Origin of the sequence: Paenibacillus sp. JMULE4, assembly GCF_013337105.1 — a bacterium.
Taxonomy (GTDB): domain Bacteria; phylum Bacillota; class Bacilli; order Paenibacillales; family NBRC-103111; genus Paenibacillus_G; species Paenibacillus_G naphthalenovorans.
In genome coordinates, this window is the sequence record NZ_SGWF01000013.1 from 57,672 (window position 1) to 173,014 (window position 115,343).

Sequence of the window (115,343 nt, forward strand, 5' to 3'; positions counted from 1 at the left end):
TTTCTCTCAAAATTTCCATGGCAACCACAGTGGACCCGTACTCCGCCAAAATGAGGTCGTCGTCAATAAACTCGCCGTCTCTCTTGGTTAGAATAAGCGTTCCCAGTCGATCTCCTCCGCCAATGATCGGAACAATCGTAATATAGAATGACGCGTCCGCGGAATGGTCGCCAAATACGTCGAAAGGACTGCCGGCGGCCAGATTGGAAGAGGTTTCGTCCACTTTCAAAAGCAGTTGGTTGTACTCCGGCGGAAACCTGTTTTCCTGCAGGACAGAGCTGTTTACCAGGATATCCTGGGCTGAAGATAAGTACGCGCTGCCAAGCACCTTACCCTTCCGGCTAACCACATAAATATCGGCATTCAGCAGGTCACTGAGCACCGCGGCCATATCCATGAAGCTTACCGGATTCCCAGCCTCCTTCTGCAGCAGCTTGTTTAGCCTTCTGGTCTTCATTAACAATGTCATGATCTTGCCTCCAACTTGAGCGATTACAAAATATATTGGCTGAGGTCTCTGTTTTGTACGATACCAGACAGTTTTTCCCTCACATACTCGGGAGAGATGACGATTCTCTCAAGGGTTATTTCTGGCGCTTCAAAGGACAAATCCTCCAACAGCTTCTCCAAAATCGTATGCAGCCGGCGAGCCCCGATATTATCCGTGCTTTGATTCACGTCTGCAGCGATTCGGGCGATCTCATGAATGGCCTCATCGGAAAACTCCACTTGAATCCCTTCGGTTTCAAGCAGAGCTGTGTATTGTTTTGTCAGCGCATTCTGAGGCTCCTTCAGAATCAACACAAAATCTTGCTGCGTCAAGCTGTTAAGCTCAACCCTAATCGGAAAGCGCCCCTGCAGCTCGGGAATCAAATCCGAAGGTTTGGCAATGTGAAACGCGCCTGCCGCTACAAACAAAATATAATCCGTTTTGACAGAACCGTATTTTGTCATCACCGTGGAACCTTCCACGATCGGAAGAATGTCGCGCTGCACCCCTTCCCGGGATACATCGGGTCCGCTCCCTCTGCTGGAACTGCAAATCTTGTCAATTTCGTCAATAAATATGATGCCGGCCTGCTCTGCGCGTTTTACCGCTTCCTGTATGACTTCATCCATATCGAGCAGCTTATGCGCTTCTTCCTGCAGCAGCACCTTGCGCGCTTCTTTCACAGGCAGCTTCCGCTTCTTGGTTCGTTTGGGCATCAGGCTTCCGAACAGCTCTTGCATATTCATGCCGGCCTGTTCATTACCCTGCCCCGCCAGCATGTCAAACATGGAGGGGGTATTGTCCTCCACTTCAATTTCAATCACCTGATTTTCAAGCTCGCCTCTAAGCAGCTGCTCCTTGACCTGCTGTCTGCGTGAAAGAACGGAAGCGTCGGTTTCCTGCTCCTGTTCCGGCTGCGCAGCATTCTGCTGACCGAAGATCATCTCCAGCGGATTCCGTTGACTGCGCTGCTTGGAAGGACTGGGCACCAAAATGGAAGCCAGCCGGTCGACGACCATTTGCTCGGCACGATCCTTGAGCTTATCCGCTTTTTCCGCTTTTACCATTCGAATCGATGTTTCCACCAAATCCCGGACCATCGATTCCACATCCCGGCCCACGTATCCTACTTCGGTGAATTTCGTCGCTTCCACTTTAATAAAAGGCGCCCCAACGAGCTTAGCCAGCCTGCGGGCAATTTCCGTCTTCCCTACACCGGTAGGTCCAATCATGAGGATGTTTTTCGGCACAATTTCATCACGAATCGACTCGTCGAGCAGACTTCTGCGATACCGGTTGCGAAGAGCGACGGCAACTGATTTTTTCGCCTGCTTTTGCCCGACGATATACTTATCCAGTTCGGCTACGATTTCTTTGGGGGTCAAAGCGTTCGATTTCAAGTGTCATAACCTCCTTGGAATCATTCGATCTCTTCTACAATGATGTTATGGTTCGTAAATACGCAAATTTCTGCGGCCATCGTTAGTGACGCATGAGCAATCTCCTTAGCGCTCATCTGCGGCGCATAGCGGTGAAGTGCCCTCCCCGCTGCAAGAGCAAAGCTGCCGCCGGATCCGATTGCCAGAATACCATCGTCGGGCTCAATGATTTCTCCATTGCCGGAGATGAGCAGCAAGCCGGTGTGGTCCATCACGACCATCATGGCTTCCAAACGGCGGAGCACCCGATCCGAGCGCCAATCTTTGGCCAGTTCCACGGCGGAACGCTGAAGATTCCCATGATGCTCCTCCAGCTTCGCCTCAAACTTTTCAAACAGTGTGATCGCATCGGCGACAGAACCTGCAAAGCCGGCGATGACTCCTCCGCGATACAGCCTTCGAACCTTTTTGGCATGATTCTTCATCACCATACTATTACCGAACGTCACTTGACCGTCACCGGCAATGGCTCCCTTGCCCTGATGTCTGATAGCAAAGATCGTCGTAGCGTGAAACGTTTGCTCCATAATCGCCAATTCTCCTCCAATCATGACGAAAACTAAGCTGTTTCAAGCTTAGTTTGATGGTAATTCCGGTGTATACACTTAGACAGAGCAATATAGACGGGTATATCGTACCATAGTACATGTTTTATTTACAAGCCGAATTGTATATGTTTTGTGAAAAATTCTGAATTTTCTCAATTGCTCTTAAGGCGATTTTCTCATTTTTGAGCTTCTTGTTTTTGATTTTCTCCTCTAGCGGAGGAAATAAGCCGAAATTGGCGTTCATCGGTTGAAAATGCTTAAAGTCGGCGGTCGTAATATACTGTGCCATACTTCCCAGAGCCGTATCCGGCGGTGGCACAAGGCACTCCAGCCCTTTTGCGTACCTGGCCGCATTCAACCCAGCGATCAGACCGGACGCCGCGGATTCTACATACCCTTCCACGCCCGTCATTTGACCGGCAAAAAATAAATTATCCCGCCTTTTGAATTGGTATGTCGGACGAAGCAGGCTTGGAGAATTAATAAACGTATTTCTATGCATGACTCCATACCGCACAAATTCCGCATTTTCCAAACCCGGGATGAGCGAGAACACCCGCTTTTGCTCGCCCCATTTCAAATGGGTTTGGAAGCCTACCAGGTTGTAAAGCGTCCCGGCCGCGTTATCCTGCCTCAGCTGGACGACGGCAAAGGGCAGCTCACCCGTGTGCGGATTCACCAGTCCAACGGGCTTCATCGGTCCGAACAGCACGGTTTGCCGCCCCCGCTTTGCCATCACCTCGATCGGCATGCAGCCTTCGAAATAAATTTCCTTTTCAAACTCCTTGACCGGTGCACTCTCTGCCGTAATCAGAGCTTCGTAGAAACGGTTAAATTCTTCTTCGGTCATCGGACAGTTTAAGTAGGCCGCCTCGCCCTTATCGTAACGGGAAGCAAGATACACCTTGCTCATATCGATGGAATCTTTTTCTACAATCGGCGCGGCCGCATCGTAAAAATACAGATACTCTTCTCCCGTAAGCTCCTGCAAATGCTTCGACAAAGCAGGCGACGTCAGCGGACCGGTCGCGACGACCACAATGCCTTCCGGCAGCGATTCCAGCTCTTCGTTACGGACTTCGATCAGCGGATGGTTGCGCAGTATTGCGGTCACTTCTCCGGAAAAGCCTTCCCGGTCAACCGCTAACGCTCCTCCCGCAGGCACAGCATGCTTGTCGGCAGCACGCAGAATCAGGGAGTTCAATATCCGCATTTCTTCCTTTAATACCCCGACGGCATTCGTCAGGCCGTTCGCGCGCAGCGAATTGCTGCAAACCAGCTCAGCGAATTGATCGGAGATGTGAGCCGGTGTTTTTTTTACCGGACGCATTTCGTATAATACGACCGGAACGCCGTGGCTTGCAATTTGCCATGCGGCCTCGCTGCCTGCAAGCCCGGCGCCGATCACGGTCACTTTCGGTACTTCAGTCACTGCTGTGTTCCTCCTCGTGGCTTTCTGCGCAAAGCCGATATAAGAGCAGGATTAATCGCGATCCTGCTCTTCCTTCGCTTCTTCTCTATAGTCACAGGCGACGCATTGAATAAAGGTGCCTGATTTGTTACGCTTCTCCACCAGCATGCTTCCGCACTTTGGACAAGGCCGGTCCACCGGCTTATCCCAGGAAACAAATTCACAATCGGGATAACGGTCGCAGCCATAAAATATCCGGCCTTTTTTGCTCCTGCGTTCAATAATCTGACCTTTATGACAACCGGGACAAGTCACGCCGGTATTTTTAACGATCGGCTTGGTGTTGCGGCAATCGGGAAAACCGGAGCAAGCCAGAAATTTGCCAAAGCGTCCCATTTTGTAAACAAAATGATTACCGCATTTCTCGCAAATATCATCGGAAACCTCGTCCTGGATTTCCACCTTCTCCATCTCTTCCTCCGCTACTTCCAACCGCTTTTCAAACGACTCGTAAAATTCGCTGAGCACCTGAACCCAATCTTCCTTGCCTTCCTCGATATGATCGAGATCCTCCTCCATTTGAGCCGTAAATTCCACGTCCAAAATTTCAGGGAAAAATTCGATCATTTGCTGAATCACGAGCTCACCGAGCTCCGTAGGCACGAATTTTTTGTCCTCGATGGCAACGTAGCCGCGCTTTTGAATCGTCTCCAGTGTCGGCGCATACGTACTGGGTCTGCCGATGCCCATTTCCTCAAGTGCCTTGACCAAACGAGCCTCGGTATAACGGGGAGGAGGCTGTGTAAAATGCTGCTTCGGGTCGATCTGCTTTTTGATCACATGATCTCCTTGTTTAAGCGGCGGCAGCAATTTTTCTTCGTCCCCGCTATCCGCTGCGGCATCGTCACTTCCTTCGACATATACCTTCATAAAGCCTGGAAATTTGATTTTAGAGCCAACGGCGCGGAATACGACCGGACCTGCAGTCAGATCGACCGTCATCGTGTCCATCACGGCGGAAGCCATTTGGCTCGCCACAAACCGTTCCCATATCAGCTTATACAGCCGGAGTTGATCACGGCTTAGATACTCCTTGATCTGATCCGGTTCACGCAGGACGGAGCTTGGTCGGATCGCTTCATGGGCATCCTGCGCGTTGGCATTCTTTTTCAAGTAACTGCGCGGCGTTTCAGGATAGTAGGCTTCCCCATATTTTTGCAGGATGTATTCCCTGGCTTCTTCCTGCGCCACCGGTGAAATCCGGGTAGAATCCGTACGCATATAGGTGATCAAACCGACCGTGCCTTCGCTGCCCAAATCGATTCCTTCATATAATTGCTGAGCTACGGACATCGTCTTCGCGGCGCGGAAATTCAATTTCCGGGCGGCTTCCTGCTGCAGCGAACTGGTAATGAACGGAGGGGAAGGATTGCGCTGGCGCTCCTTCTCCCTGACCTCGCTTACAACAAACTCGGATTTGTTTAATGCGGCGAGGATTTCGTTGACTTCGGCCTCGGTCTTCAATTCCTTTTTCTCGCCGCTGCTGAAAAATTTCGCCTCAAACTCCGCTTTTCCGGCAGCGAGCTTGGCGGTTATCGACCAATATTCCTCCGGAACGAACGCTTTAATCTCATTTTCACGGTCGTAGATCAGCTTCACGGCAACCGACTGTACCCGACCGGCGGACAGTCCTTTCTTTACCTTTTTCCATAAGAGCGGACTGATTTTGTAGCCGACAAGCCGGTCCAGAATGCGCCGCGCCTGCTGGGCGTTAACCAAATCCTTATTGATTTTGCGCGGCGTCTTGAAAGCATCCTTTACCGCTTGTTTCGTGATCTCGTTAAAAACGACACGGCAATCCTCCTGGTCGGACAGTTCCAAATAATGCGCCAAATGCCAGGCGATGGCTTCCCCTTCACGGTCAGGGTCCGCTGCCAGATATACTTTTTTGACTTTTTTTCTGGCATCCTTCAACTCTTTGAGAATAGATCCCTTGCCCCGGATCGTAATATACTTCGGCTCAAAGTTTTTTTTGACTTCAACCCCGATCTGACTTTTAGGCAGATCGCGAATATGACCCATGGAGGCCTTAACAATATATTTACTTCCTAAATATTTGCTGATCGTTTTGGCTTTTGCGGGTGACTCCACAATGACTAACGAATCGGCCATAGGTGTCCTTCCCCCTTCGACAAATGAAATATGTATGATCATCAAGGTACTGTGTAGACTGAACCTGGAAGCTCGACGATTCGCTGCATCATTAGTAAATTTATCAGAACTGAATGCAAATGTCCAAATTTATATTGACTTTGCGCCAATAATTCTTCAATATTCATCGGTTTTAAGCTGAGCAAATCGTAAATCCGCTGCTCATCCGCAGGCAAAACCGATCCCGTATCCACCATAGGTTTAATGTTTGTTTTTTGGTCAAAGGATATCCGGACTCTGTACTCCTCCAATATATCTTCAGGACCGGTAACCAGCTTGGCTCCAAGCTTCAGCCAATGGAGGGTCCCCTGACTTTTGGGAGAAGTAATCGGCCCTGGTACAGCGAACACGTCGCGAGAGGCTTCCAACGCCAAGTCCGCTGTAATCAGCGAACCGCTGTTCAGCGCCGCTTCGACGACGACCACGCCAAGACTTAATCCTGCGATGATCCGATTGCGCTGCGGAAACAGTCCCGGGCGGGGCTTGGTGCCAAGCGGATATTCCGACAGAAGCAGGCCGTCCTCTGATATTCTTCGATAAAGCAGCTTGTTTTCAGGCGGATACACCTGTTCCATGCTGCATCCTAGCACCCCGATCGTGCCGCCCGCCTCCCTCAGGGCTCCTTCATGGGCCGCACTGTCTATTCCACGGGCTAATCCGCTGACCACACACAAACCCGCCGACGAGAGCGATGCGGATAGCCGCTGTGCCGTGACTTTACCATAGGCTGTAGGATTACGCGTTCCGACCATGGCAATACACGGTCGATGAGCCAATTCAAGATGGCCGCGGTAATACAGGATCCATGGCGGTGCAGCCGTCTCCCTCAGCAGCCCGGGATAATCTGCATCCCACAGACAAGTCCATCCAATCTGCCGGTCTTCGTAAAGCTTGAGCTTCCTGTCCATTTGTCCGGATTCAAGCTCCCGCATCCCTTTTATCACCTGTTCGGAGCGGACCGGAGTAAGACCCAGCTCCAGCCAATCCACATATTTCAGCATCATGATATCACTCAGTTCAGGAAACTGCCGCACAAGGCCAGCGACGGTTTTCCAGCCTATACCCTGCATTTGATGCAGCGCAAACAGCACGAGGCGGTTGTTCATATAGTATATACACTCCTTCGCTCAGATGCAAAAAAGCCCCTCAAATCCGCTGAATACACGGATATGAAAGGCTTCTTGCCTATCTCAATACGACTTTATGAATGGCTTACTTTTTAGTGATGCATTTCTCAAGCAGGCCTTTTTCTTCCAAAACGCTTACCAGGGTGGAACCCATCTCGGAAGGGGTCGGAGCTACTTTAATGCCGCAGCGTTCCAGCGTTGCGACTTTCTCTGCTGCCGTGCCTTTACCGCCGGAGATGATCGCGCCGGCATGGCCCATACGTTTTCCAGGAGGCGCCGTTTGTCCGCCGATGAAGCCGACCACCGGTTTTTTCATGTTGGCTGCAATCCACTCGGCCGCTTCTTCTTCTGCGGAGCCGCCGATTTCACCGATCATGATCACCGCATAGGTGTCCGGATCTTCATTGAACAGCTTGAGGATATCGATAAACTCCGAGCCCTTCACGGGGTCTCCGCCGATACCAACGGCCGACGATTGACCAATGCCGCGTGTAGACAGTTGATGAACGGCTTCGTAAGTCAGCGTTCCGCTTCGGGAAACGACGCCGACATGACCAGGAGTGTGGATATAGCCGGGCATAATACCGATTTTGCATTCGCCCGGAGTAATGACGCCAGGGCAGTTTGGTCCGATCAAACGGGACTTCTTGCCTTCCATATAACGCTTTACCTTAACCATGTCGAGAACAGGAATGCCTTCTGTAATGCAGATGACCAGGTCCAGCTCAGCATCAACGGCTTCCATGATCGCATCTGCCGCGAAAGCCGGCGGAACGTAAATAACGGACGCGGTTGCACCTGTTGCCGCTTTTGCCTCAGCTACCGTGTTGAATACAGGAATCGAGACGGTTGTACCGTTTTCCAGCGCGATGTCGACGTTTGTGCCGCCTTTGCCTGGAGTGACGCCGCCTACCATTTGTGTGCCGTAATCAAGTCCGCCCTTTGTATGGAACATCCCTACGGAACCGGTAATCCCTTGTGTAATGACTTTTGTATTTTATCGACCAAAATACTCATGATCTATGTTCACATCCCTTAATATTATTGAAGAAAAAAGTCAAATGGAAACCCGCAATTATTTCACGAGAGCGACGATCTTCTGGGCGCCGTCCGCCATCGAGTCGGCAGCTACGATGTTCAGTCCGGATTCATTCAAAATCTTTTTGCCGAGGTCTACGTTCGTACCTTCCAGACGCACAACAAGCGGCTTGTCAAGACTTACTTGCTTGGCGGCTTCGACGACACCGTTGGCAATGACGTCGCATTTCATGATTCCGCCGAAAATGTTAACGAAGATTCCTTTTACACTTGGGTCGGAAAGAATGATTTTGAAGGCTTCCGTTACTTTCTCCGTCGTTGCACCGCCCCCTACATCGAGGAAGTTGGCCGGTTCTCCGCCGTAATATTTGATGATATCCATGGTAGCCATAGCCAGACCTGCGCCGTTGACCATGCAGCCGATGTTGCCGTCAAGCGCGATGTAGCTCAAATCGTACTTGGAGGCTTCGATTTCCTTCTCGTCTTCTTCTTCCAAATCGCGAAGCTCCACAATATCTTTGTGGCGGTACAGCGCGTTGGAATCAAAGTTCAGCTTCGCGTCGAGCGCCATTACATTACCGTCGCCCGTAACAACGAGCGGATTGATCTCGGCAATGGAGCAATCCTTATCTACAAATGCGTTATAGAGCGCGATCATAAACTTCACGGCTTTATTGACAAGCTCGTTCGGAATATTGATGGCATAAGCCAGCTTGCGCGCTTGAAACGCTTGCAAACCGATAGCCGGGTCGATTACTTCCTTGAAAATTTTCTCAGGAGTGCGGGCAGCTACTTCTTCAATCTCGGTGCCGCCTTCTTCGGAAGCCATCATGACGACACGGCCTGTACCGCGGTCAACCACAACGCCGACATAATATTCTTTCTTAATGTCGCAGCCCTGCTCGATCAACAAACGCTTAACTTCTTTACCTTCAGGTCCTGTTTGATGCGTAACGAGAACTTTACCTAAAATTTCACTAGCATATGTACGGACTTCATCGAGGTTTTTGGCTACCTTAACCCCGCCTGCCTTACCGCGGCCGCCGGCATGAATTTGCGCCTTCACCACTACTACGGACGTACCCAACGATTTTGCCGCTTCAACGGCCTCGTCCACCGTAAAAGCAACTTTCCCTTCCGGTACGGCAACCCCGTACTGCTTCAGCACTTCTTTGCCTTGATACTCATGGATATTCATTTAGCAAAATCCTCCTATCATGAATGACTTCCTATATGGTATTAGCCTTTGCCTTTTCCGGTAAAAGCCAACCGCTACAAACATCCGTCTGCCAAACCCTAGCATGTCCGGATTGACAAACCTTTATTATTGTATCACTTTTTTCGACCAGTTTCCTTATTATTTTTGTTAATGACGCGATTTATCTTTTTTATAAGATACGATAGTATCAGTTATTTCCGACGTTCGCCTTATGACATGATTCAACAAAATACTCACATCTTTAGCGGCCAAGGTCAAGAATCTGTTATGGACGCTTTGCCTATTTAAAACAAAAGCGCATTGCCTCCCGTAACGGGAAGCATGCGCCGCGTTCAATTGAATTTGTTAATAGTTCGGGTTTATCTGTGTAGCCGTTCTGGGCTCACGCTCCGCTTGTTTGATGAAACGCATCTCATTTCCTGTAAAACTGCATACCTGGCATTGAATCGTCGGTTCGCTTTCCTCCAACTGTTCCGGGTCGCTTACTTCCTGTACGGAACCGGTGATCGCATCCTTCAAAAATCGTTGAGAGTAGCTTGAAATCACGCTGAATTTTACACGGTTGGAACGGCAATTTGGACAAAAATAAGGTTTTTGTTCCATTTTTCATCACCTCTGGTATCATTATGGCCAGAGGATCCGCTGTGTAACCCCGAATCAAGGAAAGATTATGCCGGGTTGCCTAATAACGGCAAATGAACTACAATAATCCTATAGACATGAGCGGATAAGGAAGCACCTTTGGCCATGAAAATAATGGGAAAGGTGTTTTTATTTATGTATGGAAAAGTAATCAGCGCATGCTTGCACGGCATTGATGGCAAATTGGTGGATGTCGAGGTTGATTTGAGCAACGGTTTGCCCCAAATGACTATCGTCGGGCTGCCCGACAGCGCAATTAAAGAGTCGATGGAACGGGTGCGCGCCGCCATTAAAAACTGCGGATTCACCTTTCCGCTGCAGCGTATCACGGTCAATTTGGCGCCTGCGGATATACGCAAAGAAGGGTCCGCGTTCGATTTGGCGATAGCCGCAGGAATTCTTTCCACCAGCGGACAACTCCGGCAGGAGCGCATTATGAAGACGCTGCTGATCGGCGAACTTGCCCTGGATGGTTCGGTCAGGGCGATTCCCGGCGTATTGTCCATGATCGCGTCGGCCAAAGAGCACGGCATCACTCGTGTCGTTTTGCCGGAGGACAATTCGGAAGAAGCCCGGTGGTTTGAAGGCTGTGAGATCGTAGGAATCCGGCATTTAAGCGAGCTCGTCGCCGATCCAAGGGACAACGGGAACAGCCATCCGGTGCATACGGCGAATGCAATTCAATCCATTGATCGTTCATCTCAAGCATTGCATTCAAAGCCTTTAACCGCTCAAGAGGATTATGCCGATGTATACGGGCAGCAGCATGTCAAACGGGCTTTGATGATATGCGCCGCCGGAATGCACAATGTGCTCCTGATCGGTCCGCCGGGCACAGGCAAAACCATGTTGGCCAAGCGCCTCCCTTCGATCATGCCGGAGATGAATGAACAGGAATCGCTCGATGTGACCCGAATTTACAGCGCTTCCGGAAAATTTGCGGACCGGAGACAGCTAGTCCGCGAACGACCTTTTCGCATGCCCCATCATACGATTTCCGCCGCCGGATTAATCGGAGGCGGAGGCATTCCCAAGCCGGGGGAAGTGAGCTTGGCGCATCGCGGCGTACTTTTTCTTGATGAGCTTCCCGAGTTTTCCAGAGCTGCATTGGAAGTGCTGCGCCAGCCGTTGGAAGACCGGTGGGTTACCATCGGTCGTGCCCGGGCCGTATACAAGTTCCCTGCGCATGTTTTACTTGCGGCTTCTATGAATCCGTGTCCATGCGGTTTTTGGGGAGCCGGAACCGAGCAGCAAGGCTGTATTTGCAGTCCTGTGAAGGTAGCACATTACCGCTCCAAAATCTCCGGTCCGCTGCTCGATCGTATCGACCTTCATGTCGAGGTTCCTCGTATCGAGTATAAGCATCTCGCTCCCGAACAAAAACAGATGACTTCGACCGAAATGCGCACCATTGTAGAACGCGCGCATCAAATTCAGCTTCGCAGATACCATGGCTCCGGAGTCCTGTTCAATAGCGAACTAAGCGGAAAAATGCTGCGGGAGCATGTCCGGATCGACCAGGCGACGACAAAGCTGCTGGAGCGTTCTTTTGAGGTATTGGGGTTAAGCGTACGGGCACATGACCGGATTTTAAAAATTGCCCGTACGATCGCCGACTTGGAAGGGAAGGACGACGTTTTACCCGAGCATGCCGCCGAGGCGCTGCAATACCGGGCTTTGGACAAAAAATAAATCCGCTCACGCTCTTGGGTTAAAAAGCGTTGCGGATTTGTTCGATATGCAGTACAACTCCCGTCGGGTCCGTCTGCACGGCCAGAACATCATAGCGGACCTGCCGGACCTGCTGCCGCTGCTGATGCATGTAAACCTGCGACGTCTCAATAATTTGCCTTTGCTTCCGGGCATTCACCGATTCCAGGGGGGTTCCGAATGCGCCTCTTCCACTGCGGGTGCGCACTTCGACAAATACCAAGATCTCGCCGTCCATGGCTATGATATCGATCTCCCCGGTTCTGCACCGCCAATTGCGTGCAAGCAGCCGAAACCCCTGCTCCTTCAGCCGCTGTTCCGCCGCCGCTTCACCGACGGCTCCAAGCTCTTTGCGTTTCAGCCGCGATTGCGTCAACCGCCTTCCCCCCTCCATTGTTTGGCTTTCTGGTCGGAACGGTAAATGAAGGTCAGCACCTCAGCTACAAGCTTGTAAAGCTCCGGCGGAATTTCCTGATCCAAATCCAGTTTAGACAATACCTCAACAAGAGATGGATCCTCTTGGATCGGTACACCGTTCTCCCTGGCCTTTTCCATGATGGACTCGGCAAGTCTGCCCTTCCCCTTAGCAATAAGCTTGGGAGCCGCCGAGATATCGGGTGCATATTTTAAGGCTACCGCCTTCTTGATTCCCTGTGCCTTCTGGGTCATACGCGGATATCCACACCTTTATAACGTCGTTGTGCATAGACGGACTCCAGGCTGCCTTCCCTTAACACCGACGCCGGGCCCGATGATTCGGAGGATTCGATATTTTCCGTCGCCTTGGAGGGATAAGGACTGCATTTCATGGAAATAAACTGATAACCGATCGAATGCAGACCCTGGGCTATGTCGTCTTTATGAGCATCCAAAAGCTCCCGAGTAAACGGCAAATCATTATGGACATGTAAACTGACGATGCGGTTAACGACCTGGACATCGACCAGGGTATCCCCCAAAGCCTTCATCCGTAAGTCAAAAACAAGCCGGCAGTTGCTCTCGTCCAGGCTGCCGTTTCTCCCTTTCCGGGACTGAATGTGAATGGCCGCTGTCTGCTCTCCGTTGGCATGAATCAACGGGACAAACAACGTCACATGCGAAAACATGGCGCCCCGATCTTGACTCAGCAGCAGCTGCTGCCCCGTAATTTGCTGAACCGCCTGCCGAGCAGCATCCTTTAAGTCTTGGGGCGCATCCATCGCTTGCGAAAGCTGCATCAGCACGCTTTTCAACGAATCGGCCGCTTCGGCCGCCTCCCCCGGCGAGCCCGCGGACAATGAGCCTGCATGCAATCTCTGCTCCTGCAAATTCTGCTCAAGATGCTTTATCGCCTGATGCTCATGATTCATCCCGAGCGCCTTCATCAGTCTCCCCAGCAGCGGCCCGTCTTCCTGTTGCTCCGACAATGTCTGTGCCTGCGCCATCGCGGCTGGAGGTTGTTCTGGCGCCGCCTGCTGCGCTCCTGCGCCCGCTGCGCCGCTGCCGCTTGCGCCCTGCGCTGCCGCCGCCTGCTGCGCCCCTGCGCCCGCTGCGCCGCTGCCGCTTGCGCCCTGCGCTGCCGCCGCCTGCTGCGCTCCTGCGCCCGCTGCGCCGCTGCTGCTTGCGCCCTGCGCTGCCGCCGCCTGCTGCGCTCCTGCGCCCGCCGCGCCGCTGCTGCTTGCGCCCTGCGCTGCCGCCGCCTGCTGCGCTCCTGCGCCCGCTGCGCCGCTGCTGCTTGCGCCCTGCGCTGCCGCCGCCTGCTGCGCTCCTGCGCCCGCTGCGCCGCTGCTGCTTGCGCCCTGCGCTGCCGCCTGCTGCGCTCCTGCGCCCGCTGCGCCGCTGCTGCTTGCGCCCTGCGCTGCCGCCGCCTGCTGCGCCCCTGCGCCCGCTGTGCCGCTGCTGCTTGCGCCCTGCGCTGCCGCCGCCTGCTGCGCTCCTGCGCCCGCTGCGCCGCTGCCGCTTGCGCCCTGCGCTGCCGCCGCCTGCTGCGCTCCTGCGCCCGCTGCGCCGCTGCTGCTTGCGCCCTGCGCTGCCGCCGCCTGCTGCGCTCCTGCGCCCGCTGCGCCGCTGCTGCTTGCGCCCTGCGCTGCCGCCGCCTGCTGCGCTCCTGCGCCCGCTGCGCCGCTGCTGCTTGCGCCCTGCGCTGCCGCCGCCTGCTGCGCTCCTGCGCCCGCCGCGCTGCCGCTTGTGCCCTGCACCGCTTCGCCTCCGTCAGCGGCCCGGCCGAGCAGCTGTCCGGCCGTCTCGCGCAGCTGCTGAACTAATTGGCGCACGCCTTCCAGCAGCGCACGGGTCTGTGGAGAATACTCCGTCCGGCCATCCAGCTCTTGCTGAGCCAGCAGGCTTATGTTTTCCAACGCTTTATGGAAAGGGGGGCCCTGCACGGCCTGGCGTAAGGAAGCCACTGACTCCGGCGTCAGCGGCAGCCCCTTTTGAAAAGCGATCACAGCCGCCGGTACCCAGTCTTCCGGCGGTGTCTGCGCCGGCATGCCCGACCGCAGCTGCACGAATGCATAGACATGATCCCTGGTCAGCTGTACCCCCGCTTGGTGCAGCATTTGGACCAACTGCCGGTTCGCCGGGGTATCTTGAAGTCCTATTCCTTTTAATACATCCCCTAACGACACATCTGCAATCTGTACCGTGGACGATTGCAGGGGCTTTAGCATCACTTGTCCGCCCGAGGATTCAGGCTGAACTTGAAGCATGGTGACCTCACCCTGCTTTAAAGGCGCCTCCAGCTGCGCCCGGACCTGTACACCGTTAATTTGAACCAAAGCCTCCTTATCGGACAGGAGCTGTACCACCTTCCCCTTGACGACTTGTCCTGCCTTGAGCTCAAGCGACTTGGGCTCGGACAATTGCGTCTCTCCGATCAAGCCGCGGATCATACCGCTAATATTCATCGATGCCGCCCCTTTCAAACGCAAAGCCGGCTTGGGTTCGTCCGCACGCTCCCCGCCGGCTTCTTTTTCCGGTTATTGTTTATATCGGAAAAACACTCCCGTCCTTTCACTAAAACAACAGCTGCTGCTCATAAACGATCTTTTTAAGAAACGTCTTTCGATGCATCGGTGAAGGTCCGTACTCCTGAATGGCCTCCCGGTGCTTTTTGGTTGCATAACCTTTATGTATAGCGATCCCGTACTCCGGATATTCCACATCCCATTGGAAGCACATCCGATCCCGCGTCACTTTCGCGATAATCGAAGCCGCTGCGATCGATTGACTCCGTGCGTCTCCGTGAATGATCGCAAGCTGCTCTATGGGCACATCGACTTTTTCCGCATCCACCAACAGCATATCGGGAGTCAAATTCAGCTTTTCCACAGCTTCTTTCATGGCCAGCCGTGCCGCCTGCTTAATATTAATTCTTTCGATCGTGGCTACATCGACAATACCGACGCCAACGGCGAGAGCCTTCTCCATGATGATCTCATACAGTGCCTCCCGTTTTTTTTCGCTGACTTGCTTGGAATCGTTCACGTCCTCAAGCACAAGCCCTTGCGGCAAAATAACCGCGGCAGCCACCACATCACCGAATAAACAGCCGCGCCCGACTTCATCCACCCCTGCAATATAAAGCTTCCCTTGCTCCCATAATTCACGTTCGTATTCCAGCATCCGTTTCACCTGCAATTGTTGTACATTCTGCCATGATGTAACATTATACCTCACCCGGTGAATCTTGCCTATCCCCAAACCAGGCATGTCCAATGGCCCTGAAAAAGGGGATGTCAGGGTGGTATCCCAACGTCGCCTCCACACAAGCTGGCAGATATAAGGAATAAAATCCCGGGATTTCCGCCATCTCAAACAATAAGTCCTTCATTCACGCGCAAACGGTTTACCAAATCGAACTAAAATATGCCACATGTATTTTAATTCCTGAAGCACCTCTTCATAGTTCCCTCTGTCGCTCCATTGTGCCGGATTACGTTTCAAATCGTTGACGACCGCCCCGATCACACTGGCGTCGATATGATCATTCCGTGCTATCCGCCTGGCCAGGGAAGGCATGGCCGGCCCCCTAAAATCCATGGGTATTTCTTCCACGTGCATGACAAATCCCATATGCCAATAAAGTTCGATGGAATACTTCAAGCCTATTTGCTCTAAAATTTCTCCTATGTATGTGCCTTTGAACGATGGATCGGCAACAAGCGCTTCTACGTCATCTTTTAAAACAATATCACCATGAACCTGGGCCTCGATATAGTGGTTAAGGTTTCGTTTGGGCTCACACTTTGAAGGATCCTTTAATGGGCATTCAAGATGATACAAGAGATGATCGATCCATTTCCGCGGTGTCAGATTGTTCTCGCCAATTGCATCATTCCGAAAAAAAGCATCTTTCAACATCGCTGCCAAAATGTCGTCAAACTCATCATAGGTTCCCTTTTCCTTCGGATCCTGATGAGAATCCAAATAAGTGTACGTGCAGCGACAGGAGACCTTGGGTGAGAGCAGGAAGTAGCATGACCCGAACCGTGGAGCCGGTCCATCCGGATGCAGCATTACATTTAAGGCCCCGTACTTCGGGCGCTGACTGTTGGTCACGCCAGCCGACTGATAAGCGCCGCCAAACATCTTTTTCTCCCAAAGATCCCGTGCGCCGCCTGGATAGGCCGATACGCTGCCATTGGAAATTTGAGTTTCGAACTGACTCTTATAGATTCCCTGCTCAAGCAATGCCTGAGCTACACTTTTCATGTCCGCCATTGGCCGGTCGGGATGAAAATGCAGCGCAACCCTCGCGTTCGCCAGCAGTTTGGCGGCGGCCTCCTCAAATGTATTCCAAGGGATATTTGACATCTGAAGAACTTCCTTAATTGACTTTTGAGCATCGCATTTTCGGGCTCTGGCGTACTGTGTGATGTGCTCAATTGCCAAGCGCTGTGAACTTGATAACGCTCTCTTCCCTGACATTTGCATCACCTTCCTTGAAATAACCCGACATCGGGCTTATCCCAACTCGAATATATTGACCTCGCCACCTGTTTCTTTGAACCCAAATATTAGACTATGTAAAAAGGCCGCTCAAAGCGTAACCCCTTTTCAGGACGGTGTGGAACGATTAGATTGATTCCCGGCATCACTGCCGGAATGGCGGAACAATTAATAAACGGTTACAGCATCAATCTCTGATCCTTTTGCGCAGTGCCGAGGCAACCTCTGAGGGGTGATCGATTTGGAAGATGACATAGGTATATTTTTCGTGTCCCTCCAATTCGAGTATGACAAGAGGCTCCCTTTTCTCATAAGAAAGAAAATACCATTCGTTGGCGTATTTAAAGCTCCCCTCATAAATATGAAGCGGCGCGATCGAAGTTCCGGGCATCCGGAGCATCCACATAGGGGCATCAAAGTAATCCACAACAACCCTTTTGATCTTTGGATAGGGGATAACGACTTGCCGTTTTAATGCGAAGATACAGGTGAGCCCCGTAAGCTTTAGAACAAACTCTGCATCACCAAACCGGACCTCTCTTCCCACCTTCTTACACCTCTCTTCCAAACTCATATTTTTCTGCAGCCATCATACCATAAAAGTACGCATTTTCATGAACAGCCGGCCTTTTCGCATGAGAAGCAATGATCATGATGAAAAAGAAGCGGATAACCCCGGACGGCGGTTCCGCTTCTTCCTTATTCCGTATTTGCCGTCATTTCATCCGGCGTTTCCATACTGATTCTTCCCAGCTTACCGGCACGAAGCTCGCGCAATAGGGTAAGCGACGCTTTCTCCAGGTCTACCCTTCCGCCGCTCATTAATGCACCGCGTTTGCGGCCGATCGCTTCCATCAATTCGACGATCGCATCCGAATCTTCGGGATTCTCCGGCAGTTCGTCCAAACCAAACCGGTCCTTCAAGGCTTCCCCATAGTGCCCGGCCAAATAACGCACGGCAAAAAACGCTATCTCTTCCGGATGCAAAATTTCCTCTCTAATCGCTCCGGTGGCTGCTAACCGTAAGCCGACCGTCTGATCTTCAAACTTGGGCCACAAAATGCCCGGCGTATCCAGCAGTTCCATCTCCGTTCCCACTTTAATCCACTGCTGGCCTTTCGTTATCCCCGGCTTGTCACCGGTAGCCGCTATTTTACGGCCTGCCATACGGTTGATCAATGTCGATTTTCCGACGTTGGGAATGCCTACGATTAAAGCGCGAATCGCACGCGGGTTGATTCCTTTACGCTGCTGCGCTTCAATTTTGCTTGCCAAAAGCTCTTTGCTTCGCTGCATGATCTCTTTCACCGGGTTGCCCTGAACAGAATCGATCGGAAGCGCCCGAAGTCCCCGCTCCGCAAAATAATCGATCCACCGCTTCGTCACATCCGGATCGGCCAGATCGCTTTTATTCAGCAGCACCAAACGGGGCTTTTGCAGCAAAATCTCATCGATCATCGGGTTGCGGCTGGACAAAGGAATACGCGCATCCAGCAGCTCGATCGCCAGATCGATCAGCTTCAGCTTATCCTGAATTTGCCGCCGCGCCCGCGTCATGTGACCCGGAAACCATTGGATTGTCATTGGCAGGTCACCTCAACTTTACACCTTTCATCTATGTTACGCTCTAGAAATGAACCAGACTTATTTTATCGAACGGCCAGAAAATCAAATCGGCGCGTCCGACAATCTGTTCGTATTTAACAAAGCCTACAGTACTGTCCCGGCTATCCGAGCTGTTGGACCGGTTGTCCCCCATGACGAATATACTTCCTTCCGGTACGGTTTGCTCCGGATAATTTCTTGTGTTATAGGGTATCCCTTGTTTCGCCGCTTCATCCAAAGCCTGCTTCAGGTACGGCTCATCCAGCAATTGTCCGTTAACATACACCTGATCGCCTTCCACCCGAACTTTCTCGCCCGGCAATGCAATGACGCGCTTTATGTAATCCTTGTCTTTGGTTGCATGGAACACAAGGACTTCCCCGCGTTCCGGGTTACCGAACCTGTATGTTAACTTATTGACGATGAGGCGCTCCCCAGTATGAAAGTTCGGTTCCATCGAAGGCCCTTCCACAATGAACGGGGCGAAAATGAGCCAGCGTATAAAAAACACGAGAGCGGCTGCAATCAGCAGCGCTTTGATCCATTCCCAAACTTCGTTTTTGATCGGATTCGCTTTTTCTACTGTCTGATCCTGCTCCATATGCTCTCCTGTCCTTTCGCCAATGTGAGAGAAAACGAAAAGGAGCTTGGTTCGCAAGCCCCTCCTGTTTCTTATCGAATTTCCTGAATTCTAGCTGCTTTACCGCGCAGACCGCGAAGATAGTAGAGCTTCGCGCGACGGACTTTACCACGGCGAGCCACTTCAATCTTATCGATCTTTGGAGTGTTAATCGGGAACGTTCTTTCAACGCCGACACCGTAAGAAATTTTTCTTACTGTGAAGGTTTCGCTGACACCGCCTCCGCGGCGCTTAATAACCACGCCTTCGAACAGCTGAATCCGTTCGCGCGAACCCTCGATAACCTTAACGTACACTTTCAGCGTGTCGCCAGGACGAAAATTCGGAATGTCGGTGCGAAGCTGTTCCTTCGTAATCTCTTGGATCAAATTCATAGATGACTCCCTCCTTCCACACAGGTGTTCTTGCCGCCTCTTCAGATGTATGATTCTTTCGTTGTCACGAGCAGAGGACCACCGTATTCAAGCAAAAATGCCACAACGATATGTATCATAGCATAAATAACATAGAAACTCAAGAATAGGATTTCCCGCAATAGCAAAATGATACTGCAGACTTATTCATAAGCTTCGCTTTTGCCGTATAAAACCAAATAGTAAAATCCGTCATGCGCCGCCGTACCTCCGCTTCCACCTCCCAATGCACCCAGCATTCTGGATAAACCGGGAGCCGGATATTTTAGCACCAAAGTAATCGTAGGGTCCGCCGCATCCCGATATACCTTCGTTCTGGTGCTTCCTTCATAAGTCGGGTAAGCGGTACTGTCCACCACCACCGGGCTCATCCCCAGCGCCGCTAATCTGGCGTTCATGTTCGCTTCTATAAGCGGGCTTACATACCCTACCGCTTCGGCTTCTTTTAATCCATGATTGGCGATTGTATTCAAATGGTTTGCTTTCATCACATAAACAAAAAAAGGGACGACCGCAAAGCATAAGAACAGCATGACCGGTATAATGAATAAGGTAACAAGGACATTGGCCATCCCTTCCTCGTCCCGCAAGATAGAAACCCGTCTTGCCATCATGCCCTCCTGTCAGTCGGTGATGTAATCAAAACCGCGGACATTCTCCGTGATCCTCCTATGGCCGTCTTTTATTTGCTCTCCCATCCCTTGTCCGCCTGCCGGACGAAAAATATAGACGCAAATACCAAAGATCAGAACGACACTCAAGCAAGTAATGATCAGCTTGCTCATCGTCTTATCGAGCCGCAGCCGCTGTGATGCCGGCATTCAGATTGGATGCCCTTCGGTGCTTGCGACGGTTCCATCCGGGCACCCGATAAAAACATGGCCGCCCCTTCAAGCCGTACGGCAATAAGGCAGGCAATCTCTAATTTCCCCATAGGTCCACTCTCTCCTCATTGAAATGCGTCATGGATTTGTGCTTTCGTCTGGTTTCCCGCCGAACCCGCGGCCGGAACAATCTGTGCTCCAAGAACATAGAGCGCGGCTCCCGAGAGCAGAACGGCCATGAGCACCGCTACTATGATCTTTGACATGTGTGCCTCCTTATCGGAATTCGCAGCTCCTTCAGCCAGTGGAACACTTTTCTTCTCCATTTTGTGCGGAACACGCATGCCCCTCCTTTCTGTATCCTGTCAACGTACGGGTTCCGGAATGAAATGAGCCAACCCTAAACGCAAAAACCGCCTTATGCATGCAAAACTAGCATGACATAAGGCGGTTCTTCCGCACGTTTCTTTTGTTGGTTAGATCTTATCATATTTCTATTAAAAATGCAAATATTAGGAAGATCTTTGTTCGCAACCATAGGCTTGATCAGAGAGTCACTCATGACCTTCAGAGCGCTGCCGGACAGCTTCTTTCGCTTTTTGTTCCTCCAGCCAGCGTCGCTCTTCTTCCGTCAGCACTGCATGCTCCAGCAGATCCGGTCGCTTTTTCCACGTTCGCAGCAGCGATTGTTTTCGCCGCCAATCCTTAATGTTGCCGTGATGTCCGGATATCAGGATGTCCGGTACCTCCCAGTCACGGAATTTGGCCGGACGCGTATAGTGCGGATATTCGAGAAGTCCCGTACTGAACGAATCGGTAACAGCCGACGTTTCGTTGCCAAGGACACCCGGAATCAGGCGTGCCACACTGTCGATGACCACCATAGCAGGAAGCTCGCCCCCGGTAAGCACGTAATCGCCTATGGAGAGCTCGTCCGTCACCAGATGCTCCCGGATCCGTTCGTCGTAGCCTTCATAATGACCGCAAATAAAAATGAGATGCTTCTCGCGTGAAAGCTCTTCCGCTTTCCTTTGCGTAAAGGGTTCGCCCTGGGGACACATCAGAATGATCCGGGGACGCTGCTCCAGGCCGGAGGTCAACTCCTCCACCGCTGTGAAAATCGGTTCGGGCTTGAGCACCATGCCGCCGCCCCCGCCATAGGGGTAATCATCGACGGTGTTATGCTTGTTGTTTGCATAATCCCGGAAATTCACCGTGCCGAGCTGCAACAGCCCTTTCTCTTGTGCCTTCCCTAATATGCTGGAGGAAAACACGCCCTCAAACATCTCCGGGAATAGGGTCAGTACGTTGATTTTCATAGCTCCAACAGACCTTCCATCAGATGCACCGTCACTCTTTTTTGCTCCACGTCCACTTTCAAAACGACCTCATCGATGTAAGGAAGCAGCAGCGGTTTGCCGGCAGAGCGCTCCACCACCCACACATCGTTGGCGCCGGGGGATAATATTTCGCTGATGGTCCCAAGCTCCTCCCCCTCTTCGGTAAAGACGCGGCAGCCGATGATTTCATGGTAATAAAATTCATCATTCCCCAGCTCGGACAAGTACTGTTCTTCGACCTTCAGCAGCCACCCTTTGTACTTCTCCACTTCATTGATATTGTTGTAGCCCTGGAACCGGACAATGATCATATTTTTGTGATCCCGCGACGATTCAACGATAACGGGAAGGGTGTCACCGTTCTCAGGATTAAAAAACACGAGCTTGCTGCCCTTGGCAAACCTCTCTTCCAAAAAATCGGTCTGCGGCACGATCTTGAGCTCGCCGCGAATGCCGTGCGTATTTACAATTTTGCCGACCGTGTATAACTTTTCGCTCATCGTTACCTCCGGAGCCTGCTTTATATAGAAGAAAAGAGTTAGGAGCAGCTCCTAACCCTCATCTTTTCCATTACGATACGATTTCAACCGAAACCCGTTTGGGTTCCTTCACTGCAGCAGATGTGACTACGGTGCGAAGCGCTTTGGCAATACGTCCCTGCTTGCCGATCACTTTCCCGACATCGTCCGGGTGAACGGACAGCTCGAACGTAATGGTGCGTTCATCTTCCACCGTATTCACGCGTACTTCTTCGGGATGATCCACCAACGCCTTAGCGATAACGGTAATAAGATCCTTCATCGTACCCTCCGAATCTTACAGATTACTTCTTCTGCAGTTTGGATTCGTGAAACTTAGTCATAATTCCGGCTTTGCTGAACAAGCTGCGAACAGTATCGGAAGCTTGAGCACCAGTTTGAAGCCATTTCAGTGCTTTTTCCTCGTCAATATTGACAATGGCCGGTTGAGCCACCGGATTGTATGTGCCAATCTCTTCGATAAAGCGACCGTCGCGCGGAGAACGGGAATCCGAAACCACTACGCGGTAAAAAGGAGCCTTGTGAGCACCCATACGCTTCAGACGAATGCGAGTTGCCATGCATATCACCTCCCCAATAGAATCAAAAATCTTTAGAACGGGAACTTCATCCCGCGGCCGAGCTTCTTGAGCTGCTTCAACTGCTTGGCCCCTTTGGGGCCCATCATGCCGGAGAATTGCTTCATCATTTTGCGCATGTCTTCAAACTGCTTGATGAAACGGTTGACGTCCTGGATGGAATTGCCGCTGCCCGCCGCCAGACGCTTGCGCCGGCTCGGATTCAGCAGATCCGGGTTTTGCCTTTCTTCCTTCGTCATCGATTTGACGATTGCAGCGACCCGCGACATTTGCTTGTCGTCCACCTTGAGGTCCTTCATCCCCTTCATCTTGCCTGCGCCGGGCAGCATGTCGAGCAGCTGATCAAGCGGACCGAGCTTTTTGACCTGCTCCATCTGATCAAGAAAATCATCGAACGTAAACTCGGCCGTGCGCAGCTTGCGCTCCATCTCCTTGGCTTTATCGGCGTCAATGGTCGCCTGCGCTTTCTCGATCAAGGTCAGCATATCGCCCATGCCGAGAATCCTTGAAGCCATCCGCTCCGGATGGAACGGCTCCAGCGCATCCATCTTTTCGCCCATTGCAGCGAACTTAATCGGGCAGCCTGTGACCGCTTTAACCGACAGCGCAGCCCCGCCACGCGTATCGCCGTCCAGCTTTGTCAGAACAACACCGGTAAGCTCAAGCTGTTTATGGAAGCTTTCCGCTACATTGACGGCGTCCTGTCCGGTCATCGCGTCGACGACAAGCAAAATTTCGTTTGGATTCACCGCTTCCGCGATTTGCTTCAACTCGTCCATCAAGCTTTCGTCAATATGCAAGCGACCCGCAGTATCGATGATCAAATAATCGTTGTTATGATCCTTCGCATGCTGTAGCGCCTGCTTGGCGATCTCCACCGGACTTACTTTATCGCCGAGCGAGAATACCGGGATTTTGAGCTGCTCCCCAAGCACCTGCAGCTGCTTGATCGCTGCCGGACGGTAAATATCCGCCGCCGCAAGCAGCGGTCTGTGATTTTGCTGCAGCAGCAGCTTGGCCAGCTTGCCGGAGGTCGTCGTTTTCCCCGCCCCCTGCAGACCCGCCATCATAATGACCGTCGGCGGCTTGCTTGCACGAACCAGCTTGCTCTGTGTGCCGCCCATCAAGGCGGTGAGCTCCTTGTTTACGATGTCGACTACGACCATGCCCGGCGTGAAGCTTTGCATCACTTCCTGCCCGATCGCCCGTTCCTTCACCTTCGTGACAAATTCTTTGACGACCTTGAAGTTCACGTCCGCTTCCAGCAGAGCAAGGCGCACCTCGCGCAGCGCCTCGTTGACATCGTCCTCCGTAAGTTTTCCTTTTCCTCTAAGCTTGCTGAATACGCTTTGCAGTCGGCTGGATAATCCTTCGAATGCCATAAGGGCTTCACCACCTTGCGAAGGGAATATTAGTCAAGTTCATACAGGTGTTCCGTTATAGCCCTGACTTCCGCTTGTTTTGCTGCGGGCAAGTCCCGGACTACAAGCTCAAGCTGCTGAAGGAGCTTCCGCCGCTCTTCATGTTTGGCGAGCAGTTGCAGCTTCGATTCATAATCCTCCAGCACAGATTCGGCCCGTTTAATATGTTCGTATACCGCTTGGCGGCTGATGCCGAATTCGGCCGCAATCTCCCCAAGCGAATAATCGTCATGAAAATAATGCTTCAAAAAAATCTGCTGCTTCTCCGTCAGCAGCCGTTCGTAGAAATCGAACAGCAAATTGATCCGGGTCGTCTTCGAAAGGACGGTTTCCTCCGTCATTCGTGCCTCACCTCCGTTAAGGTAAAACACTTTACAGCAAGCAACATCACCTATCATACTGAATTCGCAGATCGTTGTCAAGATTTTCTCCTTGTCAGCATAAATGCCTGTCAGAACGGGATCCAGAGAGCCTTTGCCTTACCGGTAAGCCTAGCGTCAGCTCTCCGCCTGCTCCTGGTCCTTATCCGATTCCGCAATCCATTTGCTGAACAGGGCATGTACAAACTGATCCGAATCGAAGGGCTGCAGATCGTCCATCTTTTCCCCAAGACCGACGAATTTGACCGGCAGCTTCAGTTCTTGACGGATGGCCACGACGATGCCGCCTTTGGCCGTTCCGTCCAGCTTCGTTAAAACAAGGCCGGTCAGCCCCGATTTCTCGTCGAACAGCTTGGCCTGGGTCATCGCATTCTGTCCCGTCGTCGCATCCAGTACGAGCAGCACCTCATGCGGCGCTTCCGGCACTTCGCGGCGAATGACGCGATAAATTTTGTTTAGCTCCTCCATCAGGTTCACTTTGTTCTGCAGCCGCCCGGCCGTATCGCACAGCAGCACGTCAACCCCCCGCGATTTGGCCGCCTGCAGCGCATCGTACATCACAGCCGCCGGATCGGAGCCGGCCTGCTGTTTGATGACGTCCACACCGACGCGGCGTCCCCATTCCTCCAGCTGCTCAATCGCGCCTGCCCGGAAGGTATCGCCAGCCGCAAGCAGCACCTTTTTGCCCTGCGACTTCAACCTATGCGCCATTTTGCCGATCGTGGTCGTTTTGCCTACCCCGTTCACGCCGACGAACAAGATGACCGTCAGTCCGTTCTCCGCCATCTTGAGCTCCGCCTGCTCGCTGGCCTTGAGCAGCGCAATCAGCATTTCAGACAAAATCGGCTGGAGCTCGCCCGGATTTTCGATTTTGCGTTTGCGAACCTCGCTTCGGAGGTCGTCGATCAGCTTCAAAACCGTATTCACGCCGACATCGGCGCCGATTAAAATTTCCTCAAGCTCCTCATAAAAGTCCTCGTCGATTTTTTTGCGGCGCGAGAACAAGTCCTCCACCCGCTCGACGAACACATCTCTTGTTTTCGCCAAGCCTTCTTTAAACTTATTGGTTACCGATTCGGTCTTGGTCGAGATCGTTTCCTTCAGACGTTTGAAAAAGCTCACTGCTGAGCACCTGCCTTTATGATCAATATAACTATACGTGAGCCCGAATGTATTGCGGCACAGCCGCCGCCGGTCAACCGGCCTCCATGATCGCCTCGTCTTCCTCCAAGCGAACGGAGACGAGCTTGGATACGCCGCCTTCCTCCATCGTTACGCCGTACAGGACATCCGCTTCCTCCATCGTCCCTTTGCGGTGCGTCACGACGATAAACTGCGTTTGCTGCGAGAATTCGCGCAAGTACTCGGCAAAGCGGGCTACATTGGCCTCATCCAGCGCCGCTTCCACTTCATCGAGCACGCAGAACGGCACCGGCTTGACGCGAATGATCGAGAACAACAGCGCGATGGCTGTAAGCGCCCGTTCGCCGCCGGAAAGCAGCTGGAGATTTTGCAGCTTTTTGCCCGGAGGCTGCGCCACAATCTCAATGCCCGTGTCAAGCAGACGATCCGGTTCGGACAGGATGAGATCCGCCCGGCCGCCGCCGAACAGCTTTGCAAAGACAACAACAAAGTGTGAACGAATCGCATCGAAGGTCGAGCGGAACCGTCTTCCCATCTCCTCGTCCATCTCGCGGATCACAGCATACAGCGCGGTCTTCGCCTCCACAAGGTCATTCTTTTGCTCGGATAAAAATTGATAACGCTCATTGACGCGCTGATATTCATCGATCGCGCCGAGGTTCACCTCGCCGAGAATAGCGATTTCGCGTTTGAGCTCGCGGACTTTGTTCTGCGTACCCAGCACATCCTCAGGAACGGGATAGCGCACCTTCGCCAGCTCGTAGCTAAGCTCGTAGTCATCCCACAACTTCTTGAGCAGATTCTCCAGTTCCACGTCCAAGCGGTTTACGCGCACTTCCGTCTGGTGCAGCTGTTCCTCCACTTGGCGAAGCTTCGTCCGCTGATCCTTTGTTTTGCTTTCTTCCGCTTCCAGCTTCGCGATCCATTCCGAGCGTTTAGCGCGCTTCATATCCAACTGCTCGGCGCACTGCTGCTTCCTCAGCTTCAAATCGTTGAGCTGCTCGATTTGCAGCACGCTTTCCTGCTCGTGGTTCGCCATATCCGATTCCTGCTGCCGCTGCAGCTCCCGATTGGCCTCCAACTCTGCCTTCAGCGCGTCGAACTCTGCCCGCAAGCGGCGATCCTGCTCCTGCAGCGACTGCTTTTCCTGCGACTGGGAGGCTGCGGTTACCTTCAGATCGGTCAGCTGGGTTTGCAGCTCCTCCTTGGCCATTTCGCTCGCTTTACGGCGGATTTCCGCCTCGCGAATCGCTCCCTGCAGGGCCGTCTCTTCGCCTTGCAGGCGCTCTAAAGCCTCAAGCGCGCTGATCCGGCGCTTCTCCAGCTCAGCCCGCTCTTCCGCAAGCGACTGCCCGTCTGCTCCATAGAGCTCAAGCTGCTGAGCGACCTGCTTTGCCTCGTTTTCCAGCGGTTCCAGCGATGCCCGGATCTGCTGCTCTTCAATCCGCCGGCTTTCGCCAAGCGCCCGCAGCTCGTCCAATTCTTTCGACGCTTCCCCGATCTCGCGCCGCACCTGTTCCGCTTTTGCACGCAGGCTGCGAAGCTGGGATTCGGATTGAGCGATTTCTTTGTCCATTTCCTCAATCTGACGCTGACGGCTAAGCAAGCTGGTCGTTTTCTTTTGCTGGCTTCCTCCGGACATCGACCCTCCGGGATTGACCACATCGCCCTCCAGCGTGACAACGCGATAGCGGTACTGCACCCTGGCCGCAATCCGGTTAGCCATTTCCAGCGTCTGCGCGATAATAACATTGCCCAGCAAGCTTGAGGCAATTTGGCGATAAGGCTCGTCGAACTGCACCAGATCGACGGCAATCCCGACAAACCCTTCCATTCCCTGCACCTGTCGCTGCTCGCTGTCCGGAATCGACCGTCCCCGGATGACATCCAGAGGCAGGAATGTAGCACGGCCAAGCTGCCGGCGCTTCAGGAAAGCAATCGCCTCCCGCCCGTTCGCTTCGTTATCCACGACGATATGCTGAAGCGCGCCGCCCAGCGCCGTCTCCATGGCAAGCTCCACATGTGCAGGCACCTTCACCAGCTCGGCGACAGCGCCGTGAATACCGCGCAAATCACCGCGTTTCTTTGCTTTCAGCACCTCTTTAACGCCGTGCATAAAGCCGTCGTAATCGTTTGCCATCTCACGCATCGTATCGCGCCGGGACACCATGGCGTCCAGCTTTTGCTCCCATTTGCGCACGGTCGCCTGAGCCTCTTCCAACAACGTCTGCTTTTCTTTCAGCCCTTGGCTCAAATCCAAATACCGGTTGCGTACTTCGGCAATTCCATCGACGACCTGCTGCAATCTGTGCTCCAGCTTCGCCTTGCGCTCGGCAATGCTCTCCTGCTGTTCGGCCCACTTCCGGTGCTCGTCGCCCAGCCGGTCCATCCGGCGGGTCAGCGCCTCAAGCTGCTGCTCGGCATACCTCGCTTCGTTGCGCGCGTTGGCCGAAGCGTTCAACACCTCCAGCAGCTCGCTTTTGAGCCTGTCCTCCTCGGCGCTGCTGGTTCCGCCAGCAACGCCCAGCAGACGGTCTTCCTCCGCCTTCAGGAGCGCCTCCGTTTCGGACAGACGGCTGGCAATCTCCCCAAGCTTGTCCCGCAGCGCAGTAATTTCCGCTTCTTTTTCGAGAAGACGCTGTTCTTGCTGCCTTATGGTCAGCTCAAGCTGATTCCGGTTGGCGGCGTAGTTCTTTTTCCGCTCCTTTAATACTTCTCCGTGACCTTCGCACTTCTCGAAGTCCTCGCTGAGCTTCAGCAGCTGCTGCTGAAGCTGCTCGATATTCTCCTCCAGCTTTCTCATTTCCAGACGGTCGGTTTCAAGCTGGGCATCGTGCACGCTTACAAAGCCGGACAACTCCAGCTGGGCCTGACGCAGCTCTTCGAGCTTGGCATTGGTTTCAGACCATGTTGCGTGGATCTGCTCAATCTGGTATACATACATTGCGATTTCGCTCGATTTCAGCTGCTCTTTCAATTCTTTGAATCGAACAGCCTTCTCCGATTGAATTCGCAGCGGTTCCAATTGGTCCTCCAGCTCCGTCACGAGATCGTGTATCCGCAGCAGATTTTGTTCGGTTTCCTGCAACTTTTTTTCCGTTTCTTTCTTGCGCGATTTATATTTCACAATCCCCGAAGCTTCCTCAAATATCCCCCGGCGATCCTCCGACTTCGTGCTCAAAATTTCCTCGATTCGCCCTTGGCCGATGATCGAGTAGGCTTCTTTCCCGATCCCCGTATCCATGAACAGCTCGGTAATATCTTTCAGCCGGCAAGGCTGCTTATTGATGAGGTATTCGCTCTCGCCGCTTCGGTGAACTCTGCGGGTCACCGTCACTTCATTATAATCGAGCGGCAGCGATTGGCTGGTATTATCCAGCGTCAGCGACACTTCCCCGTAGTTAACCGCTTTGCGGGCGTCGCTGCCGGCAAAAATGATGTCTTCCATCTTGCCTCCGCGCAGCGACCTGGCGCTCTGCTCCCCCAGCACCCAGCGAATGCCGTCGGAAATATTGCTTTTCCCGCTGCCGTTGGGTCCGACCACCGCGGTAATCCCCTGAACAAACTCCAGTTCGGTGCGGTCCGCAAACGATTTAAAGCCCGAAAGCTCGATACGTTTCAAAAACAATTCGCTCACCTCTTACGGCTATTGTAACATATTCCCTAGACTTAGTAGATACAGTTGCCTTTAACGCATAAAAAAAGCGACGACCTGTTACACCGGCCGCCACTTCCACTCCCATTTCCGTTATGGCTTCTGAACCTTTACCTGCAGTGTGTCTAATGCTTCTGCCGCCGCTTGCTGCTCCGCTTCCTTTTTGGAACGCCCGGTCCCTTGACCCAGCAGTTGATCGTGAAGATAAACCTCCGCAACAAATTCCCGCTCATGCGCCGGACCCCGTTCGTCTACGATCTTATATTCCAGCGGACCCAGATTACGCTGCTGCGTATGCTCCTGCAAAAACGTTTTAAAATCAGCCGTAAGCAAACGCCCCTGCTGAGGCAGATGAGGAAACATATGCTTTTGCAAAAACGTCCTTACCGTTTCCAACCCCTGATCCAAATACAAGGCGCCGATAAACGATTCGAACACATCTGCGAGCAGGGCCGGACGGGTTCTTCCTCCGGTCAGCTCTTCTCCTTTGCCGAGCAGCACATAAGATCCGAAATCGAGCTGTTCGGCAAAGCCGACAAGCGAGGGCTCGCAGACGATCGAAGCTCTTAATTTGGTCAGTTCTCCTTCCGGACGGTCAGGATACTTCTCAAACAAGTACTCCGATACCGTCAGTTCCAGGACAGCATCCCCTAAAAACTCCAACCGTTCGTTATCCTTGTAATGACCTACGCGGTGTTCGTTCACATAAGAGGAATGCGTAAATGCCTGCCGAAGAAGATCGGGATTATTAAAGGGCAAGCGCAATTCCGACTGGAGCTGCTTCAGGTTGCGATGCATATCTTATCACCTTCGTGTGGGCGGATGGCTTCGTGGAACCGTGGTTCCACGAAACAATATTTTAGTATAGACAACCACGAGAACATTTTATGCTTCGAATTTCTTGAGAATGACGGTGGCGTTATGGCCTCCAAAGCCGAACGAGTTGGACATCACGACATGAAGATCCGCTTGACGCGCCACATTCGGAACATAATCCAAATCACATTCCGGATCCTGATCGTCCAGATTGATCGTCGGCGGGATCGTTCCGTGCTTCAATGCAAGCGCGCAGATCAGCGCCTCCACTCCGCCCGCAGCGCCAAGAAGATGGCCTGTCATCGACTTGGTGGAGCTGACAGCCAGCTTATAAGCGTGATCGCCAAAAGCTGTCTTGATCGCAGTGGTTTCGGATTTATCGCCGACCGGTGTCGAGGTGCCGTGCGCATTAATGTAATCGATCGCTTCAAACGAAATGCCTGCGTCTTTCACCGCTGCTGCCATGCAGCGGGCTGCGCCGTTCGGATCGGGATCTGTCATATGGTAAGCGTCGCCGCTCATGCCGTAACCGATAACCTCGCCGTAAATCCGGGCGCCGCGCTTCAATGCATGCTCAAGCGATTCAAGAATGAGGATGCCTGCGCCTTCGCCCATAACGAAGCCGTCGCGTCCGGTATCAAAAGGGCGGCTCGCCTTCTCCGGCTCGTCATTGCGTGTCGACATCGCGCGCAGCGCGCAAAAGCCGGCGACCCCGGTCGGGCTGATCGTGGCTTCCGCACCTCCGCAAATCATGACATCCGCATCGCCGTACTGAATCTTCTTGAATGCGTCGCCAATGGAGTGCGTACCTGTGGCACAGGCGGTGACTGCCGTGCTGTTGGGCCCTTTGGCTCCCGTAATCATGGAGATTTGACCCGAAGCCATATTCGCGATCATCATCGGAATGAAGAAAGGACTCACGCGTTTCGGTCCTTTTTCAAGCAGGATTTTATGCTGCTCCTCCCAAGTGGACAGACCGCCGATGCCCGATCCTACATAAACGCCTACACGTTCGGGATTGGTATCTTCCTTAATATTCAGTCCCGAGTCTTTCAATGCCATCAGAGTGGCCGCCACGGCAAACTGCACAAATCGGTCCATTCGGCGGGCTTCCTTCTTGTCGAAGTATTCCTCAGGATTAAAGTCTTTGATTTCCGCAGCAATTCGAGTAGGATATTCGGATGCATCGAAGGACTCAATCTGGCTTATTCCGGACTTGCCGGCGAGCAGGCTTGCCCAAAACGTTTCAAGATCGCGCCCGAGCGAGGACATCACGCCGAGACCCGTAATTACGACTCTTTGTTTCACTTTAACCCACCTCTATTTTAAAATAACTTTCGTTATTTATTTCTTTATAAAAAAGCGTAAAGAGAAGCTTCCCGGGGTTCGGAATGGAGATAAGTCCCGTCACATAAAGAAACGGGACTTAGAATGATTAAGTATGAGATTTTATGTACTCAACTACTTGACCTACAGTAGTAATTTTCTCTGCATCCTCATCAGAGATTTCCATATCAAACTCATCTTCCAATTCCATAACCAATTCTACGACATCGAGAGAATCGGCACCCAAATCATCTTTAAAAGATGCTTCAAGCGTCACTTCCGCCTCATCCACACCAAGACGGTCAACGACGATACGTTTTACACGATCCAATACATCGGACATCCGGTTCACCTCCTCTTTGGTATTATACTTAACTTATGGACAAATTGCCATAGTCAGCATTGGGGACACGAAAAAAAACAATTTCACGCCTTTTCCCGCCTTCAACCGGGTTCAACCCACCCGAAATTTCACAGGTCGCACTGTCTAGTAGTTGCCCCGGGAAGGGTTACATATACATGCCGCCGTCGACGTGAATCGTTTGACCGGTCATGTACGAGGAATCCTCGGAAGCCAGGAAACGAACCGCCTTGGCGATATCCTCCGGCTGACCCAGCCGGGCAAGAGGGATTTGCTGAAGCAGCTGATCTCTCATCTCGCCCGACAGCTTGTCGGTCATATCGGTTTCGATAAATCCGGGAGCCACGCAGTTTACTGTAATTCCGCGGGAGGCAAGCTCTTTGGCCGCTGCTTTCGTCATGCCGATAACCCCTGCCTTGGCTGCTACATAGTTGGTTTGACCGGCATTGCCAAGCGCTCCGACCACAGACGAAATATTGATGATCCGTCCGGAACGCTGCTTCATCATCGGACGGCTTGCCGCCTTGAGGCAGTTAAACACGCCCTTAAGATTCGTTTCGATCACCTGATCGAATTCTTCCTCTTTCATACGCATGATCAAATTGTCTCGCGTAATGCCCGCGTTGTTGACCAGGATATCGATCCGGCCGAACGTTTCCAGGATCTGTTTAAACATATCCTCAACCTCTTGAACCGCACCTACATTCGCCTTTATCTTGATCGCTTTGCGTCCCATCGCTTCGATTTGCTGCACCGTTTCCGCCGCAGCCGCTTCGCTTCCTGCATAGTTGACAGCTACATCCGCGCCGGCCTCCGCAAGCGACAAAGCGATCGCCCGGCCTATGCCGCGTGAAGCACCAGTCACCAGCGCTACTTTACCCGTAAGCATATCCTTCCATCCCTCCCATACAGGTTATACGTTAGATTCCAGCCGGAACTTCTCGATCGCTTCCAGACTGTTCACGGAATACACTTTTACGCTGCGGTCGATTTTCTTGAGCAGTCCGGCCAGCACGGTTCCGCTTCCGATTTCCACAAACGTATCCACACCCTGCCGGATCAGCCACGATACACTATCCTCCCAAAGCACGGACGAATGAACCTGATCGACCAGCAGCTGCCGGATCTCGTCGGGTTCTCCCGCCGGCTTGGCCGTTACGTTGGCTACGACCGGGATGCTCGCCCGGTTCATCTTCAAGCCGGACAAAACGCCGGATAAACGTTCCGAGGCCGGTTTCATCAGAGAGGAATGGAACGGTCCGCTTACCTCGAGCGGAATGACGCGCTTGGCTCCCGCCTCCTTGCCGCGTTCAACAATCGCCTGCACGCCTTCCTTGCTGCCGGAAATGACGATCTGTCCCGGACAATTCAGATTGGCAAGCTCCACCACCGCTCCGCTGCCGCTGATCTCGGCACAGAGGGTTTGCAAAGCCTCGCGCTCCGCTCCGAGCACGGCAGCCATCGCTCCCTGCCCGGCAGGTACGGCTGCGTCCATAAACTCGCCGCGCGCCCGGACGGTGCGAACCGCGTCCTCGAAACCGAGCACACCGGCCGCCACAAGGGCGCTGTATTCGCCCAAACTGTGCCCTGCCAAATAATCCGGCTGCAAGCCGTGACGGGAGCGGAAAAGCTCCAGGTAAGCCATGCTCGTCGCCAGCAGCGCCGGCTGCGTATTATAAGTCAATTTCAGCTCATTCTCGGGTCCCTCAAAGATCAGTTTCGTCAAGCTGAAACCCAGCGCCTTGTCGGCCGAATCAAAGATCGACCGTGCCGCCGCTTCGGCTTCATAGATATCTTTGCCCATGCCTACGGCCTGGGCCCCTTGCCCCGGGAACACGAATGCGATTTTCCCCATGTCAAGACAACTCCTTTCCATCCCGCTTGGTCTGCAGGTATTTTATTACCATACCAGTACGGAAGCTCCCCAGGTCAGGCCGCCGCCGAAGCCGACGAGCAGCAGACGGCTGCCTTCCTCCACTTTGCCCGCTTCCACCGCTTCCGCAAGGGCGATCGGGATCGAAGCCGCCGAGACGTTGCCGTACTTGTCCAGATTGATCATGCATTTCTCTTGACTTAGCTCCAGTCGGTTCAACGCCGATTGGATAATGCGGATATTCGCCTGATGGGGCACGAGCAGATCGATTTCGGATTTATCCATTCCCGCTTTGCGAAGCGCCTCTTCCGCGGCACTGCCCATGACGCGCACGGCAAATTTGAACACTTCCGATCCGGCCATAAAAATAAAATGCTGCTTGCCTTCCAGGCTTTGCGGAGAGGCGGGATAACGGGAGCCCCCGGCCGGAACTTTCAGGAGCTGTCCCCCGGTGCCGTCGGCGCCAAGCTCGAACGATTGGAAACCGCGGCCTTCCGGCACGACGCCAAGGACTGCGGCACCCGCCCCGTCGCCGAACAAAATGCAGGTGTTCCGGTCGGTGTAATCCGTGATCCTGGACAGGCATTCCGCTCCGACCACAAGCGCATATTTATACGTTCCGGTCGCAATAAAATTTGACGCATTGGCCAGACCGTAAATAAATCCGGTGCAGGCTGCGGACAAGTCGAAAGCCGCCGCTTTCTTCGCCCCCAGCTTTTCCTGCAAAATGCAGGCCGTCGAAGGGAAGGCCATATCCGGCGTAACCGTCGCCACAACGATCAGATCGAGCTGTTCCGCCGTAATTCCCGCATTTTTCAGCGCCTGCAAAGCGGCCTCATAAGCCAAATCGGACGAGGCTTGCTCGGGAGAAGCCATCCGGCGTTCACGAATCCCGGTACGGGTAACGATCCACTCGTCGTTTGTGTCCACCATTTTTTCCAGATCTTGATTCGTCAGCACCCGCTCGGGCACATATTTTCCCGTTCCTATAATACCAACAGGCAATAAGTTCATTGGTTTACAACTCGCTTCCATTACGGATTTCTGTCGATATACTTCCGACCAAATCGTTCTTCAAGGCCAGCCGGGCTTGCCGCACCGCATTTTTGAACGCCAGGGCATTGGAAGAACCATGGCTTTTCAGCACCAAGCCGTCGATGCCGAGCAGCGGAGCGGCGCCGTGTTCCGTGTAATCCAGCTTTTTGCGGAATTGGCCCAGCCCCTTTTTCACGATCGCAGCGGCAAGCTTGGTGTACCAGGTACGCGTAAACTCCTCTTTCAACGCCGAGAAAATAACGGATGCCGTACCTTCCATCGACTTCAGCATGATGTTGCCCGCAAAGCCGTCGCACACGACAACGTCACAGGGCTTCCGCAGCACATCCCTGGACTCCACGTTGCCGACAAACCGTATCGGCGCTTGTTCCAGCAGCGGGAAGGCCGCTTTGGCCACTTCATTGCCCTTCATGGCTTCCGTACCTACGTTAAGAAGACCGACACGCGGCTCATGAAGACCGTGCACCTTGCTTCGATACAGGCTACCCATGATCGCGTACTGCACCAATTGATTTGCAGTGGCATCCATGTTGGCTCCCAAATCAAGCGCCAGTATGCCTTCCCCGTCCGTCGTCGGCAGCATCGGAGCCAAAGCCGGCCTCTCGATGCCCGGAATCCGGCCGACCACAAGCAGTCCCGTCGTCATGAGCGCACCTGTATTGCCCGCCGAAATCATCGCATCGGCTTCCTTCTCCTTCACCATCCGGCCCGCAACTACCATGGAAGCGTCTTTTTTGCGCCTAACCGCCTTGACGGGCTCGTCATCGGCTTCAATCGTTTCGGAGGCATGCCGAAGCTCGAGATTGGCCGGCTCGTTTCCTTGAAGAAGCGGCTGGAGCCGGTCGGTGTCCCCCACCAGAATGACGGTAATATCCGCCCACTCTTTAGCCGCAGAGACAGCCCCTTCTACCGCCGCTTGCGGCGCGTGGTCTCCACCCATCGCATCAATCGCGATCCGCATGAGCTTCACCTCCTTCGGAGCGGTCTTTTTTCGAATGATAAATAATGAAATTTCCTTGAAACACTACCTCGTCTCCGACGTAGGTAAATACCTCCACCTTCGCTTTTCCTTTGGAAATGGAACGGACATACGCCTTCGCGATGCACTTTTCCCCCAAACGGACCTGCCGCACAAAGCGGATGTCCGCCGCCGCCGTGAGGGCGACCTGATCGTTGATCAGCGCTACGGCAAGCGAATTCGCCTGGGAGAAAATATGATGACCCCGTGCGATTTTCGTACGGGAGAACACATGCTCCTCTTTGATTTCAAAGATGGAAATCCCGCTTTTGTCAAGCTGAAGATCGATCACATCCCCAATGACTTCGTGAAGGGGAAGAGACCGCACCTGGTCATAAGACTGCTCGGCCATCATCTTCATCCGCTCGCGCAGCTCGGGGATACCGAGTTCCAGCCGATCCAGCCGGATGGTTTGTATACTTACCTGGAACAATCGTGTTAATTCTTCATCCGTAATAAAAGGGTTCTCTTCTATCGCTTTGGCCAACTGCTGCTGGCGCTGTCGTTTCGGTATGCGTTCGATGACGAGCACCACCTTTGTTCACATATGTACGAAAAACTTCTCATTCAAACCCTTTTACATCAAGCTATTGGCGTGTAAGCAGGAGCTTTTCTTTTCACTCCTCCCACTGAATACTTCATCTTATGACCAAGTCATAAAGAAAAGTATAAAGGATTCCTGTTTAAAATGGAAGTTGGCCGGCAAAAAAAATAGCGCCTCACCCCAGAGGGAAGCACTATTTTCTCGAACCGTATGCGATTACTGGTTCACGATCTCTCTTTTTTTGTAATGACCGCAAACTTTGCATACACGGTGAGCCATTTTCAACTCTCCGCAATTGTCACATTTAATCATGCCCGGAACTTCTAATTTAAAGTGAGTACGGCGCTTGTCACGGCGCGTTTTGGATGTTCTCCTTTGAGGTACTGCCATATTCCCACCTCCTTCAACGAATTCATTGCCGCCCGCCTACGATTGATCTTTAAAGAAATCCGCCAGTCCGGCCAGACGCGGGTCCACCTTGTCCTGGTGGCAGCCGCAAGCCTGTTCGTTTCTGTTGGTTCCGCAAACGGGACACAGCCCCTTGCAATCTTCACTGCACAGCGGAATGAACGGCACGGCAAGCATCACGCTCTCGACCAGATAAGGCTTCAGCTCTATTCGATCCTCTGAGACGTAAAGCACGTCTTCCTCGTTCTCTTCTTCGTCATCGGATGCATCCAGCAGCTTTTCTTCGCTTTTGACGAACGTTTCGTGAAACGGAATCGTCAAATGTTGAGCTACCGGAGCAAGGCATCGGGAACAGGCTTGTTCCACATCGATTTCCAGCTCTCCGGAAACTTCCGCAGCACCGGCTTGATCCTGCGCCTCCAGTCGGACGTGCAGGGGACCATAATCCAGCAAGCTTCCCGATTTCGGAAGAAACCCGGTCAAATCCTCGGTGCCTTCCAGCCGGATCGTGCCTTTTGCAGCCAAATCCTTTAAATGTATAAACACGAGATCACCCCAAACAAACAAAGATTATTATATCGACAACCGTTACATTTTGTCAACATTTTCAGTTCGTGCTATAGTGAATAATCATGTGTCTATGTTGTGAAAATGCACTGTGCAGCATGAACGGAGGACATTCCCTATGCGAACGGTCGGTTTAATTGTCGAATATAATCCGCTGCATAACGGTCACTACTATCATTACCAACAATCGAAAAAGGTTACGGGAGCGGACAGTGCGATTTGTATCATGAGCGGTCATTTCCTTCAACGGGGCGAGCCGGCCGTCGTCAATAAATGGGCGCGCGCCGAGATGGCGCTGCGCATGGGCGCCGACCTCGTGCTGGAGCTGCCTGTCGCCTTCTCCGCCCAGCCTGCGGAATGGTTTGCTTACGGAGCGGTGTCCGCTTTGGACGCTACCGGGATCGTAGACAGCCTGTGCTTCGGCTGCGAGAGCGGCAGCATCGATTGGCTGAAGGCGGCGGCGGACAAGCTGCACGAGGAGCCCGAAGAGCTGGCACGGTTGCTGCAGCTCGAGCTGAAAAAAGGCATGCCGTATCCGGCGGCCTACAGCAAAGCGGTATCTCATCTTCTGCCCGGGGCCAAGGAAGAAGAATTGGCAAAGCCGAACAATACGCTCGGGCTTCATTATGTGATCGCGCTGCGCCGTCTTCAAAGCCGGATTGAACCGTTCGCGATCACAAGAACGAAAGCGGAATTTAACCAGGCGAATATCACCGATAACCGGATTGCCAGCGCTACGGCCATCCGACGGATCCTGATGACGGACCGGTCGCTTACGGGCATCCGACCTTTCGTGCCCGCCGCAACACTGGAGATCATGACCCGCGAATGGAAGGCCGGCCGCGGACCGGTCGATTGGGAGCGCTTTGCGAAGCCGCTGCTGCTGCAGCTGATGCATCACAGCCCAGAGCAGCTTACGTCCTTTCATGAGGTGACCGAGGGGCTTGAGCACCGTATCCGCAAGGCGCTGGCGGACCTTCGTCCGGATACCGACGGGGACGCAGCACAAGCTTTGGTGGAGACGCTGATCGACAAGCTCAAAACGAAGCGGTACACGCGAACCAAGCTGCAGCGGACCCTGCTGCGTATCCTGCTGAACCATAGCAAGCAGGACCTATCCCCCGAAACGCTGCGGCAGGGCGTTCCGTATTTGCGGGTGCTGGGCTTCAGCCCGAAAGGACAGGAGCTGCTCAAACGGATGAAAAAAACGGCGAAGGTGCCTATCGTCACCAAAGTGACCACAGCAGCCTCGCCGCTCCTGGAGCTGGATATCCGCGCAACATCCGTCTATGCCTTGGGCTATGCGTCGCCGACACCGGACGATTGGTTCAGGGATTATTACGAAGCGCCCATTCGTATCCGGTCTAACTGCTTGGCTTGACCGGCAAACCGGCCAAGTACTGCAAAGCCTCATCCAACGTTCCTACGGGAACGACGGTCATGTCCGTACCGATTTCTTCAGCCCGCTTCTTTGCATCCGTATAGTTGGGGATCGTTCGACCGTCCGGCGTACGGTAATCCTTGGGGCTGAAGAAAATGTCGGCTCCCGCCCGGTCGGCTGCGACAACCTTATGTTGAATGCCCCCGATCACCCCAACATTGCCTTCCGGGTCAATTTCACCGGTGCCTGCGATTTTATACCCTTTCGTAATATCTTCCGGTACAAAACGGTTATAAATCTCAAGCGCAAACATCAGCCCGGCGGAGGGGCCGCCGATGTTCCCAGCCTTAATCGACACTTGTTTGCTTTCGTCTTCCGCCTTAACGCTGTGAACCTCTGCAGGAACGATGCCCAGTCCGGCTCTTTGCCTTTGGGCACCTGCCGGAGCAGTGGCGTCCTCGCTTGGCAGAACCGCCAAAGCGATGTTGCCCGTCCGGATGACGTTTCCCCGCTTATAGCTTATGGCCGCCGTATCCCCGGCTTTTTTATTCGCTAACGACGCCCTTAATTCATCCGCCGTTGTAATGGGCTTATCATCCACCTTGACGATATAATCCCCGGCCCGAAGAATCTCATGAGCCGGATAATCGGGATAAATATGCTCGACGACGACCCCGTCATGGCTGATCCGATATGGAATGTTCAACTTGTTATAGACAGCCTGAATCGCATCCGCTTGCGATGTCATCATGACGACCGCTTGCCGCTGGGTATATTCCGATTCGGACTCTCCCTTGCGCAGCAGGTCCTCCTTTAAACGCAGCTCCTGATAAGGGCTTATAAACGACATCAGGTACCCGTACACCGTTGCATCGCTTACCGCGACCGTGGTCAGCATAAACTGCCCTTTCTCTTCTTCGGACGCAGCCTGCTCCACTTGAACCATAGGCTGTATAACATCGGCCGTGCCGGGTTTGAAAATATACAGCGGCAGCGGCATGAAATAAATGAGATACAACAAAGCTATGGCAGTGAAAACCGAAAAAACGATGCGTGACGCCCGTTTCATATGTCGAGCCTCTCCCATAGAGCGTTTCCCCACCCGTTCCTTATGATAACCATCTCTCTGTATGGTGCGTCGGCATGGTCTAATCCATGCGGACAAAGCGTAAACATGTACCAATCTGATTTAAAAAGCTGGAGTGATTCGGATGAAAGCGTTGCAGGCCCTTCTTTCCCCACGCTTGACCACGTTGTACTTAGGCGCTGCGGCGCTTGCTTTGGTGATCAGCATCATCTTGTTCCCCGACCAAGCCTTTCAAGCCTCCCTTCAAGGCTTGAGCCTCTGGTGGAAGCTTGTGTTCCCGGCGCTGCTGCCGTTCCTGATCATTACCGAGCTGCTGCGCGGCATGGGAGTCCTGCACGGCCTCGGCGCATTGATGGAGCCTTTGCTGCGCGCACTCCTTCGGCTCCCCGGCGCCGGAGGCTGGGTAATCTCCCTCGGCTTCACGGCAGGCATGCCCGCCGGAGCCGCAGGGGTAAGCGCACTTCGCAAGGACGGGCTGCTTACACGGGAAGAAGGCGAACGGCTGTTGGCCGTTTCCCATATGTCCAGTCCCGTATTTATGATCGGCGTCGTCGGCGTCGGTTTCCTCGGCAGCCCTGCCGCCGGACTCGCGCTCGCCATTATCCATTATGCCGCGGCCCTGTTCATGGCCGTCTTTCACCGGTTCGGTTCCGGAAGGTACGCTCCCGTGAAAAAATACGCCGGAAAAGGCTGGATCTCTCACAGCTTTCAAGCGTTTTATGAAGCGAGGGTCCGCGACGGCCGGACGTTCGGCAAGCTGCTGGGTGATGCCGTCTCTTCCGGTGTGCAGCAGCTTTTCATTATTGGCGGGTACATCATGATGTTCTCCGTACTGGTCCATGCCCTGTCCCTTACCGGCCTGCCGGAGGCGCTGGCTTCCGCCGTTTCCCTGCTCGGAGCAAATCCAGGCGACGCGCTTTCGCTGATCTCCGCACTATTGACCGGTTTATTCGAACCGCACCTGGGCGCTTACGCGATGGCGCAGGCGGCCGGCGCATCCCAAAGTTCGTTCTTTTATGCGCTTCTCAGCATGCTGCTGGCTTGGGGCGGCCTGTCCACCCATGCACAAGTCAAAAGCCTGACCGTCTCGACGGATCTGCGGTATTTGCATTTTGTACGGTCGCGCATCCACCATGGAAGCATCGCCTTTGTGCTGACGCTGGTCTCCTGGAAGCCGCTGATGAGCTGGATGAGCCAAGAACAGCCCGTTCTCGCCAACTATGGTATCTACGGCTCCGATTGGGATGCCGGACGCGACAGTCTCTGGCCGTTCATTAGCCCGATGATGCTCCAGTTCGGAACCGTCATCTTGATCCTTCTAGTGCTTTCGGTGTTCGCAGCCTTTCTCTTTTACCGGGGACGCCAAAGGAACGGTCCGCTGTAAAGGAATCTGCGGTAACCCGGCGATGCAGGAGGATTAAGGAACAAGGCGTTTTTTCTACGCGGCCTAAGCCTTTACCCCGGTTCCATATTTGCCCTTCAGCGCCTTTTCTACCTCGGGAGGCACCAAATCGACCACTGGCCCGTGGAACCGGGCAACCTCTTTGACGATACTGGAGCTTAAGTACGAGTATTTGGGCGTGGACGTCATAAAGAACGTCTCAATATCATCTTTCAGCTTTCGATTTGTCGACGCCAGCTGCATCTCATATTCGAAATCCGAAACCGCGCGCAGTCCTCTGACGATAAGATTCGCGTTTTTTTTCTGCATATAATTGATAAGCAAATCGCGAAATCCGTCGATTTCTACATTCGGCAGATCGGCCGTCACCCTGCGCAGCAGTTCCATTCGCTCCTCCAGCGTAAACAGCGGATTTTTGCTCGTATTGTTCAGCACCGCCACCACCAGCTTATCGAACACCTTGGCAGCCCGGCGAATAATGTCCAGATGCCCGTTCGTCACAGGATCAAAACTTCCTGGATAAACCGCCACTTGGAGTCTTTGATTGGTTCCCTGCTCTTTTACGTCCATTTGTATGGTCAGCCCCCTATAACATTGCCCTTTGATGTTTCTATACCCTTGTACGGTTTTGATAAATCGTTATCGCCGTATCCCCGTATTCCGCCCGGCGTACCTGTTCCAACATTCCATAGGATTCCTCATGCCGGTCCTGCGCATCATGCTCGACGACGACGCGAGCTTCACCGGCCAGCAAGCCGCTCTGCTGCAATTGCCCCAGCAGCTCCCCGATGATCTTTAACTTGTATGGCGGATCCACAAAAACCAGATCAAACCGCGCCTCCCGTTTTGAAAGCGCTTTGATGGCGCGAAAGGCGTCATTGCGGTAAATCTCAGCCCGGTCCGAAAAGCCGGTGTTCTGAAGATTGTGACGGATCGTGTCGATCGCTTTCTTGTCCATATCCGTCAGCACGGCCCGGTCCATTCCGCGGCTGAGCGCTTCAATACTGAGCCCGCCTGTCCCGGCGAACAAATCCAGCACTTGTCCGCCGTCGAAATAAGGTCCGATCATGCTGAACACCGCTTCTTTCACCTTATCCGTTGTGGGCCTCGTCCCCATACCCGGCACCGCTTTGAGCGGCCGCCCTTTGGCACTGCCCGATATGACTCTCATCTTACAGCCTTCCTTTACCTGCGTAGTAATGCTATCGTACCATAAACAAATTCTTTTGCACAAAAAATCTAAAAAAATTTTTCCGGCCGATGTATATCTTGGTTCCGATCGGGTCATCCTTATATCATCGACATCCGAAAATGTCGTAGACAACCGCGGAGAAGACTTACGTTCCCCATAAGCTCTTCGTCCGGTTTCTCCTCTCCCATGAAAGGGCCTCGTCGCGAGACGGGGCCCTGAATTATTATGATCCCCCTCGATCAAGCCTCGATGATAACCATATACCCAAAATCCTCTTTTTTCCATTAATATTACTTTTTGTATTCATTCGCCGGATCGGCATTTTGAACTATAGTGTACGGGTTATATAGGTAAACGAATTTGATATTTCTATTGATTCCATTTCCGGATATTCTGTACACGGTGAAGGGATAGGATCCATTCGCTATCAAAGGAGACATTTGAGTGCGAAGGATATCTGACGTTGCACTAATCCATGCGTACAAGCTAGCCATTGAACTTGATTTAGACAGGGACTTTATAAAAATGCTTGAGAAGGAGATCGAACGCAGAGGGATGAACATTCCAACTCTGCTCAAAAAACAAGAAGAGTAGAAGTCACCGCTATTACTGACTGATTTAACTATAATCTGAAGGGCGGATGGATTCTACTCCTTTCACTGGTGGGGCATCATGCCCCACCTTATTCTGGTACTTTTCGAGGCCCATGAGCCAGCCGGTTGCATTGCTGCTCTGCAGCACCGTAATCATACCAGCCGATACACCCGGCTCAAAAGAGCGGATTTTTTTATATTGAAACTTCCAAATTTTCGTTATAATCAGGAATAGAATACAATTCGAGGTGAGAGAATGGTTGTGGAACCAGGCTTTATGTTTAGCGGTATGATCATTTTTGTTTTCGTATTTGGCCTTTTGCTTTCCGTATTACATATCATTTTAAGCATTTGGGCTTATCGGGATGCTTTGAGCAGGGGCAAAAGCCAGGAATATGCGATTATCGTGCTGTTTGGCCTACTGTTTTTTCCAGTGATGGGCCTTATCGTATATTTAGTCATCCGAAATGATTGACCAGGGCCTCTGTCGCTAGACGGGCCGTTATGATAAGCCTTAAATCAGCATGCCTTTTGTTAGTCTATGGGCATTGGCCAGTAAGGTTCTATATGTGTGATATCGAGCGGTTTTCATCATAAACCCCCGGATGAAACAATAAACGAAATTGCAAACGGAATCAGCGCTCTGCTTGTTGTCATATCTCATTTTTATGGAGAGGCGTTTTTTTGCCGTGAAAGATTTACATAAAAAGAAACTGTTCTGTATACCATACAAAGAATAAAAATCTCCGGAAGGACGATGAATACAATGGACAATGAAAAGGATTATCTCAACGAAACATCCAATACCGCTGCCGGCATCAATACACCACCCGATCAGCAGGATGTGGCCGCAACCGATTTACTGAATGATTTCGTTGAACAGACAATGGATAATATACAGCATGCCTTTGATGGCGATGATGAAGATTCCAATAAAAAATAAAGGGTGCGTCATTTCACTTATCTTGTACAAGCGCGGACACGAATTCTTCCTTTCGGCCGTACACTGATTGCAAATACCGAAAGGACGGATCGCGATGAACAAGATGGTTGAGCATGCTATCAAGGTGCTTACGGAAGATAAAGACATGATCCAAATGTTTAAGGATATGGAAGTGCTGCAGAAAGAATTGGAAGTGCTGTTCAAACAAATGGAAAATTTGAAAAAACAAAACAAATAGTGCAAGGGGGTGTCCCATAAGTCACCGAGGTGACGGGTACCCCTTTTTCATTTTTGTAAAACAAAAGGTGTGCGCCTACACCCAGCGGATCTATTTCTCACGTCAGATCGCCAAAGCCGTCCGCGAAAATATCATGTTCATGTGGCTTGCGGCCAGACAGCGGCCGGATTTCCACACCATTAACCGCTTCCGCTCCGAGCGGATGAAAGATGTCCTCGAAACGGTTTTTACAGCCATTTTAGGTTTTCTCGTCGAGGAGAAGTACGTCAAGCTGGAGCACTATTTCGTTGACGGAACCAAGATCGAAGCCAATGCCAATAAGTATACGTTTGTATGGGGAAAGGCAGTGGTAAAGCACAAGGCCAAGCTGCAGGAAAAAGTGAAGACACTGTTTGCGAGCATCGAGGCGGCAGAGCAACAGGAAGAACAGGAAGAGCAAGGCCGGGATTTGTCGGAGCTCGGCGAAGCTGCCAGCCTCACAAGTGAAAAGCTGGAAAAGGCGGTTCAGAAGCTGGAAGAGAAGCTGCAGCACAAGCCTAAAGACAAGCCGCTAAAAAAAAGCGGTACGGATGCTGCGGAAGGACCTGCTGCCCCGGCTACAAAAGTATGAACGACATCAGGAAGTGCTGGGATAACGGAACAGCTGCAGCAAAACCGATCCGGACGCAACGTTCATGCGAATGAAGGAGGATCACATGCGAAATGGGTAATTGAAGCCCGGATACAACGTACTGATCGGAACGGAAAACCAATTTATTGTCGGTTACAGTCTGCATCAGCGTCCAACGGATACACGCTGCTTGAAACCGCATCTGGAGAAAGTGAAAGCGGCTCTAGGCAAACTGCCGGATACAGTCATTGCCGATGCAGGGTATGGCGGAGAAGAAAACTACGCCTATTTGGAGCAAGAAGAAGTTCAGGCTATTGTCAAATACAGCACCTACCACAAAGAGAAGTCGAAGAAATGGCAACTGGAGGTCGGGTGGCTTTCCCTTGCCCATAATTTATTAAAGTGGGCGGCGATGAACCAAAAAGGTCGAGTAAGAGAGCAAGTATAGCCCTCTACTCGACCTTTTTTTCTGTATGGAAACGAGAAGTTAAGAAAACAGGGCCGTCCCTGCGTAGTTAAAAACTACTTTACTTATGGGACGGCCCCTTTTTGCGCTTCGAGGCTTTGCGCGAATGCGTCATGATCAAGCAAGCGTTCGTTATTTCTCATACAGCTCGAGCGGAAGCGCATCGGGGTCGGAAAAGAAAGTGAACCGCTTTCCCGTTGTTTCGTCGATGCGGACGGGCTCGACTGCAACGCCTTGATTTTGCAGCTTTTGGACCGCCTCTTCGATATCGTCCACCTCAAAAGCCAGATGCCTCAACCCCTGCGCTTCCGGGTAGCTGGGTCTTGGCGGAGCGCCCGGAAAGGAGAACAGTTCGATCTGATGATCCTTCCCTACCAGCAGGTCCAGCTTATAGGAATTTCGTTCCGCCCGGTACGTTTCGCGGATTACCGGAAGACCGAGCACCTCCGTGTAAAAAGCTTTGGATTTCGCATAGTCGGAGCAAATGATAGCGGCGTGATGTATTTTATTGATGTTCAGCATGATGAACAGATAACCTCCTGGCCTCATTCTTCGGGATCCAAGCGACCGCCCGAACCGGTGAGCCGGAACCGCCTTTAATCTTGAGCGGAAAACCGATAAAGAAGGATTCTCCGGCAATCCGTTCCAATCCTTTCAGGTTTTCAAAAATGGTAATGCCATTCCCGAGAAGCTGATAATGTGCCGGATAGCCGTCTGAATGCGAACTGTCAATGGCCAGCGTATCGCATCCCACAGCCTTTATTTTTTTGGATGCCAGATAGGCGGCAGCTTCCTCGCTCAGACCGGGCCAACTGGCCGTGTAGGTTCGGCCGGCGGATCGCGGCGTCCAATACCGGTCCCAGCCAAACCGGAATAATACGATATCCCCTTCTTCAATGGAAAAATGTTCTTTTTCCCACAAGAGCACCTCTTGCCTGGACACCAGATCCGAAGCTTCATAGCTGGAGAAATCGAGGGTCAACGCCCGTCCCATACAATGCTCCAGGGGTGTTTCCGCCATATACCGGTGTGCAGGCTCCCCTTCCTTCAAGAAGTGTCCCGTAGCATCTACATGCGTACCGCAATGTTCATTGATGAGCAGTTGGCACACAAGCGCCGGACTTCCTGTCTCGAACGAATCCCACTTGGTATGAAAATAGCGCGAGTGCGTCGGATAAACCGGCATATCCTCCTCCAGCACATGGGTTAAATCGATCATTTCCATGCTCTCAACGGCATGAAGCAGATTTCGAACACTGCTCATCGTTTCTCATCCTCCTCACAGGTTATGACCCATCCAACCATAGACCCTCAGGCCAAATAACGGCACGCAGAAGTTCATAAACGGAAACAAACGAACGCCCAAGCCTATCCGGGACGTTTATCTCTTCTACCCATTATCTTCCATAGGCGCCGCTTATGTCCAGCCTTCTCCCCCCAATATCGGGTCTCGGAAAAAATTACCTGAGGCTCTCCTATTGAAATACGAATATTTGTTCGCTATCCTGTGTATGTTAAGAACATACGTTCTGTAAGTGAGGGTGAACATCATATGCTGACTTCCGTTTCAACTTCTAACAAGAGCGCGCGCACCATCATGCTGGCGGACTGTCAGTCGTTTTATGCCAGCGTAGAAAAAGCGGATCACCCGGAATACAAAAATAAACCCGTTGCTGTGGCGGGAGATCCCGCACGCCGGTCCGGAATCATTCTGGCCGCTTGTCCTATAGCCAAAAGCTATGGAGTAACCACCGCCGAACGGCTTGGCGAAGCATTGAACAAGTGCCCGGATCTGGTTGTGGTACGTCCCCGCATGCAGCATTATATCGATGTTTCGCTGATGATTACACAAATCTATGAAGAGTATACCGATCTTGTTGAAGTATTCAGCATCGACGAGCAATTTCTGGACGTTTCGGCAAGCTTGTCCATTTTCGGGGATCCTGTAACGATTGCCCGGTCGATTCAACAGAAGGTCCTGAGGCAAACCGGGGTATGGGTGAGGATCGGAATCAGTTCCAACAAAATACTGGCTAAAATCGCAACCGATATATGGGCCAAAAAGAATGAGAGCGGCGTGTTTACCCTACCCGCTTCACAAGTGGAAGATTTACTGTGGCCTCAGCCCGTAAATAAGATGTTCGGAGTCGGCTCCCGTATGACGGCTCATTTTACCCGCTTTGGCATGCATACCATCGGCGATATCGCGAGAACGCCGCTTCCGCGCCTCAAAGCTCGATTCCGTGCCTATTTCGGCAAGCAGTCGGATATCCATGCCGAGGTGATGTGGCGGACGGCGAACGGCCTGGATGAAAGTGTGGTTACTCCCAAAACCTTTGACACTCCGCCCAAGTCCATCGGACACATGATGACTTTACCCAGAGACTACACGAAAACGACCGAGGTGGACACGATACTTCTCGAGCTCACGGAGGAGGTCTGCCGCGACTGCCGGCGTAAAGGATATATGGGTTCCGTAGTGACGGTGAGCTGCATGTGCAGCCCCTACGAAGCACCGACCGGATTTTCCCGCCAGATGAAGATGCCGGACCCTACGAATCATACGAATACGGTATTCAAAGCCGTGAAGAAGCTTTTTTATCGCTTTTGGGACCATATGCCAGTACGCCGCCTCGGCGTCACCTTAAGCCAGTTGACGAATGATCAAAATTATCAGCTTACCTTATTCGAGGATCAAGAAAAAATCAGGTCTTTAGAGAAAGCAACCGACTTGATAAAGGATCGGTACGGGAGCTCGGCCATTGTACGGGCTTCTTCGCTGACTGCGGCCGGCCAAGCCGTGGAGAGATCATTGAAAATCGGAGGACATTATAAATGAAAGACAACAAATTGACACCCGGCAAAAACATCCTATGGGAGTCCTCACGCATGATGCTGCCCGAGCATAAGGAGCAATTGCTCCGGCACCGCCGCGAGCTCGGCAGACAAGAGAAGCCGACGCTCGACGAGCAGCGCTTGGAGGAGCTTGGACAGACGCTCGGCATCGCGCTCCATGAAGACGCGGCGCTGCGCCTTACACTGTATGATAACGGGGAGCGCAAATCGATCGACTGTACGATTCTGCAGGCCGATCTGCATCTGCAGCGGATCAAGGTACGCTGCAGTGAAGGCTCCACATGGGTAAGGCTAGCCGACTTGATCGGCGCCGAACTGCTGTGAGCAGACTCTCTCTTACGCAGCAGGAGAAATTCCCTCGCTTCATATTTTCTTGCGCTTCCATAAAAGAAGGGGATCCGGGCGCGGGAAGGCATATAACAGCCGGCATCACTGCACTAATCCGGCATCGGACGGTATCCGTCAGAAGCCGCTTTTTGCCGTATCCGTCCCTTGATCCGCAAGGGCTTCGCCATTCCCTGCACCGGAATTGCCGTATACCGTGTTGCTTTCACAGCGGGCGCTGCCGAGCCGGATGGCTGCCGAGGAGCAGCTAAACAGCGTATTGCCTGACACCAGGTTGCTGCGGCACCGGGCCCCGCTCCCTTCGCCCTTGGTATTCAGCAGGATGCCGGTTTTCACACGCCGGACGTCGTTGCCTGTCACGGCATTGCCATCGCTGTTCAGCAGGGCAATGCCTTCCGGCGCGCCGTCGACCTTATTGCCGGAAATGAGATTGCCCGCCGGACGCTCCAGCTCCGCCGTTCCTTCTCCTTCAAGCATAATGCCCGTAAACGCCGCCCGGGAAATGACATTGTGCTGAATCAGATTGTCCGTGCTGTAGCTGCGCAGCAGGATGCCGCGAGAACAGCTCGTCTCGTCCTTGGCCAATCCGGCGCCGGAAGCCGTGTTTCCTTCAATCCGGTTATGCGAGCAGGGCTTGATCTTCGAGGACACGACCACAAAGGCGTCTTTGCATTTCTCCGCCGTATTGCCGGATACGGTCGAATAGGAGCATCCTGCCGACAGATAGATGCAGGGTCTGGGCAGCTGCACAAACCGGTTATCCGTAATCCGAAGCCCTTCTCCGGATTCGGCCACGATACCGTATCCCTCATTATCATTACCCGCTGAAAGCAAGGAATTGAACAAGCAGCCGCTCACTGCAACATGCCGGCAATCCGTGATCCGTATGCCGTTTGTAATCTTGGAGAACGAGCAATCCCGTATCCGAACATGCTCGCAATCCTTGAGGTGAACCGCCCGTTCCGGATCTGCGAATACTTCCTGATACAGATTTCCGGTCCCCTCGAATCCAAGACTTTCCACTTCGGCATGCTTCACACCGTTGCCAACCATCAGGATCAAATGAGACTGAAGCGACTTGAGCACCGACCTCTGGCTGGATGCTCCAAGCAGCTTAACATTAGAGTAAAGCACAAGGCTCGAATTCAAATAATAGGTACCCGGAGGAAAATAAACGATGCCCCCTGTCCTCACAGCCGCATTCATGGCGGATTGGATGGCGGGTGCATCGTCCACATTGGTTCGTCCGAGATTGCCTGCCCCGTAATCCTTCACATTATGCCAAATCGGCGACTCCTGCTGGACAGCGCCAGGCAGTGCAGCAGCCGACGCCGTACCCCAACCCGTGCCTGCTCCTGATGCCAGCAACATCGCCGTGGCCGAACCGACCGTGGCCAACAGCTGACGGCGCGTCAACCCTCTACTGCCTTGCTCCGGCTTTTCTGAGTGTGACATTCTCTCTCCCCCTATGACAAAAACTAGCAATCTATTCAAAATTATAACTTTTGCTGCGCCGCTTGACAATGCATCCTTCACTTGAACCCTGCAAAAAAACTACGGCGGCATGAATAACATACATGTTATTTGAGCCATTGGTTTTCTAAATTTTTAAGATAATTTTGTGGATCGCGTTTAAACCGTTTGCGCATAACACTATCGCTCAACCGGTTATTCCATTTTTCTTTCTGTTTCTTGTAGCTTGTGTAGTCGACCATCCTTAAACGGGCGATTAGGTTTTCCTGTTTAAGTCCATCATCAACGAGCACAACCATCTCACCATTCCGTAAGATGTATTCGTTCCAGTTGCGTAGCCCGGTCATCCGACGGTGTCGTGTCTTCGTAGCTCGGAAGAAGCGTTCCAGATCGTTGTTCGTTCTTGGCACATGATAATGATCGTAGCAAGTGAAGAGTCCCTTCCAGAATCCCTTGCTGTAACTAAGGAGATTGTTAACCATTTCCAGATCATTCTCTTCGGTATAGGAAAGCCGAACCCAATCCAACAGCTTTGTCATTTCCCATTCAACTGTCTTGCTTGTCTTATCCATGCTGGGTTCAAGGATTTCTGCAATGTGACGGATTGGCTTCATCCAGCGAGCGACTTTCTCGTATTGTTGCTGAAGGGAATCGACTTTACTAAATATTCTGAAAACGTTTTGAAGTAGGGTGGCCCCCTTTTTTATCCAAGCATTTTTGAAGGGACGCTTGAATGGCTTGGGCCTGTTCATAGATACGCATACCGGGTAAATCTAATGGAGGATTTCCGTCTTCCAAGAGCAATGCACGTACGGCAGCAACGTAACCCTTCGCGATGCTTGCTTCTTGTGAATCCGACTGTTCGATTTTCCGCTCGACTTCACGAATGCCGCGCATGCTTTTCTTGAGCTCGGTCTTTAACTTTCGATCGACATCAACAACCGGTTTCGCGATGTCTTTTAAATAATGGTACTGGCAATATTGATAAGGCACATCGGGCAAAAGCGTCTCCATCGCTAGACGAATGGATTGCTGTCCATCACTAACAATACCGACGATCGGATAGCCTTGCTCGATGATCGGTTGGATGAGCGTTTGTAACTCGGCAGATGAACCACTTTTCATGTTTTTTGCTATTAAGACAGTACCGCTGAATACTTCACGAATTACATAAAGTGTCTCATTGCCTTTCTCTGGCTGGACGCCATCCATAGACAAGATAATACCGCCGTTTTGTTCTGTGACTTCAGCCAGCACTTTCTTCGTATGTTCAGTAAGACTAGCAGCAAGCAATGTTTGATACCGTTCATACAGATTTTGTGCGCTCCGTTCGGATGTCTGAACACCTCTCGCGTTCAATTCATCCGCAATCTCCTTGCGGGTCATATGCCGTTTGAAGCGAAGTTCACCAACTAGGCAAACAACGTCGAAGCCGTAAGGAGAATGCTTCATGCTTATTGCTTCTGCTTCCGCCGATTTGTAGTATACACCTGGCTTCGGGCAATCTGGATTTTCGCAATGGTAGGCCATGCTCCAAACGTGAACGACTTCTTTCAATGTGGCGATTTTCTTATTCCATGCTGTATGTGAACGACGTAATTTCTGTTGGCAGTGAGGACAATTCTTATGTTCAGGTCTAAAGTATATTCTCCGTTGTGGACGCAGACGGTTTTTGGAAAGCAATGCGGGTCAACTCCTTTGGAAATTTTGACCGTAATTACTTCGACAAACCGTTAGGAAGATCCTGTTAGTTATTCATGCCGCCGTAGAAAAAAAACACGTTCCGCTTCAGCGGAACATGCTCCACAGCTTAATCAAGTGAAACGTATTATTCGGATCGATTTTTTGGGAGATCACAAAATTGACCAGATGCTCCGTCTGCTGCTCCGTTACCTTCTCGCCGAGCACCTTGGTCAACGTCGCGACAAAGCGGCGCACCTTCACCCGGTCCTGCAAATCGTACTTGTTTACGCCCTTCAAAATCATTTTGACACGTTCTTTGGTTTCCGGGTTTTTCATTTTCAGCTTGATCCGCTCCACCTGCGCGGGATCAAAACCGAACTTTGTATAGCTCATTGAGCTGCACCTCCGCTTTCACGTAAGTAGAGTGGACTTCTATACCACACACAGTAAGTCTATGACGGAGGGCTTGGCCATGTGTACCTATTTATTGTTCCACCCCGCCGCAGCTGTGACCCCGAACACCTTGGAAGGCCGCATATTTTAATACCAGGACATCGATGACAGTCGGCTAACCATTTAAACAGGTTTTCATCTCCAAGCAAATACGGTAATATAGAACTTGTCGAATATTATCGAATAAGGGCGGATAGAAATGGACAACGGAGGAGTTACAAAGGAAGAGCTTTCTTTATTGCTATCCCATGATTCCAAAAACCTTAGGGAATCATTCACATCTGTTGAACCCAATACCAGTACTTTTATTCCTAGGTCCAAGCGGCATAGACGAAGAAAAAAGTGGCTTTCTCTTCCATGGAAGGGCAAGGGCTAGCCTTTATCCGTGAAAAAAGCATCCCGGCAGGTTTATGCTCTGCCGGGATGCTTTTTTATGAGGAATATCAGTCCATCAGGTCATTATCGAAAATGCGCTCGCGCTGCAAATATTCTCGAAGCGACGCATAACCGGCCCCGGTCCAAAAGTCGGGTCGCCGCACCATCTCGGCAGCGTCATCACGCGCCTGCTCCATGATTTCAAAGTCAATCACCATATCCGCGACCCGGAAATCTGGAACGCCGCTTTGTTTGGTGCCGAAGAAATCACCGGGACCGCGCAGCTCCAAATCCCGCCGCGCGATTTCAAACCCGTCGTTTGTCTGAGTCATCACCTTCATCCGCTCTTTTCCGACCTCATTCTTCGGATCGGCGATGAGCACACAATAAGATTGGTGCTCGCCGCGCCCGACACGGCCCCGAAGCTGATGAAGCTGTGACAGCCCGAACCGGTCGGCATCGTATACCACCATCAGAGTGGCATTCGGCACATCGACGCCAACCTCAATAACGGTCGTGGATACAAGTACCTGCACCCGCCCGGCGCTGAATTCGCGCATGACCTCATCCTTCTCGCCGGGCGTCATCCGGCCGTGAAGCAAACCGACTTTGTATTCGGGAAAAGCGTACTGCAGCTGGGCATGCACATCGATGGCGTTTTGCACGTCGAGCTTCTCGGATTCTTCAATCAACGGGCAAATGACATAGGCCTGCCTGCCGGCAGCCACCTCGCGGCGAATGAAACCGAGCACCCGCTCCAGCATGTTGTGTCCTACCGCGTACGTCTTGACCGGCTTACGCCCCTTCGGCAGCTCCCTGAGCGTAGATACATCCATATCCCCGAAAGCGGTGATGGCCAACGTCCGCGGAATCGGGGTCGCCGTCATCGTCAGCACATCGGGATTTAAACCCTTGCGGCGCAAAATACTCCGCTGCTGAACGCCGAAGCGGTGCTGTTCATCCGTCACCACAAGCCCCAGGTTCCGGAAGAACACGTCCTCCTGAATGAGCGCATGGGTACCGACTATGATATCGGTGAGCCCCATTTGCAAGGAAGCAAGCACCTCACGACGCTGCTTGCCCGTCAGGCTACCGGTGAGCAGGGCGGTTTGAATGCCGTAGGGCTCGAACAAGCGATCAAGCGATCGTTTGTGCTGTTCCGCCAAAATTTCCGTCGGAGCCATAAGCGCCCCCTGGTAGCCTGCTTTTACAACGGCAAACAAGGAGGCCGCCGCCACCACGGTTTTACCGGCCCCGACATCTCCCTGCAGCAGCCGGTTCATCGCATAGTTTTGCTGCAGGTCATGAAGAATTTCAGCCAACACGTTTTTTTGCGATTCCGTCAATGCAAACGGCAGGCTGCGTACAAAGCTGCGCACCCCCGGCAAATCGACAGGATGCGCAACCCCGTCGGCCCGTTGATGATGAAGCGCGCGGTAAGCCTGCATCTTAAGCTGAAACAAGAACAGCTCTTCATACACCATGCGGCGTCTGGCCCGCTGGCCCTGCTCCATCGATCCGGGCAAATGCAGCAGGGAAACAGCCTGCTTCCTCGGAAGAAGATCGTATTTGCGAAGCAGCTCGGCAGGAAGCACCTCCGGAATCATCTCACCGAATTGCAGCAGCGCTTGTTTCATCGTTTGCCGGAACCACTTCTGCGTGATCGATCCGCCCACCGAATAAACAGGCTGCAGCGTGCCGATCTGCGAAGTCCCCCGACCCGGAAATTCCGCTTCCGTTACCGTCAGGCTCATCCTTTTTTGATCCCATTTGCCTGTCAATATTATTTCGCTGCCCGCGCTCAGCTTGTCCTTCAAATAATGCCGGTTAAACCAAACGGCCGTAATGAACAATCCGTCGACCACGATTTTACAGCTCATACGGGATTTCATCCGGCCATACATTTGGACCTGAGGAACCCCTGCTATCTTTGCCTGCACCGTAATTTTGTCGCCATCCTTCACCTGCGTCAAATCCCGAAGCGTGTAATCCTCGTAGCGGAAAGGATAATAATCGAGGAGCTCCCCGACGCTCGTAATCCCAAGCGCGAGCAACTCCTCAGGCTTCTTGCCTTTGACGCCGGACACCTTCGTGACCGGAAGCGAATATAAATCAATGGTCATATCAGACAGGGAGCGCAAATGCCGCTACGGTTCCAGGCCCGACATGGGTGCCGATCACGGGGCCAATGTGTGTGTAATGCACGCTCTCTATAGTAAAATGCTGCGCAATGAGCGACTTCAGCTCTTCCGCCGTATCCCGTCCGGTCGTATACGCGAGGATCAAGTGAATCGGCTGGCCGCCCAAGTCCTGCTGAAGCAGCTCGACGATCCGGTTCATAGCCTTTTTCTGCCCGCGTATTTTATCTACGGAATACACTTCCCCTTCCGCGTTAATAGACAAAATGGGCTTAATGTTCAGCAGCGATCCGAATAACGCCGCCGCTTTGCCGATACGGCCGCCCCTCTGCAAATATTCCAGCGTGTCGACCAGGAAATACAGCCGCTGCGTTTGACGCATCTTTGCAATCAGCTCTAATATTTCTTCCTTGCTCTTTCCCTGCCTCGCCGCCTCGGCAGCTGCTACGACAAGCATTCCAATGCCGTAAGAAGCTGAACGGCTGTCCACCACTTCAATATCCGCATCGCCTTCGACCATGGATTTGGCCAGTACCGCAGACTGGTAAGTCCCGCTCATCCTGGATGACAAATGAATCGAAATAATCGGACCGCCGCTCTCCTCCGCCAGCTTTTGATACAGCTGTTGAAATTCCACAGGAGACGGCTGGGAGGTGGTCGGCATATCGTTGGACTCGGTCAACCTGCCATAAAACTGCTCCGGTCCGATATCTACAGCATCCCGAAGCACTTCTTGACCGAACAACACCTTTAACGGCACCATAGCGATGCCAAGCTTCTCCCGAAGGTCGGCCGGTATGTCTGCCGTACTGTCCGTTACAATTCGAACTTGACTCAAAAAAGCTGCCCCCTTCCTTATCTAAACTTTTTTTATTCCGCAGAAATGATGTAGTAGTAGAGAGGCTGGCCGCCCTCGTGGACTTCCACTTCCACATCCGCATACGTTTGTTCGATATAATCTGCCAGCTGCTCCGTCTGTTCCGGCCGGGCTTCCGCCCCCGCATACAGCGTGACGATTTCGGCACCGCCTCCGACAAGACTGTCGATCAGCTTCCGGCAGGAGGCCAAGATATCCGGCTCGGAGGAGACAATACGGCCATTGTGTATGCCGATGTAATCCCCTTGCTTGATGTCCATCCCATCCATCTGTGTATCGCGAACGGCATAGGTCACTTGTCCCGCCTGTACATGCTGCAGCGCCTGCTGCATCTCCTCGGCATTCTCCTCCGGAGCCGCATTCTCCTGGAAGGCGATGACGGCTGCGATCCCTTGAGGAATGGATTTGCTCGGGATCACGATCACCTGCTTGTCTTCCACGAGTTCTACCGCTTGCTGCGCTGCGAGAATAATGTTGGAGTTGTTTGGCAGAACAAAAACCGTCTGGGCATCGACCCCGGCTACCGCACGCACGATGTCCTCCGTACTCGGATTCATCGTTTGTCCGCCGTGCAGTACCCGATCGACCCCGAGACTCGTAAAGATGCCGGAAATGCCTTCTCCTGCAGAAACCGCCACAAATCCGTAGCGTTTAAGCTCTTGTACGGCTTCCTTCCGGGCAGCGGCATCTTCAGAATCCGCAGACAAATGTACGGCCATCCCCGATTGCGCTGCGTTCCGCTGCCCGGCTTCCTCCATTAAAATATGCGTATGCTGGTCACGCATATTCTCAATCTTGATGCGGCTTAGGTCTCCGTAGTTTTGCGCCAGATTCATAACGCTGCCCGGATATTCCGCATGAATGTGCACCTTCACGAGATCGTCGTCGGCCACAACGAGCAGAGAGTCGCCGAACGCGGACAACTCTTCGCGGAAACGATGCTCGTCGAAGGTCCGGCTTGCAACCTTGTCAGCGTTCAACCTCACCATGAATTCCGTACAGTATCCAAATTCGATATCCTCGGTCGCCAGCTTCGCCTGAGCGCTGTGCAGTTCCCCATGCACATGTTCGAGCGGTTTGGAGATGGTAAGGGCATTCTGTTCCAACACCTCATCCAGCGGCTGAACAGCCCCGAAAGCGGTATAGGGCATATCCGCGGGCTCTTCCGTTATCTCGGACACCAATGCGGACATGAACCCCTCATAGATGAGAACAAGGCCTTGGGCGCCGGAATCGACTACACCGACCTGCTTCAGCACGGGGAGCATGTCCTGCGTCTTCGCGAGTGCTTCCCGCGATTTCTTAAGCAGCTCCTCCATGACGATATGGATATCCGACTGCCGCTCCGCTGTTTTCACGGCTTGCTTGGCCGATTCCTTGGCTACGGTCAGTATCGTTCCTTCCACCGGTTTGACCACCGCTTTATAAGCCATGTCAACACCGCTTTGGAACGCCGCGGCAAACTGCTTAGCATTGACCGATTCCAAATCCGACACCGCCTTCGCAAAGCCGCGGAACAACTGCGATAAGATGACGCCTGAATTACCGCGCGCACCCATCAGCAGCCCTTTGGCCAATGCTTCACCCGCTTTGCCGATATGATCCGAAGGCCTGCGGCGCAGTTCCTCCACACCGGACGTCAGCGTCAGGTTCATATTCGTTCCCGTGTCACCATCCGGCACCGGAAAAACGTTTAATGCATTGACCCGGTCTACGTTCGATTTCAATGCATTGGCCCCGGCCTCCACCATCCGGATAAAGTCTTGTCCGTTAATTTGAATTAAGCGCTTACTCAAAAAGACCAATCTCCTTCCCCGCTATCACCCTGTCGGCGTCTCATTATATCGGCGACAACTGCTGTCTGTCAGTCTTATTGCGCGATCCGCACGCCTTGAACAAAAATATTAACATAGTCCACTTGCAGTCCTGCCACTTCGTTCAGCATGTATTTCACTTTGGTCTGAACATTGTGGGCTACGACCGAAATTTTCGTGCCGTAGCTGACGACGATATATAAATCAATGGTCAGCACGCCCTGCTCATCACGATGAACCTCCACACCCCGGCTCAAATTATCCCGACGCAGCAGTTCTGCGATTCCGTCTTTTAATTGATTGCGCGAAGCCATTCCCACGAGTCCATAGCAATCCAAAGCAGCTGAGCCTGCGAGCACAGCAATCACTTCATCGGTTACGTATATTTTGCCATATTGTGTGTTAAGTTCGACAGCCATCTCTCTAACAGCTCCTTTAATCCAGATTCGGATGGACTATGTTACATTGTACTATAATCATCACAAGAAATAAACAAACCTCCCTAGCCATAGCGGAAGAAAAACCGCACGCATTCGTTGACGGCATTTATTCGGCTGTGATATGATATTCAAGTATGTTTTTGAAGCGTACATGCTTTAAGGAGGTGTAACTATGTCCCGTAAATGTTTTATTACTGGTAAAGGACCGGGTACCGGCAACCATGTATCCCATGCGAACAACAAAACCCGACGCACTTGGGGCGTCAACGTTCAAAAAGTCCGCATTCTGGTCGACGGCAAGCCTAAGCGCGTTTGGGTAAGCACAAAGGCGTTGAAATCCGGAAAAGTTACTCGCGTGTAATCTGCCCAGCAGACAAAAAGCACCTGATGCAGGTGCTTTTTTAGCGCTTCAGAGCATTGACTCCGGCGTGCTCTATACTTGTTTCTGAATCACCCTGACAAACGCTTACGTCCCCAAAAGGACGGCGCAGCCGTTTATCCCTGGTTTGCTGTGCGCGGCAAACAGCAAACTCATAAGTACGAGCTCTCATACCTTCAGTTTTTACTAAAAGTATTAAGTACTGCCTTCACAAAACCACCCAAAAACTTCGGAAGCTTAATCGTATAAAATTTCATTCAGTACCCTCCTCCCGGCAACTCAGCCTCGCAAAACCAGTATATTACTGCTTCCGCCAAAACGTGCCTGACAACCCATTTTTCCGATAAAACAAAAAGGCTACAAAAGTAAGCCCTACTTTTGTAACCATGTTATGCCCCGCCCGGGCAAAATATGCTGTTTTTGCTTATGCGGGCTGCTGTACGATAGACAGACAGACCGCATGAAATACCGAATAGATAAAATAAAATAAGAACTCAATCAAATACGAAAGCCATTCCCATACCGAGGGTCTATTTTCAGCTTTAAGCTCCCTTGCCCGTCAGGCCTGCCCGCGAATCGCGCGAATCGCGTCCGCACGATCAGGCCGATTGAACACCGCGCTGCCGGCCACCAGCACATTAGCTCCGGCTTCGACAGCAAGCTTAGCCGTTTCCTCATTAATGCCGCCATCCACCTCGATATCCACGTCTTGAAGCCCCCGGTCATTGAGCATTTCCCGCAGCTTTGCAATCTTAGGCAGCATGCCGGTGATGAAATGCTGTCCGCCGAACCCCGGATTGACCGTCATCACAAGGACCAGATCAAGCTTGTCGTCCATGACGTGCTCCAAGGCGGAAAGCGGGGTAGCCGGATTCAACACGACCCCGGCCTTGACCCCCTGCTCCTTGATCAAATGAAGCGTCCGGTGAAGATGGACGCAGGCTTCCGTATGTACCGAGATCAGGTCTGCACCCGCCTTGGCGAACGCAGGAATGTAGCGGTCCGGTTCTTCGATCATCAGATGCACGTCGAGCGGCAGCCTCGTCTTCGGACGGATGGCTTCCACTACCAGCGGACCAAGCGTAATGTTCGGAACAAAATGCCCATCCATGACATCCACATGGATCCAATCCGCTCCTCCGCGTTCCACATCGGCAATCTCTTGGCCAAGCATAGAAAAGTCAGCGGATAGAATGGAAGGAGCAATCCGCAGCATGTCAGTACCTCCTTTTTTTATCCCGGATTTCCCCTAGGAACTGCAAGTAATTTTCGTATCGCGTAGCCGCGATAAGCCCGGCATCTGCGGCCTCCTGAACCTTGCAGCCCGGCTCATGGAGATGAAGACATCCGCGAAAACGGCATTCTGCGGCAAAGGGCGCGAATTCGCGGAAGCAGCCGCCAAGCCCCTCGGCATCCACCTGCAGAAAATCCAGTTGACTGAACCCGGGCGTATCCGCCACAATCCCTCCGTTTCGCAGGCGAATCAACTCGACATGCCGGGTCGTATGCTTCCCGCGGCCGAGCTTCAAGCTGATTTGATTCGTCTCCAGCTGCAGACCCGGAACCATGGCATTGAGCAGCGACGACTTGCCTACCCCGGACTGTCCGGCAAACACGCTGATCCGGCCGGAAAGCTGATCCATAACCTTATCTACGCCGACTCCTTCCTTCGCGCTTGTGACCAAAATCGTGTATCCGATCGATTCGTACAGCTTGATCACCGATTCCAGCTCCAATGGACCGCCGTGTTCCCGGGAATCGGCAAGCAAGTCATGCTTGGTCAAGCAGATGAGCGCATCGAGCCCGGCGCTTTCCGTGTGCACCAGAAACTTGTCCAGCAGAGGGAGGTTGAGCGCGGGCTCATCGACAGAGAATACCAAAACAACGAGGTCTACGTTAGCGATCGGCGGACGAACGAGCTCGGAGGTGCGAGGCAAAATTTCATCCACCGTTCCCTCCCCGTTCTCCGTCAGTTGGTAGATCACGCGGTCTCCTACGAGAGGAGAAATCCCCCGCTTCTTAAAGATCCCCCGCGCCCGGCATTGAATCGATTCCGCGCTTTGCGAATCTTCCGGCAGCACATAATAATACCCGCTTAACGCCTTAACGATAAATCCCGTTGGCATTATGATTGTCGTCCCCCTGTACTTGAGCTTCCTCCGGCCGCCCCGTTACCGTCATTATCGGTCCCCATCGATCCAGGCGCACTCGCCGGGGCATCCTTCACAGCGCCTGTTCCCGGTATGGCGCCGTTCTTTTGCGCCAAATAATCCTGATAAGTGACGGAGATCACCTCGGCAATAATGTTGTCCACTTTCACTTGGATGACCGCATTCTTTTGGGGAGAAACGACCAGCTTAACATCAAGCGTTTCCGTCTTGACCACGTTGTTCAGCGTTTGGTATTCAAAGTTGTCGTATTGGGCGTCGCTTAATATGATTTTGACCGTGGAAGGCTTTCCTTCGCTCGTCGGCTTGATCGTCACAGGCACCGACATAGGTCCGGCCTCCTCGGGAAAACCGGAGCTGACAATCAGCTTGATCTCCGCTCCCGGCGATACCTCATCGCCCGGTTGATACGGAAACTGCTCGATGACCCGGCCTTTGGTTTGCTTATAGCTCGCCTCATAGCTGACGTTTTCGTTGGACAGCTTCAAATTGTTGACCATGACCATATTCCGCGCTTCGTTTTCCGTCTTTCCGATCAGATTCGGCATCTTGAACGTCTCCGGGCCTTTGCTTACGATCAGCTTGACCATTACGGCCGACGGATCGGTAAATTCCTCACCCGGCCCCGGAGTCTGGGTTACCACCGTATCCGGCTCCTGGTCCATAAACTGCGGATCGACAGAGATATTTTCCGGTTTAATCCCCCACTTCGTAAGCCGCTCTTTGGCATCGCTCAGCTTCAATTTAACGACCTCCGGCATCTTTTGCTTGGCCGGCCCCTCACTGACATACAGCGTAACCTTGTATCCGGGCCTGACCTTCATGCCTGAAGGATTCTGCCTGATCACCACATCTTTTGGAACATCCGACGATTCCAGATACTCCACCAGCGCTTCAAGCTGTCTGCTCGCAAGCTCCTGCTTCGCCTGATCCAGCGTCATATTGACGACGTCAGGCACATCCACCTCGGAGGGAACCGCGATCATTTCCTTGACATAGCCTACCGAATACCACATGATGCCGAGCATCGCCGTCAGGATGATAAACCAAGCGAACGGCTTTCCCCAGCTTTTCTTCTTTTTTTCCTTTACCGTAAGCTCCTCTTCCTCGTCGGCCTCTTCTTCATCCCTGACGGCTTCATATTGACCGGGGCGCAGGGCCGGAATGACCAAGGTCCGCTCTTCATCCAGCTCATCCTCGTCCAGGAAGCTCGCCTTCGGCTCTCCCCGGCGGTGCGGAAGCAGGCATGATTCCAAATCATTCATCATATCCTTGGCCGAACGGTAACGTTCCGAAGTACTTTTGCGCATGGCCCGTAAAATAATGTTCTCCACGCTCTGCGGAATGAGAGGATTCACCTTGCGCGGCTCCTCTACGTCCTCCTGCAGGTGCTTCAACGCCACACTGATCGGACTCTCTCCAAGAAACGGCAGACGCCCCGTCAGCATTTGATACATGACGATGCCCAAGGAATAGAGATCGGACTGCTCCCCTGTCGGTGTGCCTTTGGCATGCTCGGGTGAAAAATAATGCACCGAACCGACAACAGAGCCGGTTTGTGTGATGGTGGAGGAGGTAACGGCGCGGGCAATCCCGAAGTCGGTCACTTTTACACGGCCGTTCCTGCCGATCAGAATGTTATGAGGTTTGATGTCGCGGTGAATGATTTGATGATGGTGCGCATGATCCAGCGCATCACAAATCTGACTCGCGATATGAACGGCTTCCTCTACCTGCAAGGGGGCTTTTTCTTTGATCAGCTCATTCAGCGTCGTGCCTTCGATGTATTCCATGACGATGTAATGCACGTCTTCCTCTTGGCCTACGTCATAAATGCTGACCACGTTGGGGTGTGATAATGAGGCCGCGGCCTGCGCTTCACGGCGAAATCTCTGGATGAATTCTTCGTCGTGCACATACTGCTGACGCAGTATTTTTACAGCGACATGCCGATGCAATAAGATATCTAGTCCTTTGTAAACAATGGCCATTCCGCCGCCGCCGACGCGCCCCAGAATCTCGTAACGTCCTCCCAACTGCCTACCGATCATGATGTCCTCACCCCGCTTCCCCAACATTGTCGCTTGCCGGATCCGCAACGTTGGCGAGCAACACCACCGTGATATTGTCGTCGCCGCCGGCATCCAGCGCTTCCTGTATCAACTGCTGAACCTTGCTCTCCAGCTCCCCTTCCCCCGTGACGGTTTGCAGCAGCCTATCCTTCTCGACCAAGCTGCTCAACCCGTCGCTGCACAGAAGGAGCAGATCGCCCTGCTGCCACATAATTTCCTGTACATCGACCTCAATGGTCGGCTCCGTACCGAGCGCTCTGGTCAGAACGTTGCGGCGCGGATGATGGTATGCATCCTCCCGGCTGATTTGGCCGCTGCGGACCAGCTCGTTGACAAGCGAGTGATCCTCGGTGAGCTGTTCGATGTGATTTCCGCGGATCCGGTAAGCCCGGCTGTCGCCGATATGTGCTACAACCGCGCGGTCGTCCTTGGCCAAGACCGTGACAACCGTCGTTCCCATCCCGTGATAATTCTCCCTTTGAGAAGCGAATTCAAAAATCTTTTCATTGGCAATCTCAATCACCGTGCGCAGCTGTCGCTGGCGTTCTTCCCCCGAAATGTTAGGGTCCACGGACTGCAGCCCTTCCTGGATCAGTTCAACCGCCATCGTGCTTGCGATATCCCCGGCTTGATGGCCGCCCATCCCGTCTGCCACAATGGCAAGAGTCCAGCCGTTCAAGTCCTCTTGCACAATTGCGCGGTCCTCGTTTACCAACCGTACACGGCCAATATCGGATTGATAAGCCAATCTCAGCATCGTTCGTCTCACCTCGCACCCGACTCCATATGCTTCGCACGCAGTTGTCCGCAGGCCGCAGCAATGTCGCTGCCCTGCTCCCGGCGAATTGTGGCATTGATTTTGTTTTTCTCCAGAATGCGTTGGAATGTAAAAATGTCATTCCGCGGCGTACGCACATAATTCCGTTCCGAGACAAAATTGACCGGGATCAGATTGACGTGTGCCATAGGGAACGTCTTCAATACTTTAGCGAGCTCCTCCGCATGCTCGGGCCGGTCATTGACCCCGCCCATCAGCGCGTATTCGAACGTAATGCGCCTGCCGGTTTTGGCCACGTAATACTTGCACGCCTCTATCAAATCCGCAAACGGATAACGGCGGTTCACAGGCATCAGCTTGGACCGAAGCGCATCATTGGGAGCATGAATAGAGATCGCAAGATTGATTTGCGTATCTTCATCAGCAAACCGGTAAATATTGGGCACGATTCCGCTTGTGGATACCGTAATATGCCGCTGGCCGATATTCAGGCCTTTGGGATGAATCATGACTTTAAGAAACTTCATCATCGCATCGTAGTTTTCGAACGGTTCCCCGATCCCCATGATCACAATGCTGCTGACCCGCTCTTGTGTTGCATCAAGCAGCTGCTGCGCCTTGACCACCTGTGCGATGATTTCACCGGGGGATAAATTCCGCTTTAAGCCGCCCAGCGTCGAAGCGCAAAACGTACAGCCGATCCGGCAGCCAACCTGTGTCGTCACACATACGCTGTTTCCGTAGTTATGCTTCATTATCACGGTTTCAATCGCATTCTTGTCGGTAAGCTCAAACAAAAATTTGACGGTCCCGTCCTGCGACCTATAATTGGCCACCTCGGTCAGCGTGACAAAATCAAACTGCTGCCGGAGCTTTTCCCGCAGCGACTTCGGCAGGTTCGTCATTTCTTCAAAGCTTGATACTCTTTTCACATACAGCCAGTCAAAGATTTGACCGGCCCTGAAGCCTGCTTCGCCGATCGTCTTGACCCACTCCTGCCAATCCTCAAGAGTATAATCGTATACATACGGCTTTATTTCCTGAGCCCTGGTTTCCTCAAGATTCACGATATCCATCACAACCCGTTTATTCTATAGTGAAAGCCTTAAGGGCAAATTTGCCCGAAAAAGCCACATTTAGTTTACCACACTTTGCATTTTTATGCTCGTTTGCGGAGTCTGGCTATAAAAAAACCGTCCGATCCGAAGTCATACGGCATGATTTGCACGAATGCCTGGCCGGCCGGCAAGGAAAGCCGTCCGGTTTGCCCTGACGGAGGTGCGTCCGGCTCAAACTCCGGATGCCGCTCCAGGAAAGCACGGATCATGTCCTCGTTCTCCGCTTTTTCCACCGTACAGGTGCTGTACACCAACACTCCGCCCGGCTTGAGCAAGGAATGTATCGAATCCAGCAGTTCCTGCTGAACCTCGCAAACGCTCTCCAGCTCGCTTTCCTGCCTGCTCCACTTCATATCCGGCTTGCGGCGGATCACGCCCAAGCCCGAGCAGGGGGCGTCGAGCAGAATGCGGTCGAAGCTTCCGGCCGGAAATTGCCCGGCAAGGCTGCGCGCATCAGCCCTTACCGTGCGGATGGACCTGAGCCCGAGCCTCTCCGCCTGTTCGCGGATCAGCTGCTCCTTGTGCTCATGTACGTCGCAGGCAATGATTTCTCCGCAGTCCTGCATTTTCTCCGCCAGATGCGTCGTCTTCCCGCCGGGTGCGGCGCAGCAATCCAGCACCCGCTCGCCCGGCTGCGGGTCAACCCACTCCGCGACGAGCATCGAGCTCTCGTCCTGAATGGTAAACAGGCCTTCCGCGTATTCCCGCGTCAAGGCCATGTTGCCGCCGCCGCGCACAACGACGCCGGCGGGGGCCACGTCCGAGGGCTCCGCTTCGAGCCCTCCTTGACGAAGCCGCTCGGCCAGCTCCGCCGGGGCGAGCCGAAGCCGGTTCACGCGGATGCTTACGCGCGGGGGGCGATTGTTCGCCTCGCAGATCCGCTCCGCGGCCTCCTTGCCGAACTGCCGGATCCATCTGCGCACCATCCATTCCGGATGCGAGGTGGCCAAGGCAATCCGCCGGTCGTCAGGGAGCCCGTCGGGAAGAACTAGCTCGGCTTTGCGGCGGAGCACATTACGCAGTACACCGTTCACCATGCCGGAGATGCCTTGATGCCCTCTCCGCTTCGCCAATTGCACCGCCTCGTTCACGACCGCATGCTCCGGAATCCGGTCCAAATAATAGAGCTGGTAAAAGCTCAGCCGCAGCAGGCTTCTCACCCAGGGCTGAAGCTTGGCGAGTCCGCCTTTTACGAACTTTTCAAGGAAATAATCGATCGTCCCCTGCCGCTGAATCGTGCCATAAACGATTTCCGTGGCCAACCCCGCATCCGGCCTGTCCAGTTGATATTGCTGCAATGTCCGGTTCAGCAGAAGGTTGCTGTAGGAGCGGTCCTGTTCGATGCGAAGAAGCACATCAAGCGCCGCTTCGCGGGCCGAGCCCTTAACCCCTTCACGCGGCCCGCCTTTGCCCGGCTGGCGCTTTGACGGCCGGTGCTCCGGCGCTTTACTTTTGGCCAAGCCCGGCTTGCCGGCGCCGGTATTGTCGTTGTTTCGTTCGCTCACTTCGATTCTAAGCCCCCGTTTCCTATATGCCCAGCACCGTGCCCGGGGTCAGCTGCCCGCCGCGTGCGAAAGCGGCCGCATCCATTGCTTTTTTACCTGCGGGCTGCAGCTCCGTGATGCGAAGCACACCTTGTCCGGTGGCTACCGCAATTCCCCGCTCGCCCGCTTCCAGTACGGTCCCCGGAAGCGTACTGCCCGGGACGGATTCTGCGGCGTCCGGCTTGGCGCATGTCCATATTTTGAGCACATCGCCGTTCCACAGCGTGAACGCACCCGGCCGCGGATGAAGCGCCCGCACCAGATTCCAGATCTGCAAGGCCGGCTTGGTCCAATCGATCCGCTCCTGCTCCCGGCTGATATTCGGAGAATACACCGCTTCTTCATCGTTCTGCGGCACCGCCCGAACCCGCCCGGAGAGCAGATCCGGCAGCGTCTCCTTCAACAGCTTGGCGCCGGCTATGCTTAATTTTTCGAACATCGTTCCCGTAGTGTCCTGATCTCCGATCGGCACTTCGATCCGGCTGATCATGTCCCCGGTATCCAGCCCTTCCGTCATGTACATGATCGTAACGCCCGTAACGGGATCCCCGTTCATGACCGCATAATGAATCGGCGCCCCGCCGCGATATTTGGGAAGCAGCGAGGCATGAATGTTGATACAGCCGAGCCGCGGCAAATCCAGCACCGACTTCGGCAAAATTTGTCCGTATGCGGCCGTCACGATCAATTCCGGCTGAAGCGCTGAAAGGGCTTCGACCGATTCAGGGCTGCGCAACCGTTCCGGCTGAAGCACGGGGATGCCGTGCTTCTCCGCTTCCGCCTTGACCGGGGTGGGAGTCAGTACGCGCTTGCGACCGACCGGACGATCCGGCTGCGTGACCACCGCCACAACCTCCACACCGTCATACTCAAGCAAGGTTTGCAAAGAAGGTACGGCAAACTCCGGCGTACCCATGAAAATCACTCTCATGCCTCACCACGATCCTGCGGTTCGTTCTTATAGACTTTTTCAGCCAAATCGGTATAAAGCACACCGTTCAAATGGTCGACTTCATGCTGAATGCATCGCGCCAGGAGATCCGTCCCTTCGATGACAATTTCCTCGCCATCCCGGTTCAGGCCCTTCACCTTCACCCGCTGCGCGCGTTTAACGTCGCCCGTAAAGCCTGGAATGCTGAGGCAGCCTTCCGGTCCGAACTGCTCGCCTTCCCGTTCGATGATCTCAGGGTTGATCAGTTCGATCAATCCGTGCTCATCTCCGACATCCATCACAATGACCCGCTTGAGAATTCCAATTTGCGGAGCCGCCAGCCCAACGCCTTCAGCGTCATACATGGTATCGGCCATATCTTTCAGCAGCTTATGGATATTCGGCGTAATTTTCGGAACAGGCTTGCTTTTTTCCCGCAGCACCGGATCCGGATCTTTCACGATCATTTTGATAGCCATACGAACCAACACCATCCTTCTAATAATAAAACGCTGAGTAATTATATATATTCCGGCCTTCCTGGACCGGTTTACATCAAAATTTGCGGATCGACGTCGACGGACACCGTCAGCTTCCTCTGCTTGACAGCATCGTCCAGCACGGCAACTGCCTGCTGCACGAGCCCGGCAATGTCCATCTCTCCCCGATATTTTATCATGCATTGGAACCGATATCTATCCTTGATCCGCGAAATCGGCGAAGCTACGGGTCCAAGCACCTCCAGCTCCGTCCCTTCAGCCTGCACCTGACTCGCCAGTTCCTTCAGCCTGGCGGCAACCGCTTCACCCGAGCGAATCAAGAGCTGCACCTGCTCATGCGACAGCGTAATCAGCACCAGCCGGTGAAAAGGCGGATAATTATGCTGCTTGCGCATCAGCATCTCCTTACGCATGAAGCCTTGATAGTCATGTTTGCTTGCACTGAGAATGCTGTAATGCTCCGGAGTATACGTTTGCACGAACACTTCGCCAGGAAGCTCATGCCGTCCAGCCCTGCCGGCTACCTGCGTCAGCAGCTGAAATGTCCGTTCCGCCGCCCGAAAGTCCGGCAGGTTGAGCACGGAATCGGCAGCCAGCGCGCCAACAAGCGTCACATGCGGAAAATCGAGTCCCTTGGCCACCATTTGCGTACCGAGCAGCAGATCCGCCTGCCGGTTTTTAAATATCGTGAGCCATTTTTCATGAGACCCTTTCTCCGTCGTTGTATCCACGTCCATGCGGATCACTCGAATCCCCGGGAACAGCTTGGAAAGCTCCTCCTCCACACGCTGCGTTCCCGTGCCGAAATGACGGATATGCTCGCTCCCGCAGTCCGGACATGCCGTCAGCTCACGCTCGGCATAGCCGCAATAATGGCATCGGATCGCCCGGGAGCTCTGGTGGTACGTCAGCGAGATGTCGCAGTGCGGGCAATTAGCTACATAGCCGCAGGTGCGGCACATGACGAAGGTCGCGTAGCCCCGGCGGTTCAGCAGCAAAACGGTTTGTTCTTTCTTGTGTAACCGTTCTTCTATCGCTTTATACAGGGCGCGGCTGAACATGGAACGATTACCGTTTTTCAGCTCTTCCCGCATATCGACAATATGTACGCGCGGCAGCGGCCTTCCCTCCACGCGGGAGGTCATGGTCAGCAGTTCGAACGCCGGACGGTCCGGCGTTGCAGAAAGAACGGCCTCGCGGCCTGTCCGGTACATGCTCTCCAACGAAGGCGTAGCGGATCCAAGAACAACGGCCGCTCCATGCTCGGACGCTCTGGCGATGGCGACGTCACGAGCGTGATATTTCGGGCTTTCCTCCTGCTTATAGGTCGATTCATGCTCTTCATCAATAATAATAAGTCCGATTTTCGTGAATGGAGCAAATACGGCCGAACGGGCCCCGATCACAACGCTGACTTCCCGCCGTACGATTTTGCGCCACTCATCGTACCGCTCCCCGTGTGACAGACGGCTGTGAAGCACGGCAACCCGGTTGCCGAAGCGTCCTTTGAAACGCTCGACCATTTGCGGAGTAAGCGAAATCTCGGGTACGAGAACAATCGCCTCCCGTCCCTGATCCAGGCAGGTTTGAATCGATTGCAGATACACTTCCGTCTTGCCGCTTCCCGTTACGCCGTTCAGCAGAAACACCCGCTGCCCGCCGGAAAGAACCGCGTCCTTGATGCAGTCAAATACTTTCTGCTGTTCCGGGGTAAGCGGCAGCGGCGAGGTCGGACGAAACGTCCGCGAGGCGTACGGATCGCGCTGAACCTCGACCTCCTCGAGCCTTACCCATCCCCGCTCCGCCAAGCCTTTGACGGCGGCGGCGGTAATATGCAGCCTCGAAAGCAGCTCCGTCAGCTTGATGGGCTCGGGGTGCTTTTGCAGATACTCCAGCACCAGTTTCTGCTTGGCAGCTCTGGCGGGAAGCTCTTCCTGCCATGCCGCAAGCTGTTCCGGGTTCTCCGGGGGAAAAACCGTCAGCGCTTTTTTCGCCGACATCCGGTCCTTCACCATATGAACCTCCGTCAGAACCCCGTCCTCCAGCAGCTGCTTTACGAGCAAAGTGTCCCCGGCAAATTTCTCCAACAGCGTTTCCAGCCGGACCGTTTCCTGCTTCCGGACATAATTTAAGATCTCTTCCTGCTTCGGGACCGGCAGCATCAGGACATTCTCATGCCCTCCTCGCCGGCCTCCGTGTTCGTCCACCTTCACATGGCGTTCGTATTTTGCTTTTAATGCGCCTGGGATCATGGCTTGCAGCGCCGTGATTTCATGGCACAAATACGTCCGGCTGATCCAGCGGGCCAGCTTGACCAATTCCGGCGTCAGCGGCGGGATCAAATCGAGGATCTGCGCAATCGGCTTCAGCTTGGCCGGATCCAGCTCGGTTCCTTCGTGCAGTTCCACAACGAATCCCTGTACCGTGCGCGGGCCAAACGGTACGCCGACCCGGCTGCCAACGGTGACGAGGTCCTTCATCGCTTCCGGAACCACATAATCGAAAGCGCGGTTCGTCGGTTTGGCCGGTACGTCGACAATTACTTTGGCGTACATTCTTCGGTTATTTCCCCCTTCGTCAGACGGTCTGCGATAAAGGCCAGCAGCCGGGCGGCCACTTCCCTCTTCTCCATCAGCGGCAGCCTCAGCACGAGTCCGTTCGCATCATAAACGTTCACCACATTCGTATCGGTGCCGAATCCGGCCCCCGGTACCGTGACGTCATTGGCGACAATCAGGTCACAGCGCTTGCGCTTCAGCTTATCTATAGCAAAAGCTTCTACGTTGTGCGTTTCCGCCGCAAAGCCGACAACCAGCTGGGACGCTTTCTTTCGTTCGCCGACCGCCTGCAGGATATCCGGATTTTTGACCAGCTTCAGCATCATTTCCGACTCCGTCTTCTTGATCTTCTCCGGCGCTTGCTCTGCCGGACGGTAATCGGATACCGCCGCGGCTTTGATAATCACGTCCTGCTCATCCATCGCGGAGAGCACCGCATCCATCATCTCTATTGTAGATTCCGTGCGAATCACCTTAACCCCGTTCGGGACGGCAACGGTTGCCTTACCCGTGACTAAAGTGACTTCGGCCCCCATTCTTGCAGCCTGTTCGGCAATGGCATAGCCCATCTTGCCAGAGGAATCGTTCGTCAGATAGCGAACCGGATCAATCCGTTCCATGGTCGCTCCGGCGGTAACCAGCACACGCTTGCCGCGCAGCGGCTTTTTCTCGTTAAAGAAGCTCTCGATCGCCGCGAGAATCTCTTCCGGCTCGGCCAGGCGGCCTTTGCCGACATAGCCGCAGGCCAGCTGCCCTGTACCCGGTTCGATAAACCGAACGCCACGGTCGGCCAGCGTTTGCAGGTTGGCCTGCACCGCAGGATGAGCGAGCATATGCACGTTCATTGCAGGGCAAACAAAAATAGGCGCCGTCGTCGCAAGCAGCGTTGTGGAAAGCATGTCGTCCGCAAGCCCCAACGCCATCTTGCCGATCACATTGGCTGTCGCCGGAGCGATAACGACCAGATCGGCCCGGTCGGCAAGATCAATGTGGGACACGACCGACGGATCCTTCTCATCAAAAGTATCGATGTAAACGGCATGCCGGGATAATGTTTGAAACGTTAGCGGAGCGACGAATTTGGCCGCGGATTCCGTCATGATGACCCTGACCTCGGCTCCCGCTTGAGTCAGCTTACTGCACAGCGCAGCTGCTTTGAACGCGGCGATCCCGCCGCTTACGCCGAGCACGATCGTTTTTCCGTTCAGCATCCGGTTTCCTCCCCTTCTGGTTTCATAGCGAAAAAAATAACAACCGCGAGGGTTGTTGTTTTACTTTATGGATTCTTTGTTATACAGCTTCTCATACGAGATATGTCCCTCGTAAATTTCCTCAAGGGCCAAACCTACGTATTTGTGCGATTTCTGGTTCTGCACTTCGGTCTTCGCTCCGTCACGAAGCATCCGCGCTCGTTTGGAGGCGGCGACCACCAAAGAGTACTTACTGTCTACTTTGTCCAAAAGCCGATCTATGGAAGGGTACAGCATCTTATTTTTTCACCTCAGCCATCCAGTGTTTTATTTTGGAAACCATGCGCGCTTTACGGCAGTGCTCCGCCGTGAGAATACTGCGAATCCGGGAACAGGCCAGTTCCACTTGATCATTGATGATCGCATAGTCGTAATGTTCAATCAAAGCAATCTCATCTAAGGCTACGGACAACCGGCTGCGGATCGAATCCTCCGATTCCGTCCCCCGTCCTACAATGCGGCTCTCCAATTCGTTAAGCGACGGGGGGAGCAGGAAAATAAAGACGCCCTCCGGAAATTTCTGCTTGACTTTGAGTGCGCCCTGCACTTCAATTTCCAAAATGATGTCTTTGCCGCTGTTTAACGTATCTTCCACAAATTTGCGCGGCGTTCCATAATAATTACCTACGTATTCCGCCCACTCCAGCATCTGGTCTTGGTCGATCAGCTGCTGAAACTGTTCCCTCGTCTTAAAAAAATAATTCACTCCGTCCACTTCACCGGCTCGAGGCGGGCGGGTCGTTGCCGACACGGAGTATACGATGTCCGGCGCGCACCTTCTCAGCTCTTTGCACACCGTTCCTTTTCCAACCCCGGAAGGTCCTGAAAGCACGATTAATATTCCTTTTTCTGCAGGGCCGTAACCCAAATTACTCGTCATGATCATCGTCCTTATTGGAAAGTCGATGCGCTACCGTTTCGGGCTGAACCGCCGACAGGATGACATGGTCGCTGTCCGTAATAATAACGGCACGCGTACGGCGGCCATACGTCGCATCAATCAGCATATGGCGGTCACGCGCTTCCTGAATGATCCGTTTGATCGGAGCCGATTCAGGACTTACAATGGAAATGATTCGATTCGCGGAAACGATGTTCCCGAAACCGATGTTGATAAGTTTGATCGCCATCTATAGGTTCCCCCTGGTTCTTTCTTTGAAATCAGGCGTTGTTCGCGGGAAGGAAACCGACGCACGGCAACAGTTCTCTTCTTTAGTCGTTGATCAACCAACACCGTTTCAAAAGAAAGAATGATATTACTAATAAGGTATGTTATTCGATATTTTGGATCTGCTCCCGCATCTTTTCCAGCTCCGCCTTCATCTCCACCACAATGGAGGAAAGCGGCGCATAATTGGCTTTGGAGCCGATCGTATTCACTTCCCGATTTATTTCCTGAACGAGGAAATCCAGCTTGCGGCCTACCGGTTCGGCGGACCTGAGCAGCTTCTTGAACTGGCCGAAATGGCTGTTCAGCCGGGTCAATTCCTCATCGATCGCGGCACGATCCGCGAACAATGCCACTTCCATCGCCAACCGGTTCTCGTCTAAGGGCATATGCTGCAGCAGCTCCTGAATTCGGCTTTTGAGCTTCCCGGCATATTCCTTCACGATGATCGGAGCTAATTGAACGGCCTCCAGCCTATAGCTTTCCATGACCCCAATACGCTGCTCCAAATCCGCAAGAAGCACCTCGCCTTCACGCTCGCGCATCGTCACGAGTTCCTTGGCAGCCTCATCCGCACAAGAGAACAATTCGCGCTCCAGCACCTCATCCTCCAGCTCCGGCTTGTCCTTAAGCGAAACCATACCGGGTATTGACAACAGATCGCGAAGCGACAGCTCCTCTGAAAGCGACAGCTTCTCTCGCATCTGCTCGGCCGCTTGCCGGTAACCCATGGCCAATGCCCAGTCCACTTCGACAGCTTGCGGAGCCTTACCGTCCCGTTCAACCGAAACAAAGGCATCCACCCGACCGCGCTTCACCCGTGCAAGCACCGCACGTTTTACTGCGTCTTCGTAACGGGCCCATTCCCGGGGCATCCTTACAACGACCTCGCAGTAACGATGGTTGACCGATTTCAAGTCGATCTGCAAACGAAAGCCCGCGAGGCTTCGAGCGGCTTGGCCGAACCCAGTCATACTGGTCATCATGGCATTCACATCCATTACCCTATTTTAATTCATTTTTCCAGAGGGTACAAGTGGAAATCGCGTCTTCCCGCTTTCTGCCACACGTATTTGGTCAATTCAACAGTCATCTCATATGCAAGGAACGGCGTCATCAAGTAAATGCCTTTAAAATGGCTCAAAGCCACATCCAGCAGTTCCTTGGCGATTTGCACGCCCATAGCTCGTCCTTCCTCGCCTTTGAGACCGCTCATGCGCTGACGCACTTCGTCGGACAGTTGAATCCCCGGCACCTCGTTGTGTAAATATTCCGCATTGCCTCCGCTGGCCAGCGGCATAATGCCCAGGAAGATCGGCACGTTGAGGTGCCTGGTCGCCTCGCTGATTTTTTCGATCAGCTCGGCATTGTAAACCGGCTGGGTCATGATGTAATCGGCACCGGACTCAATCTTGCGTTCCAACCGCCGCACCGCTTTATCCAAATATTTGACGTTCGGATTAAACGCAGCTCCGACAATGAAGTTCGCTTTTTTCTTCAGCGGCTTGCCCGAGAAAGAAACCCCTTCATTCAGCTGCTTGATCATGCGGATGATTTCGAACGAAGTCAAATCGTATACGGAGCTCGATCCGGGCAGGTCTCCGAATTTCGCCGGATCGCCCGTTACCGCAAGCACGTGGTCGATGCCCAGTGCATGCAGTCCCATCATGTGCGACTGCGTTCCGATCATGTTCCTGTCGCGGCAGGCGATATGAATGAGCGGCCGAATGCCTATACGCTCCTGCACGAGACTACCGAGCGCCAGATTGCTCATTCGCGTTACGGCAAGCGAATTGTCCGCCATCGTGAGCGCATCGGCTCCGGCTTTCTTAAGCGCGGACGCCCCCTGCATAAACTTCTCGATGTCCAAATCCCGCGGAGGATCCAGCTCCACGATCACCGTAGGCCGCTCCTTCACCAGGTCGACGATCGTAGGCTCCGACTGTACAGGCGGTGCGGCCGGCGGCCTATCGGACACCTGAACCGGCTCCGCAATCCTTTCCGGCCGAGGCTCCCTGACGTCTTCAGTAAGCTTGCGAATCGCTGCCGGATCCGGAACGTACCCTCTTAGCGACGAGGCTATCGCAGCGATGTGCTCGGGGGTCGTTCCGCAGCATCCGCCGATAATCCGTGCGCCGAGATCGACAAACTTCCGCGCCGTTTCACCGAAATAAGACGGCGTCGCCGCAAACGTATAGCGTCCGTCTACATAGTCGGCTATCCCCGCATTCGGGAATATGGAAAACGGCGGGGCGGCCTCCATTCCGGCGATGCGTTCCAGCGAGCGCATCAGCCCGTTCGGACCGCTGCGGCAGTTGAAGCCGACCACATCCGCCCCTGCTGCCAGAAGCCGCCGAAACGCCTCATCCAGCGGAATGCCGTCGTGGGTCGATCCGGTACCTTCTGTCGCGAACTGGCAAATGACAGGCAGGCTGCTGATCTTTCGGATCAGCTTCAATGCAATCAGCAGCTCCTCCAGATCGTAGAACGACTCCAGCAACAGCCCGTCCACCGGCGTATCCGCCAGCACTTCAATTTGCTGCTTCAAATCATCCTTGACCTTGGCCGTACGCACATTTTTGCGTTTGCCCGCGCGGATCGAACCGATCGCCCCGACGACATAAGCATCGCTGCCGACCGACCGTCTGGCTAAATCGACACCCGCGCGGTTGATGGCCTCCACTTCCTGCTCCAATCCGTATTTGGACAGTTTTTCGCGGTTAGCCGAGAAGGTGTTCGTCTCGATCAACCGTGCGCCAGCCTCATAATATCTGCGGTGGACATCCATAATGACGTCCGGCTTAAGCAAATTCAATTCCTCATATGAAATGCCGACAGGAAAGCCCATTTGGTACAAATATGTCCCCATAGCCCCGTCCCCGACAATGAGCTGCTGCCGGAGCGCTTCTCTCAAATCCGCTTTCATCGCGGCGCCCCCTCTTCCCATCATATACGTTAAAGCGTTCCTTTAAACACCGTTTCCGCCGGTCCGGTCATATAGACATGATTGTCCGCCTCACTCCACTCGATCAGCAGATCGCCGCCTTTTAACGACACGGTCGCCTTGCGGTCCATCAGTCCGTTCAGCACCCCGGCCACCAGCGTGGCGCATGCTCCTGTCCCGCAAGCCAGCGTTGGCCCTGCTCCGCGTTCCCACACGCGCATGTCGGCATAATCCCGGCTGTGCACCGTAGCGAACTCAACGTTGATGCGGCGGGGAAATAACGGATGGTTCTCTAGTTCGGGCCCCCACTTGTAAAGGTCAACCTGGAGCGCGTCTTCCGTAAAAATCACGCAGTGCGGATTCCCCATCGACACGGCGGTAAAGCGAAATTCCTGTCCGTCTACGGAAACCGGGTACGAGACGATACGTTCCGCATCGATGACCGTAGGCACCTCAAGCCCGTTCAGAACAGGCGCGCCCATATCGACGCGAACAGCCGTCACTCGTCCGTCCGTAACCGAAAGCTGCACGGGCTGCACCCCTGCACCGATCGTTTCAATGGTAAGCCCGGTTGCCGCTTTGTCCACCATTCCGTGATCATAAATATATTTAGCGGCGCAGCGGATGGCGTTGCCGCACTGCTCCGCCTCCGAGCCGTCCGAATTGATGATTCGCATCCTATAGTCAGCCTTCTGTGAAGGCAGCAAATAGACCATTCCGTCCGCACCGATGCCGAAATGACGGTCGCATAAACGAACCGCCAGCTCAGATGCATCCCGAGGCAGTTCGTCATGTCCGGCCAGCACGATAAAATCATTTCCCAATCCATGCATTTTCGTGAAATCCATCGTCTGCACTCCTGTTTGAGCATTTTCCTCATACTATATCGCAATTTCGCCGGAATGCATACCCGCTGACGAAAAATTTTATACCAATCCGTCTAAAAAAGCAAACAAAAGAACTCCGCTTTCAAGATGCCGGAGTCCTTATCGTTTCTATTATCTTGCGGCAGGTCCGATCGGTTTCGGGCCGCCGCCGTATGTCATGCGCTTGCGCTTGGAGGAACCGCTCAGCACGCTGCCAATGCCCATGAAGAAGCTTGGAATACCGGCAAATACGAGGACGAGCAGCCAATCGAGCCCCCCGAGCGGGACTGTCTTGAAAATCGGCTGAAGCTGCTCCACGTACAGTACGGGCAGCATCAGCAGCAGCGAAGAAACGACCGCCAGTACAAGCCAAACGTTTTGCAGCGGATTGCGGTGAAAGATCGAGCGCGAGCTCCGGCAGTCGAACACATGAATAAGCTGCGCCATAACGAGCGTAACGAACGCAACCGTCTGTGCTTTGACCAGCGCATTCGGGCTGTCTCCTCCCTGCTTCAAAGTGATGTAGAAAGCCGCCAGCGTACACAATCCGATCAGGATTCCGCGGCTGACAATCTTCCATCCCAGACGCCGCGCAAAAATGTTCTCCTTGGCCGAACGCGGCTTCTGCTGCATAAGATCCTTCTCCGCCTGATCGACGCCGAGCGCCATCGCCGGCAGGCCGTCGGTCACCAGATTGACCCATAAAATCTGGATCGGCACCAGCGGCAGCGGCAGCCCGCACATCATGGCCAGGAACATCGTCATAATTTCTCCGACATTGGAAGCAAGCAAGTACCGGATAAATTTGCGGATATTCTCATAAATGCCCCGCCCTTCTTCAATAGCGGATACGATGGTGGCGAAATTATCGTCGCTGAGCACAAGCGCAGACGCTTCTTTAGATACATCCGTACCGCTGATGCCCATCGCAATGCCGATATCCGCCGCCTTGATGGCCGGCGCGTCGTTCACACCGTCTCCGGTCATCGCTACCGTATGGCCCCGGCGCTGAAGCGACTTGACGATCCTCAGCTTGTGCTCCGGAGAAACGCGGGCGTACACATACACGTCATCCACCCGTTTGTCCAGCTCGTCGTCGGTCATCACCGAAAGCTGGCGGCCATTCATGGCCAGCCCGTCCTGCGGAAGAATGCCGAGCTGCAAGGCAATCGCCTCCGCCGTGGTTTGGTGGTCGCCCGTAATCATGACGGTCTTGATCCCCGCACGACGGCATTTGACGATCGCTTCCCTGACCTCGCGCCTCGGCGGGTCGATCATGCCTGTCAAGCCTACAAACACAAGCTGGTATTCCAGCTGCGTTTCCTGAAGGTCCCGATCCGCCGGCTTCAGATCCCGATAAGCGAGTCCCAGCACGCGCAGCGCGTTTTTGGCCATGTCCTCATTGGCGGAGAGTACCTTCTGCTTTAATGTGGGAGTAAACGGGATGATTTTATCATCCCACAATATATAAGAGCACTGCTGCACCAGCACATCGGGCGCCCCCTTCGTACATACCATCCGCCCTCCCTGGTGCTCCACGACAACAGACATCCGTTTTCTCTCTGAATCGAAAGGCAACTCGTTGACCCGGCGGTACAGCCCATCCAGAGAACGCTGCGTAATGCCCGCTTTCGCCCCCAGGACAACAAGCGCCCCCTCTGTCGGGTCTCCCTTGATACGCCAAGCGCGGGACGGTTCGGCATCCGCTTTTTTCTTCTTGTTGTCACTTGTTTCTTCATGCAGAGAAGCATTGTTGCAAAGCACGGATATCTGAAGCAATCGGCGGAGCATTTGATTTTTTTTAATGTCCGCCTGCTCTCCGTTCCTCAGAATATCCCCGCGAGGGTCGTAGCCGTCCCCGGTGACCTCCAGCCAGTGGCCTCCTACCCATAAGTGGGTGACCGCCATTTTGTTCTGGGTTAACGTTCCCGTTTTATCGGAGCAAATCACCGATGCGCAGCCCAGCGTTTCGACCGACGGCAGCTTGCGGACGATCGCTTTGCGCTGAATCATCCGCTGTACGCCGAGAGCCAGAGCGATCGTTACGATGGCCGGCAGGCCTTCTGGAATCGCTGCAACCGCCAGGCTGACGCCGGCCAAAAACATGCCGTACGGTTCCTGCCCGTGCAGGATGCCCGCTGCGACGACCATCACCGTCAATGCCAGAGCGACGATGATCAGAATTTTACCGAGCTGCTCCAGACGATGCTGCAGCGGCGTCTCCATCGCATCCGTGTTTTGAATGAGATCCGCGATCTTGCCCATTTCCGTGGCCATGCCGGTACGAATTACGACCCCTTTAGCCGAGCCCCTCGTCAGCAGGGTTCCCATAAATCCCAGATTGCGCTGATCTCCGAGAGTTACGCCTTCTCCGTGAATCGCCCCGATATGCTTGGCTACCGGAACGGACTCCCCCGTGAGCGCCGACTCTTCCGCATACGTGCTGTATACCTCGATAAAACGGATATCGGCCGGAATGCGGTCGCCGCTTTCCAGCACGACAATATCGCCCGGAACCAGCTCGCGGGCCGGAAGCTGCTCCAGCTTTCCGTCTCTGATCACCTTGGCATTGGGTGCGGAAAGCTCCTTTAGCGCGCGCAAGGAACGCTCTGCCCGAAACTCCTGCACGAAGCCAAGAATTCCATTCATAATGATGATGGCGATAATCGTGATGGCATCCAAATATTCACCGAGCAAGCCGGATATTAATGTAGCTCCAACGAGTACCAGAACCATGAAATCTTTAAACTGGTTCAAAAAAAGCGTGAGCGCCGATATGCCTTGTCCATCCGCCAGCTCATTTTTGCCGTAAACGGCAAGCCGCTTGTCCGCTTCTTCCGCAGCCAGCCCTTTTGAGGGCTCCGTCCCCGACGACTGCAGCGTTTCCTCGGCCGTCATTTGATACCAATGTTTCTGACTCATCTGCTCTTTCCCTCCCAAAAGGTCGTCTAGGCTAAATGTATTCAGACAAGCCGCAAAATATCACGTTTTCCTTCGAAGAGAAAATATGGCATGATAAAGGGTAGCACTCAAAAACAGACTCATCCTCGCACGATTGGAGTTGTTCTTAACATGTCATTAGACGGTCTCGTCGTTCACGGCCTCTCCCGCGAGCTGCAAAGCTGCGTCATGGGCCGAATCAATAAAATACAAATGCCTTCCAATAACGATATTATTATGCAGATCCGCGCGGCGGGCCGCACCGTGAAGCTGCTTCTGTCGGCCAACCCGACTTACCCGCGTGTCCATCTCACGGAACAAAGCTTTATGAATCCGCTGGAAGCGCCCATGTTTTGCATGCTCCTGCGCAAGCACTGTGAAGGAGGCATCATCGAAGCGATCGAACAGCCCGGGCTTGAACGGATTCTTCACTTCCGCATCCGCCAGCGCGATGAACTGGGCGACCTGAGCGTCAAAACGCTCATTGTGGAAATCATGGGCCGCCACAGCAACATTATCTTGATGGACCCGGCCACCGGCGTGATTTTGGACGGGATTCATCACGTTACGCCGGCGATCAGCAGCTACCGCGTAGTCATGCCCGGCAGCAGCTATATTGCGCCCCCGGAACAGCACAAGACGCTGCCGTTCGACTTGAACAAAGACCGGTTTATTGCACTGATGGCGGAAAGCGCCGAGGGTGTCCCGCCTGAGGAGGCGGCCTCACGCCGCTTCTGGGAGCAGACGCTGGTGCAGCGCCTAAGCGGTTTTAGCCCGCTGGGCGCCCGCGAGCTCGTTTATCGAGCTTTGGGAGACGGTCCCGCCGTTATGTCCCCTGCCGATATGGCGGAGAAATTGTGGGAGCCCCTGCGCTTGCTGACGGATCAGGTCCGCAGCGGAGTGCTCGATCCGGTGATTGTGGAGCAGGAGCAAACCGGGAAAACCTTTTTTTCCGTCACCGCTCTCACCCACATTCCCGGAGAGGTTCGCCGTTACGAGACGGTCAGCGCTTGTCTGGAAGCTTATTATGGGGACAAGGCCGAACGGGATGCCGTCAAGCAAAAGGCGTCCGACCTGCTCAGGCTCCTTTCCAATGAACGGAGCAAAAACGTCAAGAAGCTGGAAAAGCTCGAGGAGACGCTGAAGGAAGCGCGCGAGGCCGATAAGTTTCGCATTCTCGGGGAGCTGCTTACGGCATCGATGCACCTGGTCACCAAAGGCGAGCGGCAAATCGAGGTCATCAATTATTATGATGAGGAGCAGCGCCCAATTACGATCGAGCTTGATCCTTTACTGACCGCCTCGGAAAACGCACAGCGCTACTTCAAAAAATATACGAAAAGCAAAAACAGCCTGATCGCCGTAGAGGAGCAGATGGCGCAAGCGCACGAGGAAATCGGTTATTTGGACAATCTGATACAGCAGCTGTCGAGCGCAGGACTTGCAGATATCGAGGAGATTCGCGAGGAGCTGGAGGAACAAGGATACCTTCGCAGCCGCGGCAAGAAGGGACGCAAAAAAAAGCCGAATCAAAAGCCGCTTCTTTCCTGCTATACTTCCAGCGAAGGCATACCTATTTATGTCGGCAAAAATAACACCCAGAACGAATACTTGACCAACCGTCTCGCCCATTCGGGGGATACGTGGCTGCACACCAAAGACATTCCAGGGTCCCACGTCGTCATCCGCAGCTCCGAATACGGCGAAGCCACTTTGCATGAAGCCGCCCGGCTGGCCGCTTATTACAGCCAGGCCAGGGAATCGAGTCAAGTGCCTGTCGATTACACGCTGATCAGGCATGTACGCAAACCCAACGGCGCCAAACCCGGGTTCGTCATTTACGAGCATCAAAAAACGCTGTTCGTTACGCCCGACGCCGAAGCCATCAAACAGATGCCGGTTACGGTAAAGTAAAAAGGGGCTGTCCCATAAGTCAACCTGATGGATGAACTGTACCCCGTCAAATAGACAGTACTAAAATAAAAATCAGTTAAGCGGCCTTCGTCTTGAATTCCTTCGGACTGAGGCCGTTTAATTTGGCTTGTAACCATTCGTTAGTAAAAGAAGATGTACGCATCAATGTCCCTTTGCAGCTCATTAAAGTTACTGTACGTGTTCAAATAATACATCTCACATTGGCAGGAGTAAGGGTATGGGAATCATTTCCAGGCCCGTCGTCGGCAGATCTCTGTTACGCAGGCTGGTCTCAAGAAGAATTGGCGGAAAAACTTTTTGTAAGTCGACAGTCGGTTTCCAAATGGGAAAATGGTCAAAATTATCCGAGCATTGAAATCATTATTAAAGTGAGCGATCTCTTTGGCGTAACCATTGATTCTCAAGACAATATTTTGAAACTAAGTTCCGGGCTTCGGCCAGCGACCAAACCGGGGTCATCATTTGCGGATCTTCATGGCCGCAATCCTTTCCGCTCGAACAACCGGTCCACCACATCCGCGTCGATTCGGCGAGCCCCGATGGGCGCATGAAACACAACGCCGCCCCGTTCGCCATGATAATCGGACCCCGCTGTAATGAGCAAACCATGCTCTTGCGCCAATGCCGCATAATGTTCTTCCTGTTCCGGCGAATGATCCGAATGGTAGGCCTCCAAGCCGATCATTCCGGCCTGCGCAAGCTGCGGGATCAAATCATCCTGTCCGTACAGCCCCGGATGGGCTAGCACCGCGGCGCCTCCCGCTTCCATAATCCAGCGAACGGCCTCAAACGGCGTAATCCGCGGCGGATTGACATAGGCCGCCGCCCCTTTGGCCAAATAACGGTTGAAAGCGTCGGCCATGGAATCCGCCGCTCCGAGACGTACGAGGGCATCCGCGATATGCGGCCTTCCGATCGTATCTCCCTCTTTTTTCGAAGCCTGTACCGACTTTAGAACGTCCTCCATCGTAATGGAGATGCCAAGCTCCTGCAAACGGGCGACCATCATTTCATTGCGCCGGTCCCGAACCTGTCTCAGGTCTGCCAACCTGGACAAGAATAGCGAATCCTTTTCATCGATCCAATACCCAAGCACATGAATGTCCTGGCCGTTATGCACCGTACTGATTTCCACTCCGGGGATAACGGCTATGCCATACTTCAATCCGGCCTCCTGAGCCTCGGCCAGCCCTCCACCGTATCATGATCCGTTACGGCTACGGCGCTTAAGCCTGCTTCCGAGGCCAACCTGACGTTGTCGGACGGAGAGCCGGTGCCGTCGGATGCCAGCGTATGTGTATGTAAATCGGCGTAAGACATCATGAATACCTCCCCTTTAAACATGCCTATTTTATCTGTTTCGTTGTCACAGATTTCCGTTGGGCCGTACCCGGCTTGCTTTTGGATCCGTCCGGTCTGTCCGGTCTGCTATAACCATTGGCTCAGATCCCGCTCTCTCAAGAACGTCAAGAACGTCACCGCAGAAATGGGAAGCAGTGTGGAGCTCAAATAGATCGCATAGAAACTCCGCGTAAAGCGAATGCCTTCGACATCCTTTACTTTCAGCACTCCAAGAGCCGCCTCGTGCCTTACCGAGGATTGGGACAGGATGGAAATCCCGAGGCCCGCTTCCACCGCCGATTTGACCGCTCCCGTACTGCCAAGCTCCATCACGATTTTGAGCATGGATACGTCGCATCCCGCCTTTGCCAGCTCCTCTTCCATCACCCTTCGCGTACCCGAGCCCTGCTCCCGGAGCACAAAGGGATACTTCAGCATCTCTTCCAACGGAATACGCTCCCGTTCCGCCAAAGGGTGATTCTGCGGGACAATCAGCTTCAGCTCGTCGCTGAGCACCGCTTCCGTATGCACATCGGGATGTTTCACTTCGGCCTCCACTAAACCAAAGGTTAACTGATGGTTCAGGACTTCTTCAAGAATCAGCTTCGTGTTGTTGACTTTCATACTAACCGATATATTCGGATATTCGGCGCTAAACGGCCCGAGCAGTCTGGGCAAAATATATTCCCCTACCGTCAAGCTTGCTCCCAAATGAAGTCTGCCTTCCAGCATATGCGTGAACTTGGACATACTGATGTCCGTTTCCTTCATCAGCTCAATGCTGCGCAAAGCAAACGGCAGCAGCGTGCGTCCCGCCTCCGTCAACTCGACCCGCTTGGTCGAACGGATGAACAGCTTCGTTCCAAAATAATCTTCGAGCGACTGCACCTGCATCGTAACAGCCGGTTGAGTCATATGAAGCGCCTGCGCGGCATGAGAAAAACTGCCCTTCTCCGCAACCGTATAAAAAATATGAAGCTGGTGAAAATTTAGCGCCATTATATCGAATCCTCCGCCTACTTGGTACCCATCATATGAGAAGCTTATGATCGAAGATCAAAAGAACGTCTGACGAGTCTTAAAAAACATCTTGGGCAATCAGAAAGGTGAACCTCCGGTTCAAATCGATCCTTCAGCCTATTATAACAAAAAACAAAAGGGCTGTTTGGAAAAAAACAAAAAAATACGCCGGGCAGAGCTCCGCTCCGGGCGTATGATATAACATATGCAGACGCAAGTTCCGCCGTTATAACGTGTAGAATCTTGTTTTATCAGGAATATTATTATTATACTCGGTTTTGATTTCATTGCGGTACGACCGCTCGACTTTTTTGACGAAGGGCAGCTTTTGCAGCTGCTTTACCGTTTCGTCCAAACGGCTGGAATATACGTACATGGCGGCATAATGCAGCTTTTTGGAGAGGTAATACACATTGCCGTATTTCTCCAAATGTTTGCTAGCCGCTTTTAAATCGCTAAACCAAACGATGATTCCGCTGCGCTCAGGAAACATGGCTCATAACCCTCTTTCTTAAACCCATACTGGTGGTACGGATCTTTAATCTAATGATGAAAGGATGAAAGCAATAATGCAATCCTTTGACCAAGACAACCTCTGTGAGGTAACCCGCGGCAATCTGACGGAAAGCATGCATCGCGGTCATATTGCCGTGGTGGACAACAAAGGCAAGCTGATCGCTTGCGCCGGCAACCCCCGGCATTACGGATATATGCGTTCAACCGCCAAGCTGCTTCAGGCCATTCCACTGCTGGAAGCCCGGGGCGACGAACAATTCGGGCTGACCGAAGCCGAAACAGCTTTGTGCTGCTCTTCCCACGGCGGGGAACCGGAGCACACCGCGGCGGTGCAATCGATTCTGCATAAGCTCGGACTAACTGAAAGCGCTCTAGCATGCGGCCGGCAGGAACCGCTATATAAGCCCTCGGCCGACGAGCTGAGACAAAAGGCGCTGCAGCCGTCGCAGCTCCACAACACTTGCTCCGGCAAGCATGCCGGCATGCTGGTCCTGGCAAAGGCAATGAATGTATCTATAAAACAGTATACCCGTTTGGAGCATCCTGTCCAACAAAAAATGCTGCACATCATCTCATTCATGTGCGGCGTATCAACAGAGAATATCGGTGTCGGCACCGATGGCTGCGGCGTGCCCGTATTTGCAGTGCCGCTGTCTGCACTCGCCTATGCATACGCCCGTCTGGGCGCCCCTGACGAGCTTGCGGCCCAGCGCGCCGCGGCGTGCCGTAAGATCATCCATGTCATCGGCCGACATCCTTACTATGTAGCAGGCACCAACCGGTTCGACACCCGGCTTGCCGAAGTAACACAAGGCCGCGTCATCGGCAAAATGGGTGCTGAAGGGGTGTATGCCCTGGCTGTCCCGGATCGCGGGATCGGTCTGGCTGTCAAGATTGAGGACGGCGCCGAACGTGCCCTCTATCCGATAGCAGCCGAGGCTTTAGTGCAGCTTGGAGCCCTGACCCGGGAGGAAGCCGGACGGCTTGCCGAATTTCATTACCCCAAGGTCATGAACCGGCGAGGCGAGACCGTAGGCTCTATCCGTCCGTCATTTCAGCTTCGGCAGCCTTAAGATGACATTAACGACCGTCATAAGGCTTCTCCCGCCGGCTTAACCGCACTTGCCGCTGCAGCTGCCGCCTGAAGAGCAGCCGCCGCTTGCGGCCAGCGGGTCATTGGAAGGAACCTTGATCGTGTCGGAAACGGAGTGCGCTACCAACTGCGATATTTCATAAAGCAGTTGATCCAGCCGGTTCTCCGCTTCCTTAAAACGGCGTACCGGCTCCAAAGCATCCAGCTGAGCTTGAACCTTCTTGACTTGCTCCAGCGCTTCATGATAGTTCGGATGGTAATGCCCGAAACGTTCGCATTCGGCGAATCGCTCTTTTTGTTTGGCAAATTCCTTGGTCAGCCTGCCGACTTCCTCGTCCTCCTCTACACGCCGCTTCCAATATAAATAATCCGCAGTTTCCGCGGAAAGCTTGATCATGTCAGCCAATTCATAGGCTCCGAGAAGGATTGCAGACATATCGATCGTCTGGGATTCCATGACTGCCATATGCAGCACCGCCTTTCTATAGGTTGGACCATGGTGGCCTACCTATTTATCATATCATATCCGGCAGCGGTGTGCCGATCTAATATTTATCATTGATGCCTGGCAAAATCAGCTTCATTTCGTCCCATTCGCCGGCATGCCAACGAACCTCCAATGCTTGAGGGAGCCTGTCCTTCCGCTGTTCTACGCCCGTCATCCACCAGGTTCCCCGGGTATCCTGTACTTTTCGCGGAGCGACCCGGTAATCGGTTCCGTTCATTCGGACTTGCAGCAGCGTCTTCATCTCGATCGCCTTTTCCACGATTTCTTTTCGGGTAGAAACGTGATAGGTCCGATAATCCTTCAGCCACATCGGGGGAATGTCCTTTAAGTCGGGATACAAATCGGCCGGCTCGGGCAGCTGCGACTCCAGCTGCAAATAATGAGCTGAATTTCTGGAGTAAATCAGCCCCCTATCCATCGACAGCTGGAACTCGGCATCTGCTTCGTCTTCCTGCGGATTTACATCCGCCAGCTTCGGGTAAGACCTTCCGCGGCCGGAAACGTTCTTACCGTTGAGCAAAAGCGGCATCCCCGGCATATACCCCGCTTTTTCCAGCACTGCCGCAAGAGGCTGCAGGTCGTCCAAAGCAATAATATAATCCTTGGTTCCGACGGCTTCTTGAATATAGGGCGCCGCACCAGGCAACTTGGCTACGGTTGACGCCGTCTCTTCATCATCACAGCGGAGTAACAGCGTGTTAGCGAAAGTCAACTTGCCGAAGGGCCTCGCCCATCCTTCTATCGCCGGGAGGAGATGATCGGGAACTCCGTAAAGCGCATGAGCTTCCAGAAACTCCGCCATCTCTTCAGCCGTCCTTCCGTTCTCCAAAGCACGCCGAATACTGGCTTTGGACAATTTATAAACGCTGACCTGATCGTGCGCAACCGGATCGGCTATACAGCACAATTCCCAGCAAACCTCATCCGTCACGTCCGGCGGCACGATGATCTCGAAGTCCGGCTGCACCATAAACCGCCCAGGTTCCTCAGACTCCTGCGGAGCACGGCTTGCTTGAAATAGCCTAACACACCAACGATAATGCACCCTTCCGCCCAGAGCCTCCGTGCCTTTTTCAAGCCAGCCCATGGCAGCCAACGGGTCCAGCCACTTCTGCTGCAGCCGGCCAAGCCGCTCTTCCAGCCCTGATTCAGCCGGTGCAGGCATCAGGCCTTGCCTTTCAAGCCCGGTCAAAAGCCCAAGCGGAGAAAACCAATGCCCGTGATCGCTCCTTTCAAGAAGTGAAACCGCATGCTGCAGCCAGGCTTCCGCCGGAAGGGTCAGCCGCTTCCATATGCTGTACAACACAAGATGTTGTTCGTTAACGGACCGGTTCAGCCAGGTTTTGAGCGCTTTGGATTGAAGCTTCAGCATTTCTCCGTCCGGCACGATCAACTGAAGCCGCAAAAGCATATCGAGCATGATCGCTGCTTTCATCGGATACGCATCAGCATACGCATATTTTATCGTCGTCCCCTGCAGCAGCGTTTCGTTCAGAGGAATAAGCTCAAGCCATTTTTGCAGTTGTTTTTTGTGCAGGATTCCGTTTTGGGTCAGCTTCAGTTCCTGCTGCGCCGCGAAGACAAGCGCCTGAAAAAGCCCCCTGCGAATATCGGTCTTGACGACTTCAATCGGTTCGATACCGGAAAGAGCAGTGCCATCCGGCGGAACAACGGCAAGCTCAGGAAACATAATTTGCTGCCACAGACCGAAGCTGTCTTCCGGAAGCAGGTAAACCAGTTCACCCCACGTTTTTCGAAAAGCGAAAATAAAACCTTTGCGCAGCAGACCGGCCAAGCCCGCTTTCATCTCGGCTCCGGACAACAAGCCCCTCGCCGACTTCTCCAGCCGAGCCGCGTCAAAAAGCTCGGAGCCGATGTCCCGTACAATCCCTTCAAGCACCGTCCGTTCGTCCGGGCCCATCCGATTAAAGATCGTTTCCAGCACAACCGGATCGGCCCAAATGTCCTCCAGACCGTATCCTTGCCCAAGCCAGGGAGCGTATACCGTCTCTGCTTGAATCCGGCTTCGCAGCTCCCAGGGCATTCGGGCGCAAATTTCCGAATAATTCATTTCAGGACCGTCTCCTCCTGCCTATCCGCCTGATCGATCACATAGTTGTAGCCCTGCTCGATGAGAAATAACTGCCGGTTCATGGCAAACTCCTGCTCCTTCGTGTTCTCACTGACGAGCGTATAAAAGTAAGCTTTATTGTCCCCTGATTTAGGCCGCAAAATGCGTCCGAGCCGCTGAGCCTCCTCTTGGCGGGAACCAAAGCTCCCCGATACCTGGATAGCTATGGAGGCGTCCGGCAAATCTACGGCAAAGTTGGCTACTTTGGAAACGATCAGCACCTTCAGTTCGCCGTTCCGGAAGGCGTTATACAGTTTTTCCCGCTTGTCGTGAGCCACTTCTCCGCTGATCAAGGGAACCCCTGTTCGCCTGGTCAGTTCCTGAAGCTGCTCCAGATACTGGCCAATGATCAAGATTTGCTCGCCTTCATGCTTACGCAGCAATTCCTCTACCACTGCCTGCTTAGCCGAATTGACGCTTGCGCATTTCATTTTCTGCCTTGCCTCCTCCGTACGATACACGTCCATTTCTGCCGGAGGCATGGGCACCCGCACCTCGATGCATTCCACCGAGGCGATCCACCCCTTCGTTTCAAGATCCTTCCAGGGCATCTCGTACCTTTTGGGGCCGACCAGGGAAAAAACATCTTCTTCCCGGCCGTCTTCGCGGATTAACGTAGCTGTCAAGCCCAAGCGGCGGGTCGCTTGAATATCCGCAGTCACCCGAAATACCGGCGCAGGCAGCAAGTGAACTTCATCATACACGATAAGTCCCCAGTCCCGTTTGTTAAACAAGTCCATATGGACAAAAAGATCATCCTTCGATTTGCGGTAGGTCAAAATTTGATACGTTGCGATGGTAATGGGTTTGACCTCTTTATGCTGCCCGGTATATTCTCCCACCATCTCTTCAGTAACATCGGTTTTCTCCAAAATCTCCCTTTTCCATTGACGTACGGATGTACTGTTCGAAGTCAATATGAGGGTAGCGCAGTTTAGCCGTCCCATAGCGGCGATGCCGATGACAGTTTTCCCCGCCCCGCAAGGCAGTACCAAAACACCGCTTCCTCCCTGCGCGCTGCCCTCACGGTAGAATGACTCCACGGCAGATTGCTGATAATCCCGGAGTTCAAAGGTTCGCCCTCCGTTCATTTTCGTCCTGAGCCGGATTGGCAGCCGCTCTCCTTGGCTGTATCCCGCCAAATCCTCAACCGGAAAACCCATTTTGACCAGTTCCTGCTTGAGATGTCCCCGGTAAAGCGATGAAAAACGCAAGGTCCGCGAATCCAGCTGACAGAGGCCATAGGATTGAAGCGATTTATAGGAAACCATCTCTTTAATGACATCGACATCGTCGGATATTAAAAGCAGGTCTTCTCCAAGACGTTCCATTCGAACCAGGCCGTAACGCTGCACAAAACGGCGAATATCCTGCTTTACGGATGCAGGAATACCGAATTTGGACCACAGCTCCAAAAATGTTATGATTTCCTCCGCCGTCATTCCCGCTGCCGCCGCATTCCAAAGCGACAGCGAGGACATTCGATATGTATGCAGGTTTTCGGGAGATTTGACAAGATCGGCAAATCTTGCCAGGCCCTTTCGCACATCATCGAATGCGGGATGCCGGGATTCCAGCAAAATGCTGAAATCGCTCTGTACGACGAGCGGCCGATCTTTATGAAATTGCATACCGATCCCTCCAAACTTTTACAGATACTGTTATTATGTTGGATTGGCGGCGGATTTAAACATGTAAATTATAAGCGAAGAAAGACGCCCGAAAAGATATGGCGGAGGAAGAACGGCAAAAAACGGAGATGAAAAGCGGAGGCTTCCGCTTCATCTCCGTACACCTGTGTAAATAAAAAATCGTTCTTCCGATAAAAAAGTTCGGAAGAACGATAAGAGCTTAATGCAAGGCGTGCTGGTTCTGTTCGGAAATTTGGCTCAACGCCTCGCCTGCTTCGTTCTCATAAATGCTGCGGACTGCGAGGTCGCCGATGGATACGATCCCGACCAGGTTCCCATTCTCGACAACAGGCAGACGGCGAATCTGTTCATCAGCCATGATTTTTGCCGCTTCATCCACTGTCGTTTCCGGAGTTACGGATACGACTTTGTCGCTCATCACTTCTTTAATAGCGGCAGATCCTTCCCTTTTCTCAGCCAAACCGCGAATAACGATGTCCCGGTCGGTCAGAACGCCGATTAGCTTCTTGCCGTCAACGACAGGAATAAAGCCCGTATCTTCCTGCTTCATCTTCACCGCAGCTTCATACACGTTATCCTGTAACGTGACTGTAGCGCAGTCTGTAGTCATGATCTCGCGAAGTGTTCTCGAACTCAAGGGAAATCCCTCCTGAAAGGAACTGGCAGCCTGAAGCATCGCCCTGCCCGGCGTACCCAAGCTGCTGCAGAATTAGGTTTTCCCTTTCCCTTGCTTTCCATTCGCCCGATCACTGTCACTTACCGGGAATGTTCCGACATATAATCTTCGACCAGCGCTATGAACAGCTTTGCAGCATGGGTCATTGCCGTTTCGTCAATATCGAACCGGGGATGATGATGCGGGTAAACGATGCCGCGGTCTGGATTTCCCGCTCCGACAAACATGAAGCATCCCGGCACCTGCTGCAAATAATAGGCATAGTCCTCCCCCGCCATGATCAGCGGCGAAGTCTTCGCCCCCGCCTCGCCCAAAGCCGCCTTGGCCGCCCGATAAAACCGCTGCTCTTCCTCCGCGTGATTCACGACAGGCGGATATCCCAGCTTGTAGTCTATCGTATAATCGGCTCCCTGCATAAGACAGGTTTGTCGGACGATATTTTCCAGACGGGCCTTCACATCCATTCGTAAAGAAGCGTTGAATGTACGCACCGTTCCCTTCAATACGGCTGTTTCTGCAATGACGTTAAAATTGGTTCCGCTGTGGATCGAGCCGACGGAAACGACGCATGGCTCAGTGGGATCCGTACTGCGGCTGACAATCGATTGTAAATTGACTACCAGCTGAGAAGCCACAAAAACGCTGTCCACCGTTTCGTGGGGCAGACCGCCGTGCCCGCCTTTGCCTTTGATTTCAATGGTGAACTCATCGGCTGCCGCCATGATGGGACCCGCCTTGCAATACGCGGTCCCAACCTCAAACGGCGTCCACAAATGAATGCCATAGATGACGTCCACCCCATCCAGCACACCATCCTTGATCATTCCGAGCGCCCCTCCCGGAGTCACTTCCTCCGCAGGCTGGAACACAAAGACAATATTTCCGCGCAGCAGCTCCCTGTGTCTGCTGAGCGTTTTAGCTACACCGAGCAAGGTGGCCGTATGAGCATCATGACCGCAGGCGTGCATGACACCGGGTACGCTGGAGGCATACTCGCAAGCTTTCTCGTCTTGTATGGGCAGAGCATCGATATCGGCCCTGAGCGCAACGGTCGGTCCGGCTTTTCCGCCCTGCAGTCTGGCTGTCACACCGTGTCCGCCAACCCCCGTCCGTACCTCAAGCCCCCATCCCCGAAGCAGTTTTGCAATGTAGGCAGCGGTTTCCGATTCTTGAAACGACAGCTCCGGATGCCGGTGCAAATACCTGCGCCAAGCGATCATCTCGGGAACTATCGTATCCAGTGTATCTTTTATCATCATAGTACCCCCTCCGCTCTTTGCAGCGTCATCATATAATGGCGATCCTTTCATTGGCATATTAATCTTAATTTTATCAAATCTAAAGAGCGGTTTCATCCATGTGTCACAAGAAATTCAAACTTTACAGCACCGCTTTTGGAGCCATATGCATTAGGCTTGCACAAGTAAGGGAAACATACTATCATGAATAAAGGATAATTAGCTGAGTTGTACATATTTAGGAGGGCTTGCAGTGATTATTGAAAACAGTGGATTAAAAGGCTTAAAAAGTGATCTCGCCCATTTGGACGAGTCTATGGAGCAGCTCGGTTTCGTTCGCTGGCAGTGGGAATATAACCGGGCAACTTACGACCTGAAGCTTGAAGATAAAGCTACGCAAAGCGATTATTACCTGCGCATTAATACTCGGGCTGAATCCGGCAAGCTGGAATCCCCTTATGCCATTCTTTACATCGAAGAAGTCTATATCGGCAAAGCTACTTTCCCGCATGGCCTGGACTATCAAGCGCCTGTTCCCGATGCCATCTTGAAAACGGTCAACGGTAAATTGGCGGAGTTGAAAGCAAAGCTGTCCCAATAATCGGGGAATAAAAGCTTATGACTTCACCGAAACCGAAACCGAGACGAGGAACGCCCGATTTCTTGCTGCTGTTTTTGACGTTTTCGCTTGTGTGTTTTGGTTTGGCATTCGTATTTAGCGCAGGCATGGCTTACAGGTCAAGCGAGCCTTGGTATTTGGCAATCCGCCAGGCATTCGCCATCGGTCTAGGAACGGTGGCCATGTTTTTCTGTATGAATATAGACTACCGCAAGCTGCAAAAATGGATCGTTCCGTTTTTAGCCGTTACCGTTTTCCTGCTGCTGTTGGTGCCGATCATAGCCCCGGAAAGAAACGGTGCGCAAAGCTGGATATATATCGGCAGCTTTGGGCTTCAACCGACGGAATTTGCCAAATTGGCGGTTATTCTATACTTGGCCGCCATTATCAGCAAAAAAGGGGATCGGATCCGTGACTTTAAACGAGGACTGGTTCCTCCCTTGGTCGTAGTAGGTTTCATTGCCGCGCTGATTATGCTGCAGCCGGATTTGGGCTCAACGATGATACTTATCCTGTCTGCCTTGCTTGTCATCATCGTGGGCGGAGCCAATCTGAAGCATGTTTTTTATCTTGTCGGAGCCGCTGCCGGAGCATTGTCCGTCGTCATTGCTATTTATTTTATGAAGACCGGCGGTGACAGCTACCGAATCGCCCGCTTTACCGCCTTTCTGGATCCTTGGTCGGATCCGCTTGACTCCGGGCATCAGCTCATTCAGTCGCTTTATGCGTTCGGTCATGGGGGACTGACAGGCGCCGGCTTTGGCCAGAGTATACAGAAGCTGCATTATTTGCCTGAAGCTCACAACGATTTTATTTTTTCCATTATCGGGGAAGAGCTTGGATTTATCGGAACCTCTCTCTTTTTACTGGTGTACCTGGCTTTTTTGCTAAGAGGACTCATTGTAGCTCTCCGATGCAAGGAAACCTTCGGTACCCTGGTGGGTGTAGGAATCGTAGGAATGATAGGGATTCAGGCGTTCATCAATATCGGCGGAGTAACCAACACGATTCCGATGACAGGGGTAACGCTGCCGCTGATTAGTTATGGCGGCACTTCCATGCTGATGACGCTGATGAGCCTCGGAATTCTGCTAAGCATCTCCAGAGAGCATAATAAACCGGAAAAAGAACGCGATATGAAAAAGAGAGCCTGACAAAAGGCTCTCTTTTGGTTATTTAACCCGGTTGTGCGGATCTTCCACTGCTGCCGTCTCTTCCTCCCGAAAGGCTACCCCTTCCACCTTCACATTGACCTCTACAACGGATAAGCCCGTCATATTCTCTACCGCCTCGCGGACGTTTTCCTGCAAATCACGGCAAACTTCATGAATCCGGCTTCCATAGTTGACAATCACTCTCAAATCGATTGCCGCTTCCACTTGACCCACTTCAACCGAGACGCCCTTTTGGACGTTCTTTCCGCTCAAGCGCTTGGCCAATCCTTCCGAAATGCCTCCCGACATGGCGGCGATCCCTGGAGTTTCGAGTGCGGCTAGTCCTGCAATCGTCGCCACAACATCATCTGAAATACGGATAAGACCTGTTTGAATGTCTTCGCTCAAGAGGATCACTCCTTCAAGGATTATAGCTCTATTGTAATAACTTCCCACACGGAAAGCAAATGCGCCGTATCCGATCGGATCCAATGAACTGACCTTCAACTTTAAATCGCCTTTACCATGCCTCCGTCCACATAGAAGACAGAACCGGTCATGTAGCTGTTGCGCGGCGATAATAAGTAGGCAGCCATCGATGCCAGCTCCTCCGGCTCACCGTAGCGTCCCAGCGGAATGTCCTTGATCATGTTCTCCTGTATGTCTTCCACCGTTTTTCCTTGCCGGGAAGCATTGAAGGAATCCAGTTCGATGAGCCGGTCGGTCATAATTCGTCCTGGACACACCGTATTCAAGAGGATACCGTCCGGACCCCATTCAATCGAGAGCGTCTTCATTAACCCGATGAGTCCCGTGCGCAGGGTGTTGGATAGTACAAGCCCGGGAATCGGTATCTTCACGGAAGACGACGCAATCGTAACGATCCGTCCCCCCTGTTCCTTCATTAATGGATGAAACCCTTTCACCAAACGGACGACGCTCATCAGATTCAGCTGGATGGCATGAAGCCAGGCCTCTTCATCCAGCGACAAAAAACTGCCGCCCGGCGGGCCGCCTGCGTTGCATACCAGTGCGTCCACCTGTCCGAACCGATCCTGGGCTTGCTGTACAAGCCAAGAGATTTGTTCAGGGCTGCTCAAATCCATACCCAAACCGGTGGCTTCCACGCCATACTTCTGCGCAAGCTGTGCGGCGACATCACAGATCGCTTGTTCATCCCTGCTGCACAGCAGCAAGCTGGCGCCTTCCGCTGCCAACTGCTCGGCTATAGCTCGTCCCAATCCTTTGCTGGAAGCGGTAACAACCGCTTTTTTTCCCTTCAGCCGCAAATCCATTCGAATGCTCCTCCTTTTGCCGAAACGGGATATTTGAGAATAGGTTTTGATCCATTCAGGTATACTTTACCACATGAGGTGATAATGATGAAACGCCACGGTTTTGCCATTTGTCTAATTTTGAGTTTTGCGCTTAGTGCGGCGGCGCATTATGTTGGATCTCCCGCATTCAATCCCACGCTGCAGTTTTTGATTGCGGCGGTCGCCATTATATTTGCCGCCGGCTTTCTCGGCAAGGCGACCGAAAGCGTGGCTCAATACGCGGGAGAGCGGCTGGGCGGTTTCCTGAACGCCACTTTCGGCAATGCGGCGGAATTGATCATCGCCATATTTCTAGTGAAGGATGGGTTATTCAATACCGTTAAAGCAAGCATCACCGGATCGATCATCGGGAATATGCTGCTTGTTCTGGGGCTCAGTGTTCTGATCGGCGGATTGAAATACAAGGAACAGCACTTTAATGTGAAGCTCGCCGGTCACAATGCTTCCCTGATGCTGCTGGCGGTCATCGCCTTGTTCATCCCCGCCGCTTTCACTCGAAGCCTGACGACAATGGAAACGCAAACCTTAAGCATTATCGTCTCCGTTATTCTGATCGTTGCCTATTTGCTGTGGCTGTTTTTTTCCATGATCACGCATAAGACCGAGCTGTCAGACCAGGCTCTGGAACACGGAGAAGCGGTATGGTCCAAGGGAACATCCGTCTTGTTTTTACTGCTTGCCACCACGATGGTGGCTATCGAGAGCGAATGGCTGGTGAGCACGCTGGAGCCCTTCAGCCATCAGTACGGTCTGTCCGACCTGTTTGTCGGCGCCTTCCTGATTGCCATAGTAGGCAACGCGGCAGAGCACAGCGCAGCGATTATTATGGCCCGCAAAAATAAAATGGGCGCCGCTGTGGAAATTGCCGTCGGAAGCAGTCTGCAGATCTCGCTCTTCGTCGCACCGGTGCTTGTCCTTTTATCGCTGTGGTTTGGCAACCCTATGAACATTATATTTACTGTCTATGAGCTTGTAGCTATCGGTGTGGCCGCCATCATCGCTACGTCGATCTCAAGGGATGGCAGCACCACCTGGTATGAAGGCGTCCTGCTGCTGGTGGTTTATCTGATCCTCGGGATTGCATTTTACTTGGTGTAAAGGCCGCATAATAAAAAAAGAGTAACCTTCGGACGAAGGTTACTCTTTATTTTGGTTCATGGCTTCATACAGCTCGGCCAAATTGCGTTCGAGCTTCATCAGGATATGCTTACCGGCTGCCTCATTGATGAGTTCGGCTCGAATAGCGAAATCGATTTCTCTGGACAGCCCGTAAATCTGCGTATCTAATACCTCTTCATAGAGAGGACATTTGCGCGTAGTCAAGTTTTCCATTTGCACTTCAATCAGCTTCTCAATCTTGTCCGCATCCTCCTGAAGCAGATTCAGCGCTCTCTGCGACAAGCTGAGCAGCACATCCGATGACATGAAGCTTCCCCCCTGTAATACGCCATGAAGCGAAACCCGGCTTACCATTTTCAAATTCGTTTCGCCCTCCCGGTTCTCCCGAAATGACGCGAATGGATATCATTCACGCTTCATAATTCAATTTTAGTCGAAAATGGCGGAATACACAAGTCATAGAGGAAGAAAAGGCATTTTCCGCCGTGCGGAAATGCCCCTCCTTGTTTCGCATCGCTTTGTTGTTAGTCCTGAATGCTATTGATCTTCAGTCCGTGCTTCTCAAACACCTCGGCCATGGCTTTCTTCGCTTCCTCCGCATCAGGACCGTGGACGTGAAGGTCGTAAGTGCCGGATGCAAGCAATGTGGTAAACAAGCCAAGAATGCTCTTCACATCGATATATTTATTGTCATACTGCAAAACGATTGAAGATCTGAATTTATTTGCTGTTTGAGAAATTTCCACGATTGCCGCATTGTTTGCGTTAGGCATAACAATCCCTCCAAAAATTACGTTGTTTTAGCTTATGATACATGGGAAGAGAATAACATGCAACTACATTTTCACACCCGGTTATTTTAAATTTTCAGGGTTTAAGCCCATTAGTTCAGGAATGACGAACCGGCCGTCCTTGCGGATCAAACGGTCGTCAAAATAGATTTCTCCACCCCCGTACTCGGGCCGTTGAATCAGCACCAAATCCCAGTGAACGGAGGAACGGTTCCCGTTATCCGCCTGTTCGTACGCTTGCCCCGGCGTAAAATGAAGACTTCCGTCGATCTTCTCGTCAAACAGCGTATCCTTCATCGGGTGTAAAATATAAGGGTTAAAGCCCAGGCTAAATTCACCGATATATCTTGCTCCTTCATCCGTATCCAACACTTCCAGAAGACGGGCGGTATCGTTCGCCGACGCCTCTACGATTTTTCCGTGTTCAAATCGGAACTTGATATTCTCGAACGTTACTCCGGAATAAACGGACAGAGTATTGTAGGCGATGATACCGTTCACCGAATCCCGCACCGGAGCCGTATACAGTTCCCCGTCCGGTATGTTCCGGCGGCCGCAGCATTTGACCGATCCGATTCCGCGAATCGAAAACGTAATGTCCGTTGCGCCCGGCCCTGTAATGCGGACACGGTCGGTTTTATTCATCAGCTCCTGGAGCGGCTCCATCGCATCGGCCATTCTGGCGTAATCCAGATTGCATACATCAAAATAAAAATCTTCGAACCGCTCGGTGCTCATACCGGCCAATTGAGCCATGGAAGCGTTCGGATAGCGCAGCACCACCCATCGCGTCCGCTTGACCCTCTGCTCCAAATGAACTTTTTTACGATAAATTTGATTGTACAGCTTCATCTTTCCGTCCGGCACATCGGAAAGCTCGCTGACATTGTCACCCGACCGAATGGCGACATAGCAGTCCATCTCCTTCATTCGCTGAAGGTCCATATTCGCCCAGTGTTCCATCTGCTCTTTTGTGGCCGAACGCAGCACAGCCGCGCGAATGCTGTTATCCGCCAGCTCTATATACGGATACCCGCCCCTGGCATGAACTTCCTCTACCAGACATTTAACGATTTCACGCTCGGAACCGACCATTTCGATCAGTACCTTCTCTCCGGCTTGAACATCCAAAGAATAGCCGACGATATTGCGGGCTAACTGCTGCAGTCTCGGATCGCGCATAAACCTCTCTCCTCGTATAGTATTTCCATTCGGGGAAATTCGTCTCTCTCCTGGCACCAGTCCAGCCCGTTCGAGGCTGAGGATACCAAACGCATTCGTTCCGGCAACCGATTCCTGCGGTACTACCTGGTTGAAGCTGCCAACTCGGTGAAAAACCGCGATCCGTTAATTCGGCGAGTACTACCGGAAGAAGTACAACGAAGTACCCAAGCGCCAACACAAACGCGCCTCGTCTTAACAGCAAGAAAACTTGTGCGTCTGGTCGATGTGCTGCTACGCAACGGCCAACTCTGCACGCCTCGAAGGAAGGTGACAACTGCGAAGGTTTATGCCTCCTTTGCCAAAGTCCTTCACGGATTCCCAGTTAAAATCTGGTAATTGACTCGATTTTCGACTGGGTTTAGTTTGGTGCTGCCATTTTTCCTGACCCCTGCGCTCTGCAGCCAAGAAAATTTCCAATTCTCACGAATCAGGGACTTGACATCTTACCGTTGGACTTTTTGACGGTCTACATTCCATTTTCGTTTTTCATCCACTTATTTTTGAATCGGTTGCCGATCACGATCATCACGGCGAACGCCGCCAGAAGGACCAAGAGCCGCCCCTTATATCTGGCAAAATGCAGAAGATCGTGCCCGATCAATGATTCGAGCCATATCATCGGCGCTTTACCGATAAGGGTTCCTGCAATGAAATCTCTCGCCCTTACTTTCATCACCGCCGCGCCATAATTGATCGCGAAGGACGGGAGCACCGGTATCAAGCGGCTTAAGGCAATGAACAGCATGCCGCGCCGTTCCAGCTGCACGTTAAGCTTTTCGATATTTCTGTATTTCACCAGCTTTTTCTGAACCCAGCTTCTTCCACAGTGCCTGGCAGCATAAAAGGCGATGACCGCGCCGAGGCAGGCACCCAAATAATTAATGGCCAGCCCGCCCCATAACCCGAATAACAGAACATTCATCCCAGCCACAAGCACAAATGGAACAAAAGGAAAAACGGTCTGCAGTACGGCAAGCAGCGCACCTCCGAGATGACCGACGACACCATACGAATTCAGAACGTCCGACATGTGCTGAACATTCCATTGCCCCAATGCTGTAACCTCCCACTTCAAGCTTTTCCCATTGTATCAAAAAAGAAGAGATTCTCGAACGGGATTGCAGCTTGACACAGCCCTGTTATATCTTATAAAATTAATTGTCGAGAATAGGCATGCCACCGGGACTTTACCCAAGTATGCTTATTGTGGAAGCTTGTGTCACCCTCTGTTGATTTTGTTGCCGACGGGACCGCGGCTGGTTTTTTCCCTTCGGACGCCACATGGGCATGAGAAACAAAGTCGGGCACACGCTTCACCCGTTATTAAAACCAAAACTATCTTACTTTATGAACAAAGGAGCACTCTAATCCATGTCACGTTACACTGGTCCTAAATTTAAATTAAGCCGCCGTCTCGGCATCTCCTTGAGCGGTACCGGCAAAGAATTGAAACGTCCTTTCCCGCCTGGCCAACACGGCCCGGGTCAGCGCAAAAAAATCTCCGGATACGGTTTACAGCTGCAAGAAAAACAAAAGCTGCGCCACATGTACGGTCTGAACGAGAAGCAATTCCGCAACCTGTTTGACAAGGCAACTAAAATGCAAGGTATCGCCGGTGAGAACTTCATGTTCCTGCTCGAAAGTCGTTTAGACAACCTGGTTTACCGTCTGGGTCTGTCCAACTCCCGTGCAGGTGCCCGTCAGCTCGTTGCTCACGGTCACATCACGGTAAACGGCAAAAAAGTAGATATCGCCTCTTACCTCGTAACGCCTGGCGATGTGATCGGCCTTCGCGAAAGAAGCCGCAACCTGTCTGTTGTTAAAGAAGCTTTGGCTAACCGCAACTACCTGCCGGCTTACCTTGAGTTCGACGAAAACGCAATGGAAGGCAAATATGTCCGCCTGCCTGAGCGTGCCGAGCTTGCTCAAGAGATCGATGAAAAGCAAATCGTCGAGTTTTACAGCCGTTAATCTTAACGATACGAAAAAACCTTGGCTCTTCTTCGGAAGAACCAAGGTTTTTTGTTGTTTCAGCCAAGCTTGATTTTGGCGAATTTACGCTTGCCAACCTGTACGATTTCGCCGCCTTCGGGCGTCAGCTCCTCGTTCGGGTCAACGATCTTCCGTTCGTTCACCTTCACTGCGCCCTGCTGTACGCTCCGTCTTGCTTCGCTGTTTGAGCTTTGCAATCCCAGCGTCACAAGCAGCTTGGCGATTCGGATTTTCCCGCCCTCGAGCGCTTCAGGCGGAAGCGTTACCTCTTCAATATCGTCCGGCAGCGCCCGTTGCTGAAATACGGTTACAAAATGCTGCTGTGCATCGTCTGCCGCCTGCTCTCCGTGATACATGCGGACGAACATGTGAGCCAGACGCATTTTGGCGTCGCGAGGATGGATCGTGCCCTGTGCGATGCCCTCACGCAGCTGCAGCAGCTCCTCGTTCGAAATATCCGTGGCCAACTCGTAATATTTGAGCATCAATTCATCCGGTACAGACATCGCCTTTCCGTATATTTCGTTCGGCTCTTCATCGATACCGATATAGTTGCCGAGGCTTTTGCTCATTTTCTGTACCCCGTCAAGGCCTTCAAGCAGCGGATTCATAATCGCAATTTGAGCGGGTAAGCCATATTCCTTCTGAAGCGTTCGGCCCATCAGCAGATTGAATTTCTGGTCGGTTCCTCCGAGCTCGATATCGCTTTTCAAAGCAACCGAGTCATAGCCCTGCATGAGCGGATAAAAGAACTCATGAATATGAATCGGCAAACCTCCGGCATAGCGCTTGGAGAAGTCATCCCGCTCAAGCATCCGCGCCACGGTCACCTTGGCGGACAGTTGAACGACATCAGCAAACGTAAGCGGCCCGAGCCATTCGGAATTATAAAAGAGCTGCGTTTTTTGCGGATCGAGAATTTTGTAGATTTGCTTCTGGTACGTCAAAGCGTTGCGCTTCACGTCATCTTCCGTCAACTGCTTCCGCGTTTCCGATTTCCCGGTCGGATCCCCGATGCGGCCCGTAAAGTCACCGATAATGAGCTGCACCTGATGACCAAGCTCTTGAAATTGGCGCAGCTTATGCAGCACAACCGTATGCCCAACATGAATATCCGGCGCGGACGGATCCAGTCCAAGCTTTACTTTAAGCGGTTTTCCCGTAGCAACCGAGTCGATGATTTTTTGCTTCAATTCGTCCTCCGGAACGATTTCGACCACACCGCGCCGGATGGTTTCCAATTGTCGGTTCACTTCGTTCTGCTGTTCCGCAGTCAGTTGTTCCCATTTTGTCATTTGCTTCATTCCTCCCAAGTATCAAAAATACAAAAAAACCTTCTCATCCTCAAGGGACGAGAAGGTTTAGCTCGCGGTACCACCCTAATTAAAGCGAGACAGACGAAACCTGTAGTGCGAATTCCGCTGCTAAACAGATAAACGCCAGTCTTGGCTTTCACTTCAGCAGGATAACGGGGGTTGCCCGATCGGAAGCTACCGGCCTGATACCGTATGATACGGCCATCGGGCGTTCCCTTCCGCTGCTCCGGACTGTAATTCGGTATAAGGTCAAGTACCGGTTTCCACCGTCCACCGGCTCTCTGAAAGCTTGTCTCCTTATCCTACTGATGTCCTTCAACGCATTTGGATCTGATGCAATTAAGCTTAGTTATACCATACGTTTGCTATCGGTGTCAAACGGCCCCGTTTGTGCTTGCGGCATAAGCCAAACATCATGAACAGTGATCCTGAGAGCCTAATGCCGCTGTTCGGCTTGACTCTATATGCTATAATGTTTAAGTAATGTTTTCCAATCGGGAGGAAACCGTAGTTATGGAAAAGGAACAAAAGCCTCAAAACTATAAAGAGGTTCTGCAGTCCATCGGTAAATACACGCTGCTCACTTTCAAATGGATGTTTATCGTTGGAATGATCGCCGGATTTCTCGGGGGAGGGGCCGCGTTCGGATACGTATCCGCTTTAGTCAAGGACGATCCCGTCCGCAGCAAGGAAGCCATGGTCGCCCAGATGCAAGACGATGCACAAACCGGATTCGTCTATTTTCGCGATAATACGCTCGTTGGTCAAATCCGTACGGAGGAAGACCGCCGTTTGGCCAATTTGAACGAAATTCCTCAACTGGTGATTGATGCCGTATTCGCCATTGAAGATAATCATTTTTATGAACATAACGGGGTTGACGTTAAAGGGACGATGCGCGCCGTTATCCAAAAGCTGCTGAATGAAGACGTCCAAACCGGGGGCAGCACCATTACCCAGCAGCTGGCCAGACGCGTTTACCTGTCATTAGATAAAGCCGACAGCCGGAAGGCCAAGGAAATACTGCTTGCGATGCGAATGGAACGCATTATGTCCAAGGACCAGATTCTGCTCGCTTATTTGAACAAAATTCCATACGGCAACGGTTCTTCCGGCTACAATCTATATGGGATCAAAGCGGCTGCGAAAGGGATTTTCAACATTGAAGACTTAAACCAGCTGAATGTTGCCCAAGCGGCATTTCTGGCTGGCCTTCCCCAGCAGCCGAGCAATTATTCCACCTTCAACAGCAGCGGGGTGTTCGACGGCGCCGCCTTCAAACGCGCGGTGCAGCGCCAGCAGCTGGTGCTCCGCCGAATGTTGGAGGAAGGAAAAATAAACGATCAGCAGTATCAGGAGGCACTTCAGTTCGATTTGAAAGGCTCGCTCGCTGAACGGGTGAAGAAAGCTTACTCCACCTATCCTTATTTGATGATCGAGGTGGAGAAGGAAGCCGCGAAAGTGCTGCTGAAAGCAGAACACCCGGATTTGGACCAGAAAGAAAATCCGGAGCTCTATAACGAAGAGCTCAAAGAGATTCAGGCGCAGCTCAAGCGCGGCGGATATCATATTTACACAACGATCGATAAAGAAATTTACGACTCGATGCGTGACATCGCTCAGGATCCGAAAAACTTCTCACCGGACGATAAAGTTAAAGGAATGGAACAAATCGGAGCGGTCATGATAGAAAGCAGGACAGGTGCGATTCTTGGCATGATGGAAGGCAGGGATTTCTTTAAAGAGCAGTTGAATCACGCCACCCAAGCTTACCGCCAGCCGGGGTCCACGATGAAGCCGATCGCCGCCTATTTGCCTGCCATGGAAAAAGGCCTTCAGCCCGCATCAGTGATCGATGACTCTCCGATCATCCTTAAGGACGGTACCCGGGGTTATCACATCCCGGAAAACTGGGACAACAAATATCGCGGGCTGATTACTGCCAGAAGAGCTCTCGACCAATCGTACAACATTCCGGCGATCAAACTGTTTTTGGACGTTGTCGGCATTAAGGAAGCATGGGAATTTGCCGGAAAAATGGGGATTAAATCCATCACGGAAGCGGATTATGTTGCGCAAACCGGTGTTATCGGCGGCTTAAAATACGGTGTAACGGTAAAAGAATTAACCAACGCCTATGCAACGATCGGCAACAACGGAGTTTATAACGAAGCGTACTTGATCCAAAAAATAACGGACTCCAATGGCAAGGTCATCTACGAGCACCAGTTGAATCCGTCCACCGCTTTTTCCGAACAAACGGCTTATCTCATGACGGATATGATGCGTACCGTGATTACTTCGGGAACGGCGACAGATCTGATGAAGAAATTCAAACATTATGGAAAAGTACCGATTGTCGGGAAAACGGGTTCCACACAGGACGATGCGGATGCGTGGTTTATGGGGTACACCCCGGATATTACCTTAGGCGTGTGGGCCGGGTACGAGCTGCCGATCCATAAGCTGAGCAAACAAACCGGCGGGACGAACCGCGCCAAAAATATATGGGCGCTCACTATGAACATGGCGATCGATAAGCGTCCTGAGCTGTTCCCTACCAAGAATTTCAATCGCCCGGACAATATCGTACAGATGACGGTATCCAGCCTATCAGGCAAGCTTCCGAGTCAAGCGACTATAGAGGCGGGGAAACAGGTAACGGACTTGTTTAACAAGAAATTCCTGCCGACCGAGGAAGACAATGTGCTCGTTAAACTCCCGATCATTACTTATAACGGAATCAATTATATTGCCCATGCCGAAACCCCGGCCGATTTCGTTCAGGAGAAAATGGTGATCCGCAGGGAAAAACCGCTTAACGAACTGTTTGCAGAGCTGGAGAGCGTCATTAGCAAGCTCCCGGCAAGCCGTAAAAGAAGTTTAAGCTTCTATCGCCCGAGTGACTATGATATGGACGCACCGTCAAAGAACGATCCGAGAACAGATGACGGGAAACCCCCTGCAGCGCCGACAACCGTTGTCTCCACCCGCTCGGGAGATACAAGTGTCATTACGTTCCAGGCCAGCGGCAGCGCGGATATCGTCGGATATCGTCTCTATCGTTCTTCCAACGGCGGACCGTTCCAACGGGTGAACGGCAAAGTGGTCATTGCGGGAGAGGAAACGAAGTTTACGGACACCACGCCTGGCGCAGGCGTATTCGGATATTACATCACGGCGGTAGATGTAGCCGGCAAAGAATCCGCGCCAAGCCAAGCGGCTTATACGGATGGATCGCTGGGGCAGCCCCTATCGTCTTCGGGCAAAGAAGATCAGCCGCCGGGCTCTGATTCCGGAAGTGCGGAAAAGCCTGACCAGGTCCCCTCCGCTCCATCGGGCCTGAGCGTAAGATCCAGCGGCGGCGGGATTGAGATGAAGTGGAAAGCCAACCCCGGCAAAGACCGTGTGAATCAATATACCGTTTACTACAGCGACAAAGAAGACGGAAGCTATTCCAAAATCGGCACCGTGACCGGGGCAACACAATTCCGCTACTATGCGGTCTCGTATGAAGGGTATTACAAGATCTCGGCAACAAACGATCTGGGGGAATCCAAGCATTCCGCGCCCGTAAAATATAAAAAGTGATACGTTGTGATTTACAGCAAACAAACCCGGTCAACGAAGACCGGGTTTGTTTATGCAGCTTTGATTTGTTATTAATCTTCAATCGTCGAGAGGTCGCCTGTCGGCAAATTGAGCTCCCATGCTTTAAGCACGCGGCGCATGATCTTACCGCTGCGGGTTTTCGGCAGCTTATCTTTGAATTCAATCTCACGAGGAGCAGCGTGCGCAGACAGCCCTACCTTAACGAATTGTGCAATATCGGCCTTCAACTCTTCAGAAGGAGTATAGCCTTCCCTCAGGGCAATGAACGCCTTAATAATTTCTCCGCGCATCGGATCCGGCTTGCCAATAACGCCCGCTTCTGCGACAGCCGGATGCTCGATCAGCTTGCTTTCCACCTCAAACGGGCCCACACGCTCCCCGGCCGTGTTGATGACATCGTCGATTCGGCCTTGGAACCAGAAATACCCATCCTCATCCATATACGCGGAGTCTCCGGAAATATACCATCCCGGGATACGGAAGTACTCCTCGTATTTAGCCGGATTTTTCCATATTTTACGCATCATCGACGGCCACGGCGTCTTCACGGCCAGATTGCCCATACGGTAAGGCGGCAGTATGTTGCCTGCATCGTCGAGAATCGCCGCTTCTATACCGGGCAGCGGCTTGCCCATCGAACCGGGACGGATCGCCATGCACGGATAGTTACAAATCAGGTGGCCGCCGGTTTCGGTCATCCACCACGTATCGTGGATTCGCTGACCAAATACCTTCAGCCCCCAACGCACGACCTCCGGGTTCAAAGGCTCTCCAACGCTAAGCACATGGCGAAGTGAGGACAAATCAAATTGCTTTACAGTCTCGTCCCCCGCACCCATCAGCATGCGGAATGCGGTCGGGGCACTGTACCATACCGTGACCTTGTATTTCTCGATCGTCTTGTACCAGTCCTGCGGACTGAACCTTCCTCCGCGGATGACATTGGTCGCACCGTTAAGCCATGGCGCAAAAATACCGTAGGAAGTGCCTGTAACCCAACCGGGGTCGGCCGTACACCAGTACACATCCTGCTCCTGAAGGTCAAGCACGACCCGTCCGGTGTAATAGTGCTGCAGCATCGCATTATGAACGTGATATACGCCTTTCGGCTTACCCGTGGAACCGGAAGTGTAATGGATTAGAAGCCCGTCTTCGCGGTCTACCCATTCCAGCTCAAGCTCCTCGGAAGCGGAAGCCATCTCTTTATAAAAATCAACTTGGCCTTCAGCAAGCGTGATATCCTGCCCCACTAGAATGATGTGCTTCAAATGCGGCAGTTCCGCCGCAGGAACCCTCGAGAGCAAAGCAGGCGTCGTGATGATGGCAACCGCTTCACTGTCCTCCAAACGATCCTTGACGGCGGTTTCCATGAATGCTTCGAAAAGCGGTCCAACGACAGCGCCGATTTTGATCGATCCCAGCAGTGCAAAATACAGCTCCGGCGTGCGCGGCATGAAAATAAATACACGGTCGCCCTTCCCTATCCCGAGCTTGCGAAGCACGTTGCCAAAGCGATTGGACTGCAGCTTCATATCGAGGAAAGTGTATTTCTCGTCTCTTCGGTCATCGCTGTAATACAGCGCTACCTTGTCTCTCCGGGTCGAATCGGCATGACGGTCAATCGCCTCGTGGGCCATATTGACTTTTCCCGTATCCGACCAGGTAAAAGTCTTTTCGACGGCTTCCCAGTTGAAGCCGGCACGCTCTTCTTCATAATTTTTCATATTGGATGATGATGATACGGGTGCAATGCTTTCTATATTCGCGCGGTCCACTACACATACCTCCCAAAATCCAGCTTACCCATTAATTTAAAACGCTTTCATAAAGCTCTATTTTATTATACCATAACCCTTTTTATTCGACCAATTTTTTGTTATGCTACTACGTAGTGAAGGTTCTGGAAGGGAGTCGGTCTGCACAGATGGAACATATCAAAATATATCATTCCCTGGTTATCCCGTATCAGAACACCGAGATGATCGTTGAGGGCCCTATACCGCCTGAACGGCTTCGCACATACTCCCTTCATCCGGATCTGGATGCGTTTCGGCGGCCGAAAGATCAGTGGGAAGCCTTGGTAGAAATAGCCGAACTGCCGGAAGGAAGGATCATTGCCGCACGAATCTCCGATCAAATCATAGGATATGTCACCTTCCATTATCCGGATGAGCTGGAGCGTTGGTCCGAAGGCGGGATGGACGATCTGATCGAGCTTGGAGCCATCGAGGTCGCTAACGATTTCCGCGGTATCGGACTGGGCAAAAAGCTGATCAAGCTGGCATTTGAAGGTGAGCAATTGGAGAACGTCATCACATTTACAACGGAATATTATTGGCATTGGGATTTGGAAGCTACCGGGCTCACGGTCTGGCAGTATCGCAATATGATGGAGCAGCTGATGAAAAGCGTGGATATGGTCTGGTATGCCACCGACGATCCGGAGATTTGCTCTCATCCTGCAAACTGTCTGATGGTACGCATCGGTAAAAACGTACCGTTGTCCTCTGTCGAGAAATTCGACCGTGTTCGGTTCCGGCAGCGGTTTATGTACTGATGGAGGCGTGAAAAGTCATGAATTCCAAAGCCTTGTTCATTTACGACGAGAATGAAACCGCATACCGTTTTAATGACAGCCATCCGTTTAATCAAAAAGATTAATTTTGACCGTGGACCTGCTGCGAAAAGCGGGGGCTCTGCCCCCCGAATCCGTCATTTCCCCCGGTAAAGCAGCGGAAGCACAGCTTTACCATGTGCATTCCAGGGAATATGTTCAAGCCGTCACCGCCCTTAGTTATCCGGAACCTGAACAGAAATGGCTGCAGCAAGCGGAAAAATACGGGCTGGCTACGGAGGATACCCCCTTCTTTCCAGGCATGAACGACATTACCATGGGCTTGGTCGGCGGGTCGATTCGAGCTGTGGACGCTGTCATGACCGGGGAAACGGTGCATGCGCTGCATTTGGGCGGCGGACTGCATCACGCCATGCCCAGCAAAGGGTCGGGCTTTTGTGTATATAACGATGCGGCGATTGCCATTGCGCATGCTAAAAGCGCTTACGGCAGCCGAGTACTCTATATCGATACGGACGTGCATCACGGTGACGGCGTGCAGTGGAGCTTCTATACGGACCCTTCCGTATGCACATTCTCCATTCATGAAACAGGGAAGTATTTGTTCCCGGGAACCGGAGCGGTGAATGAACGGGGAGCCGACTCCGGGTTCGGGACAACCGTCAATGTGCCGCTGGAACCCTACACCGAAGACGAATCGTGGATGGAATGCTTCAGCGAAGTGCTTGGCAAAGTGGCGGAGCAGTTCAAGCCTGATTTAATCGTTTCACAGCACGGCTGCGACGCGCATGCCTTCGATCCGTTGGCACACATGCACTGCAGTATGGAAATATACCGGGCGATGCCGCGCTTCATTCACCAACTCGCACATCAATATTGCGGCGGTCGTTGGGTGGCGCTCGGCGGAGGCGGGTATGAGATTTGGCGAGTCGTTCCGCGGGCCTGGAGCCTGCTTTGGCTTGAAATGAGCGAGCACGCGATCATCGGGCAGCTGGAGAAGGACCCGGAGCTGGCTCTGCCGTCTTCATGGCTTAAGGAATGGCAGCCCTACTGCAGTGAAGCGCTTCCTTCCACATGGCTAGATCCTGTAGAAACCTGGGAGCCGATACCTCGCCGAAACGAAATTACACAAAAAAATAGGCAAACCAAAGAGCTTGCCATGCTGTATTTGCCCAAATAAATGTGCTGAACGGAAGATCGGCGATGATCCGCCGAATAAAGAAAAAGCCCGCTGACCTGCGACAACCGGTTCAAGCGGGCTTTGCCTGTTAAAATTCGATTTTTGATTCAAGGAATGCTTTCAATTCGCTGATCGGCATCCGTGTCTGCTCCATCGTATCGCGGTCGCGAACGGTCACCTGTCCGTCCTGCTCGGAGTCGAAATCATATGTGATACAGAACGGGGTACCGATCTCATCATGGCGACGGTACCGCTTGCCGATCGATCCGGCTTCGTCGTAATCCACCAGGAAATGCTTGGATAAGTCGGCAAATACTTTATTCGCCCCTTCCGAAAGCTTCTTGGACAGCGGGAAAATCGCCGCTTTGTAAGGCGCCAGTGCCGGATGCAGGTGCAGCACCGTACGGCTGTCATCCCCTTCAAGCTTCTGTTCTTCGTAGGCGTTGATCAAGAAGGCCAGCGTCACACGGTCTGCACCAAGCGAAGGCTCGATACAGTAAGGAATGTAGCGCTCGTTCGTTTCTTGATCGATATAATGGAAATCCTCGCCGGAATGCGCCATATGCTGCTTCAAATCATAATCCGTGCGGTCAGCGATACCCCAAAGCTCGCCCCATCCGAACGGGAATTTATATTCAATGTCGGTAGTACCATTGCTGTAATGGGACAGCTCATCCTCGGAGTGATCCCGCAGACGAATGCTGGTTTCCGCCATGCCTAGAGACAGGAGCCAGTCACGGCAGAAAGAACGCCAGTACTCAAACCATTGCAGATCTTCCCCCGGCTTGCAGAAAAACTCCAGCTCCATCTGTTCGAATTCACGGGTCCGAAACGTAAAATTGCCCGGTGTAATTTCATTTCGGAAGCTTTTGCCGATTTGGCCGATGCCGAACGGAAGCTTTTTGCGCATCGTACGCTGTACATTCTTGAAGTTGACGAAGATGCCCTGCGCTGTCTCCGGACGCAGATACACGATGTTGGCGCTTGATTCCGTCACGCCCTGGAATGTTTTGAACATCAGATTGAACTGGCGGATTTCTGTATAATCCATAGCCCCGCAGTCCGGACAAACGATGCTGTGCTCGGCAATCAGCTTTTCCATATCGGCAAAGGATAATCCGTCCACAATCATCTCGATCCCTTTTTCCGACAAAGCATTCTCGATCAGCTTGTCCGCACGGTGACGCACCTTACACTTTTTGCAGTCGATCATCGGGTCGTTAAAATTGCCTACATGGCCCGAAGCGACCCAAGCCTGAGGATTCATCAAAATAGCCGCATCCAAACCTACGTTATAAGGCGATTCTTGAATAAACTTTTTCCACCATGCGCGTTTGATGTTGTTTTTGAGCTCCACTCCCAGTGGACCGTAATCCCAAGTGTTCGCGAGGCCTCCGTAAATTTCGGAGCCGGGAAAAATAAACCCTCTGTGCTTTGCCAGAGCGACAATTTGATCCATTGTTACCGATGACATGATTGAACGACTCTCCTTATCTATTTTAAAGCGCTGCGGCAGTTTTTTATTGCAGCCGCTTCAGTAATTGATCTACAATACGGTATGAATTCTCTGAAGCCTGGACGGTAAATTCCGCAAAGTTCACATGCGCCGAACCATCCGCTTTATCGGACATGGAGCGAATGACGACAAAAGGAACCCCGTTCATGGTGCAGACTTGAGCTACAGCCGCGCCCTCCATCTCCGTGCATGCTCCCCCGAGCTCCGTGTACAGCTGCGCCACCGTTTCACGGCTCGCGATAAACTGGTCTCCGGAAAGCACACGCCCTTCTTTCACCCGTCCGCCGAATAACTCGCCGCTCACTTCCACAGCAAGCTTCCGCAAACGGTCGTCTGCGGCAAACAACGATGTCTCTTCATAAGGTATCGTGCCCCGGGGGAAGCCAAGCGCCGTTACGTCCATATCGTGCTGCAGGCATTCCGTCGATACGACGATATCCCCCACGTTCAGATCCGGATCTACCGCCCCGGCCACTCCGGTAAACACAATGGCGTCCACCCCGTATGTATCAATCAAAATTTGCGTCGTTACGGCAGCGTTTACTTTGCCCACACCCGATTTGCAGAGCACGATCGGCCGGCTATGAAATTGTCCTTCATAGAACACCACGCCCGCCTTTACCGATTCGTTTACCTGATCCATATGGTTATGGAACAGTTCGATCTCTTCCTTCATCGCCCCGATGACGCCGATTTTTGAATAAGCCAAGCCAAGTCCTCCTTTACAAAAAGAAGTGGCTCACGTTTAGCGTGAAGCCACCGAATTTCTTTGAATGATATCGTGAGGTAACGTAACCTGCGTCAGCTCCGAGGCATCCTTGGTTTCCTTGTTCATCAGCTTGGTCAAAAGACGCATCGCCACGGCGCCGATATCATACATCGGTTGAGCTACCGTCGTCAGCTGAGGCCGAACCATGGACGCCATCCGGATATTATCCACACTGATGACGGATACATCATCCGGCACTTTCAGCCCGCTATCCTGAAGCGCATGAATCGCGCCGATCGCCATTTCGTCCGTCGCCGCAAAAATAGCCGTAGGACGCTCGTCCAGCTCCATGAAATATTTCGTGACCTCAAGACCTGATTCGTAACGGTAATTACCGATACGGACATAATCCTCACGCAGCGGAATCCCGGCCTCCTCCAACGCCTTCTTGTAGCCTTGGTAACGCGCATATCCGTTCGTCGGATCCTGCAGGGTTCCGGATATCATGGCGATTTGACGATGGCCTTTCTGAATCAGCAATTGCACCGCATCGTAAGCGGCCTTCTCATGGTCGATATCGACCGACGGGATGGTCTTCTGTTCATCCGCCGTCGCGCAAAGCACGACCGGAACCGAAGAGGTCTTGAACGCTTCAATATGCTCTTCCGTGATAGCGCCGCCCATAAAGAGCAGTCCATCAACCTGCTTCTCGAGAAGGGTATTGATGACGCGTATTTCTTTATCCTTCTTTTTGTCCGCATTGCAAAGGATAATATTGTAGTGATACATGTTGGCGATATCTTCGATGCCTCTTGCGACCTCGGAGAATATCGAGTTGGAAATATCGGGAATGACCACGCCGACGGTTGTCGTCTTCTTGCTGGCCAAGCCTCTGGCCACCGCATTCGGACGATAGCCTAAACGCTCAATGGCTTCAAAAACTTTCTTCCGTGTTTGCGGCTTCACGTTGGGATTGTTGTTGACTACTCGGGAAACGGTCGCCATGGAAACGCCCGCTTCTCTTGCTACATCATAAATTGTCACAGTCACGGCCATTCTCTCCAATGTTAAAAATTATAATGCGATCATGTCATTTAGCCTTATCATACGACAAAATGCCTGATTTCGCAACGAATATAGGCTTAATCCTATGTTCATAGTATCAAATTACATCAAAAAAAGCCAACTGCAGGGCAGCGGCTTTCAAAAATCGTGTACTGTTATGGCATGTTTGGCGATTTGAGACAAGCGTTTTCTAATATCATCCACCCACGGCCCGTCGTTAAGCGACTGGGCAAGAAGCAGCAAATCCAGCAGCTCGTTGATGCGTTCCTGGATGATGGCTTCCACCGGATCGGAAGCCCGATTCTTATCCGTCACTTTTACCATCAGATGGGCGACTTCGCTGACCTCCTCGAATTGCAGCTGCTGCTTTTCCGGCTTGCTGCCAAGCGTTCCGATTAATCCGGTCAGCTCCGGCTTCACCTCGGGATATACTTCACTTCGGCTGCAAGCTTCACAAGAAAAAACAGGGACGTTTTCGATTTCAACTTTGTTTTGATAAATCACGGTGCGGAGGCGGATACCCATGTATTCACCGCATTTGCACTGCTTCTGCAACGATACCACTCCTTTATGACGACAGCCAACCCTTTCTCCATAGGTTCAGATATTCTACCTTGGTTCAACTTTTCCTTCCGAAAGGCGGTTAGTAATATTTAGCACCGGAGAGCCGGCCGTACCAGCGCCGGACAAAAGGAATATAGAGCAGCAGCATGGCTAGTGCGGCTCCGATAGCGTCATTGCGAATATCCTTGAGATCGGGCGTCCGCCCCGGAACGAACGATTGGTGGTATTCATCGGTCACGCCGTACAGAACACAAAGCAGTATAACGGCAAGCTTAACTCCAAGGCTTAACCGCTTCGGACGCCATGCCCATAGATATGTCCAGGCCAAAATAAAATAGGCCGCAAAATGTCCCCAATCAAAGCCTTCCATCATCGGAACAAAGCGGCGGACGATGTCCAGCCAGCCGCCCACATCTTCCCCTGTCCGGGAAGACAAATAAAAAATGACCGCCATCCACAGCAGGGAAGGCAGCCATCGAATGAATACATGCATTCCGTTTTGGCTCCTAACTGCTATCAACTTGCCGAAGCTTTATTTGCGGATATACCCGGCCAATACGTCGACGAACGTTTTCGTAAATGCGGGAAGATCCGGGGGCCTGCGGCCGGAGACGATATTCCGGTCCACTACAACCTCTTGATCCACCCAGATGGCTCCGGCGTTCTCCAGGTCGTCCTTAATCCCCGGGGTCGAGGTCATGGTATAGCCCTTACAAATTTTGGCGGATGCCAACACCCAGCCGGCGTGACAAATATGGGCAATCGGCTTCTCGGCAGCATGAAATTCCTTGGTGAGCCGAAGCACGGATGCATAACGGCGCAATTTGTCAGGGGCCCAGCCGCCGGGGATATACAAGCCAATATAATCCTCGGAACGAACTTCATCCAGAGCATGGTCGGTTGTCAGCGGAACCCCGTATTTGCCGTGATATACCGTATTGGCTTTGGGACCGGCGAGGTGCACCTCCGCTCCGGCCTCCTTCAGCCGCATCACCGGATACCACATCTCCAAATCTTCAAAATCCTCGTCTACAAAAGCAAGCACTTTGCGGCCTTTTAATTCCATCTTCGTTTTCCTCCCACAAATTTATGGATCGTCTCTTGCAACGGCGAACGGGTTAACAGCAGCCGCTTGCCGGCCAATGAGGTTTGGTTTCCTCCACCAAATCAGTCTCCAGATAGCGGCCGAGCACCTTGATGACAGCGGAGCTGGACGTACATTTGGACAACTCGTCCCATATGCCCTCGGTATCGCTGTATTTGCTTTGCAGCAAGCTGTTTTTCACCTTCAATATGGCTTGGACCGACATGCTTAATTCCTTAATTCCAAGCGACAGCCAGATCGGCAGGGCGCGTATATCCCCTGCGAGCTCGCCGCATACGCTGACATGCGTTTTGAACCGCTTGGCGTTATCTACGATCATCTTCAGCATACGCAGCACCGCAGGATGATAAGGATCGTACAGATGAGCCACCTGTTCATTCATCCGGTCTACAGCCAGTACGTACTGTACCAGATCGTTCGTACCGATGCTGAAGAAATCAACCTCTTGGGCCAGCAGGTCGGAGATCATGACCGATGCCGGCAGCTCAATCATAATGCCTACCTCAACCTCCTCGCTGAAGGGCACTTTAGCTTCCCTCAACTCCTGCTTGGCTTCTTCCAGCAATTCATTTGCCCGATGCAGCTCTTCTAGGCTGCTGATCATCGGATACATGATTTTGACGCTGCCGTAATGACTGGCCCGGAGGATGGCACGCAGCTGCGTCTTGAACAAATCGGTCCGGTCCAGCATCACTCGTATCGCGCGGTATCCAAGCGAAGGATTCTCCTCTTCGGGCAATGCCAAATAATCCAAATGCTTGTCGCCGCCGATGTCGAGCGTGCGGATCACGACCGGCTTCCCTTGAAGCCGCTCGGCGACCTCACGGTAAACAACAAACTGCTCCTCTTCTTGCGGGAAGGTGCTCCGGTCCATGTACAAAAATTCCGTCCGGAACAGACCCACGCCGGATGCCCCGTTGCGGATCACTAAATCCAGCTCCTTCACCGAGCTGATGTTGGCTGCAAGATTCATCTGCCAGCCGTCTTCGGTTTGGGAAGGCAGGTGCGCCAATTTTTGCAGCTGTTCCTGGACCGCCTTCCAAGATTCCCTTCGCGCTTCGTACTGCCGAATAATTTCTTCCTCCGGATTGACGTAAACGATCCCTTCATCTCCGTCGATGATAAGGTAATCTCCGTTTTGAATCGGCGTTTGCAGCTTTCCCTCAAGCCCAAGCACATAAGGCACGCTCATGGCGCGGGCCATGATGGCCACGTGCGAGGTTTTGCCCCCCATCATCGTAACAATCCCCATCGTTTGATTGACGTCAAGATGAACCATTTGGGAAGGAATTAATTCTTTAGCTACCAGAATATACGGCTGATCCTTAGGAGGGAGCGTCTCTTCGAGCGCTCCGAGCAAATGCTTGAGCAGTCGGTTGCCGACATCCTTAATATCCAGCGCCCGCTCCTTCATGTAATGATCGTCCAGCAGATCGAACATGTTGACAAATTTATCAATCGCTTCCTTGACCGCTACCTCCGCAGCCTTATACTGGCGCTGCATGATCCCTTGCACTTCGCTCATAAAGATCGGGTCTTCAAGGATCGCCAGGTGAGCGTCGAAAATTTGCGTCTGCTCTTCGCCCAGTACACTGACGAACTCTTGCTTGATCTGCTCGATCTCCACCTTGGAATGATGGATCCCGTCATATAACCGTTCGAATTCATAAGCCAAATCCGCAACGTCGATCAGCTTATCGGGAAAGTCCCATTCCCATGTCGGGATGACAAAAGCTTTGCCCATGGCAATACCGGATGATGCTCCGATTCCCTCAATCAAAAGCGTTCCCTCCCTCTGTGACGGCATCCTTGAGTACGACCGACATAACGGACGCCTGGCCTTTTTTCACCGTTTTATAAGGCGCAAAGCTCCATGACTTGACCTTATCGACGTTGGTGATCAGCATTGGCGTCGCCAGCGATTTACTGTTCTTTTTCACCCTGTTCAAATTGAACCGAACCAGCAGCTGACCAGGCTCCACCTGGTCTCCTTCTTTAACGAAGCAGGTGAAATATTTCCCCTGAAGATGAGACGTGTCGATACCGATATGCAGCAGTACCTGAAGACCATGTTCCGTTTCGATACCAATCGCATGAAGCGACGGATATACATGGATGATCTTACCGCCCACAGGAGCTACGAGTTCCCCCTTTTCAGGGAGAAAAGCTACCCCGTTGCCGACGATCTTCCCGGCAAAAATTTTGTCCGGCACTTCTTCCAGCGGAATCATGCGGCCCTGCATGGGCGAGTTGAACAGGACTTGCTTAATGTCCCTGCGCAGCGCCTTATTGATTTCCTCACGGATCAGCTCGGAATAGGTGCCGAAAACCACCTGCACGTTCCCCCCGCCCAACCGGATGACTCCGGCTGCGCCCAGATGCTTAAGCGCCGCGGTGTCCATCAAACGATCGTTGACGAGAGTCAGACGAAGGCGGGTAATGCAGGCTTCAATGTTCTTGATGTTGTTCTTTCCCCCCAGGGCCTGCAGAATCAGCGGGGAA

Annotated in this window: 111 protein-coding genes, 6 pseudogenes and 1 other annotated feature (2 of these 118 cut by a window edge); of the genes and pseudogenes, 22 read left to right on the forward strand and 95 right to left on the reverse strand. The window is 52.8% G+C overall.

Annotated elements, in window-relative coordinates:
• The 9 genes and pseudogenes from codY to EXW96_RS11815 all read right to left on the reverse strand — a co-directional run.
• Positions 1 to 469 carry the 5' portion of a GTP-sensing pleiotropic transcriptional regulator CodY gene (gene codY / locus EXW96_RS11775; protein ID WP_062407947.1) on the reverse strand. 305 nt of this gene lie to the left of the window's left edge, so the window shows 469 of its 774 coding nt (coding positions 1-469); the start codon lies at positions 467 to 469; its stop codon lies beyond the left edge, outside the window.
• A 23-nt stretch (positions 470 to 492) separates the two neighbouring features.
• The gene (hslU, locus tag EXW96_RS11780; RefSeq protein WP_054818878.1) at positions 493 to 1,890 is read right to left on the reverse strand and encodes an ATP-dependent protease ATPase subunit HslU; all 1,398 of its coding nucleotides are present in this window, start codon (positions 1,888 to 1,890) and stop codon (positions 493 to 495) included.
• Positions 1,891 to 1,910: 20 nt separating this feature from the next.
• Positions 1,911 to 2,456, reverse strand: a complete 546-nt coding sequence (hslV, locus tag EXW96_RS11785; RefSeq protein WP_174350622.1) for an ATP-dependent protease subunit HslV — start codon at positions 2,454 to 2,456, stop codon at positions 1,911 to 1,913.
• Positions 2,457 to 2,580: 124 nt separating this feature from the next.
• On the reverse strand, positions 2,581 to 3,909 hold the full coding sequence (gene trmFO, locus EXW96_RS11790; RefSeq protein ID WP_174350623.1) for an FADH(2)-oxidizing methylenetetrahydrofolate--tRNA-(uracil(54)-C(5))-methyltransferase TrmFO: 1,329 nt from the start codon (positions 3,907 to 3,909) through the stop codon (positions 2,581 to 2,583).
• Positions 3,910 to 3,960: 51 nt separating this feature from the next.
• The gene (gene topA, locus EXW96_RS11795) at positions 3,961 to 6,060 is read right to left on the reverse strand and encodes a type I DNA topoisomerase (protein WP_174350624.1); all 2,100 of its coding nucleotides are present in this window, start codon (positions 6,058 to 6,060) and stop codon (positions 3,961 to 3,963) included.
• A gap of 41 nt (positions 6,061 to 6,101) precedes the next feature.
• Positions 6,102 to 7,205, reverse strand: a complete 1,104-nt coding sequence (gene dprA / locus EXW96_RS11800; RefSeq protein ID WP_174350625.1) for a DNA-processing protein DprA — start codon at positions 7,203 to 7,205, stop codon at positions 6,102 to 6,104.
• Positions 7,206 to 7,311: 106 nt separating this feature from the next.
• Positions 7,312 to 8,243: pseudogene (gene sucD, locus EXW96_RS11805) on the reverse strand (succinate--CoA ligase subunit alpha).
• Positions 8,244 to 8,301: 58 nt separating this feature from the next.
• Entirely contained in the window at positions 8,302 to 9,462 is a 1,161-nt protein-coding gene (gene sucC, locus EXW96_RS11810; RefSeq protein ID WP_062407934.1) for an ADP-forming succinate--CoA ligase subunit beta, read from the reverse strand.
• A gap of 366 nt (positions 9,463 to 9,828) precedes the next feature.
• Positions 9,829 to 10,086: a hypothetical protein gene (locus EXW96_RS11815; protein WP_054820182.1), complete on the reverse strand. Its 258-nt coding sequence runs from the start codon at positions 10,084 to 10,086 to the stop codon at positions 9,829 to 9,831.
• 174 nt (positions 10,087 to 10,260) lie between these two features.
• Between EXW96_RS11815 and EXW96_RS11820 the strand changes: the two genes are divergently transcribed.
• On the forward strand, positions 10,261 to 11,817 hold the full coding sequence (locus tag EXW96_RS11820) for a YifB family Mg chelatase-like AAA ATPase (protein ID WP_174350626.1): 1,557 nt from the start codon (positions 10,261 to 10,263) through the stop codon (positions 11,815 to 11,817).
• 19 nt (positions 11,818 to 11,836) lie between these two features.
• On the opposite strand, the gene EXW96_RS11825 is transcribed toward EXW96_RS11820, so the two are convergent.
• The 31 genes from EXW96_RS11825 to EXW96_RS11975 form a co-directional block, all read right to left on the reverse strand.
• On the reverse strand, positions 11,837 to 12,211 hold the full coding sequence (locus tag EXW96_RS11825; RefSeq protein WP_235594267.1) for a YraN family protein: 375 nt from the start codon (positions 12,209 to 12,211) through the stop codon (positions 11,837 to 11,839).
• On the reverse strand, positions 12,208 to 12,504 hold the full coding sequence (locus EXW96_RS11830) for an EscU/YscU/HrcU family type III secretion system export apparatus switch protein (protein WP_174350627.1): 297 nt from the start codon (positions 12,502 to 12,504) through the stop codon (positions 12,208 to 12,210). The genes EXW96_RS11825 and EXW96_RS11830 overlap by 4 nt, the downstream gene beginning before the upstream one ends.
• Positions 12,501 to 14,720 (reverse strand): hypothetical protein, encoded by a 2,220-nt coding sequence (locus EXW96_RS11835; protein ID WP_174350628.1) that lies wholly within the window; start codon positions 14,718 to 14,720, stop codon positions 12,501 to 12,503. Before EXW96_RS11835 ends, EXW96_RS11830 begins: the two co-directional genes overlap by 4 nt.
• A 109-nt stretch (positions 14,721 to 14,829) precedes the next feature.
• Positions 14,830 to 15,525, reverse strand: coding sequence for a ribonuclease HII (locus EXW96_RS11840; protein WP_074728485.1), 696 nt, complete (start codon positions 15,523 to 15,525; stop codon positions 14,830 to 14,832).
• A gap of 117 nt (positions 15,526 to 15,642) precedes the next feature.
• Positions 15,643 to 16,743 (reverse strand): DUF3626 domain-containing protein, encoded by a 1,101-nt coding sequence (locus EXW96_RS11845; protein ID WP_254611358.1) that lies wholly within the window; start codon positions 16,741 to 16,743, stop codon positions 15,643 to 15,645.
• A gap of 208 nt (positions 16,744 to 16,951) precedes the next feature.
• The gene (locus EXW96_RS11850) at positions 16,952 to 17,311 is read right to left on the reverse strand and encodes a hypothetical protein (RefSeq protein WP_062407924.1); all 360 of its coding nucleotides are present in this window, start codon (positions 17,309 to 17,311) and stop codon (positions 16,952 to 16,954) included.
• 152 nt (positions 17,312 to 17,463) lie between these two features.
• Entirely contained in the window at positions 17,464 to 18,348 is an 885-nt protein-coding gene (gene ylqF, locus EXW96_RS11855; RefSeq protein ID WP_174350629.1) for a ribosome biogenesis GTPase YlqF, read from the reverse strand.
• 43 nt (positions 18,349 to 18,391) lie between these two features.
• Positions 18,392 to 18,970, reverse strand: a complete 579-nt coding sequence (lepB, locus tag EXW96_RS11860) for a signal peptidase I (protein ID WP_062407920.1) — start codon at positions 18,968 to 18,970, stop codon at positions 18,392 to 18,394.
• 71 nt (positions 18,971 to 19,041) lie between these two features.
• Positions 19,042 to 19,383, reverse strand: a complete 342-nt coding sequence (gene rplS, locus EXW96_RS11865) for a 50S ribosomal protein L19 (protein ID WP_054818963.1) — start codon at positions 19,381 to 19,383, stop codon at positions 19,042 to 19,044.
• A 182-nt stretch (positions 19,384 to 19,565) separates the two neighbouring features.
• Positions 19,566 to 20,036: a hypothetical protein gene (locus EXW96_RS11870; RefSeq protein ID WP_174350630.1), complete on the reverse strand. Its 471-nt coding sequence runs from the start codon at positions 20,034 to 20,036 to the stop codon at positions 19,566 to 19,568.
• Between the two features lie 9 nt (positions 20,037 to 20,045).
• Positions 20,046 to 20,243 (reverse strand): hypothetical protein, encoded by a 198-nt coding sequence (locus EXW96_RS11875; protein ID WP_054818962.1) that lies wholly within the window; start codon positions 20,241 to 20,243, stop codon positions 20,046 to 20,048.
• Complete coding sequence (locus tag EXW96_RS11880) at positions 20,204 to 20,356, reverse strand: hypothetical protein (RefSeq protein ID WP_174350631.1); 153 nt, start codon at positions 20,354 to 20,356, stop codon at positions 20,204 to 20,206. The genes EXW96_RS11875 and EXW96_RS11880 overlap by 40 nt, the downstream gene beginning before the upstream one ends.
• A 15-nt stretch (positions 20,357 to 20,371) precedes the next feature.
• Positions 20,372 to 20,512, reverse strand: coding sequence for a hypothetical protein (locus tag EXW96_RS11885; RefSeq protein ID WP_171005856.1), 141 nt, complete (start codon positions 20,510 to 20,512; stop codon positions 20,372 to 20,374).
• 288 nt (positions 20,513 to 20,800) lie between these two features.
• On the reverse strand, positions 20,801 to 21,565 hold the full coding sequence (trmD, locus tag EXW96_RS11890; protein ID WP_174350632.1) for a tRNA (guanosine(37)-N1)-methyltransferase TrmD: 765 nt from the start codon (positions 21,563 to 21,565) through the stop codon (positions 20,801 to 20,803).
• Entirely contained in the window at positions 21,562 to 22,086 is a 525-nt protein-coding gene (rimM, locus tag EXW96_RS11895) for a ribosome maturation factor RimM (protein ID WP_054818959.1), read from the reverse strand. Before rimM ends, trmD begins: the two co-directional genes overlap by 4 nt.
• 70 nt (positions 22,087 to 22,156) lie before the next feature.
• Positions 22,157 to 22,387, reverse strand: coding sequence for a KH domain-containing protein (locus tag EXW96_RS11900; RefSeq protein ID WP_062407918.1), 231 nt, complete (start codon positions 22,385 to 22,387; stop codon positions 22,157 to 22,159).
• A gap of 22 nt (positions 22,388 to 22,409) precedes the next feature.
• Positions 22,410 to 22,685 (reverse strand): 30S ribosomal protein S16, encoded by a 276-nt coding sequence (gene rpsP / locus EXW96_RS11905; RefSeq protein ID WP_054818958.1) that lies wholly within the window; start codon positions 22,683 to 22,685, stop codon positions 22,410 to 22,412.
• A gap of 32 nt (positions 22,686 to 22,717) precedes the next feature.
• Entirely contained in the window at positions 22,718 to 24,085 is a 1,368-nt protein-coding gene (gene ffh / locus EXW96_RS11910) for a signal recognition particle protein (RefSeq protein WP_137670022.1), read from the reverse strand.
• A 29-nt stretch (positions 24,086 to 24,114) separates the two neighbouring features.
• Entirely contained in the window at positions 24,115 to 24,465 is a 351-nt protein-coding gene (locus EXW96_RS11915; RefSeq protein ID WP_062407917.1) for a putative DNA-binding protein, read from the reverse strand.
• Between the two features lie 156 nt (positions 24,466 to 24,621).
• On the reverse strand, positions 24,622 to 25,626 hold the full coding sequence (ftsY, locus tag EXW96_RS11920; RefSeq protein WP_062407914.1) for a signal recognition particle-docking protein FtsY: 1,005 nt from the start codon (positions 25,624 to 25,626) through the stop codon (positions 24,622 to 24,624).
• A 73-nt stretch (positions 25,627 to 25,699) separates the two neighbouring features.
• Positions 25,700 to 29,275, reverse strand: coding sequence for a chromosome segregation protein SMC (smc, locus tag EXW96_RS11925; RefSeq protein ID WP_174350633.1), 3,576 nt, complete (start codon positions 29,273 to 29,275; stop codon positions 25,700 to 25,702).
• Positions 29,276 to 29,395: 120 nt separating this feature from the next.
• A complete protein-coding gene (gene rnc / locus EXW96_RS11930) occupies positions 29,396 to 30,100 on the reverse strand; it encodes a ribonuclease III (protein WP_054818956.1) in 705 nt (234 codons plus the stop codon).
• An 87-nt stretch (positions 30,101 to 30,187) separates the two neighbouring features.
• Complete coding sequence (fabF, locus tag EXW96_RS11935; RefSeq protein ID WP_074728128.1) at positions 30,188 to 31,426, reverse strand: beta-ketoacyl-ACP synthase II; 1,239 nt, start codon at positions 31,424 to 31,426, stop codon at positions 30,188 to 30,190.
• A gap of 127 nt (positions 31,427 to 31,553) precedes the next feature.
• Positions 31,554 to 31,787 (reverse strand): acyl carrier protein, encoded by a 234-nt coding sequence (gene acpP, locus EXW96_RS11940; protein WP_010501107.1) that lies wholly within the window; start codon positions 31,785 to 31,787, stop codon positions 31,554 to 31,556.
• Between the two features lie 166 nt (positions 31,788 to 31,953).
• Entirely contained in the window at positions 31,954 to 32,694 is a 741-nt protein-coding gene (gene fabG, locus EXW96_RS11945; RefSeq protein WP_174350634.1) for a 3-oxoacyl-[acyl-carrier-protein] reductase, read from the reverse strand.
• Positions 32,695 to 32,718: 24 nt separating this feature from the next.
• The gene (fabD, locus tag EXW96_RS11950; RefSeq protein ID WP_054818954.1) at positions 32,719 to 33,660 is read right to left on the reverse strand and encodes an ACP S-malonyltransferase; all 942 of its coding nucleotides are present in this window, start codon (positions 33,658 to 33,660) and stop codon (positions 32,719 to 32,721) included.
• Between the two features lie 45 nt (positions 33,661 to 33,705).
• Positions 33,706 to 34,692 (reverse strand): beta-ketoacyl-ACP synthase III, encoded by a 987-nt coding sequence (locus tag EXW96_RS11955; RefSeq protein WP_054818953.1) that lies wholly within the window; start codon positions 34,690 to 34,692, stop codon positions 33,706 to 33,708.
• Between the two features lie 4 nt (positions 34,693 to 34,696).
• Entirely contained in the window at positions 34,697 to 35,695 is a 999-nt protein-coding gene (gene plsX, locus EXW96_RS11960) for a phosphate acyltransferase PlsX (RefSeq protein ID WP_174350635.1), read from the reverse strand.
• Positions 35,679 to 36,287: a transcription factor FapR gene (fapR, locus tag EXW96_RS11965; protein WP_074728132.1), complete on the reverse strand. Its 609-nt coding sequence runs from the start codon at positions 36,285 to 36,287 to the stop codon at positions 35,679 to 35,681. Before fapR ends, plsX begins: the two co-directional genes overlap by 17 nt.
• Before the next feature lie 225 nt (positions 36,288 to 36,512).
• Entirely contained in the window at positions 36,513 to 36,686 is a 174-nt protein-coding gene (rpmF, locus tag EXW96_RS11970) for a 50S ribosomal protein L32 (RefSeq protein ID WP_062407904.1), read from the reverse strand.
• A 36-nt stretch (positions 36,687 to 36,722) separates the two neighbouring features.
• Entirely contained in the window at positions 36,723 to 37,250 is a 528-nt protein-coding gene (locus EXW96_RS11975) for a YceD family protein (RefSeq protein WP_054818952.1), read from the reverse strand.
• 139 nt (positions 37,251 to 37,389) lie between these two features.
• Between EXW96_RS11975 and EXW96_RS11980 the strand changes: the two genes are divergently transcribed.
• Complete coding sequence (locus EXW96_RS11980; protein WP_137670020.1) at positions 37,390 to 38,652, forward strand: nucleotidyltransferase; 1,263 nt, start codon at positions 37,390 to 37,392, stop codon at positions 38,650 to 38,652.
• Here the strand turns inward: EXW96_RS11980 and EXW96_RS11985 are convergent.
• Positions 38,636 to 39,721: a SepM family pheromone-processing serine protease gene (locus tag EXW96_RS11985; protein WP_249929541.1), complete on the reverse strand. Its 1,086-nt coding sequence runs from the start codon at positions 39,719 to 39,721 to the stop codon at positions 38,636 to 38,638. The genes EXW96_RS11980 and EXW96_RS11985 overlap by 17 nt on opposite strands.
• Positions 39,722 to 39,863: 142 nt before the next feature.
• On the opposite strand from EXW96_RS11985, the gene EXW96_RS11990 reads away from it, so the two are divergent.
• A complete protein-coding gene (locus EXW96_RS11990) occupies positions 39,864 to 41,123 on the forward strand; it encodes a nucleoside recognition domain-containing protein (protein ID WP_074728139.1) in 1,260 nt (419 codons plus the stop codon).
• Positions 41,124 to 41,186: 63 nt separating this feature from the next.
• Here EXW96_RS11990 and coaD read toward each other — a convergent pair whose 3' ends face one another.
• Positions 41,187 to 41,711 carry a pantetheine-phosphate adenylyltransferase gene (coaD, locus tag EXW96_RS11995; RefSeq protein WP_054818951.1) on the reverse strand — a complete coding sequence of 175 codons (525 nt, stop codon included), beginning with the start codon at positions 41,709 to 41,711 and terminating at the stop codon, positions 41,187 to 41,189.
• A gap of 40 nt (positions 41,712 to 41,751) precedes the next feature.
• Positions 41,752 to 42,312, reverse strand: coding sequence for a 16S rRNA (guanine(966)-N(2))-methyltransferase RsmD (rsmD, locus tag EXW96_RS12000; RefSeq protein WP_174350636.1), 561 nt, complete (start codon positions 42,310 to 42,312; stop codon positions 41,752 to 41,754).
• Positions 42,313 to 42,777: 465 nt separating this feature from the next.
• Between rsmD and sda the strand changes: the two genes are divergently transcribed.
• From sda to EXW96_RS28765, 5 genes and pseudogenes are all read left to right on the forward strand, one after another.
• Complete coding sequence (gene sda, locus EXW96_RS27460) at positions 42,778 to 42,927, forward strand: sporulation histidine kinase inhibitor Sda (protein WP_082660703.1); 150 nt, start codon at positions 42,778 to 42,780, stop codon at positions 42,925 to 42,927.
• A 288-nt stretch (positions 42,928 to 43,215) separates the two neighbouring features.
• Positions 43,216 to 43,401 (forward strand): PLDc N-terminal domain-containing protein, encoded by a 186-nt coding sequence (locus tag EXW96_RS12010; protein ID WP_306277193.1) that lies wholly within the window; start codon positions 43,216 to 43,218, stop codon positions 43,399 to 43,401.
• 291 nt (positions 43,402 to 43,692) lie between these two features.
• Entirely contained in the window at positions 43,693 to 43,869 is a 177-nt protein-coding gene (locus EXW96_RS12015; protein ID WP_254611359.1) for a hypothetical protein, read from the forward strand.
• A 94-nt stretch (positions 43,870 to 43,963) separates the two neighbouring features.
• Positions 43,964 to 44,107 carry a hypothetical protein gene (locus EXW96_RS12020; protein ID WP_160327348.1) on the forward strand — a complete coding sequence of 48 codons (144 nt, stop codon included), beginning with the start codon at positions 43,964 to 43,966 and terminating at the stop codon, positions 44,105 to 44,107.
• 67 nt (positions 44,108 to 44,174) lie between these two features.
• Positions 44,175 to 45,090, forward strand: a pseudogene (locus EXW96_RS28765) (transposase); the annotation flags it as partial.
• 225 nt (positions 45,091 to 45,315) lie between these two features.
• Here the strand turns inward: EXW96_RS28765 and gloA2 are convergent.
• Both gloA2 and EXW96_RS12035 read right to left on the reverse strand, forming a co-directional pair.
• Positions 45,316 to 45,702, reverse strand: a complete 387-nt coding sequence (gloA2, locus tag EXW96_RS12030) for an SMU1112c/YaeR family gloxylase I-like metalloprotein (RefSeq protein ID WP_201023621.1) — start codon at positions 45,700 to 45,702, stop codon at positions 45,316 to 45,318.
• On the reverse strand, positions 45,689 to 46,447 hold the full coding sequence (locus EXW96_RS12035; protein WP_174350638.1) for a cyclase family protein: 759 nt from the start codon (positions 46,445 to 46,447) through the stop codon (positions 45,689 to 45,691). Before EXW96_RS12035 ends, gloA2 begins: the two co-directional genes overlap by 14 nt.
• Before the next feature lie 288 nt (positions 46,448 to 46,735).
• On the opposite strand from EXW96_RS12035, the gene EXW96_RS12040 reads away from it, so the two are divergent.
• Both EXW96_RS12040 and EXW96_RS12045 read left to right on the forward strand, forming a co-directional pair.
• Positions 46,736 to 48,022 (forward strand): DNA polymerase IV, encoded by a 1,287-nt coding sequence (locus EXW96_RS12040; RefSeq protein WP_062407890.1) that lies wholly within the window; start codon positions 46,736 to 46,738, stop codon positions 48,020 to 48,022.
• Positions 48,019 to 48,363 carry a YolD-like family protein gene (locus EXW96_RS12045; protein WP_062407888.1) on the forward strand — a complete coding sequence of 115 codons (345 nt, stop codon included), beginning with the start codon at positions 48,019 to 48,021 and terminating at the stop codon, positions 48,361 to 48,363. Before EXW96_RS12040 ends, EXW96_RS12045 begins: the two co-directional genes overlap by 4 nt.
• 138 nt (positions 48,364 to 48,501) lie before the next feature.
• Here the strand turns inward: EXW96_RS12045 and EXW96_RS12050 are convergent, their stop codons facing one another.
• The 8 genes from EXW96_RS12050 to EXW96_RS12085 all read right to left on the reverse strand — a co-directional run bounded on the left by EXW96_RS12050 (position 48,502) and on the right by EXW96_RS12085 (position 57,616).
• On the reverse strand, positions 48,502 to 49,839 hold the full coding sequence (locus EXW96_RS12050) for a right-handed parallel beta-helix repeat-containing protein (protein WP_174350639.1): 1,338 nt from the start codon (positions 49,837 to 49,839) through the stop codon (positions 48,502 to 48,504).
• A 125-nt stretch (positions 49,840 to 49,964) separates the two neighbouring features.
• On the reverse strand, positions 49,965 to 50,471 hold the full coding sequence (locus EXW96_RS12055; protein WP_054820364.1) for a hypothetical protein: 507 nt from the start codon (positions 50,469 to 50,471) through the stop codon (positions 49,965 to 49,967).
• A gap of 46 nt (positions 50,472 to 50,517) precedes the next feature.
• Positions 50,518 to 51,387, reverse strand: a complete 870-nt coding sequence (locus EXW96_RS12060) for a transposase (RefSeq protein ID WP_254611176.1) — start codon at positions 51,385 to 51,387, stop codon at positions 50,518 to 50,520.
• 258 nt (positions 51,388 to 51,645) lie between these two features.
• Positions 51,646 to 51,933 (reverse strand): stage VI sporulation protein F, encoded by a 288-nt coding sequence (locus tag EXW96_RS12065; protein ID WP_054818944.1) that lies wholly within the window; start codon positions 51,931 to 51,933, stop codon positions 51,646 to 51,648.
• A 503-nt stretch (positions 51,934 to 52,436) separates the two neighbouring features.
• Positions 52,437 to 54,491 (reverse strand): ATP-dependent DNA helicase RecG, encoded by a 2,055-nt coding sequence (gene recG / locus EXW96_RS12070; protein ID WP_074728146.1) that lies wholly within the window; start codon positions 54,489 to 54,491, stop codon positions 52,437 to 52,439.
• 1 nt (position 54,492) lies between these two features.
• Positions 54,493 to 55,344, reverse strand: a complete 852-nt coding sequence (locus EXW96_RS12075) for a DegV family protein (RefSeq protein WP_054818943.1) — start codon at positions 55,342 to 55,344, stop codon at positions 54,493 to 54,495.
• 32 nt (positions 55,345 to 55,376) lie between these two features.
• Positions 55,377 to 57,179 (reverse strand): DAK2 domain-containing protein, encoded by a 1,803-nt coding sequence (locus tag EXW96_RS12080; RefSeq protein ID WP_062407882.1) that lies wholly within the window; start codon positions 57,177 to 57,179, stop codon positions 55,377 to 55,379.
• 74 nt (positions 57,180 to 57,253) lie between these two features.
• The gene (locus EXW96_RS12085; RefSeq protein WP_054818942.1) at positions 57,254 to 57,616 is read right to left on the reverse strand and encodes an Asp23/Gls24 family envelope stress response protein; all 363 of its coding nucleotides are present in this window, start codon (positions 57,614 to 57,616) and stop codon (positions 57,254 to 57,256) included.
• Between the two features lie 193 nt (positions 57,617 to 57,809).
• Between EXW96_RS12085 and rpmB the strand changes: the two genes are divergently transcribed.
• Positions 57,810 to 57,998: a 50S ribosomal protein L28 gene (rpmB, locus tag EXW96_RS12090; protein WP_054818941.1), complete on the forward strand. Its 189-nt coding sequence runs from the start codon at positions 57,810 to 57,812 to the stop codon at positions 57,996 to 57,998.
• 194 nt (positions 57,999 to 58,192) lie between these two features.
• On the opposite strand, the gene spoVM is transcribed toward rpmB, so the two are convergent.
• The 18 genes from spoVM to EXW96_RS12180 all read right to left on the reverse strand — a co-directional run bounded on the left by spoVM (position 58,193) and on the right by EXW96_RS12180 (position 78,835).
• Entirely contained in the window at positions 58,193 to 58,273 is an 81-nt protein-coding gene (spoVM, locus tag EXW96_RS12095; RefSeq protein ID WP_014652194.1) for a stage V sporulation protein SpoVM, read from the reverse strand.
• A 302-nt stretch (positions 58,274 to 58,575) separates the two neighbouring features.
• On the reverse strand, positions 58,576 to 59,232 hold the full coding sequence (gene rpe / locus EXW96_RS12100) for a ribulose-phosphate 3-epimerase (protein ID WP_054818940.1): 657 nt from the start codon (positions 59,230 to 59,232) through the stop codon (positions 58,576 to 58,578).
• 1 nt (position 59,233) lies between these two features.
• Positions 59,234 to 60,142 (reverse strand): ribosome small subunit-dependent GTPase A, encoded by a 909-nt coding sequence (rsgA, locus tag EXW96_RS12105; protein ID WP_174350640.1) that lies wholly within the window; start codon positions 60,140 to 60,142, stop codon positions 59,234 to 59,236.
• Entirely contained in the window at positions 60,142 to 62,235 is a 2,094-nt protein-coding gene (gene pknB / locus EXW96_RS12110; RefSeq protein WP_174350641.1) for a Stk1 family PASTA domain-containing Ser/Thr kinase, read from the reverse strand. The genes rsgA and pknB overlap by 1 nt, the downstream gene beginning before the upstream one ends.
• A gap of 7 nt (positions 62,236 to 62,242) precedes the next feature.
• A complete protein-coding gene (locus EXW96_RS12115) occupies positions 62,243 to 63,013 on the reverse strand; it encodes a Stp1/IreP family PP2C-type Ser/Thr phosphatase (RefSeq protein ID WP_062407878.1) in 771 nt (256 codons plus the stop codon).
• Between the two features lie 8 nt (positions 63,014 to 63,021).
• A complete protein-coding gene (rlmN, locus tag EXW96_RS12120) occupies positions 63,022 to 64,110 on the reverse strand; it encodes a dual-specificity RNA methyltransferase RlmN (RefSeq protein WP_174350642.1) in 1,089 nt (362 codons plus the stop codon).
• Between the two features lie 83 nt (positions 64,111 to 64,193).
• Positions 64,194 to 65,657 carry a 16S rRNA (cytosine(967)-C(5))-methyltransferase RsmB gene (rsmB, locus tag EXW96_RS12125; RefSeq protein WP_309225080.1) on the reverse strand — a complete coding sequence of 488 codons (1,464 nt, stop codon included), beginning with the start codon at positions 65,655 to 65,657 and terminating at the stop codon, positions 64,194 to 64,196.
• A gap of 22 nt (positions 65,658 to 65,679) precedes the next feature.
• Positions 65,680 to 66,627, reverse strand: coding sequence for a methionyl-tRNA formyltransferase (gene fmt / locus EXW96_RS12130; RefSeq protein WP_174350643.1), 948 nt, complete (start codon positions 66,625 to 66,627; stop codon positions 65,680 to 65,682).
• Positions 66,624 to 67,106: a peptide deformylase gene (gene def, locus EXW96_RS12135; RefSeq protein ID WP_062407874.1), complete on the reverse strand. Its 483-nt coding sequence runs from the start codon at positions 67,104 to 67,106 to the stop codon at positions 66,624 to 66,626. Before def ends, fmt begins: the two co-directional genes overlap by 4 nt.
• A gap of 71 nt (positions 67,107 to 67,177) precedes the next feature.
• Positions 67,178 to 69,682: a primosomal protein N' gene (gene priA, locus EXW96_RS12140; RefSeq protein WP_174350644.1), complete on the reverse strand. Its 2,505-nt coding sequence runs from the start codon at positions 69,680 to 69,682 to the stop codon at positions 67,178 to 67,180.
• Positions 69,667 to 70,896 carry a bifunctional phosphopantothenoylcysteine decarboxylase/phosphopantothenate--cysteine ligase CoaBC gene (gene coaBC / locus EXW96_RS12145; RefSeq protein ID WP_062407870.1) on the reverse strand — a complete coding sequence of 410 codons (1,230 nt, stop codon included), beginning with the start codon at positions 70,894 to 70,896 and terminating at the stop codon, positions 69,667 to 69,669. Before coaBC ends, priA begins: the two co-directional genes overlap by 16 nt.
• A gap of 60 nt (positions 70,897 to 70,956) precedes the next feature.
• Positions 70,957 to 71,172: a DNA-directed RNA polymerase subunit omega gene (gene rpoZ, locus EXW96_RS12150; protein ID WP_054818057.1), complete on the reverse strand. Its 216-nt coding sequence runs from the start codon at positions 71,170 to 71,172 to the stop codon at positions 70,957 to 70,959.
• Between the two features lies 1 nt (position 71,173).
• Positions 71,174 to 71,815, reverse strand: coding sequence for a guanylate kinase (gene gmk, locus EXW96_RS12155; protein WP_062407867.1), 642 nt, complete (start codon positions 71,813 to 71,815; stop codon positions 71,174 to 71,176).
• On the reverse strand, positions 71,805 to 72,065 hold the full coding sequence (gene remA / locus EXW96_RS12160) for an extracellular matrix/biofilm regulator RemA (protein WP_009672664.1): 261 nt from the start codon (positions 72,063 to 72,065) through the stop codon (positions 71,805 to 71,807). The genes gmk and remA overlap by 11 nt, the downstream gene beginning before the upstream one ends.
• A gap of 142 nt (positions 72,066 to 72,207) precedes the next feature.
• Complete coding sequence (locus EXW96_RS12165; RefSeq protein WP_174350645.1) at positions 72,208 to 73,089, reverse strand: YicC/YloC family endoribonuclease; 882 nt, start codon at positions 73,087 to 73,089, stop codon at positions 72,208 to 72,210.
• Positions 73,090 to 73,118: 29 nt separating this feature from the next.
• Complete coding sequence (locus EXW96_RS12170) at positions 73,119 to 75,029, reverse strand: bifunctional homocysteine S-methyltransferase/methylenetetrahydrofolate reductase (protein WP_174350646.1); 1,911 nt, start codon at positions 75,027 to 75,029, stop codon at positions 73,119 to 73,121.
• A gap of 29 nt (positions 75,030 to 75,058) precedes the next feature.
• Complete coding sequence (dapF, locus tag EXW96_RS12175) at positions 75,059 to 75,895, reverse strand: diaminopimelate epimerase (RefSeq protein ID WP_171005855.1); 837 nt, start codon at positions 75,893 to 75,895, stop codon at positions 75,059 to 75,061.
• A gap of 150 nt (positions 75,896 to 76,045) precedes the next feature.
• Positions 76,046 to 78,835 (reverse strand): calcium-translocating P-type ATPase, SERCA-type, encoded by a 2,790-nt coding sequence (locus EXW96_RS12180; protein ID WP_174350647.1) that lies wholly within the window; start codon positions 78,833 to 78,835, stop codon positions 76,046 to 76,048.
• Between the two features lie 150 nt (positions 78,836 to 78,985).
• Between EXW96_RS12180 and EXW96_RS12185 the strand changes: the two genes are divergently transcribed.
• Positions 78,986 to 80,767 carry an Rqc2 family fibronectin-binding protein gene (locus tag EXW96_RS12185; protein ID WP_174350648.1) on the forward strand — a complete coding sequence of 594 codons (1,782 nt, stop codon included), beginning with the start codon at positions 78,986 to 78,988 and terminating at the stop codon, positions 80,765 to 80,767.
• A gap of 287 nt (positions 80,768 to 81,054) precedes the next feature.
• Positions 81,055 to 81,186: pseudogene (locus EXW96_RS12190) on the forward strand (helix-turn-helix transcriptional regulator); the annotation flags it as partial.
• 74 nt (positions 81,187 to 81,260) lie between these two features.
• Here EXW96_RS12190 and EXW96_RS12195 read toward each other — a convergent pair.
• The 3 genes and pseudogenes from EXW96_RS12195 to EXW96_RS12205 all read right to left on the reverse strand — a co-directional run bounded on the left by EXW96_RS12195 (position 81,261) and on the right by EXW96_RS12205 (position 83,642).
• Positions 81,261 to 82,108, reverse strand: a pseudogene (locus EXW96_RS12195) (PHP domain-containing protein).
• A 108-nt stretch (positions 82,109 to 82,216) separates the two neighbouring features.
• Positions 82,217 to 83,128: a selenium metabolism-associated LysR family transcriptional regulator gene (locus tag EXW96_RS12200; protein WP_062407856.1), complete on the reverse strand. Its 912-nt coding sequence runs from the start codon at positions 83,126 to 83,128 to the stop codon at positions 82,217 to 82,219.
• A gap of 247 nt (positions 83,129 to 83,375) precedes the next feature.
• Entirely contained in the window at positions 83,376 to 83,642 is a 267-nt protein-coding gene (locus tag EXW96_RS12205) for a YlbG family protein (RefSeq protein WP_174350649.1), read from the reverse strand.
• Positions 83,643 to 83,718: 76 nt separating this feature from the next.
• Between EXW96_RS12205 and EXW96_RS12210 the strand changes: the two genes are divergently transcribed.
• The gene (locus tag EXW96_RS12210; protein ID WP_174350650.1) at positions 83,719 to 84,738 is read left to right on the forward strand and encodes an asparaginase; all 1,020 of its coding nucleotides are present in this window, start codon (positions 83,719 to 83,721) and stop codon (positions 84,736 to 84,738) included.
• Positions 84,739 to 84,777: 39 nt separating this feature from the next.
• On the opposite strand, the gene EXW96_RS12215 is transcribed toward EXW96_RS12210, so the two are convergent.
• The 5 genes from EXW96_RS12215 to EXW96_RS12235 all read right to left on the reverse strand — a co-directional run bounded on the left by EXW96_RS12215 (position 84,778) and on the right by EXW96_RS12235 (position 90,984).
• Positions 84,778 to 85,224: a YlbF/YmcA family competence regulator gene (locus EXW96_RS12215; protein WP_054818054.1), complete on the reverse strand. Its 447-nt coding sequence runs from the start codon at positions 85,222 to 85,224 to the stop codon at positions 84,778 to 84,780.
• 79 nt (positions 85,225 to 85,303) lie between these two features.
• Positions 85,304 to 87,337: a helicase-associated domain-containing protein gene (locus tag EXW96_RS12220; protein WP_174350651.1), complete on the reverse strand. Its 2,034-nt coding sequence runs from the start codon at positions 87,335 to 87,337 to the stop codon at positions 85,304 to 85,306.
• Entirely contained in the window at positions 87,334 to 89,028 is a 1,695-nt protein-coding gene (locus EXW96_RS12225) for a DNA repair helicase XPB (RefSeq protein WP_174350652.1), read from the reverse strand. The genes EXW96_RS12220 and EXW96_RS12225 overlap by 4 nt, the downstream gene beginning before the upstream one ends.
• A gap of 220 nt (positions 89,029 to 89,248) precedes the next feature.
• On the reverse strand, positions 89,249 to 89,659 hold the full coding sequence (locus EXW96_RS12230; protein ID WP_254611370.1) for a CBS domain-containing protein: 411 nt from the start codon (positions 89,657 to 89,659) through the stop codon (positions 89,249 to 89,251).
• Positions 89,660 to 89,805: 146 nt separating this feature from the next.
• The gene (locus tag EXW96_RS12235; protein WP_054818050.1) at positions 89,806 to 90,984 is read right to left on the reverse strand and encodes a M20 metallopeptidase family protein; all 1,179 of its coding nucleotides are present in this window, start codon (positions 90,982 to 90,984) and stop codon (positions 89,806 to 89,808) included.
• Positions 90,985 to 91,216: 232 nt separating this feature from the next.
• Between EXW96_RS12235 and EXW96_RS12240 the strand changes: the two genes are divergently transcribed.
• Positions 91,217 to 91,564, forward strand: coding sequence for a YugN family protein (locus EXW96_RS12240; RefSeq protein ID WP_054818049.1), 348 nt, complete (start codon positions 91,217 to 91,219; stop codon positions 91,562 to 91,564).
• 17 nt (positions 91,565 to 91,581) lie between these two features.
• Positions 91,582 to 92,736 carry a putative lipid II flippase FtsW gene (ftsW, locus tag EXW96_RS12245; RefSeq protein WP_062407841.1) on the forward strand — a complete coding sequence of 385 codons (1,155 nt, stop codon included), beginning with the start codon at positions 91,582 to 91,584 and terminating at the stop codon, positions 92,734 to 92,736.
• Positions 92,737 to 92,754: 18 nt separating this feature from the next.
• Here ftsW and EXW96_RS12250 read toward each other — a convergent pair whose 3' ends face one another.
• Together EXW96_RS12250 and EXW96_RS12255 are read right to left on the reverse strand one after the other, a co-directional pair.
• Complete coding sequence (locus tag EXW96_RS12250; RefSeq protein WP_054818062.1) at positions 92,755 to 93,144, reverse strand: Asp23/Gls24 family envelope stress response protein; 390 nt, start codon at positions 93,142 to 93,144, stop codon at positions 92,755 to 92,757.
• Positions 93,145 to 93,245: 101 nt separating this feature from the next.
• The gene (locus EXW96_RS12255; RefSeq protein WP_074728167.1) at positions 93,246 to 94,031 is read right to left on the reverse strand and encodes an SDR family oxidoreductase; all 786 of its coding nucleotides are present in this window, start codon (positions 94,029 to 94,031) and stop codon (positions 93,246 to 93,248) included.
• Positions 94,032 to 94,118: 87 nt separating this feature from the next.
• On the opposite strand from EXW96_RS12255, the gene cax reads away from it, so the two are divergent.
• Positions 94,119 to 95,171: a calcium/proton exchanger gene (cax, locus tag EXW96_RS12260; RefSeq protein ID WP_171005875.1), complete on the forward strand. Its 1,053-nt coding sequence runs from the start codon at positions 94,119 to 94,121 to the stop codon at positions 95,169 to 95,171.
• A gap of 39 nt (positions 95,172 to 95,210) precedes the next feature.
• Here cax and EXW96_RS12265 read toward each other — a convergent pair whose 3' ends face one another.
• From EXW96_RS12265 to EXW96_RS12275, 3 genes are all read right to left on the reverse strand, one after another.
• On the reverse strand, positions 95,211 to 95,498 hold the full coding sequence (locus tag EXW96_RS12265) for an Fpa/YlaN family protein (RefSeq protein ID WP_054818061.1): 288 nt from the start codon (positions 95,496 to 95,498) through the stop codon (positions 95,211 to 95,213).
• Between the two features lie 218 nt (positions 95,499 to 95,716).
• The gene (locus tag EXW96_RS12270; protein ID WP_054818047.1) at positions 95,717 to 95,965 is read right to left on the reverse strand and encodes an HPr family phosphocarrier protein; all 249 of its coding nucleotides are present in this window, start codon (positions 95,963 to 95,965) and stop codon (positions 95,717 to 95,719) included.
• Positions 95,966 to 96,046: 81 nt separating this feature from the next.
• Entirely contained in the window at positions 96,047 to 97,165 is a 1,119-nt protein-coding gene (locus EXW96_RS12275) for an aminopeptidase (protein WP_137670011.1), read from the reverse strand.
• Positions 97,166 to 97,204: 39 nt separating this feature from the next.
• On the opposite strand from EXW96_RS12275, the pseudogene EXW96_RS27475 reads away from it, so the two are divergent.
• Positions 97,205 to 97,543, forward strand: a pseudogene (locus tag EXW96_RS27475) (hypothetical protein); the annotation flags it as partial.
• Between the two features lie 130 nt (positions 97,544 to 97,673).
• Here the strand turns inward: EXW96_RS27475 and EXW96_RS12280 are convergent.
• Positions 97,674 to 98,261, reverse strand: a complete 588-nt coding sequence (locus tag EXW96_RS12280) for a TVP38/TMEM64 family protein (RefSeq protein WP_074728171.1) — start codon at positions 98,259 to 98,261, stop codon at positions 97,674 to 97,676.
• Positions 98,262 to 98,578: 317 nt separating this feature from the next.
• On the opposite strand from EXW96_RS12280, the gene rpsD reads away from it, so the two are divergent.
• Positions 98,579 to 99,178, forward strand: a complete 600-nt coding sequence (rpsD, locus tag EXW96_RS12285) for a 30S ribosomal protein S4 (RefSeq protein WP_054818045.1) — start codon at positions 98,579 to 98,581, stop codon at positions 99,176 to 99,178.
• Between the two features lie 59 nt (positions 99,179 to 99,237).
• Here the strand turns inward: rpsD and tyrS are convergent, their stop codons facing one another.
• The gene (gene tyrS, locus EXW96_RS12290; protein ID WP_074728173.1) at positions 99,238 to 100,494 is read right to left on the reverse strand and encodes a tyrosine--tRNA ligase; all 1,257 of its coding nucleotides are present in this window, start codon (positions 100,492 to 100,494) and stop codon (positions 99,238 to 99,240) included.
• 49 nt (positions 100,495 to 100,543) lie between these two features.
• Positions 100,544 to 100,843: a binding site (T-box leader), on the reverse strand.
• A gap of 185 nt (positions 100,844 to 101,028) precedes the next feature.
• Here tyrS and EXW96_RS12295 point away from each other — a divergent pair.
• Positions 101,029 to 104,106, forward strand: a complete 3,078-nt coding sequence (locus EXW96_RS12295; RefSeq protein WP_174350653.1) for a transglycosylase domain-containing protein — start codon at positions 101,029 to 101,031, stop codon at positions 104,104 to 104,106.
• A gap of 71 nt (positions 104,107 to 104,177) precedes the next feature.
• On the opposite strand, the gene acsA is transcribed toward EXW96_RS12295, so the two are convergent.
• Complete coding sequence (gene acsA, locus EXW96_RS12300; protein ID WP_062407832.1) at positions 104,178 to 105,902, reverse strand: acetate--CoA ligase; 1,725 nt, start codon at positions 105,900 to 105,902, stop codon at positions 104,178 to 104,180.
• Positions 105,903 to 106,051: 149 nt separating this feature from the next.
• Between acsA and EXW96_RS12305 the strand changes: the two genes are divergently transcribed.
• Both EXW96_RS12305 and EXW96_RS12310 read left to right on the forward strand, forming a co-directional pair.
• Positions 106,052 to 106,684, forward strand: coding sequence for a GNAT family N-acetyltransferase (locus EXW96_RS12305; RefSeq protein WP_054818043.1), 633 nt, complete (start codon positions 106,052 to 106,054; stop codon positions 106,682 to 106,684).
• A gap of 17 nt (positions 106,685 to 106,701) precedes the next feature.
• A pseudogene (locus tag EXW96_RS12310) lies at positions 106,702 to 107,882 on the forward strand (acetoin utilization protein AcuC).
• Between the two features lie 88 nt (positions 107,883 to 107,970).
• Here the strand turns inward: EXW96_RS12310 and EXW96_RS12315 are convergent.
• The 8 genes from EXW96_RS12315 to EXW96_RS12350 form a co-directional block, all read right to left on the reverse strand.
• Complete coding sequence (locus EXW96_RS12315; protein WP_054818042.1) at positions 107,971 to 109,356, reverse strand: glycine--tRNA ligase; 1,386 nt, start codon at positions 109,354 to 109,356, stop codon at positions 107,971 to 107,973.
• Positions 109,357 to 109,402: 46 nt separating this feature from the next.
• Positions 109,403 to 110,107: a 5'-methylthioadenosine/adenosylhomocysteine nucleosidase gene (locus EXW96_RS12320; protein ID WP_174350654.1), complete on the reverse strand. Its 705-nt coding sequence runs from the start codon at positions 110,105 to 110,107 to the stop codon at positions 109,403 to 109,405.
• Between the two features lie 36 nt (positions 110,108 to 110,143).
• Positions 110,144 to 111,163 (reverse strand): catabolite control protein A, encoded by a 1,020-nt coding sequence (ccpA, locus tag EXW96_RS12325; protein WP_174350655.1) that lies wholly within the window; start codon positions 111,161 to 111,163, stop codon positions 110,144 to 110,146.
• A gap of 147 nt (positions 111,164 to 111,310) precedes the next feature.
• Positions 111,311 to 111,727: a hypothetical protein gene (locus tag EXW96_RS12330; protein WP_054818040.1), complete on the reverse strand. Its 417-nt coding sequence runs from the start codon at positions 111,725 to 111,727 to the stop codon at positions 111,311 to 111,313.
• An 88-nt stretch (positions 111,728 to 111,815) separates the two neighbouring features.
• Entirely contained in the window at positions 111,816 to 112,229 is a 414-nt protein-coding gene (locus EXW96_RS12335; protein ID WP_062407827.1) for a VanZ family protein, read from the reverse strand.
• Between the two features lie 39 nt (positions 112,230 to 112,268).
• A complete protein-coding gene (locus EXW96_RS12340; protein ID WP_054818039.1) occupies positions 112,269 to 112,802 on the reverse strand; it encodes a type 1 glutamine amidotransferase domain-containing protein in 534 nt (177 codons plus the stop codon).
• A 52-nt stretch (positions 112,803 to 112,854) separates the two neighbouring features.
• Positions 112,855 to 114,621 (reverse strand): phosphoenolpyruvate--protein phosphotransferase, encoded by a 1,767-nt coding sequence (gene ptsP, locus EXW96_RS12345; protein ID WP_174350656.1) that lies wholly within the window; start codon positions 114,619 to 114,621, stop codon positions 112,855 to 112,857.
• Positions 114,614 to 115,343: the 3' portion of a glucose PTS transporter subunit IIA gene (locus EXW96_RS12350; RefSeq protein ID WP_174350657.1), read on the reverse strand. Its footprint extends 1,160 nt past the window's final position; the window shows 730 of its 1,890 coding nt (coding positions 1,161-1,890); its start codon lies beyond the right edge, outside the window; the stop codon is at positions 114,614 to 114,616. Before EXW96_RS12350 ends, ptsP begins: the two co-directional genes overlap by 8 nt.

Coding starts and splice junctions, on each gene's coding strand:
- EXW96_RS11885 (WP_171005856.1), bottom strand. CDS start 20,512: ATGTCAAAGATCATAGTAGCGGTGCTCATGGCCGTTCTGCTCTCGGGA.
- EXW96_RS12200 (WP_062407856.1), bottom strand. CDS start 83,128: ATGGCGCTAAATTTTCACCAGCTTCATATTTTTTATACGGTTGCGGAG.
- EXW96_RS11845 (WP_254611358.1), bottom strand. CDS start 16,743: ATGTCAGGGAAGAGAGCGTTATCAAGTTCACAGCGCTTGGCAATTGAG.
- topA (WP_174350624.1), bottom strand. CDS start 6,060: ATGGCCGATTCGTTAGTCATTGTGGAGTCACCCGCAAAAGCCAAAACG.
- EXW96_RS12085 (WP_054818942.1), bottom strand. CDS start 57,616: ATGGCTGTCGAACTTAACACACAATATGGCAAAATATACGTAACCGAT.
- EXW96_RS11985 (WP_249929541.1), bottom strand. CDS start 39,721: ATGAAACGGGCGTCACGCATCGTTTTTTCGGTTTTCACTGCCATAGCT.
- tyrS (WP_074728173.1), bottom strand. CDS start 100,494: ATGACAAAATGGGAACAACTGACTGCGGAACAGCAGAACGAAGTGAAC.
- EXW96_RS12040 (WP_062407890.1), top strand. CDS start 46,736: ATGCTGACTTCCGTTTCAACTTCTAACAAGAGCGCGCGCACCATCATG.
- ftsW (WP_062407841.1), top strand. CDS start 91,582: ATGACTTCACCGAAACCGAAACCGAGACGAGGAACGCCCGATTTCTTG.
- dapF (WP_171005855.1), bottom strand. CDS start 75,895: ATGGATTTCACGAAAATGCATGGATTGGGAAATGATTTTATCGTGCTG.
- EXW96_RS12235 (WP_054818050.1), bottom strand. CDS start 90,984: ATGATGATAAAAGATACACTGGATACGATAGTTCCCGAGATGATCGCT.
- plsX (WP_174350635.1), bottom strand. CDS start 35,695: ATGCGGATCGCGATTGATGCGATGGGTGGAGACCACGCGCCGCAAGCG.
- EXW96_RS12275 (WP_137670011.1), bottom strand. CDS start 97,165: ATGCGCGATCCGAGACTGCAGCAGTTAGCCCGCAATATCGTCGGCTAT.
- fmt (WP_174350643.1), bottom strand. CDS start 66,627: ATGAGAGTGATTTTCATGGGTACGCCGGAGTTTGCCGTACCTTCTTTG.
- hslV (WP_174350622.1), bottom strand. CDS start 2,456: ATGGAGCAAACGTTTCACGCTACGACGATCTTTGCTATCAGACATCAG.
- ylqF (WP_174350629.1), bottom strand. CDS start 18,348: ATGACAATCCAATGGTTTCCGGGTCACATGACGCGGGCGCGGCGGCAA.
- spoVM (WP_014652194.1), bottom strand. CDS start 58,273: ATGAAATTTTATACGATTAAGCTTCCGAAGTTTTTGGGTGGTTTTGTG.
- EXW96_RS12295 (WP_174350653.1), top strand. CDS start 101,029: ATGGAAAAGGAACAAAAGCCTCAAAACTATAAAGAGGTTCTGCAGTCC.
- EXW96_RS11830 (WP_174350627.1), bottom strand. CDS start 12,504: ATGACCCAGAAGGCACAGGGAATCAAGAAGGCGGTAGCCTTAAAATAT.
- sucC (WP_062407934.1), bottom strand. CDS start 9,462: ATGAATATCCATGAGTATCAAGGCAAAGAAGTGCTGAAGCAGTACGGG.
- EXW96_RS12270 (WP_054818047.1), bottom strand. CDS start 95,965: ATGCCTAACGCAAACAATGCGGCAATCGTGGAAATTTCTCAAACAGCA.
- def (WP_062407874.1), bottom strand. CDS start 67,106: ATGGCTATCAAAATGATCGTGAAAGATCCGGATCCGGTGCTGCGGGAA.
- rimM (WP_054818959.1), bottom strand. CDS start 22,086: ATGAGCGAAAAGTTATACACGGTCGGCAAAATTGTAAATACGCACGGC.
- EXW96_RS12225 (WP_174350652.1), bottom strand. CDS start 89,028: ATGCAATTTCATAAAGATCGGCCGCTCGTCGTACAGAGCGATTTCAGC.
- EXW96_RS11880 (WP_174350631.1), bottom strand. CDS start 20,356: ATGGGGAAATTAGAGATTGCCTGCCTTATTGCCGTACGGCTTGAAGGG.
- EXW96_RS11870 (WP_174350630.1), bottom strand. CDS start 20,036: ATGATGGCAAGACGGGTTTCTATCTTGCGGGACGAGGAAGGGATGGCC.
- EXW96_RS11900 (WP_062407918.1), bottom strand. CDS start 22,387: ATGAAGGATCTTATTACCGTTATCGCTAAGGCGTTGGTGGATCATCCC.
- rpmB (WP_054818941.1), top strand. CDS start 57,810: ATGTCCCGTAAATGTTTTATTACTGGTAAAGGACCGGGTACCGGCAAC.
- EXW96_RS11990 (WP_074728139.1), top strand. CDS start 39,864: ATGAAAGCGTTGCAGGCCCTTCTTTCCCCACGCTTGACCACGTTGTAC.
- EXW96_RS12185 (WP_174350648.1), top strand. CDS start 78,986: ATGTCATTAGACGGTCTCGTCGTTCACGGCCTCTCCCGCGAGCTGCAA.
- dprA (WP_174350625.1), bottom strand. CDS start 7,205: ATGAACAACCGCCTCGTGCTGTTTGCGCTGCATCAAATGCAGGGTATA.
- gmk (WP_062407867.1), bottom strand. CDS start 71,815: ATGACGAGTAATTTGGGTTACGGCCCTGCAGAAAAAGGAATATTAATC.
- EXW96_RS11875 (WP_054818962.1), bottom strand. CDS start 20,243: ATGCCGGCATCACAGCGGCTGCGGCTCGATAAGACGATGAGCAAGCTG.
- EXW96_RS12180 (WP_174350647.1), bottom strand. CDS start 78,835: ATGAGTCAGAAACATTGGTATCAAATGACGGCCGAGGAAACGCTGCAG.
- EXW96_RS11835 (WP_174350628.1), bottom strand. CDS start 14,720: ATGAATATTAGCGGTATGATCCGCGGCTTGATCGGAGAGACGCAATTG.
- fabG (WP_174350634.1), bottom strand. CDS start 32,694: ATGCTTACGGGTAAAGTAGCGCTGGTGACTGGTGCTTCACGCGGCATA.
- rlmN (WP_174350642.1), bottom strand. CDS start 64,110: ATGGATATCGTGAATCTTGAGGAAACCAGGGCTCAGGAAATAAAGCCG.
- EXW96_RS12265 (WP_054818061.1), bottom strand. CDS start 95,498: ATGTCATCGGATGTGCTGCTCAGCTTGTCGCAGAGAGCGCTGAATCTG.
- rpmF (WP_062407904.1), bottom strand. CDS start 36,686: ATGGCAGTACCTCAAAGGAGAACATCCAAAACGCGCCGTGACAAGCGC.
- EXW96_RS12050 (WP_174350639.1), bottom strand. CDS start 49,839: ATGTCACACTCAGAAAAGCCGGAGCAAGGCAGTAGAGGGTTGACGCGC.
- priA (WP_174350644.1), bottom strand. CDS start 69,682: ATGTACGCCAAAGTAATTGTCGACGTACCGGCCAAACCGACGAACCGC.
- rpsD (WP_054818045.1), top strand. CDS start 98,579: ATGTCACGTTACACTGGTCCTAAATTTAAATTAAGCCGCCGTCTCGGC.
- EXW96_RS12060 (WP_254611176.1), bottom strand. CDS start 51,387: ATGGCCTACCATTGCGAAAATCCAGATTGCCCGAAGCCAGGTGTATAC.
- EXW96_RS11840 (WP_074728485.1), bottom strand. CDS start 15,525: ATGCCTGGTTTGGGGATAGGCAAGATTCACCGGGTGAGGTATAATGTT.
- EXW96_RS12230 (WP_254611370.1), bottom strand. CDS start 89,659: ATGACTACAGACTGCGCTACAGTCACGTTACAGGATAACGTGTATGAA.
- coaBC (WP_062407870.1), bottom strand. CDS start 70,896: ATGCTGAACGGAAAAACGATCGTGCTCGGCGTAAGCGGCGGGATCGCC.
- trmD (WP_174350632.1), bottom strand. CDS start 21,565: ATGAAAATCAACGTACTGACCCTATTCCCGGAGATGTTTGAGGGCGTG.
- rnc (WP_054818956.1), bottom strand. CDS start 30,100: ATGCATCGCAACCTGAAGCAGCTCCAGTCGGAATTGCGCTTGCCCTTT.
- cax (WP_171005875.1), top strand. CDS start 94,119: ATGAAACGCCACGGTTTTGCCATTTGTCTAATTTTGAGTTTTGCGCTT.
- EXW96_RS12220 (WP_174350651.1), bottom strand. CDS start 87,337: ATGAATTATTCGGAAATTTGCGCCCGAATGCCCTGGGAGCTGCGAAGC.
- EXW96_RS11820 (WP_174350626.1), top strand. CDS start 10,261: ATGTATGGAAAAGTAATCAGCGCATGCTTGCACGGCATTGATGGCAAA.
- EXW96_RS12165 (WP_174350645.1), bottom strand. CDS start 73,089: ATGATGACCAGTATGACTGGGTTCGGCCAAGCCGCTCGAAGCCTCGCG.
- ccpA (WP_174350655.1), bottom strand. CDS start 111,163: ATGGCCGTGACTGTGACAATTTATGATGTAGCAAGAGAAGCGGGCGTT.
- EXW96_RS11980 (WP_137670020.1), top strand. CDS start 37,390: ATGCGAACGGTCGGTTTAATTGTCGAATATAATCCGCTGCATAACGGT.
- remA (WP_009672664.1), bottom strand. CDS start 72,065: ATGGCGATCAAACTTATCAACATCGGTTTCGGGAACATCGTTTCCGCG.
- rplS (WP_054818963.1), bottom strand. CDS start 19,383: ATGAATTTGATCCAAGAGATTACGAAGGAACAGCTTCGCACCGACATT.
- EXW96_RS12055 (WP_054820364.1), bottom strand. CDS start 50,471: ATGAAGCCAATCCGTCACATTGCAGAAATCCTTGAACCCAGCATGGAT.
- EXW96_RS12305 (WP_054818043.1), top strand. CDS start 106,052: ATGGAACATATCAAAATATATCATTCCCTGGTTATCCCGTATCAGAAC.
- fabD (WP_054818954.1), bottom strand. CDS start 33,660: ATGGGGAAAATCGCATTCGTGTTCCCGGGGCAAGGGGCCCAGGCCGTA.
- EXW96_RS12010 (WP_306277193.1), top strand. CDS start 43,216: ATGATCATTTTTGTTTTCGTATTTGGCCTTTTGCTTTCCGTATTACAT.
- EXW96_RS12170 (WP_174350646.1), bottom strand. CDS start 75,029: ATGAAAGCGGATTTGAGAGAAGCGCTCCGGCAGCAGCTCATTGTCGGG.
- EXW96_RS12315 (WP_054818042.1), bottom strand. CDS start 109,356: ATGTCATCGGTAACAATGGATCAAATTGTCGCTCTGGCAAAGCACAGA.
- EXW96_RS11955 (WP_054818953.1), bottom strand. CDS start 34,692: ATGAACTTATTGCCTGTTGGTATTATAGGAACGGGAAAATATGTGCCC.
- rsmD (WP_174350636.1), bottom strand. CDS start 42,312: ATGAGAGTCATATCGGGCAGTGCCAAAGGGCGGCCGCTCAAAGCGGTG.
- EXW96_RS12115 (WP_062407878.1), bottom strand. CDS start 63,013: ATGCTGAGATTGGCTTATCAATCCGATATTGGCCGTGTACGGTTGGTA.
- EXW96_RS12340 (WP_054818039.1), bottom strand. CDS start 112,802: ATGGAATTAAAAGGCCGCAAAGTGCTTGCTTTTGTAGACGAGGATTTT.
- EXW96_RS12335 (WP_062407827.1), bottom strand. CDS start 112,229: ATGCATGTATTCATTCGATGGCTGCCTTCCCTGCTGTGGATGGCGGTC.
- EXW96_RS12015 (WP_254611359.1), top strand. CDS start 43,693: ATGGACAATGAAAAGGATTATCTCAACGAAACATCCAATACCGCTGCC.
- EXW96_RS12020 (WP_160327348.1), top strand. CDS start 43,964: ATGAACAAGATGGTTGAGCATGCTATCAAGGTGCTTACGGAAGATAAA.
- rsgA (WP_174350640.1), bottom strand. CDS start 60,142: ATGCCAACGGGATTTATCGTTAAGGCGTTAAGCGGGTATTATTATGTG.
- EXW96_RS12215 (WP_054818054.1), bottom strand. CDS start 85,224: ATGGCAGTCATGGAATCCCAGACGATCGATATGTCTGCAATCCTTCTC.
- EXW96_RS11915 (WP_062407917.1), bottom strand. CDS start 24,465: ATGACGGAGGAAACCGTCCTTTCGAAGACGACCCGGATCAATTTGCTG.
- pknB (WP_174350641.1), bottom strand. CDS start 62,235: ATGATCGGTAGGCAGTTGGGAGGACGTTACGAGATTCTGGGGCGCGTC.
- rpoZ (WP_054818057.1), bottom strand. CDS start 71,172: ATGCTGTACCCTTCCATAGATCGGCTTTTGGACAAAGTAGACAGTAAG.
- EXW96_RS12035 (WP_174350638.1), bottom strand. CDS start 46,447: ATGAGCAGTGTTCGAAATCTGCTTCATGCCGTTGAGAGCATGGAAATG.
- EXW96_RS12255 (WP_074728167.1), bottom strand. CDS start 94,031: ATGGATTTGCGGCTGAAGGGAAAAAAAGCGGTTGTTACCGCTTCCAGC.
- rpsP (WP_054818958.1), bottom strand. CDS start 22,685: ATGGCAACTCGCATTCGTCTGAAGCGTATGGGTGCTCACAAGGCTCCT.
- EXW96_RS12065 (WP_054818944.1), bottom strand. CDS start 51,933: ATGAGCTATACAAAGTTCGGTTTTGATCCCGCGCAGGTGGAGCGGATC.
- rpe (WP_054818940.1), bottom strand. CDS start 59,232: ATGCTGCGGATTGCTCCTTCCATTCTATCCGCTGACTTTTCTATGCTT.
- EXW96_RS12045 (WP_062407888.1), top strand. CDS start 48,019: ATGAAAGACAACAAATTGACACCCGGCAAAAACATCCTATGGGAGTCC.
- acpP (WP_010501107.1), bottom strand. CDS start 31,787: ATGTCCGATGTATTGGATCGTGTAAAACGTATCGTCGTTGACCGTCTT.
- EXW96_RS12205 (WP_174350649.1), bottom strand. CDS start 83,642: ATGTTTCCTGAGCGCAGCGGAATCATCGTTTGGTTTAGCGATTTAAAA.
- lepB (WP_062407920.1), bottom strand. CDS start 18,970: ATGGAGCAGGATCAGACAGTAGAAAAAGCGAATCCGATCAAAAACGAA.
- recG (WP_074728146.1), bottom strand. CDS start 54,491: ATGACCATTGATTTATATTCGCTTCCGGTCACGAAGGTGTCCGGCGTC.
- EXW96_RS11815 (WP_054820182.1), bottom strand. CDS start 10,086: ATGGAACAAAAACCTTATTTTTGTCCAAATTGCCGTTCCAACCGTGTA.
- ffh (WP_137670022.1), bottom strand. CDS start 24,085: ATGGCATTCGAAGGATTATCCAGCCGACTGCAAAGCGTATTCAGCAAG.
- coaD (WP_054818951.1), bottom strand. CDS start 41,711: ATGGACGTAAAAGAGCAGGGAACCAATCAAAGACTCCAAGTGGCGGTT.
- EXW96_RS12210 (WP_174350650.1), top strand. CDS start 83,719: ATGCAATCCTTTGACCAAGACAACCTCTGTGAGGTAACCCGCGGCAAT.